98 protein-coding genes, 6 tRNA genes and 1 pseudogene (1 of these 105 running past the window's edge) are annotated in these 114275 nt (G+C 61.0%); 56 read left to right on the top strand and 49 right to left on the bottom strand.

Annotated features, from left to right (window positions below):
- Positions 1 to 455, top strand: partial view of a LysR family transcriptional regulator gene (locus QMY55_RS18225; protein WP_283485563.1) — the 3' portion only. Its footprint begins 463 nt before the window's first position; only the last 455 of its 918 coding nucleotides appear in the window; its start codon lies beyond the left edge, outside the window; its stop codon occupies positions 453 to 455.
- A gap of 248 nt (positions 456 to 703) precedes the next feature.
- On the opposite strand, the gene QMY55_RS18230 is transcribed toward QMY55_RS18225, so the two are convergent.
- Positions 704 to 2056: a glycerate kinase type-2 family protein gene (locus QMY55_RS18230; protein WP_283485564.1), complete on the bottom strand. Its 1353-nt coding sequence runs from the start codon at positions 2054 to 2056 to the stop codon at positions 704 to 706.
- Between the two features lie 212 nt (positions 2057 to 2268).
- Between QMY55_RS18230 and QMY55_RS18235 the strand changes: the two genes are divergently transcribed.
- The 4 genes from QMY55_RS18235 to QMY55_RS18250 are packed head-to-tail and all read left to right on the top strand — an operon-like array spanning position 2269 to position 6956.
- Positions 2269 to 2946, top strand: coding sequence for a GntR family transcriptional regulator (locus tag QMY55_RS18235; protein WP_283485565.1), 678 nt, complete (start codon positions 2269 to 2271; stop codon positions 2944 to 2946).
- Positions 2943 to 3899: an allantoinase PuuE gene (puuE, locus tag QMY55_RS18240; RefSeq protein WP_283485566.1), complete on the top strand. Its 957-nt coding sequence runs from the start codon at positions 2943 to 2945 to the stop codon at positions 3897 to 3899. The genes QMY55_RS18235 and puuE overlap by 4 nt, the downstream gene beginning before the upstream one ends.
- Positions 3900 to 3906: 7 nt before the next feature.
- On the top strand, positions 3907 to 5682 hold the full coding sequence (uraD, locus tag QMY55_RS18245; RefSeq protein WP_283485567.1) for a 2-oxo-4-hydroxy-4-carboxy-5-ureidoimidazoline decarboxylase: 1776 nt from the start codon (positions 3907 to 3909) through the stop codon (positions 5680 to 5682).
- A complete protein-coding gene (locus tag QMY55_RS18250; protein WP_283485568.1) occupies positions 5679 to 6956 on the top strand; it encodes a M20 family metallopeptidase in 1278 nt (425 codons plus the stop codon). Before uraD ends, QMY55_RS18250 begins: the two co-directional genes overlap by 4 nt.
- Positions 6957 to 7057: 101 nt before the next feature.
- On the opposite strand, the gene QMY55_RS18255 is transcribed toward QMY55_RS18250, so the two are convergent.
- Positions 7058 to 8014: a LysR family transcriptional regulator gene (locus QMY55_RS18255; RefSeq protein ID WP_283485569.1), complete on the bottom strand. Its 957-nt coding sequence runs from the start codon at positions 8012 to 8014 to the stop codon at positions 7058 to 7060.
- A gap of 126 nt (positions 8015 to 8140) precedes the next feature.
- Here QMY55_RS18255 and QMY55_RS18260 point away from each other — a divergent pair, with 126 nt between their 5' ends.
- The 4 genes from QMY55_RS18260 to QMY55_RS18275 all read left to right on the top strand — a co-directional run bounded on the left by QMY55_RS18260 (position 8141) and on the right by QMY55_RS18275 (position 14351).
- Complete coding sequence (locus QMY55_RS18260; protein WP_283489008.1) at positions 8141 to 9325, top strand: MFS transporter; 1185 nt, start codon at positions 8141 to 8143, stop codon at positions 9323 to 9325.
- 766 nt (positions 9326 to 10091) lie between these two features.
- The gene (locus tag QMY55_RS18265; protein ID WP_283485570.1) at positions 10092 to 11579 is read left to right on the top strand and encodes a nucleobase:cation symporter-2 family protein; all 1488 of its coding nucleotides are present in this window, start codon (positions 10092 to 10094) and stop codon (positions 11577 to 11579) included.
- A gap of 169 nt (positions 11580 to 11748) precedes the next feature.
- Positions 11749 to 14046, top strand: a complete 2298-nt coding sequence (locus QMY55_RS18270) for an NADP-dependent malic enzyme (RefSeq protein ID WP_283485571.1) — start codon at positions 11749 to 11751, stop codon at positions 14044 to 14046.
- A gap of 215 nt (positions 14047 to 14261) precedes the next feature.
- A tRNA-Ser gene (locus QMY55_RS18275) sits at positions 14262 to 14351 on the top strand.
- On the opposite strand, the gene QMY55_RS18280 is transcribed toward QMY55_RS18275, so the two are convergent.
- The gene (locus QMY55_RS18280) at positions 14337 to 14654 is read right to left on the bottom strand and encodes a hypothetical protein (RefSeq protein WP_283485572.1); all 318 of its coding nucleotides are present in this window, start codon (positions 14652 to 14654) and stop codon (positions 14337 to 14339) included. The genes QMY55_RS18275 and QMY55_RS18280 overlap by 15 nt on opposite strands.
- A 113-nt stretch (positions 14655 to 14767) precedes the next feature.
- On the opposite strand from QMY55_RS18280, the gene QMY55_RS18285 reads away from it, so the two are divergent.
- The 5 genes from QMY55_RS18285 (at position 14768) to QMY55_RS18305 (ending at position 19090) form a co-directional block, all read left to right on the top strand.
- Positions 14768 to 15076, top strand: a complete 309-nt coding sequence (locus QMY55_RS18285; RefSeq protein ID WP_283485573.1) for a hypothetical protein — start codon at positions 14768 to 14770, stop codon at positions 15074 to 15076.
- A 784-nt stretch (positions 15077 to 15860) separates the two neighbouring features.
- On the top strand, positions 15861 to 16064 hold the full coding sequence (locus QMY55_RS18290; RefSeq protein ID WP_283485574.1) for a major capsid protein: 204 nt from the start codon (positions 15861 to 15863) through the stop codon (positions 16062 to 16064).
- Positions 16065 to 16725: 661 nt separating this feature from the next.
- Complete coding sequence (locus QMY55_RS18295) at positions 16726 to 17673, top strand: virulence factor TspB C-terminal domain-related protein (RefSeq protein ID WP_283485575.1); 948 nt, start codon at positions 16726 to 16728, stop codon at positions 17671 to 17673.
- A complete protein-coding gene (locus tag QMY55_RS18300) occupies positions 17673 to 17972 on the top strand; it encodes a DUF2523 domain-containing protein (protein WP_283485576.1) in 300 nt (99 codons plus the stop codon). The genes QMY55_RS18295 and QMY55_RS18300 overlap by 1 nt, the downstream gene beginning before the upstream one ends.
- A complete protein-coding gene (locus QMY55_RS18305; protein WP_283485577.1) occupies positions 17969 to 19090 on the top strand; it encodes a zonular occludens toxin domain-containing protein in 1122 nt (373 codons plus the stop codon). Before QMY55_RS18300 ends, QMY55_RS18305 begins: the two co-directional genes overlap by 4 nt.
- Here the strand turns inward: QMY55_RS18305 and QMY55_RS18310 are convergent.
- Positions 19066 to 19311, bottom strand: a complete 246-nt coding sequence (locus QMY55_RS18310; RefSeq protein WP_283485578.1) for a hypothetical protein — start codon at positions 19309 to 19311, stop codon at positions 19066 to 19068. The two genes, QMY55_RS18305 and QMY55_RS18310, sit on opposite strands and share 25 nt — an antisense overlap.
- 472 nt (positions 19312 to 19783) lie before the next feature.
- On the opposite strand from QMY55_RS18310, the gene QMY55_RS18315 reads away from it, so the two are divergent.
- The 3 genes from QMY55_RS18315 to QMY55_RS18325 all read left to right on the top strand — a co-directional run bounded on the left by QMY55_RS18315 (position 19784) and on the right by QMY55_RS18325 (position 21904).
- A complete protein-coding gene (locus tag QMY55_RS18315) occupies positions 19784 to 19948 on the top strand; it encodes a hypothetical protein (protein WP_283485579.1) in 165 nt (54 codons plus the stop codon).
- Between the two features lie 133 nt (positions 19949 to 20081).
- The gene (locus QMY55_RS18320) at positions 20082 to 21014 is read left to right on the top strand and encodes a rolling circle replication-associated protein (RefSeq protein ID WP_283485580.1); all 933 of its coding nucleotides are present in this window, start codon (positions 20082 to 20084) and stop codon (positions 21012 to 21014) included.
- A gap of 317 nt (positions 21015 to 21331) precedes the next feature.
- Complete coding sequence (locus tag QMY55_RS18325) at positions 21332 to 21904, top strand: recombinase family protein (protein WP_283485581.1); 573 nt, start codon at positions 21332 to 21334, stop codon at positions 21902 to 21904.
- Positions 21905 to 22283: 379 nt separating this feature from the next.
- Here QMY55_RS18325 and QMY55_RS18330 read toward each other — a convergent pair.
- Positions 22284 to 22360: transfer RNA gene (locus QMY55_RS18330), tRNA-Gln, on the bottom strand.
- Between the two features lie 554 nt (positions 22361 to 22914).
- Here QMY55_RS18330 and QMY55_RS18335 point away from each other — a divergent pair.
- From QMY55_RS18335 to QMY55_RS18360, 6 genes are all read left to right on the top strand, one after another.
- Positions 22915 to 23517: a (2Fe-2S)-binding protein gene (locus QMY55_RS18335; RefSeq protein WP_283485582.1), complete on the top strand. Its 603-nt coding sequence runs from the start codon at positions 22915 to 22917 to the stop codon at positions 23515 to 23517.
- A 2-nt stretch (positions 23518 to 23519) separates the two neighbouring features.
- On the top strand, positions 23520 to 25814 hold the full coding sequence (locus QMY55_RS18340; protein ID WP_283485583.1) for a xanthine dehydrogenase family protein molybdopterin-binding subunit: 2295 nt from the start codon (positions 23520 to 23522) through the stop codon (positions 25812 to 25814).
- A gap of 23 nt (positions 25815 to 25837) precedes the next feature.
- Positions 25838 to 27136, top strand: coding sequence for a c-type cytochrome (locus QMY55_RS18345; protein WP_283485584.1), 1299 nt, complete (start codon positions 25838 to 25840; stop codon positions 27134 to 27136).
- Positions 27137 to 27297: 161 nt separating this feature from the next.
- Positions 27298 to 28380, top strand: coding sequence for an XdhC family protein (locus QMY55_RS18350; protein ID WP_283485585.1), 1083 nt, complete (start codon positions 27298 to 27300; stop codon positions 28378 to 28380).
- Between the two features lie 190 nt (positions 28381 to 28570).
- Complete coding sequence (locus QMY55_RS18355) at positions 28571 to 31738, top strand: bifunctional diguanylate cyclase/phosphodiesterase (RefSeq protein WP_283485586.1); 3168 nt, start codon at positions 28571 to 28573, stop codon at positions 31736 to 31738.
- Between the two features lie 142 nt (positions 31739 to 31880).
- Positions 31881 to 32873, top strand: a complete 993-nt coding sequence (locus QMY55_RS18360; RefSeq protein ID WP_283485587.1) for a DNA/RNA non-specific endonuclease — start codon at positions 31881 to 31883, stop codon at positions 32871 to 32873.
- A gap of 177 nt (positions 32874 to 33050) precedes the next feature.
- Here the strand turns inward: QMY55_RS18360 and QMY55_RS18365 are convergent, their stop codons facing one another.
- The 4 genes from QMY55_RS18365 to QMY55_RS18380 all read right to left on the bottom strand — a co-directional run bounded on the left by QMY55_RS18365 (position 33051) and on the right by QMY55_RS18380 (position 37494).
- Positions 33051 to 33407 carry a DsrE/DsrF/TusD sulfur relay family protein gene (locus tag QMY55_RS18365; RefSeq protein WP_283485588.1) on the bottom strand — a complete coding sequence of 119 codons (357 nt, stop codon included), beginning with the start codon at positions 33405 to 33407 and terminating at the stop codon, positions 33051 to 33053.
- A 167-nt stretch (positions 33408 to 33574) separates the two neighbouring features.
- Positions 33575 to 33814 carry a sulfurtransferase-like selenium metabolism protein YedF gene (gene yedF / locus QMY55_RS18370; RefSeq protein ID WP_283485589.1) on the bottom strand — a complete coding sequence of 80 codons (240 nt, stop codon included), beginning with the start codon at positions 33812 to 33814 and terminating at the stop codon, positions 33575 to 33577.
- A 17-nt stretch (positions 33815 to 33831) separates the two neighbouring features.
- Entirely contained in the window at positions 33832 to 35184 is a 1353-nt protein-coding gene (gene yedE / locus QMY55_RS18375) for a selenium metabolism membrane protein YedE/FdhT (protein ID WP_283489009.1), read from the bottom strand.
- A gap of 84 nt (positions 35185 to 35268) precedes the next feature.
- Complete coding sequence (locus tag QMY55_RS18380; protein ID WP_283485590.1) at positions 35269 to 37494, bottom strand: hypothetical protein; 2226 nt, start codon at positions 37492 to 37494, stop codon at positions 35269 to 35271.
- A gap of 355 nt (positions 37495 to 37849) precedes the next feature.
- On the opposite strand from QMY55_RS18380, the gene QMY55_RS18385 reads away from it, so the two are divergent.
- From QMY55_RS18385 to QMY55_RS18400, 4 genes and pseudogenes are all read left to right on the top strand, one after another.
- Positions 37850 to 39688 carry an alpha/beta fold hydrolase gene (locus tag QMY55_RS18385; protein ID WP_283485591.1) on the top strand — a complete coding sequence of 613 codons (1839 nt, stop codon included), beginning with the start codon at positions 37850 to 37852 and terminating at the stop codon, positions 39686 to 39688.
- A gap of 186 nt (positions 39689 to 39874) precedes the next feature.
- Positions 39875 to 40105, top strand: a pseudogene (locus tag QMY55_RS18390) (fumarylacetoacetase); the annotation flags it as partial.
- Positions 40106 to 40214: 109 nt separating this feature from the next.
- Complete coding sequence (locus tag QMY55_RS18395) at positions 40215 to 41396, top strand: SPOR domain-containing protein (protein ID WP_283485592.1); 1182 nt, start codon at positions 40215 to 40217, stop codon at positions 41394 to 41396.
- 167 nt (positions 41397 to 41563) lie between these two features.
- Complete coding sequence (locus QMY55_RS18400) at positions 41564 to 41959, top strand: I78 family peptidase inhibitor (protein WP_283485593.1); 396 nt, start codon at positions 41564 to 41566, stop codon at positions 41957 to 41959.
- Positions 41960 to 42081: 122 nt separating this feature from the next.
- On the opposite strand, the gene hemW is transcribed toward QMY55_RS18400, so the two are convergent.
- The 4 genes from hemW to QMY55_RS18420 form a co-directional block, all read right to left on the bottom strand.
- Entirely contained in the window at positions 42082 to 43320 is a 1239-nt protein-coding gene (gene hemW, locus QMY55_RS18405) for a radical SAM family heme chaperone HemW (RefSeq protein WP_283485594.1), read from the bottom strand.
- A gap of 190 nt (positions 43321 to 43510) precedes the next feature.
- Positions 43511 to 44110, bottom strand: a complete 600-nt coding sequence (locus QMY55_RS18410; RefSeq protein ID WP_283485595.1) for a non-canonical purine NTP pyrophosphatase — start codon at positions 44108 to 44110, stop codon at positions 43511 to 43513.
- 105 nt (positions 44111 to 44215) lie between these two features.
- On the bottom strand, positions 44216 to 45121 hold the full coding sequence (locus tag QMY55_RS18415) for a PP2C family protein-serine/threonine phosphatase (protein ID WP_283485596.1): 906 nt from the start codon (positions 45119 to 45121) through the stop codon (positions 44216 to 44218).
- On the bottom strand, positions 45118 to 46152 hold the full coding sequence (locus tag QMY55_RS18420) for a serine/threonine protein kinase (RefSeq protein ID WP_283485597.1): 1035 nt from the start codon (positions 46150 to 46152) through the stop codon (positions 45118 to 45120). Before QMY55_RS18420 ends, QMY55_RS18415 begins: the two co-directional genes overlap by 4 nt.
- Positions 46153 to 46241: 89 nt before the next feature.
- Between QMY55_RS18420 and QMY55_RS18425 the strand changes: the two genes are divergently transcribed.
- From QMY55_RS18425 to QMY55_RS18445, 5 genes are all read left to right on the top strand, one after another.
- Entirely contained in the window at positions 46242 to 47135 is an 894-nt protein-coding gene (locus tag QMY55_RS18425) for a YicC/YloC family endoribonuclease (protein ID WP_283485598.1), read from the top strand.
- A gap of 62 nt (positions 47136 to 47197) precedes the next feature.
- Entirely contained in the window at positions 47198 to 47827 is a 630-nt protein-coding gene (gene gmk / locus QMY55_RS18430) for a guanylate kinase (RefSeq protein ID WP_283489010.1), read from the top strand.
- Between the two features lie 18 nt (positions 47828 to 47845).
- Entirely contained in the window at positions 47846 to 48049 is a 204-nt protein-coding gene (rpoZ, locus tag QMY55_RS18435) for a DNA-directed RNA polymerase subunit omega (protein ID WP_283485599.1), read from the top strand.
- A 104-nt stretch (positions 48050 to 48153) separates the two neighbouring features.
- Complete coding sequence (locus QMY55_RS18440; RefSeq protein WP_283485600.1) at positions 48154 to 50409, top strand: RelA/SpoT family protein; 2256 nt, start codon at positions 48154 to 48156, stop codon at positions 50407 to 50409.
- A 94-nt stretch (positions 50410 to 50503) separates the two neighbouring features.
- On the top strand, positions 50504 to 51832 hold the full coding sequence (locus QMY55_RS18445) for a lytic murein transglycosylase (RefSeq protein WP_283485601.1): 1329 nt from the start codon (positions 50504 to 50506) through the stop codon (positions 51830 to 51832).
- Positions 51833 to 52006: 174 nt separating this feature from the next.
- Here QMY55_RS18445 and greB read toward each other — a convergent pair whose 3' ends face one another.
- The 4 genes from greB to QMY55_RS18465 form a co-directional block, all read right to left on the bottom strand.
- Positions 52007 to 52573: a transcription elongation factor GreB gene (greB, locus tag QMY55_RS18450; RefSeq protein WP_283485602.1), complete on the bottom strand. Its 567-nt coding sequence runs from the start codon at positions 52571 to 52573 to the stop codon at positions 52007 to 52009.
- Between the two features lie 102 nt (positions 52574 to 52675).
- A tRNA-Arg gene (locus QMY55_RS18455) sits at positions 52676 to 52752 on the bottom strand.
- Positions 52753 to 52827: 75 nt separating this feature from the next.
- Positions 52828 to 54474: an isovaleryl-CoA dehydrogenase gene (locus QMY55_RS18460; protein ID WP_283485603.1), complete on the bottom strand. Its 1647-nt coding sequence runs from the start codon at positions 54472 to 54474 to the stop codon at positions 52828 to 52830.
- A gap of 261 nt (positions 54475 to 54735) precedes the next feature.
- Positions 54736 to 54812: transfer RNA gene (locus QMY55_RS18465), tRNA-Arg, on the bottom strand.
- Between the two features lie 232 nt (positions 54813 to 55044).
- Here QMY55_RS18465 and pdxR point away from each other — a divergent pair.
- Positions 55045 to 56574 (top strand): MocR-like pyridoxine biosynthesis transcription factor PdxR, encoded by a 1530-nt coding sequence (gene pdxR / locus QMY55_RS18470; protein ID WP_407650537.1) that lies wholly within the window; start codon positions 55045 to 55047, stop codon positions 56572 to 56574.
- 46 nt (positions 56575 to 56620) lie between these two features.
- Here the strand turns inward: pdxR and QMY55_RS18475 are convergent, their stop codons facing one another.
- Both QMY55_RS18475 and QMY55_RS18480 read right to left on the bottom strand, forming a co-directional pair.
- Positions 56621 to 58057, bottom strand: a complete 1437-nt coding sequence (locus QMY55_RS18475; RefSeq protein ID WP_283485604.1) for an amino acid permease — start codon at positions 58055 to 58057, stop codon at positions 56621 to 56623.
- Positions 58058 to 58242: 185 nt separating this feature from the next.
- Positions 58243 to 58644, bottom strand: coding sequence for a nuclear transport factor 2 family protein (locus tag QMY55_RS18480; protein ID WP_283485605.1), 402 nt, complete (start codon positions 58642 to 58644; stop codon positions 58243 to 58245).
- Positions 58645 to 59242: 598 nt separating this feature from the next.
- Between QMY55_RS18480 and QMY55_RS18485 the strand changes: the two genes are divergently transcribed.
- From QMY55_RS18485 to QMY55_RS18505, 5 genes are all read left to right on the top strand, one after another.
- The gene (locus QMY55_RS18485) at positions 59243 to 60664 is read left to right on the top strand and encodes an NAD(P)/FAD-dependent oxidoreductase (protein ID WP_283485606.1); all 1422 of its coding nucleotides are present in this window, start codon (positions 59243 to 59245) and stop codon (positions 60662 to 60664) included.
- 174 nt (positions 60665 to 60838) lie between these two features.
- The gene (locus QMY55_RS18490) at positions 60839 to 61147 is read left to right on the top strand and encodes a hypothetical protein (protein ID WP_283485607.1); all 309 of its coding nucleotides are present in this window, start codon (positions 60839 to 60841) and stop codon (positions 61145 to 61147) included.
- Between the two features lie 72 nt (positions 61148 to 61219).
- On the top strand, positions 61220 to 62227 hold the full coding sequence (gene tauA / locus QMY55_RS18495) for a taurine ABC transporter substrate-binding protein (RefSeq protein WP_283485608.1): 1008 nt from the start codon (positions 61220 to 61222) through the stop codon (positions 62225 to 62227).
- Positions 62228 to 62319: 92 nt separating this feature from the next.
- Positions 62320 to 63108 (top strand): taurine ABC transporter ATP-binding protein, encoded by a 789-nt coding sequence (locus QMY55_RS18500; RefSeq protein WP_283485609.1) that lies wholly within the window; start codon positions 62320 to 62322, stop codon positions 63106 to 63108.
- Positions 63101 to 63982 carry an ABC transporter permease subunit gene (locus QMY55_RS18505; protein WP_283485610.1) on the top strand — a complete coding sequence of 294 codons (882 nt, stop codon included), beginning with the start codon at positions 63101 to 63103 and terminating at the stop codon, positions 63980 to 63982. The genes QMY55_RS18500 and QMY55_RS18505 overlap by 8 nt, the downstream gene beginning before the upstream one ends.
- 112 nt (positions 63983 to 64094) lie before the next feature.
- Here QMY55_RS18505 and QMY55_RS18510 read toward each other — a convergent pair whose 3' ends face one another.
- Genes QMY55_RS18510 through QMY55_RS18520 form a run of 3 tightly spaced genes read right to left on the bottom strand, consistent with a single transcriptional unit; the run spans position 64095 to position 67592 of the window.
- A complete protein-coding gene (locus QMY55_RS18510) occupies positions 64095 to 65804 on the bottom strand; it encodes a cobaltochelatase CobT-related protein (RefSeq protein ID WP_283485611.1) in 1710 nt (569 codons plus the stop codon).
- The gene (locus QMY55_RS18515; protein ID WP_283485612.1) at positions 65801 to 66775 is read right to left on the bottom strand and encodes an AAA family ATPase; all 975 of its coding nucleotides are present in this window, start codon (positions 66773 to 66775) and stop codon (positions 65801 to 65803) included. Before QMY55_RS18515 ends, QMY55_RS18510 begins: the two co-directional genes overlap by 4 nt.
- A complete protein-coding gene (locus QMY55_RS18520; RefSeq protein ID WP_283485613.1) occupies positions 66768 to 67592 on the bottom strand; it encodes an IclR family transcriptional regulator in 825 nt (274 codons plus the stop codon). The genes QMY55_RS18515 and QMY55_RS18520 overlap by 8 nt, the downstream gene beginning before the upstream one ends.
- Before the next feature lie 136 nt (positions 67593 to 67728).
- On the opposite strand from QMY55_RS18520, the gene xsc reads away from it, so the two are divergent.
- Positions 67729 to 69540: a sulfoacetaldehyde acetyltransferase gene (xsc, locus tag QMY55_RS18525; protein ID WP_283485614.1), complete on the top strand. Its 1812-nt coding sequence runs from the start codon at positions 67729 to 67731 to the stop codon at positions 69538 to 69540.
- 66 nt (positions 69541 to 69606) lie between these two features.
- The gene (locus tag QMY55_RS18530; RefSeq protein ID WP_283485615.1) at positions 69607 to 70572 is read left to right on the top strand and encodes a bifunctional enoyl-CoA hydratase/phosphate acetyltransferase; all 966 of its coding nucleotides are present in this window, start codon (positions 69607 to 69609) and stop codon (positions 70570 to 70572) included.
- Positions 70573 to 70696: 124 nt separating this feature from the next.
- On the opposite strand, the gene QMY55_RS18535 is transcribed toward QMY55_RS18530, so the two are convergent.
- The 5 genes from QMY55_RS18535 to QMY55_RS18555 form a co-directional block, all read right to left on the bottom strand.
- Positions 70697 to 70773 (bottom strand) — tRNA-Arg (locus QMY55_RS18535).
- Between the two features lie 2 nt (positions 70774 to 70775).
- Positions 70776 to 70865, bottom strand: a tRNA-Ser gene (locus tag QMY55_RS18540).
- Positions 70866 to 70896: 31 nt separating this feature from the next.
- Positions 70897 to 72213: a serine--tRNA ligase gene (gene serS / locus QMY55_RS18545; protein ID WP_283485616.1), complete on the bottom strand. Its 1317-nt coding sequence runs from the start codon at positions 72211 to 72213 to the stop codon at positions 70897 to 70899.
- 182 nt (positions 72214 to 72395) lie between these two features.
- Complete coding sequence (gene ispH, locus QMY55_RS18550; protein ID WP_283485617.1) at positions 72396 to 73385, bottom strand: 4-hydroxy-3-methylbut-2-enyl diphosphate reductase; 990 nt, start codon at positions 73383 to 73385, stop codon at positions 72396 to 72398.
- A gap of 1 nt (position 73386) precedes the next feature.
- Positions 73387 to 73869: an FKBP-type peptidyl-prolyl cis-trans isomerase gene (locus tag QMY55_RS18555; RefSeq protein ID WP_283485618.1), complete on the bottom strand. Its 483-nt coding sequence runs from the start codon at positions 73867 to 73869 to the stop codon at positions 73387 to 73389.
- Between the two features lie 103 nt (positions 73870 to 73972).
- On the opposite strand from QMY55_RS18555, the gene radC reads away from it, so the two are divergent.
- From radC to QMY55_RS18570, 3 genes are all read left to right on the top strand, one after another.
- A complete protein-coding gene (radC, locus tag QMY55_RS18560; protein WP_283485619.1) occupies positions 73973 to 74653 on the top strand; it encodes a RadC family protein in 681 nt (226 codons plus the stop codon).
- A complete protein-coding gene (locus QMY55_RS18565) occupies positions 74650 to 75306 on the top strand; it encodes a Smr/MutS family protein (protein ID WP_283485620.1) in 657 nt (218 codons plus the stop codon). The genes radC and QMY55_RS18565 overlap by 4 nt, the downstream gene beginning before the upstream one ends.
- Positions 75307 to 75442: 136 nt before the next feature.
- Entirely contained in the window at positions 75443 to 76363 is a 921-nt protein-coding gene (locus QMY55_RS18570; RefSeq protein ID WP_283485621.1) for a spherulation-specific family 4 protein, read from the top strand.
- 26 nt (positions 76364 to 76389) lie between these two features.
- On the opposite strand, the gene QMY55_RS18575 is transcribed toward QMY55_RS18570, so the two are convergent.
- The 5 genes from QMY55_RS18575 to QMY55_RS18595 form a co-directional block, all read right to left on the bottom strand.
- Positions 76390 to 77418: a M48 family metalloprotease gene (locus tag QMY55_RS18575; protein ID WP_283485622.1), complete on the bottom strand. Its 1029-nt coding sequence runs from the start codon at positions 77416 to 77418 to the stop codon at positions 76390 to 76392.
- Between the two features lie 4 nt (positions 77419 to 77422).
- A complete protein-coding gene (locus QMY55_RS18580; RefSeq protein ID WP_283485623.1) occupies positions 77423 to 78010 on the bottom strand; it encodes a LemA family protein in 588 nt (195 codons plus the stop codon).
- Between the two features lie 94 nt (positions 78011 to 78104).
- Positions 78105 to 80195 carry a bifunctional 2',3'-cyclic-nucleotide 2'-phosphodiesterase/3'-nucleotidase gene (locus QMY55_RS18585; protein WP_283485624.1) on the bottom strand — a complete coding sequence of 697 codons (2091 nt, stop codon included), beginning with the start codon at positions 80193 to 80195 and terminating at the stop codon, positions 78105 to 78107.
- Positions 80196 to 80289: 94 nt separating this feature from the next.
- Positions 80290 to 80694, bottom strand: a complete 405-nt coding sequence (locus QMY55_RS18590) for a group II truncated hemoglobin (RefSeq protein ID WP_283485625.1) — start codon at positions 80692 to 80694, stop codon at positions 80290 to 80292.
- Entirely contained in the window at positions 80684 to 82168 is a 1485-nt protein-coding gene (locus tag QMY55_RS18595) for an MFS transporter (protein ID WP_407650710.1), read from the bottom strand. The genes QMY55_RS18590 and QMY55_RS18595 overlap by 11 nt, the downstream gene beginning before the upstream one ends.
- Positions 82169 to 82384: 216 nt before the next feature.
- Between QMY55_RS18595 and QMY55_RS18600 the strand changes: the two genes are divergently transcribed.
- Complete coding sequence (locus QMY55_RS18600) at positions 82385 to 83260, top strand: LysR family transcriptional regulator (RefSeq protein ID WP_283485627.1); 876 nt, start codon at positions 82385 to 82387, stop codon at positions 83258 to 83260.
- 271 nt (positions 83261 to 83531) lie between these two features.
- On the opposite strand, the gene QMY55_RS18605 is transcribed toward QMY55_RS18600, so the two are convergent.
- Positions 83532 to 86069 (bottom strand): ABC transporter permease, encoded by a 2538-nt coding sequence (locus QMY55_RS18605; RefSeq protein ID WP_283485628.1) that lies wholly within the window; start codon positions 86067 to 86069, stop codon positions 83532 to 83534.
- Between the two features lie 108 nt (positions 86070 to 86177).
- Here QMY55_RS18605 and QMY55_RS18610 point away from each other — a divergent pair, with 108 nt between their 5' ends.
- Genes QMY55_RS18610 through QMY55_RS18620 form a run of 3 tightly spaced genes read left to right on the top strand, consistent with a single transcriptional unit; the run spans position 86178 to position 88510 of the window.
- Positions 86178 to 86933, top strand: coding sequence for a sulfite exporter TauE/SafE family protein (locus tag QMY55_RS18610; protein WP_283489012.1), 756 nt, complete (start codon positions 86178 to 86180; stop codon positions 86931 to 86933).
- Positions 86934 to 86983: 50 nt separating this feature from the next.
- Positions 86984 to 88054 (top strand): adenosine deaminase, encoded by a 1071-nt coding sequence (add, locus tag QMY55_RS18615; RefSeq protein ID WP_283489013.1) that lies wholly within the window; start codon positions 86984 to 86986, stop codon positions 88052 to 88054.
- A 60-nt stretch (positions 88055 to 88114) separates the two neighbouring features.
- Positions 88115 to 88510: a hypothetical protein gene (locus QMY55_RS18620; RefSeq protein WP_283485629.1), complete on the top strand. Its 396-nt coding sequence runs from the start codon at positions 88115 to 88117 to the stop codon at positions 88508 to 88510.
- A gap of 445 nt (positions 88511 to 88955) precedes the next feature.
- Here QMY55_RS18620 and QMY55_RS18625 read toward each other — a convergent pair whose 3' ends face one another.
- Positions 88956 to 89939 (bottom strand): IS5 family transposase, encoded by a 984-nt coding sequence (locus QMY55_RS18625; protein ID WP_283484992.1) that lies wholly within the window; start codon positions 89937 to 89939, stop codon positions 88956 to 88958.
- A 198-nt stretch (positions 89940 to 90137) separates the two neighbouring features.
- Here QMY55_RS18625 and QMY55_RS18630 point away from each other — a divergent pair, with 198 nt between their 5' ends.
- Entirely contained in the window at positions 90138 to 90302 is a 165-nt protein-coding gene (locus QMY55_RS18630) for a hypothetical protein (RefSeq protein ID WP_283485630.1), read from the top strand.
- A gap of 961 nt (positions 90303 to 91263) precedes the next feature.
- Here the strand turns inward: QMY55_RS18630 and QMY55_RS18635 are convergent.
- Together QMY55_RS18635 and infA are read right to left on the bottom strand one after the other, a co-directional pair.
- The gene (locus QMY55_RS18635; protein WP_283485631.1) at positions 91264 to 91515 is read right to left on the bottom strand and encodes an RNA recognition motif domain-containing protein; all 252 of its coding nucleotides are present in this window, start codon (positions 91513 to 91515) and stop codon (positions 91264 to 91266) included.
- 61 nt (positions 91516 to 91576) lie between these two features.
- Positions 91577 to 91843: a translation initiation factor IF-1 gene (gene infA, locus QMY55_RS18640; protein WP_283485632.1), complete on the bottom strand. Its 267-nt coding sequence runs from the start codon at positions 91841 to 91843 to the stop codon at positions 91577 to 91579.
- Positions 91844 to 92499: 656 nt separating this feature from the next.
- Between infA and QMY55_RS18645 the strand changes: the two genes are divergently transcribed.
- The 5 genes from QMY55_RS18645 to QMY55_RS18665 all read left to right on the top strand — a co-directional run bounded on the left by QMY55_RS18645 (position 92500) and on the right by QMY55_RS18665 (position 94461).
- On the top strand, positions 92500 to 92685 hold the full coding sequence (locus tag QMY55_RS18645) for a hypothetical protein (protein ID WP_283485633.1): 186 nt from the start codon (positions 92500 to 92502) through the stop codon (positions 92683 to 92685).
- A 144-nt stretch (positions 92686 to 92829) separates the two neighbouring features.
- Positions 92830 to 93051: a hypothetical protein gene (locus tag QMY55_RS18650; RefSeq protein ID WP_283485634.1), complete on the top strand. Its 222-nt coding sequence runs from the start codon at positions 92830 to 92832 to the stop codon at positions 93049 to 93051.
- 69 nt (positions 93052 to 93120) lie between these two features.
- On the top strand, positions 93121 to 93582 hold the full coding sequence (locus tag QMY55_RS18655; RefSeq protein ID WP_283489014.1) for a low molecular weight protein-tyrosine-phosphatase: 462 nt from the start codon (positions 93121 to 93123) through the stop codon (positions 93580 to 93582).
- A gap of 12 nt (positions 93583 to 93594) precedes the next feature.
- Positions 93595 to 94134 carry a CbrC family protein gene (locus QMY55_RS18660; protein ID WP_283485635.1) on the top strand — a complete coding sequence of 180 codons (540 nt, stop codon included), beginning with the start codon at positions 93595 to 93597 and terminating at the stop codon, positions 94132 to 94134.
- A gap of 3 nt (positions 94135 to 94137) precedes the next feature.
- A complete protein-coding gene (locus QMY55_RS18665) occupies positions 94138 to 94461 on the top strand; it encodes a hypothetical protein (RefSeq protein ID WP_283485636.1) in 324 nt (107 codons plus the stop codon).
- A 272-nt stretch (positions 94462 to 94733) separates the two neighbouring features.
- Here the strand turns inward: QMY55_RS18665 and fahA are convergent, their stop codons facing one another.
- The 6 genes from fahA to QMY55_RS18695 all read right to left on the bottom strand — a co-directional run bounded on the left by fahA (position 94734) and on the right by QMY55_RS18695 (position 101086).
- Positions 94734 to 96017, bottom strand: coding sequence for a fumarylacetoacetase (gene fahA / locus QMY55_RS18670; protein ID WP_283485637.1), 1284 nt, complete (start codon positions 96015 to 96017; stop codon positions 94734 to 94736).
- Positions 96014 to 96553 (bottom strand): VOC family protein, encoded by a 540-nt coding sequence (locus QMY55_RS18675; RefSeq protein WP_283485638.1) that lies wholly within the window; start codon positions 96551 to 96553, stop codon positions 96014 to 96016. The genes fahA and QMY55_RS18675 overlap by 4 nt, the downstream gene beginning before the upstream one ends.
- A 5-nt stretch (positions 96554 to 96558) precedes the next feature.
- Positions 96559 to 97647, bottom strand: coding sequence for a 4-hydroxyphenylpyruvate dioxygenase (gene hppD / locus QMY55_RS18680; protein WP_283485639.1), 1089 nt, complete (start codon positions 97645 to 97647; stop codon positions 96559 to 96561).
- Positions 97648 to 97776: 129 nt separating this feature from the next.
- Entirely contained in the window at positions 97777 to 98157 is a 381-nt protein-coding gene (locus tag QMY55_RS18685; RefSeq protein ID WP_283485640.1) for a RidA family protein, read from the bottom strand.
- A 154-nt stretch (positions 98158 to 98311) separates the two neighbouring features.
- Positions 98312 to 99712 (bottom strand): amino acid permease, encoded by a 1401-nt coding sequence (locus tag QMY55_RS18690; RefSeq protein WP_283485641.1) that lies wholly within the window; start codon positions 99710 to 99712, stop codon positions 98312 to 98314.
- A 48-nt stretch (positions 99713 to 99760) separates the two neighbouring features.
- The gene (locus QMY55_RS18695) at positions 99761 to 101086 is read right to left on the bottom strand and encodes an NAD(P)/FAD-dependent oxidoreductase (RefSeq protein WP_283485642.1); all 1326 of its coding nucleotides are present in this window, start codon (positions 101084 to 101086) and stop codon (positions 99761 to 99763) included.
- 228 nt (positions 101087 to 101314) lie between these two features.
- On the opposite strand from QMY55_RS18695, the gene QMY55_RS18700 reads away from it, so the two are divergent.
- Complete coding sequence (locus tag QMY55_RS18700; protein ID WP_283485643.1) at positions 101315 to 101950, top strand: TetR/AcrR family transcriptional regulator; 636 nt, start codon at positions 101315 to 101317, stop codon at positions 101948 to 101950.
- Positions 101951 to 102074: 124 nt separating this feature from the next.
- Here QMY55_RS18700 and QMY55_RS18705 read toward each other — a convergent pair whose 3' ends face one another.
- The 6 genes from QMY55_RS18705 to apbC form a co-directional block, all read right to left on the bottom strand.
- A complete protein-coding gene (locus QMY55_RS18705) occupies positions 102075 to 103004 on the bottom strand; it encodes a DMT family transporter (protein ID WP_283485644.1) in 930 nt (309 codons plus the stop codon).
- Positions 103005 to 103120: 116 nt separating this feature from the next.
- Positions 103121 to 103360 carry a formate dehydrogenase subunit delta gene (locus tag QMY55_RS18710; protein WP_283485645.1) on the bottom strand — a complete coding sequence of 80 codons (240 nt, stop codon included), beginning with the start codon at positions 103358 to 103360 and terminating at the stop codon, positions 103121 to 103123.
- Positions 103360 to 106284, bottom strand: a complete 2925-nt coding sequence (gene fdhF / locus QMY55_RS18715) for a formate dehydrogenase subunit alpha (protein WP_283485646.1) — start codon at positions 106282 to 106284, stop codon at positions 103360 to 103362. The genes QMY55_RS18710 and fdhF overlap by 1 nt, the downstream gene beginning before the upstream one ends.
- A 13-nt stretch (positions 106285 to 106297) precedes the next feature.
- Positions 106298 to 108433 (bottom strand): formate dehydrogenase subunit gamma, encoded by a 2136-nt coding sequence (locus QMY55_RS18720; RefSeq protein ID WP_283485647.1) that lies wholly within the window; start codon positions 108431 to 108433, stop codon positions 106298 to 106300.
- 113 nt (positions 108434 to 108546) lie between these two features.
- Positions 108547 to 109488 (bottom strand): LysR substrate-binding domain-containing protein, encoded by a 942-nt coding sequence (locus tag QMY55_RS18725; protein ID WP_283485648.1) that lies wholly within the window; start codon positions 109486 to 109488, stop codon positions 108547 to 108549.
- On the bottom strand, positions 109488 to 110579 hold the full coding sequence (gene apbC, locus QMY55_RS18730) for an iron-sulfur cluster carrier protein ApbC (RefSeq protein ID WP_283485649.1): 1092 nt from the start codon (positions 110577 to 110579) through the stop codon (positions 109488 to 109490). Before apbC ends, QMY55_RS18725 begins: the two co-directional genes overlap by 1 nt.
- 140 nt (positions 110580 to 110719) lie before the next feature.
- On the opposite strand from apbC, the gene QMY55_RS18735 reads away from it, so the two are divergent.
- Together QMY55_RS18735 and QMY55_RS18740 are read left to right on the top strand one after the other, a co-directional pair.
- Entirely contained in the window at positions 110720 to 111289 is a 570-nt protein-coding gene (locus QMY55_RS18735; RefSeq protein WP_283485650.1) for a restriction endonuclease, read from the top strand.
- Between the two features lie 62 nt (positions 111290 to 111351).
- The gene (locus QMY55_RS18740; protein ID WP_283485651.1) at positions 111352 to 112677 is read left to right on the top strand and encodes a patatin-like phospholipase family protein; all 1326 of its coding nucleotides are present in this window, start codon (positions 111352 to 111354) and stop codon (positions 112675 to 112677) included.
- Between the two features lie 415 nt (positions 112678 to 113092).
- Here the strand turns inward: QMY55_RS18740 and QMY55_RS18745 are convergent, their stop codons facing one another.
- Complete coding sequence (locus QMY55_RS18745) at positions 113093 to 113917, bottom strand: hypothetical protein (RefSeq protein ID WP_283485652.1); 825 nt, start codon at positions 113915 to 113917, stop codon at positions 113093 to 113095.
- Between the last annotated feature and the right edge of the window lie 358 nt (positions 113918 to 114275).

Genomic DNA, 114275 nt, shown 5'->3' on the forward strand with positions numbered 1-114275 from the left:
CCCGCATGCTGGGCATCAATCCCTGGGTGCTGGTGGCCTCCAACACCTATCTGCGCAAGCACGGCACACCACGCCGCCCCTCGGACCTCAAGGAGCATTCCACGCTGATCTACAGCAGCGTGCAGGGCAACGACATCTGGCGCTTGCGCAATGCCAGTGGCGAGCCGGTGTCGATTCCCGTCACGGGGCGGCTGCGCTCCAACAATCTCTCGGCCCTGCTGGCCGCCGCCCGCTCGCACATGGGCATTGCCGCCCTGCCCCGCTATGTGGCCCATGACTCGCTCAAGGACGGCCGCGTGGTCGAGGTGCTCAAGACCTGCCGCCTGCATGAGCAGGAAATCCACGCCGTCTACCCTTCGCCACGCCTGGTGCCGCAAAAAGTGCAGTCCTTTATCGCTTTTCTGCAGGGCAAGTTTGACGATGCCTGGTGGGAAGACCTGCCACGTGGGGGATGAAATCTCTCCCCTGAGTCGCTTCGCGCCTAGGCGGCCCCGCCTTCCCCCTCTCTGTACGCGCTAACGGAAGGGGACGACAGCTTCGCTGCGGGGCTGCCCTTGCTCGCTGTCCCTGGGTTGGAGCGCGCCAGTATCACAGGCCGCAGATAAAAAAAGAGCAGCTACCGCTTGATAAGCGGTAGCTGCAGATTGTTTTCACACTGAAATCTTTGGATAGCCTACGCAAGCAGCTATCCAATTTGAAGTTTTCAGAGAATCAGAATCGCGCGAAAGTCGTTCACATTGGTGTGCGTGGGGCCGGTAATCACCAGATCGCCCAATGCCTCGAAATAGCCATAGGCGTCGTTGCGGTCCAGATAGTCGCTGATGCGCATATTCTTTTCCGCCGCACGCTTGAGCGTACAGGGCGAGACGCGTGCCCCGGCGTTGTCCTCCACGCCGTCGATGCCGTCGGTGTCGGCGGCCAGCGCCCAGACCTTTTCCTGGCCTTGCAGAGCCTGGGCCAGCCCCATGCAGAACTCGCCGGCACGACCGCCACGACCCTTGGCCGCGCCCAGTTGGCGAGGACGGATCGTGACCGTGGTTTCACCACCCGAGAGAATCACGCAAGGCTTGGCAAAGGGCTCGCCACGCTTGGCGACGGCGCGGGCCAGAGCCGCATGCACCTTGCCAACTTCGCGCGATTCACCTTCCATCTCGTCGGACAGCACATGCACGGCAATGCCTGCCTCACGCGCCGCTGCCGCAGCCGCTTCCAGCGACTGCTGGGGCGTGGCGATCAGATGCACCTCATGACCGGCAAAGCGCGCATCACCGGGCTTGGGCGTTTCCAGTGTGCCGTCCTGCAGTGCAGCACGCACGGATTCGGGAATGCTGATCTGGTAGCGGTTCAGGATGCTCAGCGCATCGGCACAGGTCGTGGCATCGGGCACCGTAGGGCCGCTGGCGATGACCGAGGGGTCGTCACCGGGTACATCGCTGATGGTCAGCGTCACCACCTTGGCCGGATGGCAGGCTGCCGCCAGACGGCCACCCTTGATACGCGAGAGGTGCTTGCGCACGCAGTTCATTTCACCAATCGCCGCGCCGCTTTCCAGCAAGGCCTTGTTGATGCGCTGCTTTTCCGCCAAATCGATGCCTTCGGCAGGCAGGGTCAGCAAGGACGAGCCACCGCCCGAGATCAGGCAGATCACCAGATCGTCCTCGGTCAGGCCCTGGGTCAGCGCCAGAATGCGCTCGGCAGCGGCCAGACCGGCGGCATCGGGCACGGGGTGGGCAGCCTCCACGACCTCCAGGCGCTGGGCCAGGCCTTCGGGGCGCGGGGGAATATGGTCATAGCGCGTCACCACCAGGCCGGACAGCGGCGCCTCTGCAGGCCACAGCGCTTCCAGTGCCTGCGCCATGGAGCCACCGGCCTTGCCGGCGCCCAGCACCAGCGTACGCCCCTTGGGCGGCTTGGGCAGGCTGCGCGCCAGGCCTTCAATAGGCAAGGCATTGCGCACGGCCACGTCATACAGGTGACGCAAGAAAGCGGCTGGATCTTGCTGTGGCGAAGGCGCAGCAGCGCCCTGCGCGCGCGAGGATGTATTCTGTGCTTGCATAGTTCTTGGATTGTGCATTCCGGCATTTTTGCTTCACAGCGGCAAGCCAGTCACAACACTGCTGACTTTGCCGCAGCAATGACGCAAATCATTGGCCAGCCTTGATTTGCTTGAATTTTCCACCAATATAGACAATTGATACTGGGGCAAACACCATGTTCGGTGGACAGAAACTGTATACAAAACTTGTCTTCAACCGCTATGATCGATTTATGGAAACTTCCACCACCAGCTTCATTGTTGAAAGTCTGACCAAGGCTATCGTCGAGCATCGCCTGATGCCCGGCACCAAGCTGGCCGAGCAGAAGCTGGCTGACCACTTTGGTGTTTCCCGTACCCTGGTTCGCCAGGCCCTGTTTCAGCTCTCGCAGAACAAGCTGATCAGGCTGGAGCCCGCACGCGGCGCCTTTGTGGCCACGCCGTCCGTGGATGAGGCGCGCCAGGTGTTTGCCGTGCGCCGCATGCTGGAAGCCGAGATGGTGCGCAGCTTTGTGCCCCAAAGCACGCCCAACAAGATCCGTGCTCTCAAGGCCCATGTAACGGCCGAGAAAAAAGCCATGGAAGCCAATGACGTGGGCCAGCGCACCGAGCTGCTGGGCGACTTCCACGTGCGCATGGCCGAGCTGATGGGCAACGAGGTGCTGGCGCAATTGCTGGGTGAGCTGATTTCCCGCTGCGCATTGATCACGCTGATGTACCAGTCTGCATCGGCGGCCGAGCATTCGCACGAAGAACATGGAGACATCGTGACTGCCCTGGCGGCAGGCGATGCTGAGCATGCGGTGCAACTGATGCAGCTGCACCTGGACCACGTGGAAGCAGGCCTGACCTTCGACCGCGATCTGCCAACGAACGATTTGTCGATGGCACTTTCATCCGTATCCCTATGATTTACGATTCCACCGCCCCCTACCCACGCGACCTGATTGGTTATGGTCGCAACACGCCCCATCCCCAATGGCCCGGCAAAGCCCGCGTGGCCGTGCAGTTCGTTCTGAACTACGAAGAAGGCGGTGAGAACCACATCCTGCATGGCGACCCCGCCAGCGAGCAGTTCCTGTCCGAAATGTTCAATCCAGCGGCCTACCCAGCCCGCCACATGAGCATGGACGGCATTTATGAATACGGCTCACGCGTGGGCGTGTGGCGCATTCTCAAGGAATTCGAAAAGCGCGGCCTGCCGCTGACCGTGTTCGGCGTGGCCACGGCCCTGCAAAAGCACCGTGAGCTGGCCCAGGCTTTCGACGAGCTGGGTCACGAAGTGGCCTGCCACGGTCTGAAGTGGATTCACTACCAGAACGTGCCCGAAGAAATCGAGCGCGCCCATCTGCAGCAATGCGTGGAGATCTTCGAAGAACTCTATGGCCATGACGGCGACCACGGCCTGGGCTGGTACACGGGCCGCGACAGCCCCAACAGCCACCGCCTGGTGGCCGATACCGGCCGCTTTACCTACGACAGCGACTACTACGGCGAAGACCTGCCCTTCTGGATGAAGGTCGCCAAGACCGATGGCAGCACCCGCAACCAGCTGATCGTTCCCTACACACTGGACTGCAACGATATGCGCTTTGCCCTGCCCCAGGGTTACTCGTATGCCGATCCCTTCTTCCAGTACCTGAAGGACACCTTCGATGTCCTGTATGCCGAAGGCGATGCCAACGGCGACGATGCTCCCAAGATGATGAGCATCGGCATGCACTGCCGCCTGTTGGGCCGCCCCGGCCGTATCACTGCGCTGCAGCGCTTCCTCGACCACATCCAGAAGCACGACAACGTGTGGGTGTGCCGCCGTATTGATTTGGCTCGTCACTGGGCCGAGCGTTTCCCTTGCAAGGATTGATTGCGACATGGCTTTGACCCTGGAACAACTGAATGCCGCCGACGCGGCAACCGCGACAGACCTGCTCGACGGTCTGTATGAGCACTCGCCCTGGATTGCCGCCAAGGCACTGGAGCAGCGCCCCTTCAAGTCCATGGCGCACATCAAGCACGCCATGGCCAAGGTGCTGGCCGAATCCAGCGAGCAGGCCCAGCTCGATCTGATCCGCGCTCACCCGGAGCTGGCCGGCAAGCAGATGGAAACCAACACGCTCACCGCCGAATCGACGAATGAGCAAAAGAAGGCGGGTCTCACAAACTGCACGCCCGAAGAGCTGGAGCACATCCGCAAGCTCAACGCCGAATACGGCAAGCGCTTTGGCTTCCCCTTCATCCTGGCCGTGCGCGGTGCACGCGGTCTGGGTCTGAGCAAGGCGGAAATCATCTCGACTTTCGAGCGCCGCATGTTCAACCACCCGGCCTACGAGCAGGCCGAGGCGCTGCGCAACATCCACCGCATCGCCGAGATCCGCCTGAACGACAAGTTCGGCTACGAGCCCGTCGAAGGCAACGAAGTCTGGGACTGGCAAGAACGCCTGTCCACCAACAGCGACCCCGGCTACGCCGAAAAAGGCCAGCTGACGGTGACCTATCTGACCGATGCCCACCGTGCCTGCGCCCAGCGCATCAGCCACTGGATGCGTGAAATCGGCTTCGACGAAGTCGAGATAGATGCTGTCGGCAACGTGGTGGGCCGCTACAAGGCGGCCACCGAAGGTGCCAAGACTCTGCTGACCGGCAGCCATTACGACACCGTGCGCAACGGCGGCAAGTACGACGGCCGCCTGGGCATCTTCGTGCCCATGGCCTGCGTCAAGCAACTGGCCCAGCAAGGCAAGCGCCTGCCCTTCAACATCGAAGTCGTGGGCTTCTCGGAAGAAGAAGGCCAGCGCTACAAGGCGACCTTCCTGGGTTCCGGCGCTCTGGTCGGCGACTTCAAGAACGAATGGCTGGAACAGAAGGACGCCGACGGCATCACGCTGCGCGAAGCCATGACCCACGCGGGCCTGTGCATCGACGACATCCCCAAGCTCGAGCGCGATCCCGCCAAGTACCTGGGCTTTGTCGAAGTGCACATCGAGCAGGGCCCCGTGCTCAACGAGCTGGACATTCCTCTGGGCATCGTCACCTCGATCAACGGCAGCGCCCGTTATGTCTGCGAATTCATCGGCATGGCCAGCCACGCCGGCACCACACCCATGGACCGCCGCCGTGACGCCGCAGCCGGCGTGGCCGAGCTGTCGCTGTACATCGAAAAGCGTGCCGGCCAGGATGGCGACAGCGTGGCCACCATCGGCCAGCTGAACGTGCCCTCGGGCTCGGTCAACGTGGTGCCCGGCCGCTGCCAGTTCTCGCTGGACCTGCGCGCCCCCACCAACGAGCAGCGCGACGCCATGATCAACGACATCATGGCCGAGATGGCAGCGATCGCCGAGCGGCGCGGCCTGCGCTACACCACCGAGCTGTCGATGAAGGCGGCTGCTGCCCCTAGCGCCCCCGAGTGGCAAAAGCGCTGGGAAAACGCTGTGGACGCACTGGGCGTGCCGCTGTTCCGCATGCCCAGCGGCGCCGGCCACGACGCCATGAAGCTGCACGAAATCATGCCCCAGGCCATGTTGTTCGTGCGCGGCATGAACGCCGGCATCAGCCACAACCCGCTGGAAGCCACCACCTCCGACGACATGCAACTGTCCGTGGATGCCTTCGCTCACCTCCTCCAACAACTGGCTCAAGAACAGAAATGACCAATATGAACCAAGACAAGCAAGCCACCTACGCGGCCATCGACGCATGGATCGACGAGCACTTCGACGAAGAAGTGAAGTTCCTGCAAGCCATGGTGCAAGTGCCCACGGACACACCTCCCGGCAACAATGCCCCCCACGCCGAGCGCACTGCCGACCTGATCAAGGGTTTTGGCTTTGAAGCCGAAAAGCATGTCGTGCCCGAAGCCGACGTGAAGGCCTACGGCATGGAGTCCATCACCAACCTGATCGTGCGTCGCCCCTATGGTGACGGCGGCAAGACCATTGCCCTGAACGCACACGGCGACGTGGTGCCCCCAGGCGAAGGCTGGACCAAGGATCCCTACGGCGCCGAAATCGAAGACGGCAAGCTGTACGGCCGCGCCGCTGCCGTGAGCAAGAGCGACTTCGCCTCGTTCACCTTCGCCGTGCGCGCCCTGGAAGCCGTGGCCAAGCCCAGCAAAGGCGCCGTGGAACTGCACTACACCTACGACGAAGAGTTCGGCGGCATCATGGGCCCCGGCTGGTTGCTGGAAAAGGGTCTGACCAAGCCTGATCTGATGATCGCAGCCGGTTTCAGCTACGAAGTCGTGACCGCTCACAACGGCTGCCTGCAGATGGAAATCACCGTGCAGGGCAAGATGGCTCACGCCGCCGTGCCCCACACCGGCGTGGACGCGCTGCAAGCCACGGCCGTGCTGCTGACCGCTCTGTACGGCGAAAACGTCAAGTACAAGCAAGTCACTTCACAAGTGCCCGGCATCAAGCACCCCTACCTGAACGTCGGCCGCATCGACGGCGGCACCAACACCAATGTGGTGCCCGGCAAGGTGATGCTGAAGATCGACCGCCGCATGATTCCCGAAGAGAATCCCGTGGAAGTCGAAGCCAGCATCCGTGCTGTGATCGCCAAGGCCATCGAAGACTTCAACACGCAAGGCGGCTACACCGGCGAAGACGCTGTGCGCGTGGACATCAAGCGCCTGCTGCTGGCCAACGCCATGACTCCCCTGGACGGCAACAAGCCCCTCGTGGACGCCATCCAGAAGCACGGCGAAGCCATCTTCGGCGAAGTACCTCCAGCCGTGGGCACGCCCCTGTACACCGACGTGCGCCTGTATGTCGAGCGCGGTATCCCCGGCGTGATCTATGGCGCCGGCCCCCGCACCGTGCTGGAATCGCACGCCAAGCGCTCCGACGAGCGCCTGGTGCTGGAAGACCTGCGCCGCGCCACCAAGGTCGTGGCCCGCTCTCTGGTGGACCTGACTGCCTGATTCTTCCTGGGCCCGAGAGAGATCGAGGGCCCTCTGCCTAGCCTTCGCTTGCTCTGGTGAAGGTTTTTACAAGCCCGGTCGTCAAAGACCGGGCTTGTTTTTTATGCGCCGGCAGTCAGCAGATGCACGGGCTTGCGCTCTGCGTGGCTGAGGTCCACATGCTGGGCCAGAAAGTCCAGCACCGCCCGCGTACGCACGGGCAACTGACCAGGTTTGCCCACATACACCGCATGAATGGGCTGCAACTCGCCAGGATTGAAATCCTCCAGCACCGGCTGCAAGCACCCTGCATGCAAATCATCCCAGGCGTGATAGAGCGACAGCCGCGCCAGTCCCGCCCCCGCTTTGGCCAAGTTGGCCATGGCCTCACCATCATTGACGCGCAGCACATCTCCCATACCGATAGCCACTGCCTGCCCAGCCACCACAAACGGCCAGTGCGGTATGGCGCGAGGGTAGTTCCAGCCGATGCGTACATGGTTCGCCAGATCGTCCGGATGTTCAGGCTTGCCAAAACGCTTCAGATACTCCGGCGACGCCACGACCACCTGGCGCGTGCTGCCCAGTTTGCGCGCCACCATGTCCGAAGACCTTAATTCGCCCCAACGCAAGGCTATATCTGCGCGAGCCGCTATCAAATCCACTATGTGATCGGTAAAACTCAGATCCAGTTGCAAGCCCGGCCAAGTCTGCATGATCTGCCCAACCAGAGGCACCAGCAGCCGGTTCCCCGTGGACGAGCTGGCATTGATGCGCACCAGGCCGCTAGGCTGTCCTTGCTGGGTGACGGCAGACTCCAGCGCCATCCAGTCCGCCAGCAACTGCTGGCCCTGCTCCAACAATTGCTCTCCCTCGGCCGTCAACTCCAGGCGTCGGGTGCTGCGCCTCAGCAATTGCACCCCCAGCCGAGACTCCAGCCTGGCCACGACCTTGCTCACGGCCGAAGGCGATACCTCGCGCTGGCGTGCGGCCGCGGAAAAGCTGCCTTGTTGCGCCACCAGCACAAAGGTCTGCAGCTCCACAAAGCGGTCCGGACTCGTCACCGTCGATTGGCTCATGAACCGCATCATAAATAGGCGATTTATTCCCTGCAGGAACAAATGCATGTCCGCGACAAGGGCTACCGTCTGCCCGCCGAGAAGTTCACAGTCGGCTCCCTCACTGGTATTTACAAGGACGCACTCATGCCTGCTGCACTGCTTGCTCTGGCCGCCGGAGCTTTTGGCATCGGCACCACCGAATTCATCATCATGGGCCTGCTGACCCAGGTCAGCCAGGATCTGCAGATCTCCATTCCTACTGCGGGTACGCTGATCTCTGGCTACGCCATCGGCGTGGCCGTGGGCGCACCTGTTCTCACCCTGGCATCGCGCCACTGGCCGCGCAAGTTTCTGCTGCTGAGCCTGATGCTGCTGTTCATTGCGGGCAATGCCGCTGCCGCCCTGGCCCCCAGCTATGGCTGGCTGATGGCGGCACGCATGCTGACCTCGCTGACCCATGGCACTTTCTTCGGTGTCGGTGCGGTGGTCGCTACGCAGCTGGTCGCCCCAGAGAAGAAAGCATCCGCCATTGCACTGATGTTTTCCGGCCTGACGCTGGCCACGTTGCTGGGTGTGCCTTTTGGCACCTGGATCGGCCAGCATTGGGGCTGGCGCATGGCCTTTGCCGCCGTCAGCGGCATCGGCGTGGTGGCCCTGCTGATTCTGGCGCGCTATGTGCCCCGTCACCTGAGCATGCCTGCCGTCCGGCACCTGGGCCATGAACTGGCCGTGCTGCGTAATGCCTCCCTGTGGCGCGGCCTGCTGCTGACGGTGGTGGGCTTTGCCGGGGTCTTCACCCTTTATACCTATATAGAGCCCTTGCTGACCCAGATCACGGGAATGGGCGACCGCATGGTTGCCTTGACCCTGCTGCTGTTCGGAGCGGGACTTGCCATTGGCAACCACGTTGGCGGCAAGTTGGCCGATCGCCTGGGCGCACAGCGGGCGCTATGGATATCACTAGCAGGCCTGTTGCTGGTCTTGATCGCGGGCTACTGGCTGTTTGCGAGCACGGCCTTGACCATCGCCTTTGTGCTGCTGCTGGGTATTGCCGCCTTTGCCACGGTCGCGCCTTTGCAGATGAGCGTGCTGCAGGCGGCTGGCGAAGCGGGAATGAATCTGGCCTCCAGCCTCAATATCGCAGCCTTCAACCTGGGCAATGCCTTGGGCGCGTGGCTGGGCGGTGCCGTCATCGCCCAGGGTCTGGGCCTGACCTCGCTGACCTGGACTGCCGCCCTGCCCACCGCTGCCGCCTTGCTGATGGCAAGCCTGACGCTACGCCATCACGCCTCTCGGCCATCTGCCTCTATGGCGGCGGGCATGCACTGAACCTTCTGGGCTTTTCCTTTCTCTATCTGAGACGATAGAGCGCTTGCAACACTGATCCTGCCTGTCTTGCCCTCAGCCCTGCTGCCGGATCTATCTGACGGGGCAGCTTGCAAGAGGTGGAAAAGGCCGAAAAGGCCACCCCAATGCCCCTGGCAGTGCATCTCCCTACTCCATGAAAAAAGCGGCTCTCAAGAGTCGCTTTTTTCATGGCGCCGCAACCGGCATGGTTCTTGCAGACCTCCAGCACTATCTCAACCGCTGAACGCTTTGTCAGATCCTCATGCACGCTTTTGCACATCAATGCACCAATTTCGGTTTCATTACCGAATTTCAACCCCCCAGACACACTAATAAGCGAAAACGTCACCCAGGTGATTGCATGCTTTCCTTGACAGGATGTCGCAAGACCCCATACCAATACGCACATAACTGGCACAAGTCTGCGTCCTATTGCATATCGCGCAAGATTTGCTACTTAAAAAGTAGCAAACATCGCTTTCCTCTCAACGATTTCATAGCCATAAATTAAAAATATTGGGAGAAATATGCGCCTAGAGCTATACATTTTATAGCAATCAGTATTTGCCTTATGCATCTATGCACAAAGCGCATAGATATTTCCATATCGGCAAGATGAACGACTTTGAGCAGGGTTTACCGCTAGATATCGTTCGTTATAGCCTGTATACACTTTTTGTATGGATTACATGCCGCTTAGCTATGCGTGTGGCCCTGAAGCAAATACAGAGTGAGGAGATATGTTTTTATGACATCCAAAGTGCATCCCGTCGATGAGGTCTTGCCAGCAGGCAAGCTCACCGCCCTAGGCTTGCAGCACGTGCTGGTCATGTATGCAGGTGCCGTGGCCGTTCCACTGATCGTGGGCCGCGCGCTCAACCTACCACCCGAGCAGGTCGCGCACCTGATCTCTGCCGACCTGTTCGTCTGCGGTCTGGTCACCCTGATCCAGGCCCTGGGCGCCACCCAGTGGTTCGGTATCAAGCTGCCCGTGATGATGGGCGTGACCTTTGCCAGCGTGGCCCCCATGGTCGCCATTGCACAGTCCACCGGCGGCAACGCAGGAGCTGGCCTGATTTTTGGCTCCGTGATTGGCGCGGGGGTGGTTTCTATCCTCATCGCGCCCGTCATCAGCCGCATGCTGCGGTTTTTCCCGCCCGTGGTGACCGGCACCATCATTGCCGTCATCGGTATCAGCCTGATGCGCGTGGGCATCAACTGGATCTTCGGCAACCCCGTGGGCCCTACCGCACCTTCCGTGCCCAACCCCGAGCACCTGAAGTGGCTGGCTGAAGCCCAGGCCATGGCCGGCGCCCCCGGCTCCTCGCTGCCCGCCATCCCCAAGGGCTTCTCGGTGCTGCCCACCCTGCCCAACCCCAAGTACGCCGATCTGCAAGGCGCCGCCGTCTCGGGCATCGTGCTGCTGTCCATCCTGCTGATCGCACGCTTTGCCAAGGGCTTCATCGCCAATATCTCGGTGCTGATGGGCATTCTGATCGGCGGCGTGATCTCCGTAGCCATGGGCCTGATGAACTTCGACAAGGTCGCCAAGGCCGAGTGGTTCACCGTGGTGCTGCCCTTCCAGATCGCCATGCCCGTGTTCGACCCCATTCTGATCCTGACCATGAGCCTGGTGATGGTGGTGGTGATGATCGAATCGACCGGCATGTTCCTGGCTCTGGGCGACATGACCAAGCGCGAGATCACTCAGGATGAGCTGACCCGCGGTCTGCGCACCGACGGGCTGGGCACCCTGATCGGCGGTATCTTCAATACCTTCCCCTACACCAGCTTCTCGCAGAACGTGGGTCTGGTCGCCGTGACAGGCGTGATGAGCCGCTGGGTCTGCGTGGCGGGCGGCGCCATCCTGATCATCCTGGGCGTGCTGCCCAAGATGGGGGCGCTGATCGAGTCCCTGCCCACCGTGGTGCTGGGCGGCGCGGGTCTGGTGATGTTCGGCATGGTGGCCTCCACCGGTATCCGCATCCTGTCCAACGTGGATTTCCGCAACAACAAGCACAACGCCATGATCGTGGCCGTGTCCATCGGCGTCGGCATGATTCCTCTGGTTGCACCTAATTTCCGCCAATGGATGCCCCATTCCATCCATCCACTGATTGAATCCGGTATCCTGCTGGCTTCGATTACCGCAGTGGCTCTGAACCTTTTCTTCAACGGGGCTGCCAAAGACAACAGTGCCGCGATCAACGCTGCGCGACAGGCTGACGCCCACTAAGGCCTAGCCTCAATCAATCGCCGGTTTACCAGCCGGCCCTGGGCCCCCTGCCGCACCACAATGCGCCAGGGGGCTTGTTGTCGGTGCAGTTCAGGCAAAACAGACCTAACCCAAAAATCTTCTCGCCATCCGGTAAGCTTCAGAGAAGCAACTTGTTGATAAATTTCGTATGACACAAAACCTGTCCACTGCCGAACAAGCCCTGCGCGACGCGGCCCGCGAATACCACCGCAGCCCCGTCAAGGGCAAGATTTCCGTTACGCCCACCAAGCCCCTGTCCAACCAGCGCGACTTGTCCCTGGCCTACTCGCCAGGCGTGGCCTACCCCTGCCTGGACATCGAGGCAGACCCCTCGACTGCGGCCGAATACACCTCGCGCGGCAACTTGGTCGGCGTGATCACCAACGGCACGGCTGTCCTGGGCCTGGGCGATATCGGACCTCTGGCCTCCAAGCCCGTGATGGAAGGCAAGGGCTGCCTGTTCAAGAAGTTTGCTGGCGTGGACGTGTTCGACATCGAGCTGGCCGAACGCGATCCGGACAAGCTGATCGAGATCATTGCCTCGCTGGAACCCACCCTGGGCGGCATCAACCTTGAAGACATCAAGGCGCCCGAGTGCTTCTACATTGAGCAAGAACTCTCCAAGCGCATGAACATTCCGGTGTTCCACGACGACCAGCACGGCACCGCCATCATCTCCAGCGCCGCCCTGCTCAACGGTCTGGAACTGGTGAACAAGCAGATCGACAAGGTCAAGATCGCCGTCTCCGGCGCCGGTGCTGCCGCCATCGCCTGCGTGAACGTCATGGTAGGCTTGGGCGTGAAGCGCGAAAACGTCTTCATGTGCGACTCCAAGGGCGTGATCTATGAAGGCCGCCCCGGTGGCCTGGATGCCTCCAAGGCCCAGTACGCACAAAAGACCGATGCCCGTACCCTGGCCGATGCCGTCAACGGTGCCGACGTCTTCCTGGGCTGCTCGGCTCCCGGCGTGCTGACTGCCGACATGGTCAAGACCATGGCCGACAAGCCCATCATCCTGGCCCTGGCCAATCCCGAGCCCGAAATCCGCCCCGAGCTGGCCAAGGCCATCCGCCCTGACTGCATCGTGGCCACAGGCCGCTCCGACTATCCCAATCAGGTCAACAACGTCCTGTGCTTCCCCTACATCTTCCGTGGCGCGCTGGACTGCGGCGCCTCCAAGATCACCGAGGAAATGAAGCTGGCCTGCGTGCGTGAAATCGCCGCCCTGGCCAAGCAGGACGTCAGCGACGAAGTCGCCGCCGCCTACCAGGGCAAGGAGCTGACCTTCGGCCCCGACTACCTGATCCCCACGCCTTTCGATACGCGCCTGATCCTGCGCATCGCGCCCGCCGTGGCCCAGGCTGCCGCCGAATCCGGTGTGGCCACCCGTCCCATCGAAGACATCGCGGCCTACCGCGAAAGCCTGACCCGCTTCGTCTACCAGACCAGCATGTTCATGCGCCCCGTGTTTGCAGCCGCCAAGGCCAATCTGCAACGCGTGGCCTATGCCGAAGGTGAAGACGAACGCGTGCTGCGTGCCGTGCAGGTGGCCGTGGACGACGGCCTGGCCAAGCCCATCCTGATCGGTCGCCCCGCCGTGATCGAGGCCCGCATTGCCAAGGCTGGCCTGCGCATCCAGTTGGGCAAGGACGTGGAAATCTGCAACCCCGAAGACGATCCACGCTTCCGCCAGTACTGGGAAACCTATCACCGCCTGATGGGCCGTGACGGTGTGACACCCGAGGCTGCCAAGGCAGCCGTGCGCCGCTCCAACACCCTGATCGCCGCGTTGATGGTGCACCTGGGTGATGCCGATGCCATGCTGTGCGGTCTGGTTGGCAAGTTCGACAGCCACCTGGCCCATGTGCAGGACATCCTGGGCCTGAAGAAGGACGCCAAGGAGTTCGCCACCGTCAACGCCGTCATGCTGGAGTCCGGCACGCTATTCGTCGCTGATACCTATATCAACGAAGACCCCAGCGCCGAAGAACTGGCCGAGATCGCCAAGATGGCTGCCGACGAAGTGGCCCGCTTTGGCCTGCCGCCCAAGGTCGCCTTCCTGTCTCACAGCAACTACGGCTCCTCCACTCGCGGCTCCGCCCGCAAGATGCGTGCCGCCCGTGACCTGTTCGCCGCAGCCAACCCTGGCATCGAATGCGACGGCGAAATGCACGGCGACGCTGCCCTGTCGCAGGACGTGCGCAGCCACGCTCTGCTGGAATCGAGCCTGCACGGCGCCGCCAACGTGCTGATCTGCCCCAACCTGGACGCAGCGAACATTCTGTTCAACGTGCTCAAGACCACGGGCGGCCACGGCACCACCATCGGCCCCATCCTCATGGGTTCCGCCGCTTCAGCCCACGTCCTGACCCCCTCGGCCACGGTGCGCCGTGTGGTCAACATGACAGCCCTGGCCGCGGCCCAGGCCATTGCTCTGCGCGGTTAAACATCTTTTCAGCCCTTGGGCTGTAGAAGTCGCAAGACCCGTTCTGAAAGCCATTCAACAGCCATCTGTTGGATGGCTTTTCTCATGACCTGCCGGCCAATTTTTCTGCCAAGGAGCGCTTCAAGATCATGCGTGCTTCGCCAGTTTTTTGACGAGCGCTCAAAGTCGCCCAATTCAAAATCAAGCGTAATTCCTTGTGTAGAATCCGGGCATCCGGAGGTTTGGGTGAGTGGTTTAAACCAGCAGTCTTGAAAACTGCCGAAGGAGTGATCCTTCCGTGAGTTCGAATCTCACAGCCTCCGCCAGTCATCAGGAAAAGCTGCAAGCATGGCCTTCAAGCCGTCTGCAGCTTTTTTTTCGTCCTCGTTCTCGGAGGCCTCTAGGTCTTCCTTCATAGCCGCGACAAAGGCCCGTGCTGGGTCTTCTCCAAGGATCGCGCGCATCTTTCCCCGTATCCGCCAGTTGCAAGGACGCTTGCCTTGTTTCATCTCGACTAGGTTCGAGGGGTAAATCTCCAGTACTGCCGCCAGTTTTCTTTGGCTTCCGACTACTTCTGCTGCGCGCTCGATGAGCGTTTCTAGGGTAAGACCTGTGACAAGTGGTTCCATTTTTGGCTCCATCGTGATAAATTAGCGTAACCAATTTTGGTATCAGAGCCAATTTTGGTAATTCATTGTACGTCTGCCCCATCTGCAGGGGATATCACGCCATAGGAGGCCGCATGCAGCATTCATCCGTAGTTCAAATTCTCAAGGTCAATGACTCCCGTTCTGGCGTTGGCAAGAACGGCAAAAATTGGACGATGCAAGAGGCTGAATGCATCTTGCTCGACGGTGATGGGCAGGTCTCTCAAGTGGGCGTCCTCGACGTTCCTAAAGACATGATCGGTAACCTCGTCCCCGGGATGTACACCGCCACGTTTACGCTGGCGGCTCACTATCAAACCCGCAAGATTGAATCCCGCCTGACTGGCCTGACTCGCATTCCTAGTAAGTCTGAGCGTCCCGCTCCTTCGGCTGACAAGTCCTGACCATGGAGCTGCTTACTGAACTCCAGTTGGGCAGCCTTGCCCTCGGAATCGCAAAGATCGCATTCGTTGCGGGTCTCGCTGGTGCTCTTGCTGCTCTCAGCATTTTGAAGGGTGTCTATGCGGTTGCGGGGTTCTTCGCTGAGCGAACTGTTAAGGCTGCTCGCATCCGTGCTGCGCGTTCTCGCGCAACTGCTGCGCCTGTGGCGGTAATGCCTGCTCCTGGTGCCCCTGACTCTAGCGACCCTCCGGGTCATTACTGCACTGAGAACTACTCGACTCACGACTGGGTAGGTGACGTCTGCGTCACCTGCGGTGGTCGCACTGATTGGGGGCGTGCTTCATGCTGACTTTGATTTATGCCGCTCCCGGCTCTGGCGGCACGTATGGGCCAGAGGTCTATCGGGCCTACCGGTCTGAACAGGCTCGCTGTCTCGAGAAAACCCGTCGCAATTTTGAAGCCGTTTCCAAGAGGTTTGGCCCTTCTCATTCTTGGACGAAGTTTTGGGTCCAAGAGTGCAAGCGTGAGGCCGGGTACTTGATTTCCGGCGTTTATTGCTCTGGTGTTAGGGGCTGGGGTGTCCCCGGTGGCTGATCAGGTTATCCAATGCTCTCAAGCCTGCACGGTCACTGTGCAGCTTGAGCTAACTCATCCGCTGTTCAACATCGACGCAGCTGGGGGCGCGCAAATCGGTCTAGCGATCGTGTTTGTGTGGGTCGTGGGGTTTGGCGTCCGTCAAGCCATCAAGGCCGTCAAAGTCGGTGATTCCAACTCTGAGGAGTAACTATGTCCAAAAAACTGAAGTCGGCCCTGTTGGCCATTCCCGCTTTCGCTGCTGCCACTGGCGCTCACGCGGCTGCTGTTGACGTCACTGGCGTTGTCAGCGATATCGCTGCGCAAGCTGGCCCCATCGGTTTGATCGGCTCCGCCGTGCTGCTGATCATCGTGGCGGTTGCTGCTTTCAAGTGGGTGCGCGGCGCTCTGCGTTGATCGCCCGGTAGGTGTCCGGGAGACGTCCCGGGCCCTGCTCAATGTCTCCAGTCCGGGGGTATTGAACAGGGGGTGTTATGGGCCTATTCGTCATCATCGCGATTCTGGGGGCGGCATGGCTTATGTTCACCGCTTGATTTTCGCGCTGGCTTTGTGCGTTCTTTGTGCGCCGTCTTGGGCTGCTATTCCAAAGGTTGCGGGTTACCGGATCGAATCTGGCTCTCGCGTCTCTCCTGTTTACTCGTCCTGGGAGGGGGCTTGCGGAGATCCTTTGGCGCAGGTCATTGCCAAGGACTCTATGTACAACCCGTACGGCTTTTACTCGAACGCTAGGGCTCGGTACGTCCCTCCAGCTGGTAGTGGCTCTTGTCATGTTCTTGGTGACAACTCGTCGGGGGCTGAGGTTAAGTTAGGTGCGGTTCCCGTTGCTCAGAGTGGCTCGATCTGTCCCGCAAATTCGACGGTTTCCGGGTCATCGTGCGTTTGTAACTCGGGTTTTGAGGAGTCGGGTTCGCAGTGCATCCCGGAACAGTCTGACGCTTGTAAGCAGGTGACACAGCTGTGTGCTGCGTCTGCAGGTTCTTCTCGCTTTTATGAGGGCTCGGGGTCATTGCCGGATAGTGGCTGTTTTCCGGCTCCTCCGCCGCCTGGCGGTGGGGACATGAGCAAGTGTGTTGGTGGTTGTAGCGGAACTCAAACTGGGGTTGATGTGTCCTGGGGCAGTGGTAGTGGCAGCCGCTGGGGCAGCAGCTTCAAGCACGATGGTTCGTCATGCGCTCTTGGCAGTAATCCAAGCACCGAAAAAGACCCTAAATGCATGGGATCGCCCGGTACCGTGAACGGTGTTCAAGTCTGCATCCCTGCAGATAGTGCCAAGGGTGATAAGCAGTCAGAGAAAACCACAAACAGCGACGGGACCTCTACGGACAAGGTTTCTGAGACGACTTGTACAAACGGTATTTGCACGACGACCACAAAGACCACTAATAAAGATGCGGCGGGTAACGCTACATCTTCAAGCACCAGCTCGAGTTCGCAGTCGCAAGACTCGTACTGCTCTAAGAACCCTACAAGCATGGTTTGTGCTGCGGCTAACGGTGGTAGTAAGCCCGGCTCTGGTAGTGGTTCCGGTAGTGGCTCAGGGTCTGGTAACGGCAACGGTACCGGTGACGGTGACTGCAAAGGCGATGACTGCGGAGACAAACCTAGCAAGTTCGGCGGCTCCTGTGCGGGTGGCTTCACTTGCGAAGGGGATGCGATCACTTGTGCTATTGCTAAAGAGGTTCATCTTCGCAACTGTCAGATTGACGATCTGAGGAATTCAGAGTGGCACAAGCTTTGGGAAAACGATCCCGGTAAGGGCAAAACGGGCTCTGTGTTGGGTGATTTGAAGGGTAACAAGGACGTCAATATTGCCAGCTACCTCCAAGATCGTGACGACTTCATTGGTAGCGGTTCTTGTCCTGCTGATCGTGTGATCTCTGGCCCGAGTTGGGAGGTGTCAATTCCTTATTCAAGCCTCTGCCCGTATCTCTCAATGCTGGGCAATGTCGCTGTCATCTGCGCATCTATTGTTGCTGCGCGCATCATCACCGGGAGGGCTACCTAATGCCTGCATTTTTGGGTTCTTTGGGTGGCCTGCTGTTGTCCCTTGTCGCGGGCTTTGTGGGTCGCACGTTGGCGGCGCTGGGGCTGTCCTTGGTCACTTATTACGGCGTCTCTCAAGCTCTGGATTTCTTGAAGGGGCTCATCATGCAGGCCCTTTCAGGCTTCCCTGTTGAGGTAGTCCAGTTGCTGGGGCTGATGAGGATAGGGACTGCGCTCACGATCATCTTCAGTGCAATGTTTGCAAGCATGCTGCTCAACGGTCTGAATTCGGACAGCTTCAAGAAGCTGATCATTCAATGATCTATCTCACGACTGGTGGAAACGGCGCGGGAAAAACGCTTTTCACACTTCGGGATGTGCGCGATCAGCAGTTGAAGGAAAACCGCCCGGTCTATTACCACGGCTTTGAAATGCATGAGCATGTCGCGGCTGAATTCGGTTGGCAGAAGTTCGATCCGAAGCTGTGGCAAGACCTGCCTGATGGCTCCATCTGCATCATGGATGAATGCCAGAATGAGTTCCCCGTGCGGGGGAGTCGTGATGCGGTTCCGCCCTATATCAACGCTATTGCTCAGTTCCGGCGCAAGCGTGGTTTTGATTTCTGGATGGTGTGTCCGAGTCCCAAAATGCTCGACTCATTTGTCCGGGGCTTGATTGAGTCACCTTCCTGGCATCGTCATATGAAACGGGCTCTTGGTGCCGATATGGTGTCTGAGCTGAAATTTGGTGTGCCCGATCTGCAGTGCGAAAAGCCGAATTCCGGTACCCGCGCTGAAGTCAAGATGCGTGCGTACCCCAAGGAAGTCTATAACTGGTACAAGTCCGCCAGTCTGCATACCGGTAAGCGCCGTATTCCTAAACAGGTGTGGATTCTCGGGTTCGCGGCGATCGCCGTTCCCTGCATGTTTTGGTACGCGTTTCGGCTGCTCAATGCACCAGCGCAAAAAGCCGCAGCTGCTGCAGAAGTGCAGCAGCCTTCAGAGCGGAAATTTGCGCCCCTGACTCCTGCGGAATATGCGGCTTCTTTCAAGGCCCGTGTGGGTGGCTTTCCTCATACCGCGCCCCGATATGACGAAGTGACAAAGCCTGTCACTGCGCCGTATCCGGCTGCATGTGTGGAAATGAAATCTAAGGGCTGTAAGTGCTACACCCAGCAAGGCACAGTCATGCCCATCGCTGTAGATATCTGTACGCAGATTGTCAAAAATGGCTACTTCGTTGACTGGGAAAAACCGCAAGCCAGCACCCCTATGCCGGCTGGGCGACAAGAGCGTCCCGCTCTTGTTGCTCAGTCGGCGCAAGTCCCTCAAACCGTCCCCATGCCTGAGCCAAGAGAGCGGCCTACTCCCCCGGCTGTTGACGGCTACACACAAGGCTTAGCGGCGCGAAATGCTCAAGTCAGGTCGGTATTCCAATGAAGTGCCACCTGACCATTTTTCAGGGCGCTCACGTATTTGCGGGCTGCGCTCTGGGCATCCTTCCACCACTGCGGCACGATCAGTGGCGCGGGGTGCTCAATCAGGCCTCGGGCCTTCATCGCGGCAGTGATGTAGGCCCGAATAGCGCGTCCGAGTACCGTCGTCGGGCGCTTGCCGTTCCACACGGGCTTCCCGAAGGGCAGCACCAGCTGCAAAGCCATTGCCTCTGCATACTTCCTGAAATTTGCTGCTATCGCCATGTGCCGCCCCTGCCTTTCTGGTGTACCGGGCCCCTAGATTCGGAGCCGGGTCGTTATCTGTCTGCTGCCCGTGTAGCTGTCCCTTGCTTGCACCGTTCCCCTGAGTTCCTCGCCGTGCCTTTAGCGTTGCCGGGATTGGTTTTCGGAGTGGGGAAGCTTTGTAAAGCGAAGCTTTATGAATACCCCCGGAGAAAACCAAAGGCCGCAGGCCGCTCCTGGCTTAGCGTAGGCCGTAGAGGCGAGAACTCAGGGGAACGGTGCTGGGCGCGATGCTCGACGGGCAGCGGACGCCGCGCGGCGAGCGCTGCAAGTGCCGCAGGCACTCTGACTATGGATGTCTGGATGTCCGCGATAGGGATTGTTAGTTCGCCTGATGGCGAATTGAGACTTGGGACAAGGCTCAACCCGAAGGGCCAAAGCCCGGTCGCCGCGAATGCGGCGAATCGCCCATGTATCGCTGCTGCTGCAACTGGTGAACTTTGTCCAGCTCGTGCTGCTGGCTACAAAACCGGTACTGAAAAACTTCAGGCTACGGGCTGGCAAGCGTGCCCGCGCGGCCAGCGAAGCGCCAGCGGGCACGCGCGCAGCGCGTGCCTAATTTATTCATACCTCACTTTGGAACAAACCACGTATTTGCCTCTGGGCGCGGATTGAACCTGTAGCAAAAAAAGAGGCCCGCAACGGCTGGAACCGTTCGGACCTCGTGACTGCAACTAATGGAGCTAGCTGCAATGGAAAGAATAATAACCGCCCCCACGGGCGAACGCATAGTTATTCAAGGTGAAGTCCTTGAGGATGCATGGGACGTGTATGTCAAACGCGTCAATGGCCATCGCGAAATCTCGTTTCGCAACGCTGTTATCTGGTCTGAAACCGACAAGCTCGCACCTCCCCCGTTTGACCCCGAAGCCTACCTCTCCCAATTCGATGGTGAAGACCGTGAATGGCGTGAGAGAGAGCTCGAAGAGGAAGCTGAGGCCCGTCGACTCAAGAAGCTTGAACAAAACGCACAGAGGGCTAAATCAGCCTGTCGCTGGTTCATCAAAGCGAACGGTTTGAATGAGCTGCTCACGCTGACTTACCGTGAGAATCAAGAAGACCGTGATCTGTGCAAGAAGCACTTCAAAGAATGGGTTCGCCGCATGAAAAGCGCGCTCGGTGGGCGCTTCGTCTACTGTGCAAGCTTTGAGAGACAAGACCGCGGTGCAATGCATGTCCACATCGCTTGTCACAAGCTGCCCAAGCACGCGACACACAAGGACGTAAAAATCAAAGGCTGGGAACTCGGCACTAAAGTCTGGCGCTCTATCGTTGGCAAGGACAATGGCATGTGCTTCGTTGGCGGTCGCAAGACCCCTCAAGGACGCATCAAACAGCGCTCCATAGCCAAGATTGCCTCCTACGTGTCTAAGTACATCACCAAGGATTACAAGGACGCTCCGGACGAATCTAACCGCTACAGCCGTAGTGACTCCAAGAACGGCATTGCCTCTATGCCCAAAGCGGAAAAAATCCGCATTTGGGGGGCATCCCTGCGAGACATGATTGAGATGACATTTCAGTGTGCTAACGATGAAATCGTTGTGTCTCATCGCATCACCCTAGAGCGCTTCGAGGGTGCTCGTTATTGGCTTGTGACTGAACCAAAGGAACCCTATGCGTAAGCGCTTTACCTATCGACGTTCGGTTGGTCTCACGCCTTCTGTTGCTCAACGTGTTGAGGCTATCTCTGTAGCTGAGGGGCGCTCTTTTGAACATGTATTGAGGCTGTTGATTGTTGAGGCGCTGCGATCGCGTGAATCAAAACCCGCTCTACCTGTGATTCCTCCTGATGGTCTTTCTAGTCATTGACCTGCAAGTGATTTTGGAGAAATTCGCGCCTGGCAGAATCGCTATAAAAGCTATAGCAATCTATCTCATTGCAGCTTGGGAATTTTCGGCATCTTGGAGACTCTGTCTGTCGAAACAAAGAGGGATTTAGATGCTGGTTGGATATGCCCGTGTAAGTACTCAAGAGCAAGATACATCAGTGCAGATTGCGGCAATGCATGCTGCTGGTGTCCGGGTGATTTTTGAAGAGAAAGCTAGCGGTGCGAAGTTTGATCGGCCTGTGCTTCGGCAGTGCCTTGCCTCGCTAAAAACAGGGGATCATTTCGTCTTTTACAAGCTTGATCGCGTTGCACGATCGCTCTCTGACTTACTCAAGATTCTCGACCGTGTAGAGCGTTCGGGTGCTTGTATTCGATCTCTGACAGAGCCTATCGATACCACCACGCCGACTGGGCGTTTGATGCTCCAGATTCTGGGGGCTATGGCTGAGTTCGAACGGTCTTTGATTCGGGAACGCTGCATGGCGGGTCAGAAAGAGGCCATGGCTCGGGGTGTGCACTGTGGTCGTGCTCTATCTGTGGACGATGCAACGGCAGTTGCGATCGTTGAGGCTTACGCTACAGGTCTATACACGCTGAAGGGCGTAGGTCAGCGCTTTGGGGTATCTGACTCCGTTGTAAAACGTCTTGTCTATAAGAAGACAAAACCCAACTATCGCTCTTGAAGCCCATGTGAGGCTGTCCTTTAGGTACAGCCTCCGCCAGGACATCGACGCACACAACGTCAAATCGCTTCAAAACCCGCTTCTCTCATAGGGAAGCGGGTTTTTCTTTGTCGCAGGTATCGCACCACATCCCAAGGCATTCCAGCTTTCTGTTGGTACTTCTATTGGTAGCTCAATCAGATCGCAAATCAGGTGTCAGCAATTGGCATGCAGAAGCGCAGGTGACTGACTGATATGTTCATCAGGAACACTAAGCACAGTGATGACGACGGGCTATGCCTGCGCTGCCCAGCTCGATCATGAGCTATCGCAGCATCGGTCAGTTCCACGCAGGAAAAACAAAAACCCCGATTGCAATGCAATCGGGGTTTTGAATTTTTGGCAGGGGAAGAAGGATTCGAACCTTCGCATGCTGGAATCAAAATCCAGTGCCTTAACCAGCTTGGCGACTCCCCTAGAAGACCGCAATTCTAGCCCAGATTTTTACCGTTTTTGGAAATTTCATCTGCAAACGCACAAATATGCTGAATTCAATGCAAAAGCATTGAGCCCATCGACTGGCAACAACCAAAGCTCCATGTTCTGGGCAAGCTGCTTGCCAAGCCCAACCCTCCCCTTACAGAGCCCTATTAAAAGCTGCTGACACGACCCAGCAAACCCAAAGTTCACATTCGGTACAAAACGCGAGGCCGTAAGTACGACAAGGCTAGGCATCCCCAACGAAGCAACAGACATGTCATGGCTTGTGCGGGCGTTTCCAGCTTCTGGGCTGCCGCTCATCCTCCGACAGGAATACAGGCTCGCAGCCCCTTTTGCTTTGAGCTCCGGCCTGCATCCACAGTGGAGTCAAAAGCTTTCAATGCTCCAAGCGACTTCGAAACTTTCCCTGTCCCGTGCGAACGAGCTGCTCCAGAATACTCCGGTGGTCACATGCGTTAAATTGTATAGTCATATAATTGACTATACATATATAAGACCTAGCTTCTTGAAACCAAGGAACTGCCTACGTTATGAAATTCACTCTGAATGGCCAGGAAGTGGATGCGCAAGACGCCACCTCCGACACTCCTCTTCTTTATGTGCTGCGCAATGACATGCAGCTCAATGGCCCCAAGTTCGGCTGCGGCCTGGGCGAATGCGGCGCTTGTGCAGTGCTGATCGATGGCAAGGTGGCGCGATCCTGCTCCGTGCCATTGAGCGTGGTGGAGGGCAAGAAGGTCACCACACTGGAGGGCTTGTCTCCTGACGCTTCCAAGGCCGCCAGCGCCAAGGCTCTGCAAGATCGCGCCGTTCTGGACGTGAGCGCAGCCAAAAGCGAAGGCAGCACTCCCGCTCGTACTTTCACACTGCATGTGGTGCAGCAGGCTTTCATCGACGCACAAGCCGCGCAGTGCGGCTACTGCACCAACGGCATGATCATGGCGCTGGTGGGACTGTTCAACCAGAAGCCCCAGGCCAGCGACGACGAGATCAAGCAGGCGCTGTCCGGCCATCTGTGCCGCTGCGGCACCCATGTGGAAATCATGCAGGCCGCAGCGCGCGCCCGCGAGCTGATCGCGCAGGGCCGCAGCGCCGCCATTCCCGCTGCATCCACGGAACAGAAGGCTGCCTGATCATGAAATTCTTCACCAAAGACAATCAAGCCCAGCTCACCCGTCGCCAGTTGCTCAAGGCCGGCGGCATGCTGATGGTCGGCTCCGTCGCAGGCGGCCATCTGCTGATGGCCCAGACCGCCCCCGAAGCGGCTGCCAAGGGCGCTTTCCCCATTCCTTCGGCCAAGCTGGTGGAGAGCTTTATCGCCATTGGCGCCGACGGCTCCGTCACCGCCTACAACGGCCACGTGGACCTGGGCACGGGCGTGCGCACGGCTCTGGGCCAGCTGGTGGCCGACGAGCTGTATGTGGACTTTGCCGCCGTGACCATGGTGCTGGGCCACACCGCCCGTACCCCGGATCTGGGCCCCACCATTGCCAGCAACACCATCCAAGTATCGTCCCTGCCCATGCGCCATGCCGCAGCGCAGGTGCGTCAGCTGCTGATCAAGCTGGCCAGCGAAAAGTCCGGTGTTCCCGCTGAACGCATCACCACCCAGAAAGGCTTTGTCATCGCCGGCGGCAAGCGCTACGGCTATGGCGAACTGGTTCAGGGCCAGGATCTGCAGATCGAGGTCGACGACAAGATCGAGCTGCGCAAGTCCGGCTTCGAGTACATCGGCAAGTCGGTGCAGCGCGTGGACATCCCCAACAAGGTGCTGGGCGCGCTGACCTATATCCACGACCTGCGCGTGCCCGGCATGCTGCACGGCCGCGTGATCCGTCCACCCTACACCGGCGCCGATGCCACGGCGCCCCTGGGCTCCAGCCTGGTGTCGGTGGACGAGAAGTCCATCGCCCATCTGCCCGGCATCGTCAAGGTCGTGGTCAAGGGCGACTTCGTGGGCGTGGTGGCCGAGCGTGAAGAGCAGGCCATCGCTGCCATGCGCCAGCTCAAGGTCACCTGGAAGGAATGGAGCGGCCTGCCCGATATGTCGCTGAGCGGCCTGCATCAGACCCTGGTGGACCACGCCAAGACCGACCGCGTGCTGCAGGAAGACGAAGGCGCGCTGCAGGCGATCGAGCAGGTCAAGACTGCGCTGACCCGCGACTATGTCTGGCCTTATCACGCTCATGGCTCCATCGGCCCGTCCTGCGCGATTGCCGAAGTGGGTGATGGCCAGATCCAGGTCTGGACCGGCTCGCAAAACCCTCACGACGTGTGCAAGGACATTGCCAAGCTCATGGACGTGAATGCCGACAACATCAACGTCACCCGCCTCGAAGCCTCTGGCTGCTACGGCCGCAATTGCGCGGACGACGTCTGCTCGGATGCGGTGCTGATGTCTGCCGCCGTGGGCAAGCCCGTGCGCGTGCAGCTGATGCGCGAGCAGGAAGCCGGCTGGGAGCCCAAGGGCACGGGCCAGCTGATTCGCGTGCGCGGCGGCCTGGACGAGCAAAACAATGTGGCCGCCTACGAGCTGCGCACCTGCTACCCATCGAACAACGCCACGGCGCTGGCGCTGATCCTCACGGGCAAGGTCTCCGCCAAGATCGAGGCCCAGCAAATGGGCGACCGTACGGCCATCCCGCAATACGAGTACCCCAAGATGCGCGTGATCTCCCAGGACGCCGTGCCCATCGTGCGCGCCTCGTGGATGCGCGGCGTCTCGGCCTTGCCCAATGTGTTCGCCCATGAGTCCTGGATCGACGAATGCGCCTACCTGGCCAAGGCCGACCCCATCGAATACCGTCTGCGCTACCTCAAGGACCCGCGTGCCGTGGCGCTGATTGCCGAGGCCAAGAAGCAGTGCCACTGGCAGGAAGGCCCGGCCCGCCGCAATGCGGCACCGGACGATCAGCGCCTGGTCAAGGGTCGCGGCTTTGCCTATGCCCGCTACTTCCATAGCAAGTTCCCCGGCTACGGTGCGGCCTGGGCAACCTGGGTGGTCGACGTGACCGTGGACCGCGAAACCGGCGAAGTCAAGGTCGACAAGGTCTTTGTCGCCCAGGACACCGGCGCCATGGTCAACCCCGCTGGCGTGCGCCATCAGGTGCACGGCAACGTGGTGCAGTCCACCAGCCGCGTGCTCAAGGAGTTCGTCACCTTCGACAAGAGCGGCGTCACCTCCGTGGAATGGGGCGGCTACCCCATCCTGCGCTTTGACGAGCTGCCCGAAATCGACTCGCTGCTGGTCGAGCGCCCTAACGAAGCGCCCATGGGCGCCGGTGAATCGGCCTCCGTGCCCAGCGCCGCCGCCGTGGCCAATGCCATCTTTGACGCCACCGGAGTGCGCCTGCTGGAAGTGCCGTTCACGCCCAGCCGCGTGCTGGCCGCGATCAAGGCTGCCAAGTCCGGCCAAGCCGCATCCAAGTGACCCACAGAACAGAGACGATCAAGATGAAAACATTCAAGAAAATCGTGCTGGGTGGTGCCGCACTCGTGGTGGTTTTGGCCGCTGCGGGCCTGGCCCTCACGCATCAAGGTGAAATTGCACCGCAGGCCAGCATTCCCACGGCCGAGTTCTCGCCCCAGCAGATTGCCAAGGGCAAGCTGCTGGCGGCCATGGGCGACTGCGCGGTCTGCCACACGGCTCCCAACGGCAAGACCAACGCGGGCGGTCTGGCCATGCCCAGCCCCTTCGGCACCATCTACACCAGCAACATCACGCCTGACGCCAAGACCGGTATCGGCAGCTGGAGCTTTGAAGCCTTCGAGCGCGCCATGCGCCACGGCGTGGACCGCGAAGGCCAGTACCTCTACCCTGCATTCCCCTACACGGCCTTCAGCCGCGTGACGGATGAGGATATGAAGGCCTTGTACGCCTTTCTGATGAGCGAGCCTGCCGTGGAGAACGAGGCGCCCAAGACAACGCTGAACTTCCCCTACAACGTGCGCCGCGGCATTGCGGCCTGGAACTGGCTCTACCTCAAGCCCGGCGTGGTCAAGGACGATGAAAAGCAGGCACCCGAGTGGAATCGCGGCGCCTATCTCGTCGAAGGTCTGGGTCACTGCAGCGCCTGCCACACACCGCGCAACGGGCTGGCCGCCGAGAAGACCGGCGCCGACCACTTTGCGGGCGGCAGTGCCGAAGGCTGGGATGCACCGGCTCTGACCGCCAAGTCGGCCTCGCCCCTGCCCTGGACCAAGGATGACCTCGTCACCTATATGAAGACCGGCTTCTCGGCACGCCACGGCGTGGCGGCAGGCCCCATGGCACCCGTGGCCCATGGCCTGGGCCAGCAGTCTGACGAAGATCTGAACGCCATCGCCACCTATCTGATGAGCTACCGCGACGCCAGCGCTGCGCCCGGCGATGCAGAAGCCTTGATCAAGGAAAAGACGGCCACGCCCAAATTGGCACTGGACACCGAAGGCTACCGCCTCTATCAGGGCGCTTGCATGGCTTGCCACCGTGCTGACCCATCGGCCAGTACCTTCGGTGTTCGTCCACAGCTGGCACTAAGCACCAGCTTGCACGCCGAGTCGCCTGACAATGCCATCATGGCCGTGCTGGAAGGCGTACAAAAGCCTGCCCATGCGGAACTGGGTACCATGCCTGCCTTCCGCCATGCACTCAGCGATGCCCAGATTGCCACCCTGCTCAACACCATGCGAGCCCAGTACGGCGTGGCCGAGTGGAGCGATCTGCAGAACAAGGTCAGCAAGCTGCGCCAGCAAACCGCTGCCGCTCACTGATCTCGCCTGGCGACCAAAACGGCCTTTCTGCTGCCTTCACGGGCACCGGAAAGGCCTTTTTCATTCATCTATCCGCTAGGTATCTAGGGTTCATACATCTGGCTGCCTGGCCCGCCTGACGCCACACTGCGAACAGGTATGTCAATCTAAGGAAGCGATCAATGGACAACATCGATGTCATGGTGCTCAAGGCCTTGCATGACTGGCGCAGCGCCGGCCAGCGCGCCTTGCTGGCTACCGTGGTACGCACCTGGGGCTCATCCCCTCGTCCAGTCGGTTCGATGATGGCATTGCGCGAGGATGGCAGAGCCATTGGCTCGGTCTCCGGCGGCTGCATCGAAGACGACCTCATTGCACGCCATACCCGCTCACTGAACCAGAACCTGGGCATTCCGGACGGCCCGCCGCAACTGGTGCGCTATGGCGTCAGTGCCGACGAGGCCCACCGCTTCGGCCTGCCCTGCGGCGGCACGCTGGAGCTGCTGCTGGAATTCAACCCCGATGCCGCCAGCCTGCAGGATCTGCTGCAGCGACTGGAGTCTGGCTCGCTGGTCGAGCGCCGTGTGGACTGCACGACGGGCACTGTCACCCTGCAGACTGCCGAGTACCCCGACACGCTGGAATTTGACGGCCACACCCTCACCAACCACCTGGGACCCGGTTACCGCATGCTGCTGATTGGCGCCGGCGCACTGGCCGAATACCTGGCCACCATGGCCTTGTTCAACGGCTTCACCGTCACTATCTGCGACCCACGCGAGGAATACATGGGCAGCTGGTCCGTGGCTCAGGTCAGCAAGGTCACCGATATGCCCGACGATGCCGTCACCGCCTTCAAGCCCGATGCGCGCAGCTGCATCGTCGCACTCACGCACGACCCCAAGCTAGACGACCTGGCCTTGCTCGAAGCCCTGCACAGCCCGGCTTTTTATGTGGGCGCCATCGGCTCGCGCCGCAATAATCACGCGCGCCGCGACCGCATGATCGAGCACTTTGACGAAACCGAGGAATCTCTGGCCAAGCTACGCGGCCCTATCGGTCTGTATATCGGCAGCAAGACCCCGGCCGAAATCGCCGTCAGCGTGATGGCCGAAATCCTGGCCGTCAAGAACGGCGTCGTCCTGCCCCAGGCCATGTCGGTGGAAACGGCCAAGCAGGAACATGACATCACCATGAACGACAGCGATCTGCAATGCGCATTGCCGCAGTTCCTGGACCCCAAGACTGCAGCCAAACAGCAATAAACCATGCAGCGAGCTGTGCACACACGTCAATTTCAAAGCCCCAAAGGTGTAGGTTGTCGCATTTTTGCAAGGCTGTTGCGCCCAATTCAATTGTTTCAATTTGTGTCAGAACAGCGGGTGCATGTCACAATGAAACAAAACTCATAGACATAGGCCTTGCCCACACCCAGCGTGTGCCGGCACCCTGACAATGACAGCCCCTACTTCCCATCGTGCACGAACGCAGTGGCTGCCTGGCATGGCGGTGGCTGCGCTGGGGCTGGCCCTGACCTTCTGGCTTGCACATCTGCAGCAAAAGTCCAGCGCGGCACTGGCGCAGCTTCGCTTTACCGAAGAAGTGCGCTCCTCCGGCAATGCCATCTCGCAGCGCCTCAACGCCTATACGGAAGTCGTCAACGGCCTGCGGGATCTGTTCCTGCTCAAGCCCGATCTGAGCCGGCAGGAATTCGACCGCATCGTGGCCGAGCGCAATCTCCAGCGCCACTATCCCGGGATCAAGAATCTGTCATTCGCACGCTGGGTTCCGCTGGAGCAGCTCAGCGCATTCGAGTCCCAGCGGCGTGCCCAGGCTCCCGAGGGCGAGCCTTTCCAGCCCTTTCACCCCGCCACCTGGCACTCCGGCTACCACATCAACGAATATGTGTGGCCCATGGAGGGCAACAAAGGTGTTCCCGGGCTGGACATCTCCTCGCAGCCAGCCAATATAGAAGCCCAGTTGGTGGCGCGCGGTACCGGCCGCACAGCACTGTCGGCCCCCTTTCCCCTGATCCAGGAAAGCGATGCGCCCATCGGCATTGTTCTCAGAGCGCCCATCTTCAGGAGCGACAGCGGTGCGAATCTGACGGAGGACTTCATCGGAACGGCCGCTGTCAGCATCCGGATTGCCACCATGATTCGCGCCGTGCGTGCCAATGGGTTTCTCAACAATCTCGAGATACGCATAGACGATATGGGCCCCATAGGCCATCCGCTTGCCAAGCCCCAGAAGCTGTTCGCCCCTCCAGACTGGCCCGCAGAAGCCGGACCACAACAGTTGCAGGAAATCCAGACCCATGGCCGGCGCTGGCAGCTGACGTTCAAGCCCGTCGGAATGGCGCTGTCCACGACGGAGAAATTTGCCCCCCACTGGATCATGGGCGTGGGCACAGCGATGTCCCTGCTGCTGGCCGCACTCGTCACGCTGCTGGTGCGCTTGCGCATGCGAGCTCTGCAAGAAGTGGAAATCTCCAACGAAGCCTTGCTGCAAAGCGAACGCAGCCTGCGCACCATCTTCAACCAGGCCGCTGTCGGCGTAGCCCAGATGCAGATGGACACGGGGCGGGTGGTGCGTATGAACCAGCGCTACAGCAGCATTCTCGGCTACACGCTGGAAGAGCTGTACGACATGCGTTTTACGGACCTTGCCCATGTCGATGGCCTGGCCAAGGACCTGGAACAGATGGAAAAGCTCAAGTCCGGGCAGATCCGGGAGTACCAGCTCGAAAAATGCCTGCGGCGCAAGGACGGGCGAGAGATCTGGATCGACCTCAGCGTGTCCTCCATGGGCAGCAAGGACGAAGAGGGCCTGCACTACATTGCCGTGGTGCAGGACATCACGGAACGCCGGCTTCTAGAGAACTCCCTGCGCGACAGCGAGCGCTATCTGCGCAACATCCTGCGCCACCTGCCCGTGGGGATCAGCATCGTGCGCGAAGACGGGCAATTCACCTTCAGCAATGAGCGCAATGTCCAGATCTGCGGCTACAGCATCGAGGAAATGCCCAACATCGAAGCCTGGCTGAGCCAGGTCCATCCCCATCCCCTGATGCGCGAGAACGCGCGCGGAAGCTGGCTGGCAGACTACAGGCGGGCCCGTCAGCACCACAGCCACCTTCCAGCACGTGAATACGAGATCCGCTGCAAAAACGGTCAAATGCGTCCGGTGGAGATTTCCGCCATCGCGCTGGATGAAGACTATCTCTTCACCATGGTGGACCTGAGCCAGCGCAAGGCCGCAGAAGACAAGATCCGGCACCTGGCCTACTACGATTCGCTGACGCAACTGCCCAATCGCCGCATGCTGCGTGACCATCTGCATGAGGTGCTCAAGGTCCACTCGCGCCAGCAGCAATACGGCGCCCTGCTGCTGCTGGACCTCGACAACTTCAAGACGCTCAACGACACGCGGGGCCATGACCAGGGCGATGCGCTGCTGTGCGAAGTGGCCAGCCGGCTGCGTCAGGGCTTTGCTGGCCGCCATATGGTCGCGCGCCTGGGCGGCGACGAATTCGTAGTCGTGCTCGAAAGCCTGGCCGACAACTCCGAGCAGGCGCAGGCGCTGGCCCGCGAAGCCGGCTTGCACATCCTGGCGATGCTGCGAGAACCCTATCTGCTCGAAGGGGAGGCCTTCCATTTCACGGCCAGCATAGGCGTGACGATTTTTGCCAACGCTCACGAGCAGATCTCCGATCTGCTCAAGCGGGCCGACCTGGCCATGTACCAGGCCAAGGCCACGGGCCGCAATGCGCTGGAGCTCTACGACCCTCAACTGCAGGCCGTGGTAAGGGCCAGGGCCAAGCTGGCCTCGGACATCCGTGCCGGTCTTGCCGACGGCCAGTTCGAGCTGTTCTACCAGCCCCAGGTAGAGGAGTGCAGCGTCCGCAGTTGCGAAGCGCTGCTGCGCTGGCGCCACCCTTGCGACGGCTATATCTCCCCCGCGGTCTTCATCCCGCTGGCCGAGGAAACCGGGCTGATTCTCCCGCTGGGAGAATGGGTGCTGCAGGCGGCCTGCAAGCAACTGGCCAGCTGGGCTCGGCAGCCCCGGCTGGCTCATCTCACATTGGCTGTCAATGTCAGTCCGCGCCAGTTCCGCCAGGCAGGCTTTGTCGCCCAGGTGCTTGCCGCGCTGGCAAACGCCGGAGCCCAGCCGCATCGGCTCAAGCTAGAACTCACGGAAGGTCTGCTGCTGGACAACGTCGAGGACACCATCGAAAAGATGGAAGAACTCAAGGCCCATGGTGTCGGCTTTGCACTGGATGATTTCGGCACCGGCTACTCCTCGCTGTCCTATCTCAAGCGCCTGCCGCTGGATCAGCTCAAGATCGACCAGAGCTTTGTGCGCGATGTGCTTACCGATGCCAACGATGCCGCCATTGCCCGCACCATCGTCGCGCTGGGCACCAGCCTGGGCCTGCAGGTGATTGCGGAAGGCGTGGAAACCGAAGAGCAGCGGCAATTCCTGCTCGCCCACAACTGCCATGCCTGGCAAGGTTATCTGCTGAGCCCGCCGGTGTCGGCCGAGCGCTTTGCCACATTACCGCTCACCTATACCGCGCACAATCAAACAGATGCCCAGGCCGATATCCCTGCGGATGCATAGAAACAAAGCCATGGCCGCTGCGGCGCAAGATACCGCTCGCACATCATGAAACACCCGGTTGCATAACCATAGCAACAAACTTGGCCTGGATGGAGCTGTCAGCGATCCGGGGTGAAATTGTCGGCGTACCATCGCCGACTGCATGACGACCGCCAAGAAAAAGAAAACGCCAGCGCGCAAGCGCGGCACCGCCTCCAAAACGGCTGCCTACAGCCTCTCCCGCATCAAGCGCTTCGCCCTGTCCGCGGGCGCTGCGGCGCTGGCCAGCTTTCAGATTGCCAGTTGCAGCTTCAACCCGACCTGGTCTGGCGAAAAGCTGCTCAACCAGGCCATGGCCGCGCTGGACATGCCTGCGCTCGATGCTTTTCGCAAGAGTGGCTGGCCGGGCCTGACGGGCTCCCAGGCGCATTCCAGCCTGGTCGGGGGTACGGTCAGCCGCGCCGATGTCACGGCCTCCAGCCAGCCGCTGCATTTTTCCAACTGCCCGCAGTTCTTCCCGGGCGGCAAGGCGCCTTCGCTGCAGCTGCAGCCCCAGGAGCGGGAGCTGTGCTTCAGCGGCTTTGCCGTACTGCACAACGGCAGCACCAAAACCCCGGTCTTTGTGGCCGAGCGCCTGAACCGCCAGGCGCTGCAACAGGCCCAGGGTCTGCAGCGCACCGACAAGTTCTATGCCGACGCCCGGCTGCCGCGTGCCGAGCGCTCGGAGCTCGATGACTACAAGCGCTCGGGCTTCTCGCGCGGCCACATGGCACCGGCTGCCGATATGAGTACGCCCGAGGCCATGGCCCAGAGCTTCAGCCTCGCCAATATGGTGCCGCAGAACCAGGTGCATAACGCCGGGGCCTGGAGCCAGGTGGAACAGGCCACGCGCAAATACGCGCTGCGCGCCCAGGGCGATGTCTATGTGTTCACCGGCCCGATATTTGCCAAGAATGCATCGACCATCGGTACGGGCAAGGTGGCGGTGCCCGACTACATCTTCAAGCTTGTCTATGACGCCAGCAACGGCAAGAGCTGGGTGTACTGGCAGGCCAATAGCGCCGACACCCGCATGGGCCCGCCCATCAGCTACGAGGAGTTCACGCGCCGTACCGGCATGCCATTGCTGTCGGCCGTGAATCTGCCGCGCGCTTGACCCCACTCGGTGTCCCGCGCCTGGAGAAGCACCAGCTTTATCGCATGCCCTGCACTGCCAACAGCAATGCTCATAAAAAATGAGCTGCTTGCGCAAACCCCAACACAAACTCAATGATCTTTTACTTGAATTTGATACTGGGCTGGCGCCTGCAGCTCCTTGATTGAGAGCATCCGATCAGAAAGTGATGACCTTGTCCGCAGCCAGCGTCCAGTCGGCCAGCTCGGGCAAGGTGCCGATCTCCACGCCTGCGATCAGCGTCAGATCGGCCAGCCCCCGCGCCAGTGCGCAGGTGCGGCACAGCTTCAGCGTCACGCCTTCGGCCACCAGATGTTCGACCATGGCCTGCAGGCCGCTGCCCGCGCCATCGTGCTGATGGGGCAGGCCGACCACGGTGGCATCGGACATCAGAAAGACTTTCACCTCGGGCCTGGCTTCGTGACCGCGCAAGGCCGTGGCCACGCGCAGAGCCGACAGGCAACGCTCGCTGCCATAAGGCGCAGCGTGGACGATCACAACGATTTTTTGGGACATCAAAAATTCCTTAGCAAATAGTGCAACGCCCAAAACTGGCGCAACCCAGCAAGGGGACAGCAAGCACCGCCGCGCAGCGAGGCTGTCGTCCCCCTCCGCGCAGCAGAGAGGGGCGCCCGGCTAGGGGGAAGCGGCGGGGCCGCCTAGGCAAAGCCGCTCAGGGGGTGTTACTTCCTGATCAAGTACCTGATAGTTGGTCCATCCTGCTGAATCTCCAGCACCTCATAGCCATGGTTCCTGGCGTCCAGCGGAATGTTGTTGATGGACTGCGGGCAGTCCGACACCACTTCCAGAATCTGCCCGGACTGCAGGCTGGGCATGGCTTCCAGCGTGGCCACGGCAGGATAGGGGCAAGGCTCGCCCAGCATGTCGAGGCGGAAGTCGGGAATGTATTGGGAGTCACTCATGATGGATTCCTTGAGGTTCAAGCAATGCGCGAGGCAGTGGTGGCTGCTGTGGCAGCGGCTAGGCGGGCTTTTTTGGCAAAGAAATGCTTTTCCCACCACAGCACCAAAGCAAGCGAGATGCCCAGCATCACATAGGTCAGCAGCAGGCCGCCTTGGGGGCCCATTTCCTTGAGCAGATTGACCTTGTCGTAGCTGGTGGCCAGTGCGGGGGCAATATCGTCCCAGACCAGGGCCAGCAGCGTGGAGCCGATCACATTGCCCAGGCCCACCCACCAGTAATGCACCTGGCCTTCGACGGCGCGGTACATCCAGCCGGTTTCGCAACCACCGGCCAGCACGATACCGAAACCGAACAGCAGGCCGCCGATGACGGCATTGGGGCCGGCCCAGAAAATCTTGGGGTCCATGCCCAGCTGCACATAGCTGTAGATGCCAATGGTGCCCACGGCCATGCCGGCAATGATGGCCTTGGCCATCTGCGTGCGCCCCGTGATCCAGAGGTCACGAAAAGCCGAGGTAAAGCAGACCTGGGCCCGCTCGATGATCAGGCCGAAGGCCAGACCGAACAGAATCGCCATGCCCAGCTTGGGCGCTTCGGCAGCCTTGCAGATGCCCCAGGCCACACAGGCCAGAAACAATGCCATGCCGATGCGAAAGCGACGCTTGGCCTGGGCCTCGCGCTGCTCCAGTGGCTTGGGGGCGCTGACTTTCTGCAGCTTCACGGGAATGCGGAAGATGGGCAGCAGGCTGACCTTGGCACCCGCCAGCGAGCCTATGGCCGTGGCAATCGCAAAGAACCAGGCATGCAGCGAGAACTGGGGAATGCCGGTGAAGAAGGCCGCCAGATTGCAGCCCATGGCCAGACGCGCGCCAAAGCCCGCGATGATGCCGCCGACGATGGCCTGGAACACACGAATGCGGTGGTTGGGCATGCGCAGCTTGACGTTGTTGGCCCAGAGCGCGGCAGAGAAGCAGCCCACGAACATGCCGATGATCATCAGCCCGTCCACCCGTGTCAGCGGCGTGCCCTGCAGGCCGATGACCTTGAAGTAGCCCCAGTTGCTGAGGTCCACACCGGCGAACTGCAGCAGATGCCCGCCCCAGCGGGTGAACTCGCCGGTCACGGCCCAGAAGGTGCCGGTGATGCCGAAGTAATACGCAGATAGAACGCCCGCCGCAATGACTGCGGGTACGGGCGACCAGAAGCGCACCAGGTATTGGTGCTTGAAGTCTTGCCAGCTCATGCCTTGCTTTCCTGCCACGTATGCCAACGTGGCGTTTTTCCGATCGACCAGCAAAAAACGCAAAAACCCGGAAGGTTTTTGCGTTCGATGACCGGCAGATACGGCTATAGATAAGTGCCCATCCATGGGCGGCAGGCGGCTTGCGCGCACCTGCACTGGCCTCGGATTATCCGCTTCCGATTTCAGCGGCGGGCGGCTGGCCTGTTTACCTTACTGAGCTGCTGCGCCACCCGCCTCGGGGCTGGCAGGCAAAGCTGGCGCTTGTGGCGCTGTGGCTTCGGCGGCCGTGGCTGCAGGCTTGGGCTGCCACTTTGCGGGCAGCACGGTATCCAGCCAGTGCAAGCGCCAGGCCAGCAGCAGCGCTAGCGCCACGACGGCCAGCAGCCACAGGCTGTTGCGCAGCTTGTGCGAGTCGGCAAACGGGTCGGCCAGGTTGCGCTTGGCATTCAGCGGCACCTTGCCCGTCTGCGACAGACTGCGGCCCAGGCCCAGATTGATGTTCATGCGGCCGTTGATGGCCCAGCCGCTGGCATCCAGAATCGGCCCCAGGCTGCGCTGGCGCAGCTTGAGCCAGGCAATCATCATGCTGGGCCCCGAGATGGCCAGGACGATGCCCAGAATGGCCATGGGAATCCACGGGCCCAGTTCGATGAACTTGCCAAAAATACCCACGATCACCGCACTCAGCGAACCCAGGGCCACGCCTATGGCGGCCACCGTGCCCACATCGGTCTTGCGCGGTGCAGCTGCGGGCGCCAGCTCCTTGGGGGCCGTGGCCAGCTTGGCGGCGCTGTCACCCAGATTGGTGTTGACCAGATCGCTCTTGGCCGCCGCATGCTTGGCCACCTGCTCCTCGATCATGCGCAGGAACTTCTTGTAGGGCGAGAAGAAGGCCTGGCCGATACTGGTGGGGTTGTCTATGAGCTTGACGATGGTGGCATCCCAGTCGTTGCCCTCACGGTCATAGAACACACCGTTGCGGCCCACGAAGAGAAAGTCCACATCGCCGGCCGTGAAGGCCGCCACAATGGTTTTCTTCTCGCCCTCGCGCTTGCATTCGCAATAGGCCAGATAGGTCTTGGCCATGGCTGCCAGCGCCGAATGCGCGGCAGCGTCGGCCACTTCCACGGTCAGATCGCAGCTGCGGCCGTCCAGGAACAGCGTACCGGCCTGGAAAGCCGCCCCTTCACGGCGGTAAAAGCGCGAGAAGGAGACGAAGTTGTTGAGCAGCTCCAGCAGATCGCGCTGCAGGCGAATCAGTTTTTCCAGCGCCATGGCCTGCTCGCTATGCTCTTTCTCGGCCTCATCCTGGTCCAGCAGCGCCAGCAGATCGGCTTCCGCGCCGCTGGCCAACAAGGCCTGCACCTCGGACTCGGGCAGGCTGCCCAGCGGTGTTGCAGGGCAGGCGGCCAGCCATGCCTGGCACTGGCTCAAGGTGCTCTTGAGCTGGTCCCACTGCTCCTGCGTCAGCTCTGTCAGCGCTTCGCCGAACACGGGTTGCACGGCCTGCTCGCGCAGGGTCTGCAAAGCTGCGGCCCAGGCGGGGTTGACGCCCTGCACCAGGGGCAGCACGCGCTCGCCCGTCACCGAGGCCAGAGGCAGGGCGGCAATGCTGTCCGAGCCATTGCTCAGCACCTGTGCCCCCAGCGCGGCATAACCCTCTTCCGTAGGGTTCAGCGGCGCCTGGGCGCGGGGATCGAACTCCACCAGACCCGTGCGGGCAAAGAAGTCATCGACCTTGGCCTGCACGGCATTCACGGCCTCGGCTGCAGCCAGCGCCTGAGCGCGGGGCGTGAGCTGGCAGCCCAGCTCGGCGGCCTGGGCAAACCAGGCCTGCAGCGCACGGGCATCGGCAAAGAATGCCTCGGCACGGGCGCGGTCGATACCGGCCACGCCATCGCAGCCATCCACGCTGCCATAGGCATCCTGAATGCGGGCGATCAGTGCGGCCAACGCTTCGTTGTCCTGCGCCGTGGCGGCGGAAATCACGCCATCGCCGTTAAAACGCAGCGCCTGCAGCGATGCCAGCCGCTCCTGTACCTGGGCCAGCGTGATGGAGCTGGCATCGCTTTGGCCGGCGATGGCCAGCACGCGCCGGGCTTCGCCCAGCAGCATCAAACCCTCTTCACTGGCGTCATTGATGCTGGACAGCTGCAGCACATCGCCACCGTCAGCCAGCACCTGCGGATCCTTCACCCGTGCCACCGCCCATTCGCAGGCGGCCACCAGCTCTGGCGGGCGGATGCGTCCATCCTTGCTGACATCGATCAGATCCAGCGTTGCGCTGTCGAACTCGATTCCTCGGGTCGGGCAGGCCAAGGCCACCCAGAGCTTTTTATCCAACTCGCCGATATGGGCAATGTCCTGGCCGGTACGGATCACCACCTGATCCACATCGCCGGCGCGGAAAAACTGCCACTCGTAACTCTGCTCCATGAAAACTCAAACTCCTAAGGCTGTGCTTGCCCACTACGCTATCAAAACATGAGAGTTTAAAAGTCATTGAGCCAACACTTTCCAAGTCGCGCGAATTTTTGACGGACTTGATTCGCAGGAGCCTTTTCGGGAACATTTTTTACGTTTTCAGCCTCTTCGGCTCAATGCAAGCGATCGCAGCTTCAATTACCTGCGCTGGCCATTTCAGAGGTTTCCCCGTGCCTTTGCAATCACAAATCAGGCCATTCAATATGTCAAAAAAAATACCTGAAACCAGTGATTGAACAGACAGCGCATCGAGTACATGCTTCCATGCCATTCTTCGCCGTAAAACTCAATCATTAGGGAGCCAAAAATGAAATTCAAAAACCATCTTCTTATCTCAACCCTCATGGGTGCTTTCATTTCAGGATGTGGAGGCGGTGGTGGGGGATCTGCAGACAACAGCCCACCGCCCGAGCCCAAAGACCCATTGACCGCCTACAAGAATCAGAAAATCAACTGGGGAAGCTGCGATGCATATTTTTCAAAATATTCAGATTCCGATGGAAAAAAATACATTACCAAACTTGGTGACCGGCTGCAGTGCGCAGATATCGATGCACCATTGAATTACAGCAAGCCTGATGATTTAAGAGTAAAAATTTCAATGATGCAGGTTCGCGCTGCGGAAAGTTCCGACAAAAAACCTCATTTATTTTTCAACCCTGGTGGCCCTGGAGGGGATGGATTTACAGATTCACTAGAATTTTCTTTAGCACTTTCCATTGGGAACCCCCAAAAACCCATTGGTTCAATGTACAGAGAAATCAGTGAAAATTTTAACTTCATCGGATTCTCCCCCAGAGGCGTAGGTGCCAGCACCAATATTTCATGCGCAGGCAATCAGCTTGTTTACCCCACTGACGACACAGCAGCTGGTGGGAATTCTGAAAATATCAAGAGAATTACTGAAATAGCCAAATACACTGCCATCAATTGTCAGAAAAATCCTGTTTCCGACTATATCAACACTGATGCCACTGCCCGAGATATGGATTTGATGCGTCACTTGCTGGGTGACAAAAAAATGCATTATTACGGTACATCTTATGGCACATGGCTTGGTTTCTGGTATGCGGGTATTTTCCCCGATCAAGTTGGCCCCATGGTTCTGGATAGCAATATGAATTTCAGCCAAAGCATTCACCAAGCAGGAATCAGCTACGAGCAGGGAAGAAATCACACCTTTAATAATTTTATTGTGCCTTATGCAGCCAGGCACAATGATGCCTTTGAGCTAGGTAGCAGCAGACAGGAAATCGTTGAAAATCTAGCCAATTTTCACCCAATCACCAAAAAGATATTAGTACAAATTCAATTCAGAGCAGAGCCATACAATATTGCACTAGCACTCGCAACAACAAAGCTGCTAAAAGTAAGTAGTGATGGCTTGAAAAATAATCTAGACCTAGATTCAATATCAAAAAATATGCAAAACATGGTCATAGAAACCGGAGATGAAGAAGTTGATAACCAAAAATCAAGTCTCATAAAAAACATAGTTTCAGAAATAAACAGCCTTCAAAATCCTGATTATTGGTATACACCCAGGCCCTTCCCTGTGAGTGACTACGTATTCGATACAGTCGTATGCAACGATGAAGCCATTTCCAATAAAGACCCCGTATTTTGGATCGACACGGGGTTTGAGCTGGCCCGTGCTTTGCCCATTGGGCGCAACCGTATCGCAGGCCAACCCTGCCTTTACTGGAAGCGCAATGCGGCATTCACCAAGCCCGCCATGAATGACTTAAAAGCAGCCAAGCTAATGATGGTTCAGAGCCAATATGACGTACCCACGCCTTTGAGCGGAGCCATGGAAACCTTCAATCAGTTGCCCGCAACCAGCATGGTGTATGTCAAAAACGAAGGCAGCCACGGCCTGCAATTCTATGGAACCGAGTGTGTGGATCTGACCGTCATGCGCTACCTGCTGGGCCAGGCACCTGTCAATCGCATGACCACCTGCGAAGGCAAGCCGATGACCCTGGACAAGCCGGCAACCGGTGCAGCCAAAACTACCGCAGGCCAGAGCAAAGCCAGCCCTCGGACGGACGACTCAGACGAGGAAGCCTCTAATTTCGAGGACCCCGAACTGGCACGCAGACTGATTGAGCGCCTGCGCGGAGCAAACAGTGCTGCATCTCACTGAGACATAAGCCTCATCCTGGCTCAGGATCACTTCAAAGGCTGCAGACCCAGGTTCGCAGCCTTTTTCATGCCAATCCATCCCACGGGAATCTACATTCAAAAAAGTCACTGCCGGCTGAAGCTTTGCTCGAAACCGCGAAACGCGGCGACGCCCGGGTCATGGGCCAGCCTTGCCGTCCCCCCTTCCGGCGACCTGCTGGGCACGGGCACGCTGTCCGGCCCCACGGAGGCCGAAGCCGGTGCGCTGCTGGAAATCACTGAAGGCGACAAAAAGCCGCTGACCCTGCCCAATGGCGGAAGCAGCACCGTCCTGCTCGACGGCGATGCCGTGGTTTTTACCGGCTGGTGCGAGAAGCCCGGCGCAGCCTGCATAGGCTTTGGCGAATGCCGCGCCACCGTGCTCCCCGCACGCCAGGCCAGATCGGCGCATCGCAACCCGCCTGCCGGCAGCCGGCCGGTTTTTCTATGCCGTATCTGCCGGTTTGATGCGGGCTTGCGGCAAGTAACGTCATGACACAATGGCCGCCATGCCAGTCGCTTCGGACACCTCCACGCCCGCCCCCAAAACCGCTGCTGCTCCACGCCAGGAACCGTCGCTGCACGCGACCGGCCGCAGCCCTCTGCCCGCCTCGATTGCCGGTGCTTTTGCGGCGGCTCAGTACTCGCTGCAGCACAGCCTGGATCAGGCGCCCGAGTCGGAGGACACCGGCCTTCTTCCCCAGCTCTATGCCAGCCGCATAGGCCCGCGTGCCCAAGCCTATTACCTGGCCCAGTTCAAGCGCTTCGATGCACTGGACCGCAGCCTGCCCAGCTGGAATATGGCCGCCGCCTTTTTCACCCTGGCCTGGTGCTGCCTGCGCGGCCTGTGGACAGAAGCGGCCAAATACCTGGCCGCCATTACCGCCGTGGCGCTGCTCTGGTGGTTTGGTCTGCGCCCCGCTTTGCCTGCCGCCATGGCGCTGGGCGCGGGCGTGGCGCTGTGGCTGGCCGCCCTGGCCGTGCCTGGGCTGCTGGGCAATGGCTGGTACTGGCGCAAGGTGCGCCAGCAAACCCTGCAAGCCATCAGCGCTGCGCCCAACATGGCCGAGGTTCACACCCGCTTGCAGGCGCAAGCAGCCCCCACGCAGCAAAAGCTGGCCGCACTGCTGGTGCTGGCCCTGCCGCTGGCTGCTGCGGCTGGCGCAGGTCTGGCTCTGCTGCCCGCAAGGCAGACCGAGCCGGCGATGATTTCCGAGCCAGTCGCCCCCATCGACATGGCAAAAATCCAGTCCACCACACCCGCAGCCAAGCCTGCTGCCGAGCCCGTGCCCCAAGCGGCCGCCGCACAGACAGTGCCTGCCACGCCAGAACCTGCCCCGACAGTCGCTGCACCACCCGCATCCGAACCGGCAGCTCCGACAGCCATGCCTGCCCATGCCGAAACCGCTGCAGCAAGCCAGCCTGCCAGCGATCTGCAGCCCGGCAAGTTCTATCTGAACCTCGGTGCCTTCTCGAATCAGACGGAGGCCAAGCAGGCCCTGTCCCTGCTCGAAAAAGCGCGGCTGCCGGTGCTGAGCCAGACCCTGTCCAGCAACAAAGGCGAAGTCACCCGCCTGCGCAGCGGCCCCTTCGACAGCCGCAAACGCGCGGAAAAAGCCGCGCGCAAGCTCAAGACCGCAGGCCTGGAACCCGGACTGTTTCAAGCCGAGGAGAACAAGAGCGCTCCTTAAACAGAAGCAGCTTGCGCATGCTGCATGGAGATCTCAACAATAAGATGGCTTAAATCACCATAAATACCAGCGCTGTCAGCTACAAATCCCATAGCGCGTTGCAGCTGTTTGCACTTTGCATGCTCACCTTGAAAACAAGCCCCTGGAGACCCGCTATCGTGTGCCACATGACAAGACTCAAAACCCCACGTTTTCAGCTCTGCTGCGGTGCAGCAGCCCTGGTTTTGCTGGCCGCTGGTTGCGCCAGCAATGATGCGGCTGTCCGCCCCGGTACGCCCGCCACGGCCGGTGGCAGCCTGATCACAGGCAGTCCGGCAAGCTCAGTTGCGCCTGCCACTCCTGTGCCGCCGCACCAGTTGCAGGTCTGCAATGCCAAGCCAGTGCAGCTCTACATAGGCCACAACACCATGCCTTCCACGCTGGAGATGATCCGCAAAAAGGCCGGCGCCTACAGCGTGCGCGTGCTGGGCGAGAACCAGCCCACCACCATGGAGTTCGACCAGGAGCGCCTGAACGTCATTGCCAACGAGGCGGGCAAGATTACCGCTCTGCGCTGCGGCTGACATCGGCCATGCACCCAAAACCGGCGCTCTCCGTGCCAGAGAGGCCGAGCAAGGGCCGCCCCGCCGCGAAGGCATTGTCCCCCTTCAAGGGGGAAGCGGTGGGGCCGCCTAGGCAAAGCCGCTCAGGGGGTGCTCAGGAATATCTCCTGCAGATCGCTGAGAAAGTCAAAGCCGCGCTCGGTGGGCACCACGCGGCCCAGGTCGCGGGTGATCAGGCCCTTGCTCTGGGCCTCATCCAGCCCCTTGGCAATCGCCGACATGGGCAAGCCCGTACGCTCTATGAACTCCTGCAGCGCAAAGCCGCCGCGCAGGCGCAGCGCATTGAGCATGTATTCGAAAGGCAGTTCGGCGCGCTTGATTTCGTTGTCCTGGGCCAGCGGCGTGCCAGCCAGCGCCATGTCCATATAGCGGGCCGGATCCCGAAAGCGCACCTGGCGCACGATGCGGTGGGCAAAGCTCAGCTTGCTGTGCGCACCCGCGCCAATGCCCAGGTAGTCGCCAAACTGCCAGTAGTTGCTGTTGTGAAAGCACTGATGGCCTTCCCTGGCATAGGCCGATACCTCATAACGCTGCATGCCCACCTTCTGGGTGCTGGCGGTGATCAGGTCCAGCATCTCGTAAGCCGTATCGTCCTCGGGCACCACGGGTGGATACTTGGCGAAATAGGTGTTGGGCTCGATGGTCAGGTGATAGATCGACAGATGTGGCGGCGCAAATGACAGCGCCGTATCCACGTCGCGCTGCAGGTCCAGCAGAGTCTGACCGGGCAGCGCGTACATCAGGTCGATGTTGAAGGTCTCGAAATTGTCGGCCGCCTCACGGACCGCCGCCTTTGCCTGAGCGGCATCGTGCACGCGGCCCACGGCCTGCAGATAGCGGTCATCAAAGCTCTGCACGCCAATGGACAGGCGATTGACACCGGCCGCACGAAAGGCCTTGAAGCGGTCTTTCTCGAAAGTGCCGGGGTTGGCCTCCATGGTGATTTCGCAGTCCGGCTCCATGCGCAGACGCGCGCGCAGGCCGGCAATCAGCTTGTCTATGGCTTGCGGCGAAAACAGGCTGGGCGTGCCACCACCCATGAATACGCTGTGCACCGTGCGCCCCCAGATCAGCGGCAGCGCGCTTTCCAGATCGGCCATCAGCGCATCGATGTAACGGTCTTCCGGCAAGGCCTCTGCCTTGCTCCAGCCATGCGAATTGAAATCGCAATACGGGCATTTCTTGAGGCACCAGGGCAGGTGAACATACAGGGACAGCGGCGGCAGGCTGCCCAGCTGCAGCGTACCGGGACGCATATAGTGCTGAATATCGCGCTGCACCGCAGCTTCGGCCGTCTCGGATTGAGGCTGAATGGGGATCATGGGAGGATGTACTTTTCTCTAGCTCGGCAAAAACCGATGTTGCCAAAACTAGCACGGCCCCAGGTCGGAGATACCCAAGGGCCGCCCCGCAGCGAGGGCATTGTCCCTTCCATAGCGCGCGGCGCGTAGAGAAAGGGGGCGCCCGGCAAGGGGAAGGCGCGGGGCCGCCTAGGCAAAGCGCCTCAGGGGGCTACAGCCATCGCTCTTTCACCATCTCGATCATGGCGCGCGAAGAACGACCGCGATGGCTGTGCGCATGCTTGAGCTCGGGCGTCATCTCTGCAAAGGTCATGCCCAGTTCAGGAATCAGCAGCACCGGATCAAAGCCGAAGCCATTGCTGCCACGGCGCTCGGTGGTCAGCAAGGCCTGCACACGGCCCACGGCGATCAGCGGCTCGGGGTCCTTGGGCGAGCGCACGCCCACCAGAGTGCTGACCATGGCGGCACGGCGATTCTCCACGCCCTGCATCTGCTCCAGCAAGGCGCGCACATTGTTGTCGTCGCTTTTTTCGTAGCCAAACTGCGTGCAGTAGTAAGCGGTATCCACACCGGGCAGGCCGCCAAAGTGGTCCACGCACATGCCAGCGTCGTCCGCGATGGCGGGCAGTCCCGTCTTCTCTGCCGCAAAGCGCGCCTTGGACAAGGCATTTTCCACAAACGTGCCATAGGGCTCGGGCGCTTCGCCCTCGAACAGATCACCCTGGCGAATCAGCTCCACACCCAGAGGAGCGAACATGGCTTGCAGCTCTAGGAGCTTGCCGCGGTTGTTGGAGGCCAACACAATTTTCATAATAAAACCACGCAAGCGCTTTTGGCACCTGCGTCATACGCTATGGATTCAGTAGTAAACAAACATACAGGCTGCCAAGCAACCTGAGCTGGGCCTGCGAAAGGCTCAGAGGCGTGTCTTTTGCCGCTCTGCAGAGCGGCGTATCGCTTCGTTGATCTCGGCAATCGACCGCTCGATGGCCTCATCATCCAGTTCATCCTCGCATGCTTCGAGCGGCCCCATCTGTATCGTGGATTCAAAACCCTGGTCGGCAATCTCCTGCGTGGAGATGGATGAGGGCTCGAAGACATTGGGCGTCTCCCACTCCAGCGCCAGCACAGTCACGTTGTCGCTGCCGTCGCCCGCGCGGCGCAGCGCCGTATCGACAAGCTGCGGCACCAGTTGCGCAACAGGCTTGCCACGCATGATGTGCAGCAGCTCCGCATTGGGCACACTGCTCCACAGGCCATCCGAGCACAGCAGAATCTGGTCGCCCTGCTCCAGACGCTTGGCTTCGCTCACGTCATAGATGGGCTTGGAGGGTGAGCCCAGGCAGGTAAACAGCACATTGCGATTGGACTGCGTGACCAGACCCGAAACCTTGCGCATTTCGCTGTAGGAATGGTCGCGCGTACGCTCCATCATCTGGCCGTCGCGCACCCAGTACAGGCGGGAATCCCCGCAATGTGCCCAATAGGCATGGCCGTCCTGCACCACGGCTGCCACCAGTGTGGTGCGCGGTGTATCTATCATGCCTTTGATGCTGGCATAGCGCAGGATCTGCCGATGCGCCTGCAGCAAAGCCTCTTCCAGAAAAGCGCGAGGATCCTCCAGCGTGGGCTTGGCCATCTTCTGGAAATGCACGGACACCACCTGCAGCGCGATCTGAGCGGCAATCTCCCCGTCGGGATGCCCGCCCATGCCGTCAGCCAGCACAAACAGCGCGGATTCGCGCGTGTAGCAGTAACCCATGCGATCTTCATTGAGCGCACGCCCCCCGCGACGGCTCAACTGGAATACGGAAAATTTCATAGTTTGCGTTTGCTGCTGTCAGGCACTGCGCCTCTTTCCGAACCACCGAATTTCTGCAGATTCTTCTTGGCGTCATGCACCATGGAGTCAAACTGCATGCGCATGCGCTCCTGCACCTTGAGCTTGGTGTAGCGCCGCTCTCCCTCGCGGCTGAGCTCTTTTTGCAGGGCAAACACAGACTGCGGGCGCGACAGCGGGTCCATGGCCATGCACCACTCGACCACCTCGATCAGATTGTCCGAATACACGCCGCGCAATTTGCCCAGCGCCACCGACAGGCGGTCTTTTTCCTGGCGCTGCGGCGCCTCGTTGGGCGGCACACCCTGCATGCAGGCATAGATACAGGCGCCGATGGCGTAGATATCGGTCCAGGGGCCCAGCTGCGAATCACGCCTGTACATCTCGGGCGCGGCAAAGCCGGGCGTGTACATGGGCCGGATGAAGTTGCCTTCCTTGGACAGCACTTCGCGGGCCGCACCGAAATCGATCAGCACGGCCTTGTCGTCATTGGTGATGAAGATGTTGGCGGGCTTGATATCGAGGTGCAGCATCTTGTGCTGGTGCACGATGCGCAGGCCGCGCAGCACCTCGTCGAACAGCGAGCGAATGGTCGATTCGCGGAACACCTTGTCGGCCTTGAGCTCGCGCGCCGTGACGATGAACTCCTGCAGGGTCGCCCCCTCCAGATAGTTCATGACCATGTAGACGGTCTCGTTTTCGCGGAAGAAATTCAGCACGCTCACCACGGAGGCGTGCGAAATCTGGGCCAGCGAACGGCCTTCCTCGAAAAAGCTCTTGAGCCCCAGGCGATAGAGGGACAGTTTTTCCGGCACAACCGCGGGCTGCAGCTCGTTGGGCGCACGGGTGGCTAGCGAGGCCGGAAGGTATTCCTTGATTGCCACCTGCTTGCCCTCGGAGTCCAAGGCCAAGTAGACAATTCCGAACCCCCCCGAAGAAATCCTGCGAACCACCCGGTATCCGCCTATCGTGCTGCCAGGCGGCAAGGGCGCGGGCTTGATTTTTGTAGACATTTTTTACCGGTAAACCTCAAGGATGATTCGAAACCCGGATAATCGGGAAATTGCAAGCATCCATCAAAAGTCCAATGCCAGTTTACAGCATGACCGGATACGCCAGTGCCCAGCACAGCGCATCCGTTGAGGGTGGTCAAGAGCCTCAATCCAGCAGCCGTCTGGGCCTTGAGATCCGCGCGGTCAACAGCCGCTTTCTGGATCTGTCCTTCCGCCTTCCCGACGAACTGCGTGCCCTTGAACCGGCCCTGCGTACCTTGCTCACCGCGCGCCTCAAGCGCGGCAAGGTGGAAGTGCGTGCCGCCATTGACGTCACCGACAACCAATCCCTGCCCACACCGTCCGCGCCCCAGTTGCAACGGCTGGTGAGCCTGCAGGACTCCATCCAGGCCTGGCTGCCCAAGGCTCGCGAGCTTTCCGTGGCCGATGTGCTGCGCCTGTGCAATGGCACCAGCGCCAGCAGCACGGACTGGAGCGAGATCGTCCCGCCCCTGGCCGAACAGGCCGTCACCGATCTGCTGGCCGCCCGTGCCCGTGAAGGCGAGCGCCTTTCGGCCATGCTGCTGGACCGCATCCAGCAGCTGCGCGAGCTGGCCAAGACTGCCACACCGCTGGTGCCCCAGCTTGTTGAGCAGCAGCGCCTGAAATTCCTGGAGCGCTGGAAGGAAGCCATGGCTCTGGGTGAAGGTTCGGTCGCCCCGGAAGCGGCGCAGGACCGCGCCCTGGCCGAAGCCACGGCTTTCGCCATCCGCATCGACGTCGCAGAAGAAGTGACCCGCCTGGGCTCGCACCTCGACGAGATCGAGCGCCTGCTGAAGAAAGGCGGCGACATCGGCAAGCGCCTGGACTTCCTGATTCAGGAACTGCACCGCGAAGCCAACACGCTGGGCTCCAAATCTGCCACGCTGGAGCTGACCCGCATCAGCGTCGACATGAAGGTACTGATCGAGCAGATGCGCGAACAGGTGCAGAACATCGAGTAAGCCAACCCTGGGCGCAATCCCCTCTTGCGCTCAGATCCATGCCCCAATTCATGCCCCAAGTCATGGACCATCCCGGAAATCTATTTGTCGTGTCGGCGCCCAGTGGCGCTGGCAAATCCTCTCTGGTGCGCGCGCTGCGTGAGTTCGACGCACGCGTCTACCCCTCCGTCTCCCACACCACGCGCGCGCCGCGTGGCCAGGAAAAGCATGGCCGCGAGTACTACTTCGTCTCGGACGCCGAATTCGACGCCATGGTCGCCAACAGCGGCTTTGTCGAATGGGCCAATGTGCACAGCCGCCGCTACGGCACGGCCAAGAAATCCCTGGAAGAGCGCATCAAGAGCGGCACCGATGTGCTGCTCGAAATCGACTACCAGGGCGCTCTGCAGGTCAAGCAGGCCTTTCCCAACGCGGTTCTGATCTTCATCCTGCCCCCCAGCTGGGATGAGCTGCGCGCGCGCCTGGAAAACCGCGGCGAAGATGCACCGGAAGTGATCGAACTGCGTCTGAAAAACGCGGCTGAGGAAATGGCGCAAGTCGCGAAATTCGACTTCGTTATAATCAATGAATTGTTTGAGAGTGCGCTTTTCGATCTGAAAGCGATCATTCATGCGCAACGTCTCAAATATGCGGCCCAGCGGCGCCTTCGCGCCGACACCTTCGAGTCGCTCAACATCCCTGAATCCAACTGACCGTTCCCGGAGTTCCTGATGGCACGCATTACCGTTGAAGATTGCCTGGAGCAAATCCCCAATCGCTTCCAGCTCGTTTTGGCCGCTACTTACCGCGCCCGTATGCTCAACCAGGGTCACACACCCAAGATTGAGACCAAGAACAAGGCCGGCGTCACCGCTTTGCGCGAAATCGCAGATTCCAAGGTGGGCCTGGAAATGCTGAAGAAGGTGCCCGGCTAAGCTGTTGCATCGCAGCACCAAAACGCACAATTAAGCACCGCGAGTCGGTGCTTTTTTGTTGCCATTAACTTGCACTAACGACTTGCAGGCTACATTTAGGGCATATGACAGCGGCCCAGAACTCGACGATTGCTTCCCCAACCCCGGCACCGGCCAAGCCTCAGCGCATGTCTGCTGAGCAGGCAGGCAGCGTGTCTGCGGCTGCATTTGCGGGTTTGATGGAGCATCTCGGCTATCTCGATGCCGACAGCCAGGAACGGGTTCGCCAAGCTTATATCTATGCCGATCATGCCCATTCCGATCAGTGGCGCAGCAGCGGTGACCCTTACATCACCCATCCCATTGCCGTAACCGGCATCTGTGCCAACTGGAAGCTGGATGCGCCAGCCCTGATGGCCGCCCTGCTGCACGACTCCATGGAGGACTGCGGCATCACCAAGGCCGATCTGGAAGAACGCTTTGGTCAGGACGTGGCCGAGCTGGTCGACGGACTGACCAAACTGGACAAGCTGCAGTTCAATACCCGCGAGGAAAGCCAGGCCGAGTCCTTCCGCAAGATGCTGCTGGCCATGGCGCGCGATGTGCGCGTCATTCTCATCAAGCTGGCCGACCGTACCCACAATATGCGCACCATGAGCGACATGCCGCGCAGCAAGTGGGGACGCATCTCGTCCGAGACACTGGAAATCTATGCGCCCATTGCCCACCGCCTGGGTCTGAACCAGACCTATCGCGAGCTGCAGGACCTGTCGTTCAAGCATCTGCACCCCTGGCGCTATGCCACGTTGGAAAAGGCCATCGGCCGCTCGCGCACACGCCGCCGCGATCTGGTGCAGCGCGTGCAGGATGAAGTCAACGCCGAATTCACCAAGCAGGGCCTGCCTGCCCGCCTGCTGGGGCGTGAGAGCACTCTGTATTCGCTGTATCTGCGCATGCAGAAGAACCAGCTGAGCTTTGCCAAGGTCACGGACATTTACGGCTTTCGCATCATGGTTCCCAAGGTGCTGGACTGCTATACGGCCCTGGGTGTGCTGCATCAGAAGTACAAGCCCATGCCGGGCCGCTTCAAGGATTACATCGCCATAGCCAAGAGCAATGGCTACCAGTCGCTGCATACCACGCTGGTCGGTCCGTCCAGCGTCAGCATCGAGTTCCAGATCCGCACGGAAGAGATGAACATCGTGGCCGAGGCAGGCGTGGCAGCCCACTGGCTGTACAAGGCCCAGCAAGGCCATGACTCCGAGCACCTGTCCACCCAGTGGCTGCAATCGCTGCTCGACATCCAGAACGAAACCCGCGATGCCGCCGAGTTCTGGGACCATGTCAAGGTGGATCTCTTCCCCGACGCGGTCTATGTGTTCACACCCAAGAGCGAGATCATGGCCATGCCGCGCGGTGCCACCGTGGTGGACTTTGCCTATGCCATCCACAGCAAGATCGGCAACCGCACCACGGCCGCCAAGATTAACGACGAAGAAGTGCCGCTGCGCACCGAGCTCAAGAGCGGCGATGTGGTGCAGATCATCACCTCCGAGTCTTCCACACCGAACCCCGCCTGGCTGAGCTTTGTCAAGACGGGCCGGGCACGCTCCAAGATTCGCTCCTTCCTCAAGAACGCTGCACAGAGCGAAGCAGGACAGCTGGGCGAAACCCTGCTGGCCCAGGCACTGCGCGCCGAGGGCATCGATGCCATTCCGCCCCAGGACGATGCCAACAAGCCCGTCTGGGAAGAGATTCTGCGCACCACCGGCAACCGTGCGCCGGCCGATCTCATGGTCGATATCGGCATGGGGCGCCGCATTGCATCTCTGGTCGCCGCCCGCATGACCACCTTCATGGCCCGGCAAGGCGTGCGCCCCGATGCACTGCTGATCACGCAGGAGCGCTTCAACACCGACAACCGGCCCTTCCAGGGCGCAGTCACGCTCAATGGCGACGAGAGCAGTTCGGTCCATTACTCGCACTGCTGCCGCCCCGTGCCTGGTGACCCGATTCTGGGCTACCTCGGCGGCCAGGGCCTGGTCGTGCACCATGCCCAATGCCACAACGCCATCAAGCTGCGCGAAAAAGACGCGGACCGCTTCATCACCGTGGACTGGGCCGATGACATTACCCGCGTCTTCGAGGCGGGCATCGTGGTCACCGTGCAGAACAACAAGGGCGTTCTGGCCCGCGTGGCTGCCGAACTGGCCAATGCCGAGGCGGACATCGTGCGCGTCGAGATGACCGACGAGGTTGCCGTGGGAACCACGGACCTGCGCTTTGTGATCTCGGTGCACAACAATGTGCAGCTGGAAAATGCGCTGCGCAATCTGCGACGCCTGCATTCCGTGGTGCGCGCGGGCCGCGTCATCGCCTGAAGCATTGGCACCCGGCTGTAATTTGTTGCAAGCTGCCGGCTTCTTCCCACAGGCTGGCACTCTCTGAGGCCCCGCAGGCAAGCGACAATGTCGCATGCCCTACACCGCCTATTTCCAGCCACGTTCCCTGCTTGCCACAGCCTGCGTGGCTGCGGTAGCTCTGGCCGGCTGCGCAAGCCGCCCCGAAGCGCCAGCCACCCCAGCCGTCACCACAGCGCCTGCACCAGCCGTACCCGCCACTGCCAGCGTCGCCGAGCCGGCCGCTCCGCCAGCAGCCGAGGACAGCCGCTCACGCCTCAATGCCCAGGAGTTCGAGCGCTGGAAGCAGGCCTTCACCGCCAAGGCGGCTGACGCGGGCATCAGTGCTGCCACATTGCGCAATATCGCCAATGCGCGCTTGCGCCCCAATATTGTGAATTTCGACCGGGCCCAGCCCGAGTTCACGCGTACGCCCTGGCAGTATCTGGACAGCGCCGTCTCGCCGCTGCGCATCAAGAACGGCAAGGCCAAGATGCAGGAAGCAGCACCGGCATTGCAACCCGCAGCCAAGCGCTACGGCGTGCCGGCCTCGGTGATCGCCGCCATCTGGGGCATGGAAAGCAATTACGGCAGCAACTTCGGCAATTTCTCGACCATCGACGCCTTTGCCACGCTGGCGTTCGAAGGCCGCCGTGCCGCCTGGGCCGAGAAAGAGCTGATTGCGGCGCTACGCATCATCGACAACGGCGATATCGATGCCGCACATATGGTGGGCTCCTGGGCCGGCGCCATGGGCCACACGCAGTTTCTGCCCTCGGTGTTTCTGCAGTACGCCGTCGATGCCGATGGCGACGGGCGCCGCGACATCTGGGGCTCCATGGCGGATGTGGCAGCCTCCACCGCCAACTATGTCTCAAGCTCGGGCTGGAACAGCAGCGAGCCCTGGGCGGTGGAAGTGCGGCTGCCCGCCGGCTTTGACTATGCGCGTACTGAACTGTCGCAGCGCCAGAACAGCAGCGCCTGGGCCAGCGAAGGCGTGCAGGCCATCAACGGCCAGCCTTTGCCCGCCATGGCCGGCGCCAGCATCATCGCTCCCGCCGGTGCACGCGGCCCGGCCTTCATGGTGGGCAGCAACTTCCGCGCCATCCTGCGCTACAACAACTCCACCAACTACGCCCTGGGTGTGGGCCTGCTGTCGCAGCAACTGGCTGGCGGCAGCGGGGTGATGGCGGACTGGCCGCGCGATCTGGCAGCGCTGTCGCGCGATCAGACCCGTGCCTTGCAGGAAGCGCTGAACCAGCGCGGCTTCTCCGCCGGCACGGCCGATGGAGTCATGGGTCCAGCCACCCGCGCGGGCCTGCGCCAATATCAGCAAAGCCAGGGCCTGGTCGCCGATGGCTACCCCACGGTGGAGTTGTTGCAGCGGTTGCAGGGCGGCGTCTAAGCTATCAATCAGAGAGCAGCTTGCGCTTTACCTGCCTCGGACTCCAGAAAAACAAACCTGGAATTCATGAATAGCAAGCGCAGGCAGCTCTCAAAATAAAAGCGCGACTACCTTGGTGATCGCGCTTTTTTGATGTCTTTGTGCTGCACCCACAGACGAGCTTGCCCTTCGCTCCTAGTCCTTGTCCGCAGGAGCCGGGTAGCTGACCTCCAGAATTTCCAGCATGCGCACACCCGCCGGTGTGGGCAAGGCCACCTCGTCACCCACGCGAGACTTGAGCAGCGCACGCGAGACTGGCGCAATCCAGCTGACCTGGTTCTGCGCACTATCGGCCTCGTCAATGCCCATGATGGTGATGCTGCGCTCCACGCCCTCATCGTCCACATAGCTCACGGTAGCGCCGAAAAACACCTGATCGCTGCCCGCATGCACGGCAGGGTCGACCACCTCGGCAATCTCCAGTCGCTTGGTCAGAAAGCGGATACGACGGTCGATCTCGCGCAGCCGCTTCTTGCCATACAGATAGTCGCCGTTTTCCGAGCGGTCGCCATTGCTGGCCGCCCAATGCACGATCTCCACGATCTTGGGACGCTCGTTGTCGATCAGCTCCAGCAGCTCATCTTTCAGGCGCTGGTAGCCTTGGGGCGTGATGTAGTTCTTGCCGCCGGCTGGCAGCGGCGGCAGAGCGCCGATTTCATCATCGTCGTCGCCATCGGATTCTTTGGTGAAAGCCTTGCTCATAGGCCGCCTATCTTCACACAGATCGCGGCAGCGCAAAGACTGTGCACGCGAAGCCCGGAAACGAAAAAGCCTCAGAACCTTGCGATTCTGAGGCTTGTCGTTTGGTGCGGCTGGCAGGAATCGAACCCACGACCCCTTGGTTCGTAGCCAAGTACTCTATCCAGCTGAGCTACAGCCGCTAAAGCACCGAGTATATCCGAATTTCCAGCAGCGCTCGGGAAAACCCGAGCCATTTTCCGATTTCCGAGCCAATCTCAGAACTGCGGCATGGCGCGCTCTATCAGTTCATCCAATGGAGCAGAGGCATCCAGCGTGCCAAAGGCCATGCCGTGTGCGCCACCCAGGCGCGAATGACAAAACGCAGCGGCCACAAAGTCCGGAGCGCCCTGCAGCAGCAAAGCCGCCTGCAAGGCCAGCGCCATGCGCTCGACAATATACCGGCTGCGCAGCTCCAGCCCTGCGACATCGCCCAGAGCCTGATCCAGCCATTGCGTCTCCCGGTCCAGTGCCGGGCTCTGGCCATGCACGCGATACAGCTCCGCAAACAGCGCATCGCGCACCTCGGGCTCGCGGCGCAGCGCACGCAGCACATCCAGGCATTGCACATTGCCGCTGCCCTCCCAGATCGAGTTCAGCGGCGCCTGCCGGTACAGGCGGGGCAATATATTCTCTTCGACATAACCGATACCGCCCAGGCACTCCTGTGCCTCGTTGACGAACACCGGCGCACGCTTGCAGATCCAGTATTTGCCCACGGCGGTGACCAGACGCGCCAGCGCCGTTTCATGCTCATCGTGGGGCGCGCGATCGACGGCGCGTGCAATGCGCATGGCCAGCGTGGTCGCGGCTTCACTCTCCAGCGCCAGGTCCGCCAGCACATTGCGCATCAGCGGCTGCTCCAGCAGGGGCTTGCCGAACACGCTGCGCTGGCGTGTGTGATGAAGCACCTGTACCAAGGCCTGGCGCATGCCGGCGGCCGAGCCCACCGCGCAATCGAGCCGGGTCAGAGCCACCATCTCCAGAATCGTTGCCACACCGCGGCCTTCATCACCGATCAGCCAGGCACTGGCGCCCTGAAATTCGACTTCGGACGAGGCATTGCTCCAGTCACCGAGCTTGTCCTTGAGCCTCTGGATACGCACGGCATTGAGGCTGCCGTCGGCCAGGATGCGGGGCAGCAAAAAGCAGCTGAGCCCGGTTTCGGTCTGGGCCAGCACCAGATGCGCATCGCACATGGGCGCCGAGAAGAAGAATTTGTGGCCCACGATCTCATAGCTGCCATCGGCCTGGGCAATCGCCCGCGTGGTGTTGGCACGTACATCGGTGCCGCCCTGCTTTTCCGTCATGCCCATGCCAATGGTGCAGGCACTCTTGCTTTGCACCGGCACGCTTCTGGAGTCGTATTCCGTGCCCAGAACCTTGGGCAGCCAGATTTGAGTCAGCACAGGATTGCGCCTAAGCACCGGCACGGCCGCATGGGTCATGGTCAAGGGACAGCCCGTGCCAGCCTCTGCCTGGCCCGACAGATAGGCAAGGGCTGCACGCACCACATGCGCGCCTTCCTTGTCAGCGTGATTCCAGGAAAAGCTCTGCACCTGCGCCGCCATGCTGTGGCGCATCAGCTCGTGATAGGCAGGATGGAACTCCACCGAATCAATGCGTCTGCCGTACCGGTCAAAGCTGTGCAGCACGGGCTTGTGCGCATTGGCCAGTTCGCCCTGCTCCATCAGCGGCCCGCCGCATATATCGCCATGCCAGCTTAAGTGCTCCGCTGCCCAGCTTCCGCCCTCACGCTGCACGCATTCCTGGAACACCTGATCGCTGCTCCATAAATTGCAGGCAGGCACGGGCTGCGGCTGGTTGAGAACTTCATGCGTCAGAAAATCGGCTTTGACAGACATTTCGCAGCTTCCCCATGAAATGAGTGAACAAGAACTCGGCACCTGTGCAGCATGGCATGAATGCAGCCCCAGGTTTGTCACCATCTTGCCATCACCGATTTGGCCATCTGTTTTGATAGCAGCTTGCGCTTTATCCATAAGCGCTGAGCTGAATCTGACTGAAAAATACAAGCCGAGCTTGAGACTGGTGGCAGGCGAGCTTGCGAAACGCACGGACAAACGAAAAAGCCTCAGAACTTTTCAGTTCTGAGGCTTGACGTTTGGTGCGGCTGGCAGGAATCGAACCCACGACCCCTTGGTTCGTAGCCAAGTACTCTATCCAGCTGAGCTACAGCCGCGAAGACTGAAATTATATATCAAATATTCGGTGCTCTGCACAAACCGCAGCACGCAGTATCTCAACGTAAAAGCGGGCCCGTATCAAAGAAAACCACATTGAGCCGATGCCTGCTCTGACCTATATTGGACCTTTGCTGAAGACCCTGGCTCATCCCATGTTCCCGTGCGCAATGTGCCAAAGTCCGGAGCCAGGTGCACTGGCATGCACCAAGAGTGAGTTCACAACAATAAATGACGACCGATTCCCTTGCCACCTCTTCCCGCACACCGCCCTCGGAGGCGATGTGGGAGCAATTGTTTCTCCGCAGTGCGAGGCCCTCCCTCAGTCTGCAAGGCCAGATCCGGGAGATGCTGGTTGACGCCATCCTGAGCGGGGTACTGGCGCCTGGCGATGCCATTCCATCCAGCCGCGAACTGGCGCGCCATCTGCGTGTCGGCCGCATCACCGTGGTCATGGCATACCAGCAGTTGAGCGAAGAGGCTTTTTTGCTGAGCCGGGAACGCAAGGGGCATTTCATCCACCCCGATGTGCTGCAAGGCCGCACGGTGACGGCCTCGCGCTCCTCGGCCAAGGCCGAAGATTCCGCTGATGAGTCTCATACAGACTGGTCCCGACGCCTTTGGCTGCGCCCCAGCCTACAGCGCAGCATCGTCAAGGAAGACGACTGGCAGCGCTTTCCCTTTCCGTTTCTCTACGGTCAGTTCGACAAGGACCTGTTTCCCACAGCCGCGTGGCGCGACTGCTGCCTCAAGGCTCTGGGCGTCGTGGATATCCGCATGTGGGCTCCCGATCACATCAACCGCGATGACGAAAGCCTGGTTCAGCAGGTCCAGACCAAGATCCTGCCGCGGCGCGGAGTCTGGGCATCGCCCGACGAAATCATCATCACGGTCGGCGCCCAGCATGCCCTGTATATGGTGGCCGACCTGCTGATGCGTGAAGGCGTCGCCATAGGCATCGAAGACCCTTGCTACCCCGATGCGCGCAATATCTTCAGCAGCCGGACTTCCCAGGTAATTCCCATCGCTGTCGATGACGAAGGTCTGCCCATCACGCAAAGCATGCAGAGGCTGGAGTATCTGTACGTCACCCCCAGCCACCAATGCCCTACCGGCGTCACCATGCCCCTGGAAAGGCGCGAGGCCCTGCTGGAAACTGCCAAAAAGCATGACCTCATCATCATCGAGGATGACTACGAAAGCGAAAGCAGCTTCGATGAGCAGCCCATCCCTGCACTGAAGAGCCTGGATCGCAGCAACCGCGTCATCTACATCGGCAGCCTCTCCAAAAGCATGGCGCCGGGACTGCGCGTGGGCTATATCGTGGCTCCGCCCGAACTCATTGAAGAGCTGCGGGCGCTGCGCCGCCTGATGATCCGCCACCCTTCGACCTTCATACAGCGAACCTTGGCCATGTTCATCTCTCAGGGCCACTATGAGGCGCAGCTGCGCCGGCTTGGACAGGCGCAGAAAGAGCGGCATGCCGAACTGGCCTCGGCCATGGCGCGATACATGCCCGAATGCCGTATCACGCCAGTACGCGGCGGCGGCTCATGCTGGGTGCAACTGCCTGATCATGTTTCCGCGCAGGCGCTGGCGCGCCAGGCCGCTCAAAACGGTGTACTCATCGAGCCCGGTGACGTTTTTTTCACGGCCCCCGGCAAAGCAGGAAACTACATTCGCCTGGGCTATCAGTCCATTCCAGCCAACCAGATCGGCCAAGGCATCAAGGCCCTCGCAGACGCCATGCACCGCCTGTAGAAACAAAAAAGCTCCGGACTTTCATCCGGAGCTTTTTTTATCTTTCTCAGCTCTTGCTCAGTTTGGGGGGGGAGAACTCCTCCAGCAATCCTTCGGGCATGACCCCGCGTCTCAGAAACTGGCGTATGCGATATGCAATCAGCAGGATGCAGAGGCTGGCCACGCCCAGCGCCAGCGGTGTGCGTTGCTCGGGGATGAACCCCATGGCAATCACGATGGACACCATGCCGACAATGGCAAGCCAGGTCAGGTAAGGGAAGCACCACATGCGTACCTTGAGCATATGGGGCGCCTCACGTTCCATGCGCAAGCGCAGACGCAGCTGGGATATGGCAATCAGGATGTAGACAAAGATGGCAACCGTCCCATAGGAGTTCACCAAAAAGGCGAACACCTTGTCCGGCGACAGATAGGACATGACGATGGCGCCATAGCCAAACAGCGTCGCAAACAAAATGGCATAGACGGGCACACCATTGCGGCTGACACGCGCCAGCACCTTGGGTGCATCGCCTCGGCGAGTCAGTGCAAACAGCATGCGCGACGAGGCATAGAGGCCGGAGTTCAGGGCCGACAACACAGCCGTCAACACCACGGCATTCATGATCTGGGCCGCTGCCGGTACACCCATGGCGTCCAGCGCGCTCACATAAGGTGTGGCCATCGCTGTCGAGTTCCAGGGCACCAGGCAGGCTACCAGCAACACCGACCCGACATAGAACACCAGCACACGCAGGATGACCGAGCTTGTCGCCTTGGCCACGGCCTTTTGCGGCTCTGCCGTCTCTGCTGCAGCAATGGTCACGATCTCGGCACCAAAGTAAAAGCCGGTTGCGGCCACCGCCCCCGTCAGCACCGGAACAATGCCGTTGGGCATGAAGCCGCCATTCTGGGTCAGGTTGGCAATATGCATGCCGCCGCTGGAGGGTGTCAGCCCCAGCACATACACGCCGGCAATGAACAGGAACACCACAATGGCAGCGACCTTGATCGATGCAAGCCAGAACTCGCATTCACCAAATGACTTTACCGAGACGAGGTTGGTCAACGTCATCAGGACCAGCAGTACCAGGCTGATGCTCCATGCCGGCACGTCGGGCAGCCAGTAGCGCACAAGCTCCGCACCGGCCACGGCTTCCAGGGCCACGACAATGACCCAGAAATACCAGTACATCCAGCCTGTCAGAAAGCCCGCAAGCTGCCCCACAGCGGGCTTGTCACGCCAGGCCTCGCGTGCATATTCATAGAACGAGCCTCCGGTGACGGAGCAGGCCATTTCACCGAGCATGCGCATCACCAGCACCACCAGCAAGCCGGTGATCAGAAATGAGATGACAGCGGCGGGGCCTGCAGAATTGATCACCACGCCACTGCCCACAAAAAGCCCTGCCCCGATGACGCCCCCCAGGGCAATCATGGTCATGTGCCGCTGTTTGAGCGTATGCGCAAGCCCTTCCGGCGCGGAATGCGGATTTCCAATCATTTTTGTCTCCTGTTTCACTGGCCTGCGAGGGCCAGCCGTCACGGCTTTATCTGTGTGCTCTTGTCCTGCGGCTCATGCCGGCCGCTGCCGTGATCATTCAGTTGTCTTGCTTGAAAACATCTACCAATTCGGGCACCCACGGCGTTCCGATAGACGAGATGCCGTGGATGAAAAATGCCTGCGTATCAGGCAGCAACAGCCACAGGTGGGCGATCTTTTCTGTATGCGTTCTTGACGGCAATCTTGCCGTCGCGGAACGTGAAGACATCCACCATGCGGGCTTCAACCCGCAGGCCGTCGGCCTTGGTACCTTTGAACGTGCATTCCGAGATGCCGCGCGAGCCCTGCACAAAGTGCTCTCCATCCAGCCAGGCCGCATCGGGAAAAGCTTGCCAGGCCATCTGAAAACCCTCGCGGACGGCTTCGCGACCGATGAAACTGCGCCCCATCAGATCGGGGCCCGCCACGGCATGAAACTCGCACTCATCGGCCATGAAACTCATCAGGGCCTCTATGTCATGCCGGTTCCAGGCTTCGGAAAAGCGGGCCAGAAATTGGGCGTCAGGTTGAATTTGGGTATCACTCATGATGTTTCCAGATAGTGGTGAGGCATTGACCGGCCGCATGCAATGAATGCGACTGCCGTTGATCGAAGTGCTTGCTGATTTCGATGGTTCATCGTAGATAGCCGCGTTCTGGATTCGTAGAACCAGCGGGAGGCTATCGTTAGGTCCAAGGCTGAAAGAAAAAGGCCTCCCAGTCATGACCTGGGAAGCCCTATGCAACGGCACAAGAATCTTTAAAAACCTTTGATAACAAAGGATTTTTTCCTTCTTGACTGCACTCACCCAGAGAGACAAAACAGAAATCATGTCGCCTGGTGGTTTAGGTAAAAACGATAGGTCTCTCAACCCCGGCAGCGACCGCATTCACCCACGAGGAAGGGCCGCGAGCGCCACACCGTTGATCTGGAGCCACCAGGAGCAGGTGCGCTCTCGCTCTCTGGCTCCATCGAAACCTTCAGCGTGGCCCTAACGAGCGTCCTACAGGGCTGGATATGCTGTCCTCCATCACCCGGCAACAAGACTTGGCAGGCATTTGCACTGCATTCAAATCGCCGGCCAGCTTTCTTTTCCATAGCAATAAGGCAAGGCTTCAAGAAAAGCTTGCCAGGAGACAAACGCCATGAAAGCAGAGGACATTCGCCCCAGCCATCTGAGCTCCTACGATCCTCAATACGATCCTCTGGTAGCGCCCAACCCCGGTCATGGCGCGGGCTATGCGCCCACCTACTGGGTTGGCACCGCCGGTCGCCCGCCAGACGATGACGGCCCTGTTTGCGGTGACATGGAAGCCGATGTGGTCATCGTGGGCTCTGGCTTCACAGGCCTTTCCACCGCTCTGTTTCTGGCTCGCGAACACGGCATTCGCGCAGTGGTGCTCGAAGCCAATCAGACCGCCTGGGGCTGCACCAGCCGCAACGGTGGCCAGGGGCAGAATGCCAGCGGCCGTCTCTATCGCTCGCAATGGATAGAGCGCTGGGGCAAGGACGTAGCCCTGAAACTGGATGCAGAAATCCGCGAAGGCTTCGACACCTTCAAGAAGCTGGTGTCCGAGTTTCCCGAATGCGAGCCACAGCCCGGAGGGCATCTTTACATCGCCCACCGCGACCGCAAGATGGAGTTTCTGCGCAATGAGACCCGCGTCATGCGCGATGTTTTCGGCTATGACGCCAGAGTCCTCAGCATCGATGAAGTCAAGCGCAACTATGTCGACGATGCCGACTGCCGCGGCGCCATGCACGAACCCGACGGCATCGGTGTTCACCCACTCAAACTGGCGTTCGGCTACTTGCGCAAGGCCCGGGAACTGGGCGTCAAAGTACATCCCGCCAGCCCCGTCATCGGCATGGAAACGCGCAATGGCATGCACTATCTCAAGACGCCCGGAGGTATCGTCAAGGCACGCGCCGTAGGCTTTGCCACCGGGGGTTACACCAGCAACCAACTGCACCCCCAGTTGCGCTCCAAGATCATGCCGATTCTTTCGAACTCTTTGGTCACCAGACCACTGACCGAGGAAGAGCTGGACGCGACCAACTTCAAGACCACGCAGGTCATCACCGACACCCGTACCCTGCGCTTTTACTACCGCAAGCTTCCCGACAACCGCGTGCAGATCGGCAGTCGCAGCTCCATCACGGGCGCGGATGCGCCCAACCCTGTGCACATGGCCAAGCTGGTGGAAGGTCTGCATCACAAGTTCCCGGCGCTCAAGGGAATTCAGGTCGACTACTCATGGTGGGGCTGGGTCGATGTGAGCCACGACATGATGCCGCGCGTCACGCAACCAGACCCCAAGGAAAGCATCTTCTATGCCGTCGGCTACGGTGGCAACGGCGTGTCTTTCTCCGCCCATGCCGGTCGCCGCATGGCCCAGCGCATTGCAGGCCAGACTCTCAAGGAATTCGAGCTGCCCATCTACAACTCACAGCTTGAATATCCCAATGCGTTCAACATGGTGCGCTCCGAAGCATTTGCACCATTTCGTCGCATGGGTCAGCGCTTTCTCTACCACTGGTACCACTTCAATGACGAGAAGAACTGAGGCCTAGACCAGTCACGCCAGGCACTCGAAGAGCACCTCTCACACGAGGTGCTTTTTTTATGGCTTCACGCGTATCGCCCTCAGTGAATCGACTGTATTCAGGCATGCATTTTGCGGATGCATTCAAGTCGAGCCTCTTTCTCGCAAGCCCGTTTCATCAGGGAATTCAGCCCCATGCATACCGACTCAGTGAATACACCTAACCCACCGAACATCGGGAAAAGAAGAGCCTTACTCACATGCCACATCGACCTCCAAAGCCATGCCCACCAAGGCTTTGCCGTGCATCGCGTCCTGAGCTGGAACACACCGGGTGCACTGAGACAGATGGATTCGAAGGCGCTGGACCTAACGATTGCGCCTGGCTGGACCTACTGGATTGCCAAGGTTGCTCACTACGATCCGCTCAGAAAGCTGGTGCCATTTCCCGGAACAGCTTTCATGCGGATCGAGCCAGAAAAGGCGCTCTCGAACGCCACGTGAAATCGACGGCAATCAAGAAATTTCTGGACCCAATATTCACCCGACATCGTTCTTGAAAATGGAGAGATTGAAATGAGAATACAAAAGCGATCTGTGCTGAAAGCTGGCCTTGCGGCTGCGGCGCTGGCTTTGTCCGCCACCGGATTCGCCCAGCAGAAAACCGTCACCTTTGCCAATCAGGACATGCTGGTGCCCTTGCGCCTGGTCATGGAGTCTGGCGAGATCGAGAAGGAGACCGGCTACAAGATCAACTGGCGCATGTTCTCCGGCGGCGGCGATGTCATACGTGCAATGGCTTCCGGCGATGTGCAAATGGGAGAGGTCGGCTCCAGCCCGCTCACCGCTGCAGCCAGCCAGGGACAAGACCTCAAGCTCTTCTGGATCTCTGCAGATATCGCCAATGCCGAGGCCCTGGTAGCACGCGATGGCGGTGGCATCACCGGTTTCAAAAGTATGGAAGGCAAACGCATCGGTGTGCCTTTCGTCTCCACCGCGCACTACCAGCTGATTGCGGCGCTGGGAAAAGAAGGTGTTGATGCACGCAAGGTCAACGTCATGAATATGCGGCCACCCGAGATCGCCGCAGCCTGGGAACGCGGTGATATCGACGGAACTTTCGTATGGGACCCCGTCCTCGCCAAGGTCAAGCAAAAAGGCAAGGTGATCGCCACCTCGGGCAGCATTGCGCAAATGGGCTACCCCACATTCGAAGGCATTGCGGTCAATGCCAAGTTCGCCCAGGAGAACCCTGCATTCATGACGGCATTCGCCAAGGCCTTGAACCGCGCCAGCGCCCAGGTCCGCGACAACCTGGCCAGCTGGACTCCAGACTCACCCGAGATCAAAGCGATTGCCAAGTGGAGCAAAGCCGATCCCAAGGATGTGCCGGCAGCCATGGCGCTCTATCGCTTCCCCAGTGCTGAAGAGCAGCTCTCGGCACAGTGGCTGGAAGGTGGTGCAGCCAAGGCCATGTCCAACACGGCTGCGTTCCTGAAGTCGCAAGGACGCATCCAGGAAGCCAAGCCGGACTACACCGCGTTCGTGACCGATAGCTATGTGAAAAAAGCCGTGGCTCGCTAAGCACCCGCATCGACAGCGGCTTACCTACCGGTCCAGAAACCTGAACGGCAAACCACTGGACCTCGTCTTCACCTCTCTTGAAAGGCAAGCTCATGCCTACTCTGGATATACGGAATCTGACGGTCAACTACGAAGTCAAGGGCGGGCATCTTCAGGCCCTGGCCCCTGTCAACCTGACCATGAATGATGGCGACTTCGTGGTGGCGCTTGGAGCTTCGGGCTGCGGCAAAACCACTTTACTCAACTGCATGGCCGGCTTTCTTCCTCCGTCCAGTGGAGAGCTGCTGCTGAACGGCAAGCCCATACAAGGACCCGGCGCCCATCAGGGCGTGGTGTTTCAAAAGCATGCCTTGATGCCCTGGCTCAATGTCGTCGACAACGTGGCGCTCGGTCTGCGCATGCGAGGCGTGGACTTCAAAGAGCGCACCCGGATCGCCGAAGAAAAGCTCGGCCTCGTCGGCCTGCAGAACTATGCCAAGCGTGCTGTCTACGAGCTCTCCGGCGGCATGCAACAACGGGTGGGAATCGCCCGTGCCCTGGCCAACGACCCGGCTCTTTTGCTGATGGATGAGCCCATGGGTGCACTCGATGCCTTCACGCGGGAGCAAGTCCAGGAGATTCTCCTGCGCGTCTGGAAGGCCACCAACAAGATGGTGTTCTTCATCACCCACTCCGTCGAGGAAGCCCTGTTCCTCGCAAGTCGCCTCATCGTCATGAGCCCAAGCCCCGGCCGAATTTCCCATGTCTACGACGACATGCCGTTCAGCCACGAGTTCCTGCGTACCGGTGATGCCCGCGCCGTCAAGTCGCGCCCCGACTTCATCAGGATGCGCGAAGAAGTTCTGAGCCTGATCCATCACAGGGAGCCTGCAAATGTCTGAAGCCGTCCAAATGAACCCCTTGTCCGCCGCAACCTCGCACTCTCCGACCAAGACACCGGCAGCACAGCCCTCTGAAGCGGTCAAAACCAGCCGCTTCAAGACACCTGGAGAAGGCTCCAGCGTCGGCATCAGCATCGTCACGGTGATCGTCCTGCTTGCGCTGTGGTTTGCCGCCACCAATCTTGGCTGGGTCAAGCCTTTGTTCCTGCCCAGCCCTCAGGCGGTGTTCCAGCAGTTCTATGAATACCTGACCGGACAGGCCAACGACAAGCCGCTATGGCAGCATTTTTCTGCCAGCCTGTTGCGGGTGACCGTCGCGTTCTGGCTTGCCTTTCTGGTTGCCGTGCCTCTGGGCATCGCGATGGGTATGTCGCGCGTTGCACGTGGCATCTTTGACCCTCCTATCGAGTTCTATCGCCCGCTTCCGCCACTTGCCTATCTGCCGCTGATCATCATCTGGTTCGGCATCGATGAAACGCCGAAGATTCTGCTGATCTTTCTGAGCTGCTTCGCGCCTCTGGCTCTGGCGGCACGCTCTGGCATGCGCAGCGCGGCACAGGAGCAGATCAACGCTGCTTACTCCATGGGTGCCAGTTACTTTCAGGTCATTCGCCATGTCATCTTGCCGGCGGCCCTGCCCGACATTCTGGTGGGCATGCGAATCGCCATCGGCTTTGGCTGGACCACTTTGGTGGCCGCCGAAATGGTGGCTGCGAACGTCGGCCTGGGGCAGATGGTTCTCAACGCATCGAACTTCCTGCGCACCGACATTGTGATCATGGGCATCATCGTGATCGGCGTGATTGCCTACATCTTCGACCTGTTCATGCGCTGGATCGAGAAATGCCTGGTTCCCTGGAAGGGCCGCATGTAACTCTGCAATCCGATGCCCACAAAAAGCCGTTCAAAGATATGAACGGCTTTTTCATGAACGCCAGAGCTTTTGCCCCACCTCACTCGCTGAAAGACATATCAGACCTGCCTCTTTATGGTCTGCACAGCAGCTCGGCCACTGACTGCAGCAAGGCCTCGTCAATCCCCGGCTCCAGCTCGACCGCCAGCTGGCGACGATAGAAAACGCCAAGATCAAGACCCACGCCCAGGGCACAGATCTTGACGTCGCCACTTCGCTCATGCGCCGCAAGGACTTGCCGCAAATGCTGATCGAGATAATGCTCGTCATTGGCTTGATGCGTGGCCGTATCCATGGGGCAGCCATCCGAGATCACCATCAGGATGCGCCGCTTCGCAGGGCGCTCCGAAAGGCGCTGGCAAGCCCATTCCACGGCCTCGCCGTCTATCCCTTCCCGGAAGATATCGGGCTTGCGCAATGCTGCAATGCCATGGCGGGATTGCTGCCAGCGTCTTGCACCATCCTTGAAGACAATGTGCAGGCGTTCGTTCAGGCGTCCGGGCAGATCCGGCTGACCCGCACGCTGCCACTGACGACGCGCCCTCCCGCCATTCCATGACTGCGTGGAGAACCCCAGGATTTCCACCGTCACGCCAGCCATCTCCAGAGAACGGCCCAGCACATCCAGAAGCAAGGACAGCGGCTTGGCATAAGCCTTCATGGAGCCGGAGCAATCGAGCAGCAAGGTCACCGCCGTCTCGGTGACGGGCCGGTGTGCCTCATGCTTGAAGATCGCCGTCTGTTGCGGGTCGCTCACCAGCAGGGACAGGCGACTGGCGTCCAGGTAGCCCTCTTCCTGTGCCCAGTTCCAGCCATCGCGCACCAGGGTTGCCAGCCTGCTCTGCAAATACCGAGCAAGACGTCCCACCTGAAGCAAGCCGGCGCGCGCCAGTTCCTCGTCCATCTCGGCGCGAAACTGCGCGAGCTGAGCTTGCCTTACCAACTCTGCGGCCTTGGCCTCGCGGTCGAACTCGCGCGTAAAGACACGATAACTTTGTGCGCTGCTGGCCCATGCACGGCTGTCGCCGGTCTGGGCCACCGGCATGTCATCCATGCTTTGAGATTCAAAGTGCAGCGGCAGCGCAAAGTTATAGCGCCGCTTGCGAGCAGTCGCGCCGCGCGGCACCTCCTGCTGCGCTGCGCGCACGGCTTGGCCCACCCAGCGGCTTACGGCCAGTGCGCTCTCGCAGAACAATTGCTGCTGCTCGCGGGTGCGACGCAACATCACCCAGTGCGATCCCAGCTCCGAAGCCATGGACAATCGGGTGTGCTCCGCCTGGTCCGCCATATGCCCCGGAATTTCATGCCCGGTCAGCCGACTCCAGGCCGTGATCGCGACGGTGAACAGCAGGACTCCCAGACTGCTCTCCGTCAGTCCCGAATCCATGAAGGCCTGGCTCCAGTGCAGAAAGCGCTGGCGCATATTTTCACGCGCCCCTGGCCACGCCTCGGGCACCAGGCTCTCGGCACGCAGCTGCTCCAGCAGCTCGAACACCATGCGCTCCACCGGATCTGCCGGAAGATGCTTGCGATGCCAGCCCTCATCACTGAGCTGAAGACGCAAGCCCACGCTATCGAGCAGGCCGCGCTGATCGAGCACAGCGACTGGCACCTCAAGGTGATGGGGCGCCGGCAACGCCTGAGGCTGCGTGCCGCAGTAGAGAGTTTGAGAGCTCCACTGCAACGAGGCATCGCCGGTGAAAGCCCTCAGCATCGCACCGCCCCAGAACTCCATCTGGGACAGACTCGGAGTGATGCCTCCCGCGCTCATCTCTGCATTCATGCCAGCGCCAACTCTTGCTCTGCAGCCAGCTCCTGGCCAAAGCAACGCTGGAAATATTCGCTCACGATGACGCGTTCCGCAGGCTCGCATTTATTGAGAAAAGACAGCTCGAAGGCCAGCGCAGGGTCGTTGAAGATTTGCGCGTTCTCTGCCCAGGTGATCACCGTTCTTGGTGACATCAGCAGCGAAAGATCGCCTACCGAAAAGCCTCGGCGCGTCAGACCTGCCAGCGCGACCATGGCTTCGACCTGCTTGCGCCCGGCCGGGGTATCCAGCTCAGGCACACGCGCAATGACGATGGCCACCTCTTCGGCCGGAGCCAGATAACTGAGACTGGTCACCAGATTCCAGCGGTCGAGCTGGGCATGGTTCAGGTGCTGCGTGCCGTGATAGAGGCCGTTGAGGTTGCCCTGGCCCAGCGTATTCATGGTGGCAAACAGCCGAAAGTGCGCATGCGGCTGAATGACTCGCTTCTGGTCAAGCATGGTGAAGCTGCCTTCACGCTCCAGCACGCGCTGGATCACGAACATGACATCGGGTCGGCCCGCATCGTATTCATCAAAAACCAGGGCTACCGGGCGCTGCAATGCCCAGGGAAGAATCCCCTCCTGGAACTGCGTCACCTGCTTGCCGTCCTTGAGCGCGATGGCGTCCTTGCCCACTAGGTCCATCCGGCCGACATGACCGTCAAGATTCACTCGCACACAGGGCCAGTTCAGGCGCGCCGCCACCTGCTCTATATGGGTGGACTTGCCTGTGCCGTGCAGCCCCTGGATGACGACACGCCGGTTATGCGCAAAGCCAGCCAGAACGGCCAGCGTCACCCGCGGGTTCAGGCGATATGCCGTGTCGATAGCCGGGACATGTTCGGTGCGTTCCGCAAAGGCGGGCACGACCATCCCGGAATCAATCCCGAAGACATCACGCACGTTCACAAGTTTGGAGGGCTGCAGCTGGCTCAGGTCAGTCATCGTCGGTTTCCGGTGGAATGTCGTCATTGATACGGGCAATAGCGGCTGCCGCTGCCTGCAGCTTGGGGAGAAAGGACAAAGCCTTTTCTTTGGAAAAACGCATGATGGGCGCCTGCACTGCAAGCCCCATATTGGAGCTGCCACTGGGTGCAGGAACCAGCACACCCAGACACAGCAGCCCGGGCAGGAACTCCTCGTTATCAAAGGCATAGCCCTGCGCCTTGACCTGCTCGAGCTCCTGATCCACGGCCTCAAAGCTCGTCAGCGTGTTGGCCGTGAATGTCTCCAGCGGGACCGAGGACAGCAACCTGCGGCGCTGTGAGGCGGACATCTGGCTCAGGAACAGCTTGCCCGTCGCCGAGCAGTGGGCCGGCACGCGAGAGCCCGGATGCAGATAGAAGCGCAGTGGCGCCGGCGTCTCCACCCGATCCAGGTACAGGACTTCGCTGCCTGAAAACGCCGTGATGTTGCAGCTCTCTCCCAATTCATGGACCAGCTGTGTCAGCACCGCATGACGCGCTCCATGCGTCGTGTTGTTGAGCAACACGTTCTCAGCCAGGCGCATCAGACGCTGGCCTGTGCTGTAGTGCCGCCCATTGCCATCTCTTTGCAGGATTCCAGCGCTTTCCAGCTGCGTAAGCATCCGGTGCATGGTGGGCTTGGGCAGCCCCAACTCATCGACCAGGCTCTGCAGAGTGAACGGCACGCTCTTCTGGGCAACGGTCTCCAGCAACGCAAACAGTCGCAGATTTGGCGTGTCTCCATCCAGGCGGGCAGTGCTTGTGTTTTCGCTGTGTTTCATATCTTGCTCGATCATATTAAGTTCCATTTTTTTAGTCAATTTATTCCAAAAAAAAGAAATTTGTTTGACACAAGGCCACAAAAATGCCTAGACTTGCATCGCAATTTCTTTTTTCGAAACCATAAGTTCCATTTTCAACAAAGGAGACAAAATGGCTGCAACAGATAATCGTAAGGTCGTTGAAGGCATTCAGAAGATGACGCCCTCGGAAGCATTCGTGGAGACCTGCGTTGCCAATGGCGTCAGCGAGATGTTTGGCATCATGGGGTCCGCCTTCATGGATGCGATGGATATCTTTGCCCCGGCAGGCATCCGCCTGATTCCTGTCGTCCACGAACAAGGTGCAGCCCATATGGCCGACGGCTATGCCCGCGTTTCGGGTCGCCACGGTGTGGTGATCGGCCAGAACGGACCCGGCATCAGCAACTGTGTGACCGGCATTGCTGCCGCCTTCTGGGCGCATAGCCCCGTGGTGATCGTCACACCCGAGACCGGCACCATGGGCATGGGCCTGGGTGGCTTCCAGGAAGCCAACCAGCTGCCCATGTTCCAGGAGTTCACCAAGTACCAGGGCCATGTCTGCAACCCCAAGCGCATGGCCGAGTTCACGGGTCGCGTTTTTGACCGCGCCATGTCCGAGATGGGCCCGACCCAGCTCAACATCCCCCGCGATTACTTCTACGGCGAAATCGAGTGCGAAATCCCCAAGCCCATGCGCGTGGACCGCGGCCATGGCGGCGAAGCCAGCCTGCAGGCCGCCGTGGACCTGCTCAAGACCGCCAAGTTCCCGGTCATCCTGGCTGGCGGCGGCGTGGTCATGGGTGATGCCGTGGAGGAAGCCAGGCAACTGGCCGAGCGCCTGGGTGCGCCGGTCGCCACCGGCTATCTGCGCAACGATGCCTTCCCCGCCAAGCACCCGCTGTGGGCCGGCCCTCTGGGCTACCAGGGCTCCAAGGCAGCCATGAAGCTGATTGCCCAGGCCGACGTGGTCATTGCTCTAGGTTCGCGCATGGGCCCCTTCGGCACCCTGCCCCAGCATGGCATGGACTATTGGCCCAAGACTGCCAAGATCATCCAGGTCGAAGCCGATCACACCAACCTGGGCCTGGTCAAGAAGATCTCTGTCGGCATCAACGGCGACGCCAAGGCCGTGGCCGCCGAGCTGGTCAAGCGCCTGGCGGATGTGAAGCTGGACTGCGACGCCACCAAGGCAGCACGCGCCGACACCGTCGCCACCGAAAAAGCAGCCTGGGAAAAGGAGCTGGACGAGTGGACGCATGAACGCGACCCCTACAGCCTGGACATGATCGAAGAGGCCAAAGGCGAACGTACGCCGACCGGAGGCACCTATCTGCACCCCCGCCAGGTGCTGCGCGAGCTGGAAAAAGCCATGCCCCCCCGCGTCATGGTGTCCACCGACATCGGCAATATCAACTCGGTGGCCAACAGCTATCTGCGCTTTGACGAGCCACGCAGCTTCTTCGCTCCCATGAGCTTCGGCAACTGCGGCTACGCCCTGCCCACCATCATCGGCGCCAAGTGCGCAGCACCTGACCGCCCGGCCATTGCCTACGCAGGTGACGGTGCCTGGGGCATGAGCATGATGGAAATCATGACTGCCGTGCGCCACGACATTCCCGTCACCGCCGTGGTGTTCCACAACCGCCAGTGGGGCGCAGAAAAGAAGAACCAGGTGGACTTCTACAACCGCCGCTTTGTCGCCGGCGAGCTGGAGAGCGAAAGCTTCTCCGACATCGCCAAGGCCATGGGCGCCGAGGGCATCGTGGTGGACAACATCGAAGATGTCGGCCCCGCGCTGCAAAAAGCCATAGCCATGCAGATGAATGAGGGCAAGACCTGCGTGATCGAGATCATGTGCACCCGCGAACTCGGCGACCCCTTCCGCCGCGACGCCTTGGCCAAGCCCGTGCGCCTCCTGGAAAAGTACAAAGACTACGTCTGACCCTCCCTATCAACCCCACGGTTTCAAGACCCGTGGGGTTTTTTCGGACCCCCGACAGGAGCAACCATGGCACTCGCCACCCTTCCCGACGTCACCGTCCCCGAAGCCCTCACCCCACATCGACCTCATCTTGAACGCCTGTTGGCGCAAGCCCGCGCCAAAGGCCCCATCGGTGTTGCAGTCGCCTATCCCTGCGATGCCAGCGCCTTGCAGGCTGCGGTACAGGCCGCAGAGGCCGGGTTGATCAAACCTTTGCTGGTCGGGCCGCGTGAACGCATCGAAGCCGCTGCCCAGTCTGCCGGGCTCGACCTCTTGGGCACCCAGATCCACCACACTGCCGACGATGCGCGCCAGGCCGCATCCCAGGCGGCCGCTCTGTGCAGAGACGGCCAGGCCATGGCTTTGATGAAAGGCAGCCTGCACAGCGACGACCTGCTTGCGGCCGCCGTCGCTCGCGAAGCGGGGCTGCGTACCGACCGCCGCGCAAGCCATGTCTTTGTCATGGACGTTCCGGCCTATGACCGTCCCTTGCTGATGACCGATTGCGTCGTCAATATCTTTCCGGCTCTGCTCGACAAACGCGACATCGCCCAGAATGCGATCAATCTCGCCCATTCGATCGGGATTGCCCGGCCTCGCGTCGCGATTCTCTCGGCGGTAGAGACCGTCAACCCCGCCATTCCCGGCACGGTCGATGCAGCAGCCCTGTGCAAGATGGCAGACCGCGGCCAGATCACCGGCGGCATTCTGGATGGCCCGCTTGCTTATGACAACGCCATCTCTCTGTCATCGGCCACCAACAAGGGCATAGTCTCCGATGTCGCGGGCAGTCCCGATGTGCTGCTGGTCCCCAGCCTCGAGGCTGGCAACATGATCTACAAGCAACTGGTCTATATGGCCAACGCCGAATGCGCAGGCCTGGTTCTGGGCATGCGCGTGCCCATCGTGCTGACCAGCCGCTCAGACTCCGTGGCCAGCCGCATCGCTTCCTGCGCCCTGGCCGTGCTGGCCAGTGCAGGGATGCCGGCATAGAGCAAGACCTGGTCAAGGCCCGACCGGACACTGCTGTGTCCGGGCCTTTCTGTCAAACGCCTATCTCGGGCAGACGCCAGAAACGAAAAAGCCTCAGAGTATTTCTACTCTGAGGCTTAACGTTTGGTGCGGCTGGCAGGAATCGAACCCACGACCCCTTGGTTCGTAGCCAAGTACTCTATCCAGCTGAGCTACAGCCGCATTGGCGGAGAGGGTGGGATTCGAACCCACGGTACGTTTGCACGTACGCCTGATTTCGAGTCAGGTACATTCGACCACTCTGCCACCTCTCCTGTGTCGAAGCATCTATTGTAGCCTAAAAAATCAGGCCTTCAGCAAAGTTTTGCCACCCATGTACGAAACCAGCGCTTCGGGCACGGTGATCGAGCCGTCGGCGTTCTGATAGTTCTCCAGCACGGCGACCAGCGTACGACCCACGGCCAGGCCGGAACCGTTGAGCGTGTGCACCAGTTCGTTCTTGCCCTGGGCATTCTTGAAGCGGGCCTGCATGCGACGCGCCTGGAAGGCTTCGCAGTTGGAGACCGAGCTGATTTCGCGGTAGGTGCCCTGTGCCGGCACCCAGACTTCGAGGTCATAGGTCTTGGCGGAGCCAAAGCCCATGTCGCCCGTGCACAGGCTCATCACGCGGTAGGGCAGACCCAGCTTCTGCAGCACGGCTTCGGCGTGACCGGTCATCTCTTCCAGCGCTTCATAGCTCTTTTCGGGATGCACGATCTGCACCATCTCGACCTTGTCGAACTGGTGCTGACGGATCAGACCGCGCGTGTCGCGACCGCCGGAGCCAGCTTCGGAACGGAAGCAGGGGCTGTGTGCGGTCAGCTTGATGGGCAGGCGGTCTTCGGCCAGCACTTCGTCGCGCACCAGATTCGTCAGCGGCACCTCGGCCGTGGGAATCAGGTACAGAGCCGCGGTGTCGGGCAGGGGTTCGGCATCCTGGCCGCCCTTCTGGGCCGCAAACAGATCGCCTTCGAACTTGGGCAGCTGGCCCGTGCCCTTGAGCGAATCGCTGTTGACGATGTAAGGCACATAGCATTCTGTGTAGCCATGCTGCTCGGTCTGCAGGTCCAGCATGAACTGGGCCAGCGCACGGTGCAGGCGCGCGATCTGGCCCTGCATCACGGTGAAGCGTGCACCGGAGAGCTTGACGCCGGCTTCGAAGTCCAGGCCGATGGGCGCGCCCAGATCGACGTGATCCTTGATCTCGAAGTCGAAATTCCTCGGCGTGCCGAAGCGGCGCACTTCCACATTGCCTTCTTCGTCGCCGCCCACGGGCACGGACTCATGAGGCAGATTGGGCACGGCCACCAGCATGGCCTGCAGCTCGGTCTGGATCTGGTCCAGGCGCGTGGCCGATTGTTCCAGCTCGGTCTTCATGGCGGCCACTTCGGCCTTGGCGGCTTCGGCGGCGTCCTTTTCGCCCTTGCCCATCAACATGCCGATCTGCTTGGACAGCTGGTTGCGCTTGGACTGCAGCTCCTCCGTGCGCGTCTGGATGGACTTGCGTTCGGATTCCAGCGCCTTGAAGGCTTCCACGTTCAGGAAGGCTTGGGGGTTCTTGCGGGTTTGCAGTCGGGCGACGACTGAATCCAGGTCTTTGCGGAGAAGTTGAATGTCGAGCATAGAGGGGGATTTTAGAGCGACTGGCCGCACCCGGCCGATACACGGGGGATGGCAGCAGTCAGCTATCAAAAGCAAAGCGCCTTGCGCAGGCTATTCATAGAATTTCAGCATAAAACTATCTGAAATTACCGAATACCATGCGCAAGGCGCTATGAAGTTTCAAGCAATCGGCTTGTCAGAACTCAATGTCCGGTCTCGGGCGCCTTGCGCACTGCGATCTCCAGGCCCGTGGCCGCATCGATCTTCAGACCCTTGGGCAGCGGGAACTTGATGGTTTCCTCGATGCCGTCCATCTTGCGCACGGCGACTGCGCCCAGTTGACGGATGCGTGCGATGACCTCGTCGACCAGCACTTCGGGCGCCGAGGCACCGGCCGTCAGCCCCACGCGGGCCGCATCGGCAAACCACTCCTGCTTGAGCTCGAGCGCGTTGTCCACCATATAGGCAGGCGTGCCCAGGCGATCGGCCAGCTCGCGCAGGCGATTGCTGTTGGAGCTAGTCGGGCTGCCGACGACGATGACCAGATCCACCTGGGGCGCGAGAATCTTCACGGCATCCTGGCGATTCTGCGTGGCATAGCAGATGTCCTGCTGCTTGGGCTCGCGCACCTGCGGAAAGCGGGCCTTGATGGCGGCCTTGATGCCTGCGGCGTCATCGACCGACAGCGTGGTCTGCGTCACCACGGCCAGCTTTTCGGTCTGGCGCGGCGCCACCTTGGCCACATCTCCCTCGTCCTCGACCAGGTGAATCCCTTCGGAGAGCTGACCCATGGTGCCTTCGACCTCGGGATGGCCCTTGTGGCCGATCATGAGGAACTCATAGCCTTCCTTGGCCAACTTGGCGACTTCCACATGCACCTTGGTGACCAGCGGGCAGGTCGCATCGAAGATGGCAAAGCCGCGGCGCTCGGCCTCCTGCTGCACGGCCTTGGAGACGCCATGGGCCGAGAAGATCAGCGTGGCGCCGGGTGGCACCTCGTCGAGCTCCTCGATGAAGATGGCGCCCTTGGCCTTGAGGTCGTTGACCACAAAGGTGTTGTGCACGATCTCGTGGCGCACATAGATGGGCGCGCCGAACTTGGCCAGCGCCCGCTCCACGATCTCGATGGCGCGATCCACCCCGGCGCAAAAGCCGCGCGGCTCGGCCAGCAGAACTTCCTTGGCGCCAACCACCTCAGAGCACTCCGATCAGCTTGACTTCAAACGTCACCGGCTGGCCGGCCAGCGGATGGTTGAAGTCGAACAGCACGGCACCGTCCTCGCGCACCTGCACCACGGCACCGGCATATTGGCCCAGGCCATCGGGCGTGGGGAACTGCACCACGTCGCCAGCGGTGTACTGCTCGTGCGGATCGCCCAGCTCGTTCATGAGCTTGCGCGCCACCCACTGCATCATGTCCGGGTTGCGCTCGCCAAAAGCCTCGCCCGCAGCCAGCTCGAACGTGGTGTGAGTTCCCTCGGCCAGGCCGATCAGCTTGTCTTCCATGGCCGGCGACAGCTCGCCGGCACCCAGCGACAGCGTCGCCGGCTTTTCATTGAAGGTATTGATCACATCGCCCGCAGGCCCCGCCAGGCGGTAATGCAGCGTGAGAAAAGAGCCGGCCTGCACGACGGGCAGGTCCGTGGCGACGGCGGTGGGGGTAGCGCTTGTGGTCATGAAAGTCCCGATAAACTGGCCTGCATTGTAGAAAATCCCCCATGCCCCCGCGCCCTGTGCTGCAGTTTGCAGCTGCAATACAGGGCCACTTGACTCAAACCTGATGCCGATCAAAGACCTGCCACTGGATGCCCAGCCGCGTGAAAAGCTCGCACAGCGGGGTGCGGCCGCGCTCTCGGATGCCGAACTGCTGGCCATCATCCTGCGCACCGGCATGGCCGGAAAAAGCGTTTTGCAGATGGCACAGGAGCTGCTGGAGCTGCCCGGCACCGGCGGCCTTGCAGGCCTGCTGGCGGCCAGCCATCAGGATCTGGCAGCCGTCAAAGGCCTGGGTCCCGCCAAACGTGCCGAGCTGATGGCGGTGCTGGAGCTGGCACGCCGCGCCACGGCCCAGCAGCTGCGTGAGCGGGAAGTCTTTTCCTCCCCCGAGGCCGTCAAACACTATCTGCAGCTGCATCTGGCAGCCAAGAGCCACGAGGTGTTTGCGGTGCTGTTTTTGGATAGCCAGAACCGCCTGCTGGCTCTGGAAGAAATGTTTCGCGGTACCTTGACGCAAACCTCCGTCTACCCCCGGGAAGTGGTGCTGCGCGCCCTTCACCACCATGCTGGTGCCATCATCCTGGCCCACAATCATCCCAGCGGCAGCGTACAGCCCAGCAGCGCCGACCGCTCCCTGACCACGACACTCAAGGCTGCGCTGGCATTGATAGATGTGCGCGTGCTGGACCACATCATCGTGGCCCCTGGCGCCGCCTGCTCGATGGCGGAGGAGGGTCTGCTATGAACCACGCCCACCGCTCACTGCAGGACCTGGCGGGCGTGTCGCGTCAGCTCAAGCTGGCCCGCGAGCAGGCTGAGGCGCTGGCCGCCGCCCAGGCCGAGGCCCGGGCAGCGCGCGAGCGTGAACGCAATCTGTTTGCGCTGAGCATAGGCAAGGTCTCGCCGCTGCGGGCTCGCAACGAGGTCAGTTTTCAGGACCCGCCGCCCTCCCCCCTGCCCTTGCAACTGGTCATGGACGAGCAGAATGTGCTGCGCGAGGCCATGAGCGACGAGTTCGATGTCAGCACCCTGCTGGATGTGGACGACCAGCTGAGCTTTCGCCGCCCCGGCATCGGTCTCGATGTCACGCACAAGCTGCGCGGCGGCCACTGGAGCATTCAGCGCCAGCTCGATCTGCACGGGCTGCGCTCGGACGAAGCCCGCGAGGCGCTGGGTCAGTTCATCCGCCTGTCGCACCGCACCGGTGTGCGCTGTGTGCGCATCGTCCACGGCAAGGGCCTTGGATCGCCGGGCCGCACGCCCGTACTCAAGGGCAAGGTGCAGCGCTGGCTGGTACAGAAAAAGGAAGTCCTGGCCTTTGTCCAGGCGCGCCCCGCAGAAGGCGGTGCCGGTGCGCTCGTGGTGTTGCTGCAGCCGGGCAAGCGCAGGCTGTTCTGAGCATCCTTTCCAGCCTTGCGGCTCGGGCTGCTGGGACATGGCGAAAAAACACTTGCACAAGAGAGTTGCATCCTGCTAACAGCGGTGCCTGCCACAATTACGGGTTTGCCTTTACCCGCCTCCGGAAGAAATCGTCATGCCCATCTTTTCGCCTACCCCATTGCGCCTTGTCGCCAGCCTCCTGACCCTGAGTGCGGCACTGGCAGGCTGCGGCGGCGGTGACGGTGGTAACGGCGGCGGCAGCAATGGCACGGATCCCACCACATCCCCCCCCTCGCAGGATGAAAGCAGCGCCGTCAAACATACGCCTATGCAAGTGCTCGTGCCTGCGTACTTCAATCCCATCCCTGGCTGGGACGACATCACCAAGGGGGCAAAGGCTTATCCGGATGTGAAGATCACGGCCATCCTGAATCCGGAAAACGGCAACTTCACCAAAGAAAACAGCCAGTTCACCGCTGCCATCAATGCCTTCAAGGCGCAAGGCGGCCGCGTGGTGGGCTATGTCATGACCGACTATGGCAACCGTTCAATGAGCGCAGTGAAAGCCAATGTCGACAATTACCTCAGGCTCTACCCTGGCGTCAGCGGCTTCTTCCTCGACGAAATGGCAGCAAAAAGCGGCCAGCTGGCGTTCTACCGCGAGGTCTATCAGTACATCAAAAGCAAGGACTCAGGCCTGCAGGTCATGGGCAACCCTGGGGCCTATCCCGACCCGGCCTATGCGGGTATCACCGACGCCCTGGTCACCTTCGAAGGCCTTGAGACGGATTACCGCCAGATCAATCCCCAGCCCCAGAACACCTGGGTCTATGACAAGCCCACAACCGCACAGGCCATGCTGGTGCATAACGCACCCACCTGCGCCATCATGCAAAGCGCGCTGAAAACTGCCGATCTGCCTCGCACCCACACCGGCCTGGCGTATGTGACATCGCTGGAATATGACCCCCGCTCCGGTGTCGGCAACCCTTGGGCCAGCCTGCCATCCTACTGGACGCAACTGCTGGGCACGGTGGATGCGCTGAACAAAGGTCAGGCCCTTCCCGCGTGCTAGGAATAGCCGGTGATCCAGGCCTGCGGTCACCGCGCCTGGGGCACGGTATTGAATGGCAAGGGTAGCGGCTTCATATCGCGACCGTAAATGCGGCGAATCCTCTCGGGCACCGTGGGATGGGATTCCAGCCAGTCTTCGAGGCGGCTGGCATGGGGAGTTTCGGCCAGCAGCATGTGCTGCACGATGCGCTTGTCCAGCCCCTGGTGGCTGCGCGTGTCCTGCTGCCAGCTGCCGTACTGCTGCTCGGCCAGCTCACGCTGCGTAAGCACCTTGCGCAGCACGCCGCCCAGACCGTCCTTGCTGCGTGTCCACTGCACGGCGCGCGCATCGGCCAGATATTCGCGCTGACGCGATACGGCGGCCTTGAGCAGCTGACCGCCCAGCCAGCCGACAAAGCCTGCGGCCTGGATAAAGAGGCCGAACCATTGCGTAAATAAACTGTCGCGCTCGCGCAGGCTCTGACCGAAGTTGTGGATCAGCTCCAGCCCATAGACCATGCCGGCCAGCTGCATGTTCAGCCGCGTGTCACCCTCGCGCAGATGCGATAGCTCATGCGCGACCAGGCCCTGCATTTCCTCACGGCTGAGCTGCTCCAGTGCGCCCTGGGTCACGGCAATGACAGCATCTTCCGCATCCCAGCCCGCCGCAAAGGCATTGATGGCCTCGGTTCGCGCCAGCACCGCGACCTGGGGCGCAGGCCAGTGCGCCGCAATGCACATTTCATGGACGATATTGCACAGTTGCTGCTCGGCCAGCGAGCTGCCGGGTCTGGCCTCGCGCGCTCCCACGCGCTGTGCCAGTTTGCGCCCGCCGTGGCGCAGCTGGTCCAGCTCTATCCAGCAGCCGCCCAGCACCAGCAGCAAGGTCACGCCGATATTCACCGTCGCAAAGCCCGTGGGATAGTCCCAGCCGCCGAATGCCAGAGTGCCCAGCCACCAGGCCAGCATCAGACCCAGATGCACCGATGCCACCACGGCCAGCACGCACAGGCCGAACACCAGCAGCAACCAACGCGTGCTGCGCCTAGCTTCGCGCTGTCGCTCCCAGAAACGCATGCGCTCAGAACCGGACCTGAGGGACGGCGCGCTCCTGCTCGCTCTGGGTCGAGGCCAGCATGTCCAGATGCACAAAACCCACCAGCCGCGCCACGATCAGATCCGGGAACTGTCCGGCCTGGTTGTTGAATTCCAGCACCTCGTCGTTATAGGACTGACGCGCAAAACCGATGCGGTTCTCGGTGCTGGTGATTTCTTCGCCGAGCTGCTGCATGCGGGCATCGGCCTTGAGCGTGGGATAGGCCTCGGCCAGTGCCATGAGACGGCCCATCTGGCCGCCCAGCACCTGCTCCGCCGCCATGAGAGCTCCCATGGCCTGCGCCTTGCCCGGCGACTGCCGGGCCTTGTCGGCCGCGCTCACGGCCTCGCCGCGTGCGCGAATCACGGCCTCCAGCGTCTGGGCCTCGTGCTGCATATAGCCGCGGGCGACCTCGACCAGATTGGGGATCAGGTCATGACGGCGCTTGAGCTGCACATCGATCTGCGCAAATGCGTTCTCCACCTGGTTCTTGTGCGTGCGCAGGCGGTTGTAGAGGGCAATTGCCCAGATCACGATCACCACCACCACTGCCAGCGCGATATATGCCGTCATACCCTCTCCCTGAAAAATTTCTCGCATCATAGCCAGTCACAAAAAAGCCGCCGCAGCCTTTGCGGCCACGGCGGCGATCATTGAGGTTCTGACCTTATTTGGACAGATCGAGCTGATACTTGCTCATGCCCTTGCCCAAGCCGTCATCGGCCGAAAGCACCGACACGCCCGTCAGGCCTGCCGCCTGGGCCACGCTCAAGGCATTGGTGCCGGAGCTGAACACCACCGGGCCGGCCGTCGTCACCTTGGCAAAACGCCAGCTCTTGGCCGCACCATTGGCTGCACGCGTGATCTGCGGATTCTTGCGTACATACTCGATCACCACATCACGGTTCGCATCGGGGGATGCCCAGATGGTGGACGAACCGTTGAGCTTGGGGATGAAGCTGGCACCGCTGGTGGCACGGTAGTTGTTGGTCGCGATGATGAACTCTTGCGCCGTATCCATGGGCTTGCCCAGATAACTGAGGTTCTTGATGCGGCTGCCCAGCGGCTGGGTCACGTCGATCTCGTACTGCACATCGGCGGTGGTGAACATATCGAAGTTGTAGCCCGGGAAGCTGCTGATCAAGGGCTGCTCGGCCGTCTTGCTCACGTCGATCTGGTTGAAGCGCTTGGCTGCAGCTTCCAGCCAGTCCTTGACATCGGCACCGTTCACCTTCACCGCATACACGGTGTTAGGGTACAGATAAAGGTCGGCCGCGTTGTAGATGGCCAGCGGGCCAGTTGCCACATCGGTGAAGTCATTGCCGCCCTGGAAGCCCGACTTGAACGGCGCACTGACCGATAGCACGGGCAGATTGGCGTACTGGGGCAGACTGGACTTGATGTAGTTGGCCACATAAGCCTGCTGCGCCTGGTTCACGATCTGGATCGCACCGGGATCGCCCACATCGGCAAACAGCGTGCTCATGCGAAAGTCCGTGCTGCCGATCGGCGTCTTCACATACTGGATGGCGGCCTGGTGCTGGCTTTCGATCAACGGTGCCACTGCGGGGTCCGCATCGACGAACACATTGGCCCCTGCGGCATCCTTGTTCTGGATATTGCGCAGCTCACTCTTGCTGCCGGTCTTGGCCACGCTCCACTTCTTGCCGTCCCATTGCAGCGGCAGTTGGATCACGCCCAAGGCCTTGCCCCAGGAGCTGGCCATGACCGCAGGCACGCCGTTGATGGTGCCTGCCTGGTTGTCCACGCCGCTCTGGCTGTAGGCGGGCTTGGCCGACAGATCGGGGAACACGCTGTGCTGGTGACCCATGACCATGGCATCGATACCCGCCACCTTGGACAGATACAGGCCGGGGTTCTCCATGGTGGCCGAATAGGCCGAGCCGTCCAGACCGCCATGCAGCAGCGCCACCACCACATCGGCACCCTTGGCGCGCAACTCTGGCACGTATTTGCCGGCAGCCTCCACCGCGCCCTCGGTATAGACCTTGCCTTCAAGATAGCGCTTGTCCCAGTTCATGATGCCCGGCGTGGTGAAGCCGATCACGCCGATCTTGATGGGCAGCCTGACTTCCTTGCCATCGCTGCCCTTGGCCACCATGGTGCGCTCCAGCACTGCATAGGGCTGAACCAGCGGCTTCTTGGTCTTGCTGCTGTAGACATTGGCCAGTACGGCCGGATAGCCGTTGCCCGCGCATTTCTGGCTGGCATCGACGCCATCCACATCCAGGCCTCCGCCCAGCACCTGGTTGAGAAAGGGCAGGCCGTAGTTGAATTCATGATTGCCCAGCGTGCCCGCGTCGAAGCTCAACGCGCCCATGGCCTTATACATGGACAGCTGCTGTGTGCAGGGTATGGGCTTTACCTCGGCCTCGTAGTCGGCCAGGGCCGTGCCCTGGATGGTGTCGCCGTTGTCCACCAACAGCGTGTTGGCGAATTCCTTGCGGGCCGCACGGATCAGCGTGGCCGTGCGCTCGAAACCATAGGTCTTGTCTTCGGCCAGCTTGAAATAGTCATAGCTGCGCACATTGAAGTGCAGGTCCGTGGTCTCCAGAACGGCCAGCGTGGCCGTGGCGGGCAGGGAAGCGACAGGCGTTGTGCTGCTGTCATCGCTGCCGCCGCAGGCGGCCAGCAATGCTGCACAACCCACGGCCGTCAGCACATGGCGGCGTTGCTGCAATGCCCAAAAGAAACCGCCCAAGCGCAGCTTTGCGCCGGGCAAATCGAAATCCTGCATGGTTGACCCTGCTTGTTGAAAAACAGGCAGTGTCTACAGGGCTTTTTACAGCGTCATGAAGGAAATTTGACGCTTTGAAACTGGGCTCAGGAGCTCAGGCGCCGCGATTGCGCATCCAGTCCGCCGTGTTCATGAAGCTGGCCTTGAGGCGCGTGCGCAAGGCCTCGGGTACTTCGGTCTCGCCCATGGCCTGATCCATGCAAGCCACCCACTGGTCGCGCTCCTGGATTCCGATGGAAAACGGCATATGGCGCATGCGCAGACGCGGATGACCGAAACGATCCTGGTAATAGTCGGGGCCGCCCAGCCAGCCGCAGAGAAACCAGAACAGCTTCTGGCGCGCATCGGCCAGCGTGCTGCCATGGGCGGCACGTAGCTCCTTGTAGCCGGGCTCCAGATCCATGAGGTCATAGAAACGGGCAACCAGTTGCTGGACTTTGTCTTCGCCACCTATCCATTCGTAGGGGGTGTCAAACGGGGGCTTTTCTTCAATCTGCATGTGTAGCGGCTTTGCGAGTCAGTCCCGATTGTCGGACATGCGGCATGTCCGTACCCGAGCGCAGGAATGCGAAAACGCCAACGGCCGTCAGCACCGTCACGCCGGCCAGCACATCGAGCAAGCTGGAAAAGGCCAGGCCGTAGGCCCTGAGCAGCTCTGCGGCTGATGCGCCTTGCATCAGAGCCAATGCGCCCTGCATATTGCCGGTGACCAGCATCTGGGCCACGGCCGAGCCATGCTGCATGGACGGCCAGATGGCCGTCAGCTCCCGCGCCAGCAGCGCTGCCAGCACCGCCCCGACCACGGCCAGGGCAATGCCTTCGCCTGCCACACGTACGGTGCTGAAGATGCCCGTGGCCATGCCGGCACGCTCGCGCGGCACCACTGTCACGGCCAGCCCGTCCATCAGCCCCCAGGGCAGTCCTATGCCCAGACCGATCAGCAGCAGCGGTGCGGACATCTGCGCCAGGTCCGAGCCGGGCGCGCAGCGGCCCAGCCACAGCAAGCCCGTGGCACAGACCAGCAACCCCGCCCCACAGAGCAAGGCAGCCGACAGCCAGCGCGAGAGCCAGCCCGCCAGCAGCGGCACGAACAGCATGGGCAGCGACAGCACGAACATGCGCTGGCCGGCCGCGAGCGGCGCCAGGCCTTCCACGCCGATGAAGCGCAGCGGCAGCAGCACCAGCAGCACCACGAAGGCGTAGGCCGGTGCTGCGGCCAGCAGCTGCACGCCGACAAAGCGCGGATAACGGAACAGCGACAGATCCAGCATGGGATGGGGGCTGCGTCGCTCGATCTGTACAAAGGCCGCCGCCGCCAGCAGGGCTGCCGCCAGGGTCAGCCATGTGCTGCCATGCAACCAGCCCGTTTCCGGGACTTGCAGCATGCCCCAGGTCAACAGAGCCAGCGCCAGCGTGAATGACAGCGCACCCGGCAGGTCCAGCCGCTGCGCCTGCGGATTGCGGGATTCAGGCATATGGCGCAGGCCAAGCAGCAGAGCGACGAATGCCGCGGCGGCTGCGCTGAGCACCACGCTGCGCCAGCCCCAGCTTTGCAGCAACCAGCCCGACAGCAAGGGCCCGAAGGCCAGCCCAACACCAAAGGAGGCACCTACGAAACTGAAGGCCCGGGTACGCCTGGCACCATCGTAGGCCTGGGCCAGGCCTGCTGTGCCTGCCGCCAGTGCAGCAGCCGCGCCCAGCCCCTGCAGTGCCCGCAGCAGATCGAAGCCGATGATGGCCCCTTTGCCCTGCAGGCAGACCTGCAGCAGCACGCTGCCAACCACTACGGCCAGCCCCGCCAGAAATACACGCCGCCGCCCGTAGATGTCGGCCAGTGCTCCTGCCGCCATCAGCGTGGCACCGAAACTCAGCATGAAGGCATTGGTGACCCAATTCAGCGCCAGAGGGCTGCCGCCCAGCGCCTCGCGCAGCGCCGGCAGCGCCACGGCCGGCCCGGTAAAGCTCAGTGGCATGGCCAGCGCGGCCAGGCATACCGACAGCAGCACCCAGGCAGGCGATGCGCGGCTGGCGCAAACAGGAAGATCCGTGTGCGGGCGGGATGGGGAAGTGGAGCAAGACATGGAGGGCTGGTGTCGTGAATCAATCAGACATGAACGATAAAAGCGCTCCAATGAAACGAAAATAGCTGAAGCACTCCCCACAATCCCAACCAAAGGTTGCCAATCACCATGGACAGCTTCAGCGGACTCGAGTCCTTTGTACGTGCCGCCGATCTGCTGAGCTTTGCCGAGGCCGGTCGCGCACTCGGCATCTCGGCCTCGGCTGTTGGCAAGAACGTGGCGCGCCTGGAGCAGCAGCTAGGCCTGCGCCTGTTCCATCGCACCACACGCCAGGTTCGCCTGACGCAGGAAGGCGCGCTGTTCCACGAGCGCTGCCGGCGCATCCTCGACGAACTGCACGATGCACGCGCTGCCATGCAGGCCGCCGCCCAAGCGCCGCGCGGCCGGCTGCGCGTGAGCCTGCCCACCATCGGCTACCGTTTTCTGCTGCCCGTGCTGCCCGAATTCCAGGCTCGCTATCCCGAAGTGGAGCTGGATCTTGACTTCAACGACCATCTGGTCGATGTCGTAGAGGCCGGCCTCGATGTGGTCATCCGCAGCGGCGAGCTGGCCGACTCGCGGCTGGTGGCACGCCGACTAGGGCCGTTTCGCTTCATTCTCGCGGCCTCGCCGGCCTATCTGACCGAGCGCGGCCTGCCGCTCACACCGGCCGACCTTGCCGGACACAGCAGCCTGCGCTATCGCTTTCTGAACAGCGGCAAGCTCGAGGAATGGACGCTGCCCGGGCTGCCGGCCATGCCCATCGCCCTGGTCTGCAACAATATGGAAGCCATGCTGGGCGCGGCCGTCTCAGGCCTGGGCCTGGCCTATATGCCCGACTTCCTGGCCCGCGACGCACTGGCACGTGGCGAGCTCCAGCAGGTCCTGGCTCAGCAGCTCACGCATAGCGGGCAGTTCTCGGCACTCTGGCCTTCCAGCCGCCAGCTCTCGCCCAAGGTCCGGGCTTTTGTGGATTTTGCGAGCGAGCGGCTGTTCAAGGGCTAGCCTTAGAACGTGCTTACGATCTCTACGCAGTCGCGTTGGAGCGCAATCGGGATGAGTTCGAAGCGGTGGCTCGCCGCTTGCACCGGGGTGCAAGCAAGAGACAGCGCACAGAAATCGCCCGATTTCGCTCCAACCCTTCGGGACAGTGTCTTTGCGGGCGATCTGCGGCGTTGCGAATCCTCGCAATAGCACGGCTATTGCTGCGGTATCGCGCCTTGCATCACATCCCGCAAAGCCTCTGTCGCGGCGCGAGGAGATCGTAAGCACGTTCTTATTCCGCCGCCTGGCGCAGCGTGATCATCACCGGGCGGCTGACCACCTCGCGCAAGGCCCACCAGCCGGCCAGCCAAGCCAGCAATGCGCCCGCCAGCGCGCCCACCAGCGGTACCCACCAGAGCACATTCCAATCGAAATCGAACACCCAGCGCGCCAGCGCCCAGCCCACGGCCAGGGCCACGCAGCTGGCCAGAAAGCCGGCCATCAGGCCCACTCCGGCCAGCTCGGCACTCTGCACCTGCTGTAGCAGGCCGGACCTGGCACCCACGGCGCGCATGATGGCGTATTCGCGCGCTCTTTCCTCACGCGTGCCGGTGACGGAAGCAAACAGCACGACCAGACCCGCCACCAGCGTGAAGCCGAACAGGAACTCCACGGCGCGTATGACCTGGTCCATCACCTGCTGCACCTGGGCCAGCGTGCTGCTCAGGTCCACATTGGTGATGTTGGGAAATTCATTGACCAGCGCATTGTCAAAGCCCTTGACGTCGGGCGCGCGATAGGCCGCCAGATAGGTCACGGCCACGTCATCCAGGTGCCGGACCGGGTAGATCACAAAGAAGTTGGCCCGCATGGAACTCCAGTCCACCTTGCGCAGGCTGGTAATGCGGGCCTCGCTTTCCTGCCCACCCACATCGAAGCGCAAGGTATCACCAAGCTTCAAGCCAAGCGTCTTGGCAATGCCTTCCTCCATGCTGATGGCGCCCTGCTCGCCCACCGTCCAGCGGCCGCCCACGATCTGATTGTGATCGGGCATGGCTTCGGCCGTGGAGATATTGAACTCCCTGTCCACCAGACGCTTGGCCCTATCCTCGGCATAGTCGTCGGGACTCACATCCTTGCCGTTGACGGCAATCAGCCGCCCGCGAATCATGGGATACCAGTCATAACTGTGCACGCCCGCTTTCTGCAGCGCCGTCTGAAATTCCTGTGCCTGATCGGGCTGGATATTGATGACAAAGCGATCGGGAGCATCGGCCGGCGTGGCCTTGCGCCAGCTGGCAATCAGATCGGTGCGCAGCAGCACCAGCAACACCAGAGCCAACAAACCTACAGCCAGACTGCTGACCTGCACCACCGCATAGACGGGCTTGGCCGAGACCTGGCGCGTGGCCATGACCAGCCAGCGCGGCGCCGTGGCCTCATTGACCAGGCGGCGCAGCAGCTTCACGGCCAGCCAGGCCAGGCCTGCAAACAGCAGCACGGCAGCTGCGAAACCGCCGACGGCAATCAGGCCCAGCTTGATATCGCGGCTGGCCGCCATCAACAGCGCGGCAAAGCCCGCCACCCCCACGCCCAATACCAGCCAGGATGCGGGTTTGAGCGCCCCCAGATCGCGCCGCATCACACGCAGCGGCGGCACCTGCGCCAGTTGCAGCACCGGCGGCAGACCAAAGGCCAGCAGCAAGGTCATGCCCATGCCTACACCCAGAGCCGCAGGCCATATGCCTGCAGCCGGCAAGGCCGCCTCCAGCAGGCCGGCCAGCAGCCAGACAAACACATGGTGCACGGCCCAGCCCAGCAGCACGCCGGCCAGACTGGAAGCCAGCCCTATGCAGACGAACTCCACCACATAGCTCATGGCGATGCGGCGCTGGCTCTGTCCCAATACACGCAGCATGGCCGAGGCATCGAGATGATTGTTGGCGAAAGATCGCGCAGCCAGTGCCACGGCCACGGCCGAGAGCAGCGCGGACAGCAGCGCCACCAGACTGAGGAATTTCTCGGCCCTGTCCAGGGTCTGGCGCATTTCGGGGCGACCGCTTTCCAGCGACTCTATGTGCACACCATGCAAGCCCTTGGCCTGCTCCTGTGCCCAGTTCAGATAGCGCTGCGCAGCTTGTTCTCCGGCCCGACCGGCCTCGACCGCAGAGGCCACAGCCAGCCGATAGGTGACGCGGCTGGCCGGCTGCACCAGTTTCGTTGCAGCCAAATCTTCGCTGGCGATCATCACGCGCGGCGCAAAGCTCATGAAGCCTGCACCACGATCGGGCTCGATGGCAATGATGTGGGCGATTCTGAAGCTGGCGTCCCCCAGCAGCAACTGGTCGCCAAGCTTCAGGCCCAGAGCCTCCAGCAGCGGCGCATCGACCCAGACATGACCACTTTCCGGGATGGCACGCACCTCCAGATCGGGTTGGCCCGGCCCCTGGTTCAGATGCAGCACGCCACGCAGCGGGTAGCCGGGCTCCACACTCTTGAGCGCCACCAGACGGCTCGCGCCACCTTGCTCCTGGCTGGCCCGAGCCATGGTCGGGAAACTGGCCGACGCCACCGTCTGCAGATGCTGCTCATGGGCATGAGTGGTAAATATGGCCGGCGCAGGATTGTCGCTGACCACCACCACATCGCCGCCCAGCAGCTGTCTCGCATCACGCTGCAGGCCAGCCTGCAGGCGGTCGGCAAAAAAGCCCACCGAGCTCAGTGCCGCCACGGCCAGCAATACGGCCACAATGACCAGGCGCAGCTCTCCCGCGCGCAGGTCGCGCCAGAGATTGCGCAGTCCCAGAATCCAGACAGATGATGCTTGCATGGTCCGCACGATAGCGCAGCCGTCTGATCCGATGCGAAAACTGCACGGCAATTCCCTGCGTCCCCCCCACCCATAATCGGCCCATCAGATGGAGACAAGAACGTGGAAATGATGCTGGTGGTGGCCCTGGGGGCTGCGGTGGCTGGTTTTGTGCAGGGGCTGTCGGGCTTTGCATTTGGCATGGTGGCCATGTCGTTCTGGGCCTGGGTGCTGGAGCCACAGCTGGCCGCCGTACTCTCGGTATTTGGCTCGCTCACGGGGCAGATCATTGCGGCCTTCGCCGTGCGGCGCGAATTTCACTGGAAGCCGCTGCTGCCGTTCATCGCCGGCGGCCTGGTCGGCATTCCCATGGGTGTAGCTGTGATGCCGCATCTGAATATGGACTGGTTCAAATTCGGTCTGGGCCTGCTGCTGGTGCTCTGGTGCCCCACCATGCTGCTCAGCGCCCACCTGCCCCGGTTGACGCTGGACGGCGGCCTGCTGGCTCGCTGCACCGACGCGCTTGCGGGCCTGATTGGTGGCGCCATGGGCGGGCTCGGTGGTTTCAGCGGCACCGTGCCCACGCTCTGGTGCACGCTGCGCGGCCTTGAGCGCCATGTGCAGCGCACGGTGATCCAGAACTTCAACCTATCGGTGCTGACCGTCACCATGGCCAGCTATCTGGCTACCGGCATGATCCAGCCGGCCATGTGGCACTGGTTTGCCGTGGTACTGCCAGCCGTGCTGGTGCCGGTCATCTTCGGTACACGCGTCTACAAGGGCGTGAGCGATGCACGTTTTCGCCAGATTGTGCTGAGCCTGCTGCCCTGCTCGGGCCTTGCCATGCTGGCGGCATCCGTGCCACGGCTTTTCTTTGCGCAATGACGTAAAACTGCCTACGGCAAGGCTGATCGCATGCCACTACCATGGGCGCCATGAATGCCGCTCCGACAGCCCCCACACCTGAACTGACCGCCTTTGCCCATGCCATCCCCAAGATGGAGCTTCACTGCCACCTGCTGGGCACGGTGCGTAAAAATACTTTCATCGAGCTCGCACAACGCGCGAAGGCTCCGCTGACGCTGGAGGAAATCGAAGCCTTCTACACCCGTGGTGAAAAGCCCGTAGGCGTGCTGCGTGTGCTGCGTGCGCTAGACCAGTGGCTGCTGCAGACACCTGCCGACCTGGAGCGCATCACCTACGAGTACCTGCAGGACGCTGCCGCCCACAATGTGCGCTATGCCGAGTTCTTCTGGAACCCCACGGGCACGGTGCAATGCTCTGGCATGAGCTATGCCCAGGCCCAGCAAGGCATTCTGGCCGGCGTGGCGGCCGCGCAGAAAGACTGCGGCATACGTGGTCGCCTGCTGCCATCGATTGACCGCGAAGCCCCGCCCGAAGACGCCGTGCAGATGGTGCAGTGGATGCTGGAAAACCGCCACGACGATGTGCCAGGCATTGGCATCGACTACCGCGAAAACGAGCGCCCGCCCGAGTTGTTCATCGAGGCCTATGCGCTGGCGCGTCGCAACGGCCTCAAGACCACGGCCCATGCCAGCGAATTCGGTCTGCCCTGGAACAATCTGCAAACGGCCATCGAGACTCTCAAGGTCGACCGCGTGGACCATGGCTACACCGTCATCGACAACCCCGAGCTGGCCAAGCGCTGCGCCGATCTGGGCATCGTCTTCACCGTGGTGCCGACCAACTCCTACTATCTGCGCACGCTGGCCCCCGAGCGCTGGGCGCTGGACCACCCGATTCGCCAGATGCCTGCCATGGGCATTCGCGTCCACCCCAATACCGACGACCCCACGCTGCACCATGTGAACCCCACGGGAGCCTGGACCAAGATGGTCAGCGACTTTGGTTTTTCGACGGCCGACCTCAAGGACTTCATGCTCAACGGCATCGATGCGGCCTGGATAGACGAGGGCGAAAAGCGCGCGCTGCGCACGCAATGGAGCCTGGAGTTCGATGCGCTGCGCCATCAGATCAAAAGCTAAAACCGACTCAAACGCTTGATGGACAAGCGCTGACAGCTATCAAATTCAAAACCGACTCTCATGCAGACCCAAGACTCTTCCGCCACCCCCACTCTGCCAGAGTTGCAAGCCTCTCTGGACCAGCTCAAGGCCACCGGCGTGAAACTGGAAGCCACACGCCAGCAATACGAACAGAAGATGCAGCGCTCCAGAAAATGGAATCTGTTTGCCGTGGCCATGGCCGCCGTGGTCTGCATCGTTGCCTGGGTCAATCAGGCATCGCCCTGGCTGCGCTGGGGTGTGCTGCCCGTGGTGCTGTTCCTGGTGCTGTTCTTCGAAGCCATGCGCAGCCTGTTGGGTGTGACCATGCAAAGCAGCCTGCGTCAGCTGCAGCTACAGATCGGTGGACTGGAAACCCAGATGGCCGAAGCGCAGGCCAGACAGGCGCAAATTCAGAATCAGGAGCAGCTGCCATGAGGGGCCATCCGCTCTTTCTCATGCTCATGGTCGGTACTGCTAGCGGAGGTATGAGCATTTAGCCTGCATGCGACCTGCATATGCCTTCCCTCGCAGGACTTTGGCGGGATCAAAAACAAAAGATGAGGGCGCTTTTGTTTTTGATCTGAAAAATCTCAAGAGACCTTCAGTCATTTCACAATTTGAATAAATAAAAATCTCTCACCGTCAACGCGCCTCATCAATTCATATCAGGGTCGACAAACAGGCATTTTTCTTACGATTCACTTACGCAAAAATGCAGCTTAAAGAAATCATTTCAATCAAAAAGCAACTCTAGGGAAGGTCTGCACGAATTACTTGGAAGTGAGCTACGCCCGTCCGTGAGATAAAGCCTGCCTCAGCAAGGCGCCCAAACGTTGTCCAGGCGCCTCCAGGGGGATGCAATTCCCCGATTTCGTGGGCATTACGCCCCTTGCACGCGCACCTGTGCCATGGCTTTCAGCTTGTGCCTGGCCATCCACAGGTTGGACAGGGCAAACAGCGTCACGATCTGCGCCGTGTTTTTCTTCAAACCACGGTAGCGCACCTTCACATATCCAAACTGCTGCTTGAGCACCCTGAAGGGGTGTTCCACCTTGGCCCGGATGCGCGCCTTGGTGCGCTCCAGCTGGTCGATCAGATCATCAAGAGGCTTGTCTTTGTCCAGCGCCCGGCGCAGGCCTGGGCGCATGGCCACGTGCCAGCACACGGCTTGCCTGGCATCGGGGCGCTTGTCCGCCCCTTGGTAGCCCGCATCACCAAAGGCATCTGTCTCCTGCCCGTGCAGCAGGCTGTTGGCTTCGACGATGTCGCTGACGTTGCCAGCCGTGCCCCGCACTGTGTGCACCAGGCCCGAGTCGGCATCCACCCCGATGTGGGCCTTCATGCCAAAGTACCACTGGTTGCCCTTCTTGCTCTGGTGCATCTCGGGGTCACGCTCGCCACTTTGGTTCTTGGTGGAACTGGGGGCCGCAATCAGCGTGGCATCCACCACGGTGCCCGCCTTCAACTGCAAGCCCTTGGCTTGCAGCAGTGCGTTGACCGTGGCCAGGATTTGTTCGGCCAGCTTGTGGCGTTCCAGCAGGTGCCTGAAGCGCAGGATGCTCGACTCGCTGGGGATGTGTTCGTCCCAACGAGACAGACCTGCGAAGTCACGAAACGCAGGCACATCATGCAGCGCTTCTTCCATTGCAGGGTCGCTGAGCTTGAACCACTGCTGCATGAAGTGGATGCGCAGCAGCGTCTGCACCGCAAAGGGCTGCTGACCCCGCCGCCCACTCTCGGGGGCGTAGGGCGCTATCAGCGCTACCAGTTCAGCCCAAGGAACCACCAGCTCCATGGCGTCCAGGAATTCGCGCTTGCGGGTGCGCTTGACGGTGTTGCTCAGGCCCAGGCTGCTTTGCTTCATGTCTGTATTGTCTGGGCTTCAGGCCCTTGCAAGCACATCAGGCGTGGATTCGTGCAGAGGATCCCTAGGGGCTCAAATTTTCTTCAATAAATGACCACTAAGAGTTGCTTACAAACAAGCCTCGTTTAAGGGTATTTAAAAGAGTAGGGTGAATATAGGCAGCCCATCCTGGCTAGCCACCATAGACCGGAGGTCTATATGTCACAAAGTCAAACATCCAACTCCCTTCTGCGCTTCTGGGACACTGTCAAGCAAATGTTTCTGCTCAGTTCCGTAACTCCTGCTATGCCGGACGAGAAAAAACCTCAACCCACCGAAGCGGAAAAGAAAAAACAAGAGCAAAAGCAGGTACATCCTCTGTGATTTCAGCTATCAATTTATAAGCTAAATCAACAATGGGTCGGAGGTTTTCTATGTATTCACTGCTTATTCACCAACGTTATGTCGAGTTCTGGCGTGATATGTGGTTCATCCTGCTACAGCCCATTTCCGAGCTGCCGCCTGGCCCCTCAAGCTTCGAACAAGACACATCGCAAAAACCACCCGTCGCACAGCCAATAGACGATAGGACTGATTTAACCAAGCCATAAATCCAGATAGCGTGATCGCTGGCGAGCCCACATTTGTGCAATCTTTGGTCGCCAATTTCGGCGGCCTCTCTTTGAAGCGGCTCTTGCCCTGGGCCTGCATTCCCGATGCCTTTTTAGCTTGCTGCTGAAAGCCATTTAACGGCGTAGCCTGAGATCAGGCGATACACCCTAACCCGTCACCATAGGCAGGAGATCTATATGCAAGTACCTCACATTTCATTGCGGTTCTTGAAATTTTGGGAAGCTGTCAAGCAGGTGTTCTCCATGCAATCAGATTTCCCTAGCCCGCCGAATTTGGAGCAATACGAATCAAGCGAGGAGGACAGAGATCGGGAGGAAGCCAGGCATATCAGAATGCGCCATAGCTATCGCTATTGGTAGCGCCAGTATGTTCATTTTGGGCCCCGCCAGAGGTGGCTTTTGGCGTGCCACGATTTGGAGATGCGAGTGCGCGGCAAGCATGCCGCCACAGTCATCTGGCTGACATCAGCCCCGGAGCGTTTGGGCAGGCCCTGGCTTGAGGCTGAATTGTCTGCTGGAGTGGGATAAATAGTCCACATGGCACTTGCACTTTGATCACGACATGCGATGCCGCGGCCTCTCCCCTGCAATCAAGGGCAGCGAGGGCTCCACTCCAGGAAATCAAGAAGCGTGTCTCTTGGGCCCGACGACAGCAACTACAAAGAAAAAAGCCCACGCTTTTGGCGTGAGCCCTTCTTACAAATCGAAAAAGCTTATTTGCGTGGACGGGCCAAGGCCACTCCCAGAGCGCGGCCGCCAAGCGGTTGATCGTTCAGCATCTCGATGGCTTTTTGTGCCTGCTCCTGAGTGCTCATCTCAACGAAGCCGAAGCCACGCGAGCGACCAGTTTCACGATCCGAGATAACGTCTGCAGAGATCACATCACCGCAGCTGCTGAAATGTGCGCGCAAGGCCTCACCGTCAATGGAATAGCCGAGATTGGTAACGTAGAGATTGGATTGCATTGTGTTCTTTCAAAGATTGCTCAGGCATTTCAGCGATGAGCGGATAAGAGGCTGAGGAGGCTTAACGACGGCGCTTGAACTGAGTCGCCGGAGCCCCTCCTGCGCGAGGAGGCAAATGGCGGAAGGTCACTCGCCCTTTGTTCAGGTCGTAGGGCGACATTTCAACGGTCACTTTGTCGCCAGCAAGCACACGGATACGGTGCTTGCGCATCTTTCCGCCGCTGTAGGCAATGAGCTGATGGCCGTTCTCCAGAGTCACGCGAAATCGCGAATCTGGCAGCACTTCATCGACTCGGCCCGACATCTCGATTAGTTCTTCTTTGGACAAAGTGTCTCCTGTGAGTGAAGGATTCAGCCGCTCAGTTCAGCCTTTGATTCAGCACCATGTTCCGACCTTCGGTAAGGGCATAGCTGGAGGCGAGTGACTCGTTAGAAAACTGAGGGATAAATCGGATGACGCGGTCATAAGCACCGCGGCGAATGGAAACGGCAGCCAGGTATTGGCCACTGGAGCTCGGCTGAGTCAGAGGTGTGACCACATAACGGCCAATCTGCTCTGTAATTTTTTTGTGCAGCATGAAAACGGACGACCGCACGCACGATTGTGCGGACCATCAAATGAGACAGGGAATGCCCATGCCGGATGCAGAGGGCAACGCAGATCCATAAGGATGTTCAGGATCTGGTGGGGTTCGCCTAGGAGGGAGTGACGACCGCGTGCTTTGCGTGAAAGAGCGGTTACCGGCGGCCAAGGGGCGGCATAGGTGTCAGACAGGCGCTGCCGGGGCGAACGGCCTGAGCAGCGAGTGAATCCAGTATAGGTGAATTGAAAGACCTTTGGTTTTCAACCTTCAGCCATCTGCGAAAGAGTGCAGTTGCAGGGCAAGCCAACCCCGCAGGACACAAGCATGAAATCGCTAGACCCGCCCGCTTTATCCATGTACCGTAGAACGATCGTTCGGAAACCTACTGAAAGCCGTGCCCATGAAAAAAGCCAAAGAATCGACCGTTCACCATGTTGTCGAAGCCAAGAAATGGGAGCTCAGCCGGGAAAAGGAACGCATCAGCTATCCACCTGAACATGCAGGCCCCATCCAGATGGACTGGCGTACACGCGACAACTACTCCGCCACCGACTTGAACTATCGCGGTCGAAACAAGACCTCATAACACCGCGATTCAACCTCCCAGCCCGCCACTGAGCGGGCTTTTTGCTTTCTGGAGCCCTATCAACAAGGCATCGAATCCGGGCAGCCTGTTCTTCACAATCGCCGCACTTATCGAGCAGAGGTGAAGGCAGGAAGTGCTGTGCATATGAATCCCATCACGAAGACTTCCAAGGAGGCGCGTGAGCTCTTGGGAATCGCGGGCGATGATGCGCTGGCGTTTCATGAAGTCCGGTCGCTATCAAAGCGTACATGCCTGGAGCAAGGCAACGTGGATACCAAGGGGCTTTGCCGAAGCAAACCTCGGAGAAAACGGCGGCGATTTATGCTGATCATCGCCAAGGTTCATGATTGCAGCTACACGCATTAGGGAAAAAATTCGGTGACAAACAAGGATCCACATTCCGCAACCCGCGAAAGCACTGCATTTCGTGTGCTCATGGTCTGCACCGGCAATATCTGCCGCAGCCCCACGGCCCATGGTGTATTCGAAAAAATGGTGGCCGATGCCGGCTTGCAGCAGCACATCACCGTCGACTCCGCAGGCACACATGGCTACCACGTGGGCGAAGCACCAGACCATCGCAGCCAGCAGCATGCGCGCCGTCGCGGCTATGCCCTGAGTCGGCAGCGCGCACGCCAGCTCATGGCTCAGGATTTCGAAGATTTCGATCTGGTGCTGGTTATGGACAGCGCCAACGAAGTCGCTGCGCGTCGCATCGCCACACCCTCCCAGCAGCAGCGTATGAAGCGGCTGACCGACTACTGCCAGCGCTTTGACGAGCATGAAGTGCCCGATCCCTACTATGGCGGCGACAGCGGCTTCGAGCATGTGCTCGATCTGGTGGAGGACGCCTGCCGGAATTTGCTGCAGACCATCGCCCAGAATCGCCAGACCTGAATGGAGCATTCCATGGATTTGCCGAAATTTCGACTCAGCCCCAATGCCTATGCACTGAATCTGTTTGTGGCTGAACGCGGTATCTGCTCTTGTTGTGGTCAGGCGCGCGAGCTCAAGTACAACAGCTCTTTCTACAGCCGCGAAACGCCCGACTATCTGTGTCCCTGGTGCATTGCCGACGGCAGCGCAGCCCAGCGCTACAAGGGCGAATTCAACGACTATCTGGGCATTGAAGGCGTGAGCGCCGATCCCGACGAACCTGACAGCATCGTCATGGAGCGCGAGCTGCTGCTGGAAGTCTGCGAACGCACGCCCAGCTATCACAGCTGGCAGCAAGAGCAATGGCTGGTACATTGCAACCAGCCCTGTGCCTTTGTCGGCTATACCGATTACGCCGAAATCCAGACCCTGCAGGCCGAGCTGCAAGGCGATATTGCCGGCATGCCCGAGCCTTATCTTCAGGCCATCAGCAAGACCGGCGATCCCGTGGGTGGCTATCTGTTTCGCTGTGTGAAGTGCGGCAGGCACCGGCTCCACACCGATTGCACCTGAATCATGGGCGCAGATGTCATGCAGGTGGAATGCAGCCACCATATCGACGCCAGCGAAGCTGATGCCGAAGGCTTCTACGAGTACTACTACGAGTACGACATCTACCGCTTTACGCTGGGCAGCCTGAGCCTTGTGGTGCGCAGCTATAGCGATACCTGCGAGCACGCCAGCGTGCTGCGACTGGAAGAAGCCGGCAAGTCACGCCCGCTGCAGCCCAAGGATCTGAAGAGGCCTCTTGTCCAACAGGCCCGGGAGCATCTGCAAAGCCTGGGCAAGCAGGAACTGCGCTGGTTCAACCCCAGGCATGCGCGTTACGACCCGCTTTGAGCAGGTCGCAGAAGCACGCAAGCTACAGATACCGCCAGTTCATGACGGCCGTGACTAATGCCTCACAAACAGCAAGGCCGGGAGCATCACGCAAATCACCAGCACCCTGCGCCTCGACGCCCGGGAAATACCGGGGCCATCAAGGCGCAGCTTCACCATTTGATGTGCTTACGGCCTGTGCGAGAAAGATGCTCCATAAAGGCCTGCAGCTGCACATTGAAGCAAATTCTGCTTCTACATGAGCAAGTCATCAGGCCCAGGTATTCAATCCCTCAACCTTCCGTTCGGGCCGGCAGCACCGTGCCCCGGCATTCACCAAAGCCGATGCGGCGCGCGCCCGCACCCTCGCAATAGGCACGCAGCACGACGGTGTCGCCGTCCTCCAGAAAGCCCCGCGTTTCGCCGTTCGACAGCGTGATGCGGTTCTTGCCGCCCGTGGTCAACTCCAGCAGCGAACCACTCTGCGCCAGGGTCGGCCCAGACAGCGTACCCGAGCCCAGCAGGTCGCCCGCGCGCAACGCGCAGCCGTTGACGGTGTGGTGGGTCACGAGCTGCGCCACGGTCCAATAGGCGGCCTCGGCGAAGCTGGAGCGGCTGATCACATCACCCGCATGCCCTTCCCTAGCCATGCGCGCCGTCTGTAGTACCACTTCCATCTGGACAGCGATGGCACCGCGCGTGCGGTTGCTGACAGAGTCCAGGTACGGCAGCGGATCGGGGTCGCCTTCGGGGCGGCTGAACGGCTGGCGAAACGGCTCCAGTGCCTCCATCGTCACCATCCAAGGCGAGACGGTGCTGGCGAAGTTCTTGGACAGGAAAGGCCCCAACGGCTGGTATTCCCAGGCCTGGATGTCGCGCGCGCTCCAGTCATTGAACAGCGTGATGCCGAAGACATGCTGCTCTGCATCCTGTATGGACACGGGCACGCCCTGTGCATTGGGCTGGCCGATGAAGATGCCCAGCTCCAGCTCGATGTCCAGCCGCGCGCAAGGGGCCAGCACGGGCTGTGCTGCATCTGGCGCCTTGACCTGACCCATGGGGCGGTGGAAGGACGAGCCACTGGCCTGCAAGGTGGAGGCACGGCCGTGGTAGCCGATGGGCACCCATTTGTAGTTGGGCAGTAGCGGGTTGTCGGGACGGAACTGCCGGCCCACTTCGCTGGCGTGATGAATGCCGACATAGAAGTCGGTGTAGTCACCGACCTCGCAGGGCAGGCCCAGTTCCACAGCCGATTGGGCCAGCAGCGCTGGCTCCCAAGCCGATTGCCGGGTACTGCCCATGCGCAGGCCTTCGGAGAGCGCCTGACGCAGGGCCTGGCGCTCCTGCAGCGTGGCCTGCATCAGCCTGTGCATGTCAGCATGGTCGGTCAGGCCGGCTTTGCGCAGGTCCAGCACCTGATCGCCGATGGCAACGCCGATGCGCCAGCCGCTATCGCCCTGCGTGCGAAAGCGCCCGAAAGGCAGGTTCTGGATGGGGAAGTCGCAGCCTGCGGCGTTGGCCGAAACTACCCAGCTCTGGAGCTGGGGGTTCAGGGTTTCATTCAGGGTCTGGTTCATTGCTGGAACTCCCTCTCGTGCAGAAAGGCTGCATGCTTGGGCGCGCGCTTCGTTCTCGACCAGTCTTCAAGCATGTCCCATTTCACGGCATCAAGCCTCTTGATCATGGCTTCCTCATCAGGGTCCGGGCAGGCCAGCTCCACACGGTGGCCGTTGGGGTCGAAGAAGTAGATGGAGTGGAACGCGCCGTGGTCGGTCACACCCAGCACGTCGACACCATTGGCTTCCAGGTGGGCCTTGAATTCGAGCAGCTCGGCCCGGTCCTTGACGCGGAAGGCGATGTGTTGCACCCAGGCAGGCGTATTCGGGTCGCGGCCCATGGGCGGCTGCGTGGGCAGCTCGAAGAAGGCCAGCACATTGCCGTTGCCGGCGTCCATGAAGACATGCATGTATGGATCGGGCGCCTTGGTCGAGGGCACCTGGTCCTCGGCAATGGCCAGCACGAAGTCCATCTTCAGCATCTGGTTGTACCAGAGCACGGTTTCCTTGGCGTCCTTGCAGCGGTAGGCCACGTGATGGATGCGGTCGACCTTCATCGCAATCACTCCTTGGCGGTGTCGAGCACGCCGCGGTTGATCTGGTCGCGCTCCATGGACTCGAACAAGGCCTTGAAGTTGCCCTCGCCGAAACCTTCGCGGTAGTTGCCCTTGCGCTCGATGAACTCGAAGAACACAGGGCCCAGCAGCGGCTCGGAGAAAATCTGCAGCAGCAGGCGGGGCTGGCCGCCTTCGGTCGTGCCGTCCAGCAAGATGCCGCGCGACTGCAGCTCGCCCACGGGCTGGCCGTGGCCGGGCAGGCGCTTGGCGAGGTTTTCGTAATAGATGTCGTTGGGCGCAGTCAGCAGCGGAATGCCTGCCATCTGCAGGCTGTCGATGGCCGTGGGCAGGTCTTCACACAGCAGCGCGATGTGCTGGATACCCTCGCCGTTGAACTTCATCAGGAATTCCTCGATCTGGCCGCCGCCCTGCTTGGCTTCCTCGTTCAGGGGAATGCGGATCAGGCCGTCAGGGGCGGTCATGGCCTTGGAGGTCAGGCCCGTGTACTCGCCCTGGATGTCGAAATAGCGGATTTCCTGGAAGTTGAACAGCTTGTTGTAGAAGTCAGCCCAGTAGGCCATGCGGCCGCGGTAGACGTTGTGCGTGAGGTGGTCGACGACCTGGAAACCGTGGCCCTTGGGATTGCGGTCCACGCCGGGCAGGAACTCGAAGTCGATGTCATAGATGGACTTGCCGTCCTCGTAGCGGTCGATCAGGTACAGCGGGGCACCACCAATGCCCTTGATGGCGGGCAGGCGCAGCTCCATGGGGCCGGTGGGAATGTCCACGGGCTGGGCGCCCAGCTCCAGCGCACGCTTGTAGGCCTTGTGCGCATCCTTGACACGGAAGGCCAGGCCGCAGGCGCTGGGGCCGTGCTCGGCCGTGAAATAGGCGGCCTGACTCTTGGGCTCGCGGTTGATGATGAAGTTGATGCCGCCCTGGCGGTACAGCACCACATCCTTGGAGCGATGCTTGGCCACCAGCGTAAAGCCCAGCTTCTCGAACAGCGGCTCCAGCACGCCATCTGCGGGCGAAGCGAACTCGACGAATTCAAAGCCGCACAGGCCCATGGGGTTTTCAAACAAATCGGTCATGACGAGGCTCCCTGCAAAAAATGGAATGGATCACGACTTACGCAAATCAGACTCAGGCAAGAGCTTCGCCCTAAGGCCGCAATCCTTGGCACATCCTGGTTTGCGTAAGTCCGGTGGATGATTGCGCGATCAGGCAGTTTTATCCAGCGCCTGGACTTCGATCTCGACGCCAACGCCAAAAACCAGCTGGGCCTGCACCAGGCTGCGCACCGGGTAACGGCCTTCCTTGAAATAGCTTGCATAGACCTTGTTGAAGGCATCGAAGTGCGCCAGGTCGCTGAGCCAGATATTGGCCTTCACCACATCGTCCAGCGAGCTGCCCACCGCCTCCAGCCGCGCCGCGATGGCCTTGAGCACGGCATGTGTCTGCTCTTCGATGGGGCCGGTGAGCGGGCGCTTGTCTTCGCCGAAGGGGATCTGCCCCGACAGCATCAGAAAGCCGCCGGCGCGGACCGCGGAAGAGAAAGGCATGTCGCCAGGTGCGGGGTAGAAAGTTGCGGTGGAGTTCATCGAAGTGCTCTCAAGGTTCAGGGTTACAACATGGCTGGCGCAAAAGTCTGCGCATGCCCTCATTCACACGACTTACGCAAATCAGGTTCAGGCCAGCGCTTTTCCTCAAAAAAACAGTCCTGGCACATCCTTGTTTGAGTAAGTCCTCATTCAATCAAACCGCAGTCTGCACCAGCCGCACAGGCTGGCGAAAGACCATACGGTACATGGCATAGACCGCCAGCACCCATACCGGAATGGCATAGGCCGAGGCACGCACGCCGGGCGTGAGCAGCATCACGACCACCACCAGCACCATGGCCGCCAGGCAGATGTAGTTGGTCAACGGAAACAGCGGTGCCTTGAAGCTGCGCTGCGTGCCCTTGGCATCATGCAGTTTGCGGTAGTTCAGGTGCGAGATGATGATGATGGTCCAGATGATCACCAGCGCCGCCGTGATCAGCGAGATCAGCAGCTCGATCACACCTGCCGGCGCCACATAGTTCAGCACCACGCAGAAGGCCGTGACGATGCCGGGGTAGACGATGGCCTTCACGGGCACGCCGCGCTTGTTGACTTCGGCCAGCGACTTGGGCGCATTGCCTTCCTGGGCCATGCCATACAGCAGGCGGCTGGAGCTGTAGACCATGCTGTTGTAGACCGACAGCGTGGCCGTGAGGATCACGAAGTTCAGCATATGCGCGGCCAGATGCTCGCCCATGCCCGAGAACACCAGCACAAAGGGACTGCTGCTGTAGGTGCCACCGCCAGCCTTGAGCTGGGCCACCAGATCGGTCCAGGGCGTCAGCGACAGCAGCACGGCCATCGAGCCCACATAGAACAGCAGCACGCGCACCATGAGCTGGTTGATCGCCTTGGGGATGACCTTGCGCGGCTCTTCGGTTTCTGCAGCGGCAAAGCCCAGCATTTCCACGCCGCCGAAGGCAAACATGATGAAGGCAAAGGCCATGAACAAGCCCTTGAAGCCGTTCGGCAGGAAACCGCCCTGCGTCCACAGATTGCTGATCGTCTGCGTGGGGTTGTGCGTGGTGGACAGCAGGTAAATGCCGGTGGCGATCATCGCCACCACAGCCACGATCTTGATCAGCGCGAACCAGAACTCAAACTCGCCATAGGCCTTGACGTTGATGAAGTTCACACCGTTGATGAGCACAAAGCACACGGCGGCCGTTACCCAGACCGGAATCTCGGGCCACCAGAACTGGATGAACTTGCCCACGGCCGTCAGCTCCAGCATGCCCACCAGCACATAAAGGGCCACGCAGTTCCAGCCCGACAAAAAACCGGCAAAACGCCCCACATAACGGTTGGCGAAATAGCTGAACGAGCCGGCCGATGGCTCCTCGACCAGCATCTCGCCCAGAAAACGCATGATGAAGAAGATCAGCAGGCCGCCGATGGCGTAGCCCAGCAACACGCCAGGGCCGGCCAGCTCGATGATGCCAGCCGAGCCCAGAAACAGCCCGGTACCTATGGTGCCGCCCAGGGCGATCAGCTGGATATGGCGATTCTTGAGCTTGCGCTCCAGATGCCCGTTGGAGGAAGGGGTATGCATGGTTTGTCTCCTGTTATCTGTATCTACCTATGCGAATCCGAAAGGCGCTTACTGCTCGGCCCTGCCGCGCCACATATCCCATGCCAGCGTGAGTCCCACGCCGACGTCGCGCAGCGGGCGCGGCGGGATGTAGTTGGCGGTGCCCTCAACGAGGAAGTCGTCGATCAGCGGGTTCTTGCGGCCCAGCGCCAGATCGGCGATCAGCATGCCGGCAGCGGTGTGACGCACGATGCCTGATCCGTTGCAGCACGAAGCGGCCCAGGCGTTGTCGCCGATCTGGCCGAAGGCCGGTGCGTGGTTGTGCGAGACCGCCAGCCAGCCCATCCAGAAATGCTCGAGTTCGATGGCACCCAGCTGAGGAAAGCGGCGGCGCAGCAGCGCCTGGTTCATGGCCCTGGCCTTGGCGCGGCGCCCGTCGGTGGTGCGCAGGCTCGGCGAATACTCGAACCCCTGGCGGATCATCAGCCGTCGGTCATGCGTCAGGCGCACCGTGGAACCCGCCACGCCATGCGCGGGCGTCACGCCCCAGGCGGCATCCGTGCCCAATTGGGCAATCTGTGCATCGCTGAGCGGATGGGTGAGGCTGGCAAACAGCAGAATCGGCACCTGGCGCTCCTGGTAGACGCCGAATGACTGAGAGAACGCATTGACGGCCAGAATGGCCTTGCGCGCGCGGACACTGCCATGAGCCGTGCGGACAAAGGGAGCAGCGCCATCGAGCTTCGCTTCTATGACCGGCGAGTTCTCGAACAGCTGCACCTGAGGCGGCAGGCTGTCGGCCAGGCCACGCACCAGTGCCGCGGGGTTCATAAGGCGCGTGCCTGGCGTGTAGACAGCCGCCGCGTAGTAGTCGGTGCCTATGCGCTGACGCAGCGCATCGCGGTCCAGGTATTCATGGGACTCCTGCCAGGCTTGCAGATTGCGCGCATAGGGCTTGAGGGACTTCTGCGCCACCTCTTCCGTCACCGCCACGTGGTAGCGACCGCGCTTTTGCCAACCGCAGGAGATGCTGTGCTCGGCCACCGCACGCTCCAGCGCATCCACGGCAAAGCGGTTGACGCGGATCACGCGGCGGCCTGCCTCCACGGCGGCGTCCGATGGCGCCGAGCTGTGCGGCAAATCGATCGCAAAGCCCGAGTTACGGCCCGAGGCGTTCTCGCCGACCACGCCCGCATCCACCACGGCGATGGAAGCATCAGGCTGCTGCTGCGCCAGCTGGCGTGCTGCCGCCAGCCCCGCATAGCCTGCGCCCACGATCACCCAGTCCACCGCCACATCGCCCTGCAGCGGTGCCCGCGGCTGGCGCGCGGCCAGCAGCGCGCTCCATCCATTGGTGCGGTCGTCGGCGGGGAGGCGGTGAACAGAGCGTGACATGGCGGTTTCCGATAAGAGACCTCGGAAGCTGACTCGCTCTCCAAGGTCGCTGATGAACAACAATGGAGGCGGAGTCTAAAACATAAAACATTAAACGTTTAATCTTTATTCATCATGGATTACCCGAAGGTGAAATTACCCAGACAGCCCCGTCCAGCCATCAGGGCCGGAGCGTGTAGCATCTGGTGTAGTGCGTCATCGACGCCTTATGAATCACACACGCAGCCCATGAATCAAACAGGAAGCAAAACCGCCCCCCGCCGTACCCAGGCAGAACGCAGTCAGACCACCCAGCGCAAGATCATCAAATCCGCCATACGGCTGCTACAGAAGGTGGGATTCCAGCAAACCAATCTGCAGGAAATTGCGCGTGGCGCCAAAGTCACGCTGGGGGCCGTGCAGCACCAGTTCGGCAGCCGCCAGGCACTGATGGAGCAGGTGGTCGATGAAATCATGGCGCCGCTGGCGGCTGCGGGAGCCGGCTGGCCCGAAGACGCCGCACAACTGCCGCTGGAGCCGCGCGCCCGCGAATTCGTGCGCCGGGCCTGGCAAAGCGTCTATGCCCAGCCCAGCTATGTGGCGACCTGGAGCATGTTTTTCGGCTGCAAGAGCACACCGCTATTCGAGCGCATCAACGCGCACCGCTCCCAGCATGACCCCGCCTCCTTCGAACACTTCGTGGAAGTTTTCCCGGAAATCGCCGAGCGCCATCCTCAGCCCAGCCACTTTGCAGCCGTGGTGTTTGCTGCGCTGCGAGGCCTGGCCGTCATGCGCCTGTTCGAGATCGACGATGCAGCAGCCGAGCATCAGTTGGAAGTGATCTCCCAGATGATCGTGAACGCAGGCACTGTCAACCAGGCTTGAGTCCGGCAGGCGAGCCGCAGCGGCTTTTCTCGCACCTTGAACAAGCCGCGCCAATCCATAGCCAAAACAGCCTCAAAGGCTTTCTGCAAAAGCGCTTCCAGCTATCAAATCAAAGAATCCTGCATCAGGCAGCTGCCCTACGTCCCCAGTTCATGACGGCGGTCCCCAGCACCGCCATGGCGCCACCCAGCACCATGGAGCCCTCAATGCTCTCGCCCAGCAGCAGGGCCGAGAGAATCACGCCAATCACCGGTACCAGGGTGATATAGCCGGAGGCTGCGCCAGCCCCCAAGGTCTTGACGCCCGAGAAATACCAGGCATAGGCCACGGCGGTGGAGCCATAGGCCATGAAGACCATGGCCGCCCAGGCCTTGGGGCTGGCATGGAAAGCCGAAACCAGTCCCTGAGGCCCTTCCACCGCCAGGCTGGCCGCCAGCAGCATCAAGGCGCCGAAGACGGACGTGACCGCCGTTGCGGCCAGCGCATCCACACCGGCCAGCATGGCGCGGCCAATCAGCGTGTAACAGACCCAGCAAGCCACGCAGCCCAGAATCAAAAGCTCGCCCAGACCCACAGCGCCATTGAGCACTTCCAGCGGTTTGCCATGCGAGATCACCACCACGGCCCCGCAGGCCGCCAGCAACATGCCCAGCGCGATCAGGCGATTGATGCGCTCCTTGAACAGCCACACGGCCAGCGCCAGCGTGACCACGGGGTTGAGCGTGATGACCAGCGCCGCCTTGCCCGCAGGCAGATGCTGGAGCCCTGTCAGAAAGAACGAGGCATAGCCGAACACACCCGCAGCACCGGCCGCCAGCATGCCCAGCCAGATCCTGGCTGGCCACTTCTTGAGAGCTGACATGCCGCCCGAGAAATACAGCCAGGGCAGCAGCATGGTGGCCGCCAGCAGAAACCGCAGGCTGGATGCGGCCAGCGGCGGCATATTGAGAGCAAGAATGCGGCCCGCTGGCCAGGAGGCGCCCCAGAGCAGGGCCATGCCCAGCAGGCGCAAATGAGCACCCATCGCAGCGCTTTTGACGGAATCGGAAGTCATGGGAAGACGGCAGACACAAAAAACCGCCGCCTTGGCCGGCAGCGGTTAAGACCAGAGATTTGGACTTCAATATACCTGTAACGTATGTCCGGTGGGCATGGACGGCTCTTGTTTTGCTAGACCTGCACCTTGCCCAGTTTCGCGGCATGGCGCTGCAGCGCATCGCGCACCAGCGGACGCAGCTGCGCGGCTTCGTCGGGCTGTGCCAACACCGTCAGAATGCGTCCACGCATGCGCGGCTCCCAGAACTTCTGGATATGCTCGGCAATGCCGTTCAGGGCCTCGTCACGGTCGGGCATGGCCTCAAAGAATTCGCCAATGCGATTGGCCATGCGGATCAGGTTGTCGGCATCCATCATTGGCCTCCGGCAAGCATGGGAGCTTCCTGCGCAGCGGCCAAATGACCCAGTTGCTCATCATTAAAGCGCGCGTAATCCGTCTGCCAGCTCGAAGGCTGGGCCACCGGTGTAACCTGCACCGCCGTCACCTTGTACTCGGGGCAATTCGTCGCCCAGTCCGAGCTGTCGGTGGTGATGACGTTGGCTCCCGATTCCGGGAAGTGGAAGGTGGTGTAGACCACCCCCGGCTGTATGCGCTCGGTCACCGTGGCACGCAACACCGTCTGGCCGGAGCGGCTTTCAATGCCCACCCAGTCTCCCTCGCGGATGCCTCTATCCTGTGCGTCATGCGGATGAATCTCGAGCCTGTCCTCGCCATGCCACTGGTTGTTGGCCGTGCGCCGCGTCTGCGCGCCCACGTTGTACTGCGAGAGAATGCGCCCCGTGGTCAGCAGCAGCGGAAAGCGCTGCGTGACCTTTTCATCGGTGGCCACGTACTGGGTGATGATGAAGCGGCCCTTGCCACGCACGAATTTCTCCTTGTGCATGATGGCCGTTCCCGCCTCTTCGGTGCCTTCATTGCAAGGCCACTGCACGCTGCCCAGGCGCTCGATCTTCTCGTAGCTCACGCCCGCGAAAGTCGGGGTCAGTGCCGCAATCTCGGCCATGATCTCGCGCGGATGACCGTAGTTCATGGGATAGCCCAGCGCGTTGGACAAGAGCTGCGTCACCTCCCAGTCGGCATAGCCGGCCAGCGGCTGCATGAGCTGGGTCACGCGCGAGATGCGACGCTCGGCATTAGTAAAGGTGCCGTCCTTTTCCATGAAGGACGATCCGGGCAGGAACACATGGGCGTACTTGGCGGTCTCGTTGAGGAAGATGTCCTGCACCACCACGCATTCCATGGCCGACAGCGCTGCCGTCACATGCTGGGTGTTGGGGTCGGACTGCACGATGTCCTCGCCCTCGCAGTACAGGCCCATGAAGCTGCCTTCCAGCGCGGCTTCGAACATATTGGGAATGCGCAAGCCCGGCTCGGGACTGAGCTTCACGCCCCAGGCGCCCTCAAACTCGGCTCTGGTGATGCTGTCCGAGATATGGCGATAACCGGGCAGCTCATGCGGAAAGCTGCCCATGTCGCAGGAGCCCTGGACATTGTTCTGCCCGCGCAAGGGATTCACGCCCACGCCTTCGCGCCCCACATTGCCTGTGGCCATGGCCAGATTGGCAATGCCCATGACCATGGTCGAGCCCTGCGCATGTTCGGTCACGCCCAGGCCGTAGTAGATGGCGGAGTTGACCTGCCTTCCCTGCGGATGGTCCGCACTGCCCAATGCATACAGCCGCGCCGCGCCGCGTACCAGTTCGGGAGCCACGCCGGTGATGTCGGCCGTGGCCTCGGGCGAGTTCTCCGGCCTGGCGACGAACTCCTTCCATTGCGCAAAGGACTTGGCATCGCAGCGCTCGTCGATATAGGCATCGGCCAGCCAGCCCTCGGTGACGATCACATGGGCCAGCGCCGTGATCATGGCCACATTGGTGCCGGGCCTCAGCTGCAGGTGGTAGTCGGCCTTGACATGGGGCGAGCTGACGAGCTCGATCTCGCGCGGGTCGATCACGATCAGGCCGGCGCCGGCACGCCGGGCGTCGCCACGCAGGCGCTTTTTCATGCGCGAGCCGAACACCGGATGCGCCGCCGTGGGATTGGCTCCTATCACCATGATCACATCGGAGTGCTCGACCGACTTGAAGGTCTGCGTGCCTGCCGACGTGCCATAGGTCTGACCCAGACCATAGCCCGTGGGCGAGTGACAGACGCGCGCGCAGGTATCGACATTGTTGTTGCCGAAGGCGGCGCGGATCAGCTTCTGCACCAGATAGGTTTCCTCGTTGGTGCAGCGCGACGAGGTGATACCGCCAATCGAGTCCCTGCCGTGCTTGGCCTGGATGCGGCGGAATTCGCTGGCCGCATGGGCTATCGCCTCCTCCCAGCTCACTTCGCGCCAGGGGTCGGTGATCTTCGCGCGGATCATGGGTTGGGTGATGCGGTCCTTGTGCGTGGCATAGCCCCAGGCAAAACGCCCCTTGACGCAGGCATGACCTTCGTTGGCCTTGCCGTCCTTCCAGGGCACCATGCGCACCACCTGCTCGCCCTTCATCTCGGCCTTGAAGCCGCAGCCCACGCCACAGTAGGCGCAGGTGGTGATCTCGCTATGCTCGCTCTGGCCCAGCTCGACCACGGTCTTTTCCTGCAGCGTGGCCGTAGGACAGGCCTGCACGCAGGCGCCGCAGCTCACGCAGTCGCTGGCCATAAAGCCGTCGCCCTGGCCTGCTGTGATGCGAGACTCGAAACCACGTCCACTGATCGTCAGCGCAAACGTGCCCTGCGTTTCCTCGCAAGCGCGCACGCAGCGATTGCAGACAATGCACTTGCTGGGGTCATAGTTGAAATAGGGATTGGAGGTATCGACCTCGGCCCTGTCTTCGCCCTTGAAGTGGTTGGCGCCATCCATGCCATAGCGCACCTCGCGCAGGCCAACCACTCCTGCCATGTCCTGCAACTCGCAGTCGCCGTTGGACGAACAGGTCAGGCAATCGAGCGGGTGGTCGGAGATATAGAGCTCCATCACGCCCTTGCGCAGCTCCTGCAGCTGCGGGCTCTGGGTGCGCACCTTCATGCCCGCTTCGGCGGGTGTGGTGCAGGACGCAGGAAAGCCCTTGCGCCCCTCGATCTGCACCAGACACAGCCGGCAGGAACCAAAGGGCTCCAGCGAATCCGTGGCACAGAGCTTGGGCACCTTGATGCCGCCATCGACGGCGGCGCGCATCAGCGATGTACCCTTGGGCACGGTGACCTCGCGGCCGTCGATATGCAGCGTGACAAGCTCTTCGGACAGGCTGACAGGTGTTCCGAAATCGGTGTTCTTCAAATGTTCGAGCATGGTCTGGGCCTCCTCAGACAGGGGTCACGGTCTGTGCGGAATCGATACCGAAGTCCTGCGGATAGTGGCGCAATGCCGAGCGCACGGGGTATGGCGTCATGCCGCCCATGGCGCAGAGGCTGCCGCCTTCCATGGTGTCGCACAGGCTCTCCAGCAGCGCCACATTGGCGGCATGGGCCGCGCCGGTGTTGGTGGTGATGCGGTCAATGACTTCCACGCCGCGCGTGGAGCCTATGCGGCAAGGCGTGCATTTGCCGCAGGATTCGATGGCGCAGAACTCCATGGCATAGCGTGCCAGCTGTGCCATGTCGGCGCTGTCGTCATGCACGACCAGCCCGCCATGGCCCACCACATTGCCCTTGGCTGCATAGGCTTCATAGTCCAGCGGATCATCCCAGTCACCGGGCGCCACATAGCTGCCCAGCGGGCCGCCCACCTGAATGGCCTTGACGGGTCGCCCCGTGGCCGTGCCGCCGCCAAAGTCCTCGACCAGCTCGCGCAGCGAAAGACCGAAGGCTTTTTCCACCAGCCCGCCGCGCGCGATATTGCCGGCCAGCTGGAACGGCAGCGTGCCGCGCGAGCGACCCATGCCATAGCCCTGATAGAAGGCTGCTCCCCTTGCCATGATGATGGGCACAGTCGCCAGCGTGATCACATTGTTGATGACCGTGGGCTTGCCGAACAGACCTTCGATCGCGGGCAACGGCGGCTTGGCACGCACAATGCCGCGCTTGCCTTCGATGCTCTCCAGCATCGCGGTTTCCTCGCCGCAGACATAGCTGCCTGCGCCCACGCGTACCTGCAGCGCAAACGCCTTGCCGCTGCCCGCCACATTGCGGCCCAGCCAGCCGGCAGCCGTGGCACGGGCAATGGCCTCGTTCAGCGTGGCGATGGCATGCGGATACTCGCTGCGCACATAGATATAGCCCTGAGTCGCACCCACGGCCAGACCAGCGATCGTCATGCCCTCGATCAGGCAGAACGGATCACCCTCCATGAGCAGACGGTCGGCAAACGTGCCCGAATCGCCTTCGTCGGCATTGCAGGCAATGTACTTCTGCGTCCCTTTGGCGGCAGCCACAGTCTTCCATTTGATGCCCGCAGGAAACGCGGCGCCGCCACGCCCGCGCAGACCCGAGTCCAGCACCTGCTGCACCACGGCCTCGGGAGCCATCGCAGCAGCAGCTTTCAGACCTTGCCAGCCGCCATGCGCCTCATAGTCCCGCAGGCTCAGCGGAGCGATGAGGCCCACGCGCGCAAACGTCAGGCGCTCCTGACGGGCCAGATAAGGGATTTGTTCGGTCAACCCATGGCATAGCGCATGGGGCCGGCCCTGCAGCATGCCGGCGTCCAGCAGACCAGCAACGTCGGCCGCCTGAACCGGGCCGTAGGCCACACGGCCCTGTGCAGTCTCGACTTCGACCAGGGTCTCCAGCCACAGCAAGCCGCGCGAGCCATTGCGCACCAGCTCCACGGCCAGGCCTCGCGCCTCGCATTCGCGCTGCAGCGCCTCGGCCACCGCATCCGCGCCCACGGCCAGGGCTGCGGCATCGCGCGGCACATAGATGCGCGTGGCAGCCACTGCTTCATTTTTGATAGCTTCTTGCGCTTTATCTTCCTTGGTTTCGGGCTGTTTTTGCTGAATTTCCTCCAGCAGGGTATCGAGCCGGTCCGCAGTCATCTGCGCATGGACTTCGCTCTCGTCGACCATCACGGCCGGCGACTGGGCGCACAGCCCCAGGCAGTAGACAGGCTCCAGCGTCACGCTGCCATCGGCGCTCGTGCCATGGGCCTGGCAGCCCAGCGCCGCCTGTGCATGGGCGAACAGTGCATCGCCGCCACGCGATTGGCAGGCTTCGGCCCGGCAGATCTGGATCAGCGTCCTGCCGTGCGGCTGCTCGCGCAGATGCGGGTAATAGCTGACAACACCATGGACCTCGGCACGCGAAAGATTCAGGGCCTCGGCAATGGCGGGCACGGCAGCACGCGGGATAAAGCCCAGTGCATTCTGCAGAGAGTGAAGCAGCGGCAGCAGGCCGCCGGGCTCCTGGCCAAAGCGGGCCAGACAGTGCGTCAGAGCGTCCTGCTGTTCGGGGCTAAGCAGCAGCGGCGCAGGCTCCTGCGGCTGGGCAATAGGGTGATGGGGCATGGAGCGACCTTGTTATGAGGGCACACCAGCGCCCTTTGTCTCATGCCGTATTTCAGCCCCGGCCGTATCTCAGGTCAAATTCTTTGAATTGATGACGCGATTCAAATTGCAAATCAGCGCACGGCCCCGGCAAAGCTCGCACATTGCTGGCGCCAGGCCTGGGACTGCATGAGCACCTGCGCGGCCTGCTGCGCGCGGGTCGCCTGCTCCTGCGAAGGGGTCAGGAAAGCGATGGCCGTCTGCACCTTGGGCGCAATCAGAGGACGCACCGATATCCGGGCCGACTCGGGTAGCGTCGCCACCAGCGCACCGGGCAGCACGCTGTGCAGACCGCCTTCGGTCACGGCCAGCATCAGGCTCAGCACGGAATTGGTCTCCATGGCCGCACTGACTTCGCAGCCTGCTGCCATGAAGCTCTGGTCCACAATCAGCCGGTTATGCATGTCCGGCGTCAAAAGGCATAGCGGCAGCCTGGCTGCCTGAGCCCATTTCACAGGCTTCTGGCTCTGCTCCTCAGCCGCAGGACTAAGCAGAAAATAATGCTCCTGATACTGCGGCCAGACAGTGATGCGGGCGCTGCGCGCCGTGCGGCTGCCCGACTCCAGCCTTTCGCTGTAGCCCAGGGCCAGATCCAGCGTGAGGTCTTCGAGTCCGGTCTCGATCTCCAGCGAACTCATGGAAAGCACCATGGGCGTGATACCCGGGTGCTGAACACGCAGCAGCGCGGCAAAGCGCGTCAGCATGGGAATCGCAGTAGGCACGGCAGCCATGCGCAACTGCCCTTTGAGTTGGCCCGCAGCGGCGCTCAGATCCTGTCTCAGCGCCTCCTCGGCCCTGAGCATGGACAGCGCCGTGGCCAGCACCTGCTCGCCCTCGGGAGTCAGCCCGCCAAACACGCGGCCGCGCCTGACGATGACGGCACCGAACTCGTCCTCCAGCGCCTTGAGCGCATTGGACAGTGCAGGCTGCGTGATATGGCAGGCCTGCGCTGCCCTCGCGAAATGGCGGTGCTCGTTGAGCGCCACCAGATAACGCATGGAGGTCAGAAGGTTCATCAGGTATTGCTGCTGACCGTGATCGTGGGGAACTTGCTGGAGAAGTCCTTGGCCTTGAGGGCCACCTTCACCGCCAGATCGCGGGCGACCTTTTTGTAGACCTGGGCGGCTTCGCTCTCGGGCTCGGCCACCACCGTGGGCTTGCCGCTGTCGGCCTGTAGACGGATCTGCAGCGACAGGGGCAAAGCGCCCAGATAGTCGATGTTCTGCTCGCCTGCCATCTTCTTGCCGCCGTCGGCGCCAAAGATATGCTCGACATGGCCACAGTTGGTGCAGACATGAGCGGCCATGTTCTCGACCAGGCCAAGGATGGGCACGCCCACCTTCTCGAACATCTGAATGCCCTTCTTGGCATCGATCAGTGCGATGTCCTGGGGTGTGGTCACCACAACGGCACCCGTCATGGGCACGCGCTGGGACAGCGTCAGCTGGATGTCGCCGGTTCCGGGAGGCATGTCGACCAGCAGATAGTCCAGATCCTTCCAGTTGGTCTGGCGCAGCATCTGCTCCAGCGCCTGGGTGGCCATGGGGCCGCGCCAGATCATGGCCTGATCATTGTTGACCAGCAGGCCGATGGACATGACCTGCACGCCGTAGTTCTCCAGCGGCTCCATGGTCTTGCCATCATGGCTTTCGGGCTTGCCCGAAACGCCCATCATCATGGGCTGGCTGGGACCGTAGATGTCTGCGTCCAGAATGCCCACGCGCGCGCCCTCGGCAGCCAGCGCCAGCGCCAGGTTGGCCGTGGTCGTGCTCTTGCCCACGCCGCCCTTGCCCGACGAGATGGCGATGATATTCTTCACCCCGGGCAGCAGTTGCACGCCGCGCTGCACCGCATGCGAGGCCACCTTGGTGCTCACATTGACCGAGACATTGCCCACGCCAGCCACGCTTTTGGCAGCAGCGATGAACTGGCTGCGCAGCGCGGGGATCAGGCTCTGGGCCGGATAGCCCATTTCCACGTCAAACGAGACGTCATCGCCCGTGATCTGCAGATTGCGCAGGGCGCGAGTGCTCACAAAGTCCTTGCCCGTGTGCGGGTCGAGCACGCTAGCTAGCGCTGTCGATAGCGCTTGTTCTGTAACAGCCATTGAATCCAGTTTCCAGAGGGTTCTTAGATGCCGGATAGTCTATCGAAGCCGTCCAACCCCTGTGCACAGGTGACAATGCGGCCCACTTTCCCTAGAACCGCTTCCCTAGATTTTTGAGAGACAGCCCCGTGAAACTGAAGATGGCAGAAAACTCCCTGTTCGCAATCCTGATGCGCTCGCGCTGGTGGATCAGCTTTGCGATCTGCGCCGCCGTGGTGCTGGTCTCCCTGGCCGTATTCCCCAAGGACATCTCGCCTTTTGCAGCCCTCGGTGCTTTTCCTTTCTTCATCGTGGGCTGCATGGCGCTCTACAAACAGATGCGCGCGCCCAGCCCTGCCAGGCTGCAGGCACTGCAGGAGCAGGCCAGCCAGCAAAGCTGGGCCGACTTCAGCGCGCAGCTGCAAGCCGCCTGGCAGGCCGAAGGCTATGAGGTGCAACGCCTGAACCAGCCCGGTGCCGATCTGAAGCTGGCGCGCAACGGCCAGAGCTGCGTGGTCAGCGCCCGCCGCTGGAAAGCCGCCGCCCATGGCCAGGAGCCCCTGCGCGAGCTGCTGGCCGCCCGCGCCCAGCAACAGGCAGACCAGGCCATTTATGTCGCCATGCAAGCCCTGGGTGAAAACACCGCCGCCTGGGCCACCAAAAATGAAATCATCGTGCTGGACGCCAAGGGCGTAGCCCTGCTGCTGAGCAAGGCAGCCAAACAGGCCTGACCTCCGTTCCACTGCCGACGCCCCGATGCCGCAATGCGGCACCGATGGGGCACACTGGGGCCATGGCGGCAGAGCAGTTTTCCCCCACCCTTCCCCCCAGGTTCACGGATATTGCGCAAAGCAATACGGTCGGCCCTGCGTCCAATATTGCCCAGACCGGGTTGCTGCTCAGCGGCGGCGGTGCCCGGGCCGCCTACCAGGTCGGCGTGCTCGAAGCGATTGCCGAGATACGCCGCCACTGCGGCCTCAAACACGGCCCCAATCCCTTCCCCATCCTCGCCGGTACATCGGCAGGCGCCATCAATGTCGCAGCCCTTGCCTGCCGTTGCGACCAGTTCGACCAGGCCGTGCACCTGATGGCGCGCATCTGGCGCAATATGCATACCGAGCAGATCTACCGGGCCGACTCGCTGAGCATGCTGCGCAGCGGCACGCGCTGGCTGACCCTGCTCTCGCTGGGCTGGGCCATGGCTCGCTGGCGCCGGCTGCACCCCCGCTCGCTGCTGGACAACCGCCCGCTGGCAGAGCTTTTGCGCAGCGAGCTGATGCCGTTCGAGCGTCTGCCGGATCTCATCGCCAGCGGCCATCTGCAGGCACTGGCCATCACGGCATCGAGCTACAGCAGCGGCCAGCACATCACTTTTTTCCAGAACCACCAGATTCTCAGCCCCTGGGTGCGCGACCAGCGACGAGCCATACAGACCCCGCTGACGCATGAGCACCTGCTGGCCTCGGCAGCCCTGCCGTTCATCTTTCCCGCCATTCCGCTGCCCCTGGAAGGGCATATCGAATACTTCGGCGATGGCTCCATGCGCCAGACCGCACCTCTGGCACCGCCCATCCACATGGGTGCCACCAAGCTGCTGGTCGTGGGAGCCGGCCGGCGCCATGAGCCCCCTGCCGCACGGCCGCTGCCCGATGCGCGCTACCCCTCGCTGGCCCAGGTCGCAGGCCATGCGCTATCGAGCATTTTTCTGGACACCTTGGCCGTGGACATCGAACGCGCCGAGCGTATCAACCACACGCTGTCGCTGATCTCCCCTGCCGAGCGGATTCGCAGCCATCTGCGCCCGCTGGAGCTTTTGACCATCACGCCATCCGAGCGCATCGACGATATCGCCACCCGCCATATCGACCGCCTGCCTCGCTCGGTACGTGTGCTGCTGGGCACGCTGGGCGTGCGCGTGGACGATGGCGAGGCCCTGCGCGATGGCGCACTGGCCAGCTATCTGCTGTTCGAGCAGAGCTATTCCCGCGAGCTGATGGCCCTGGGCCGCAAGGACACCTTGGCGCGGCAGGAAGAAATCCGCCGCTTCATGGGCTGGCCCGATCCTGTCTCGCACGCGCACAGCGAATCCCAAGGGCTGGAGCAGATGGCCGGGCCGTAAGCACTTTGTTTCAATTCCACCCTCTGGTGCTCCCTCACTGTAATTCCTGCGCCCGCCCAAACCCGCGGCTCTCGATCGCTCAAGCTCTCTCTCATTCTTCCTTTTGTCGCGCTGATCGCCCTGCTGACCTCGGCACTGGGCATGCTTTGATACTGGACCGGCAGCAGGACCGTGGAGTCGCTGTCCGAGTAGGTCATGGAAGAAAAAGCCGAGCGCATCGCCCAATCACGCCCGGCAGCAACCTCTGAGCTCGCTGCAAGGCGTGCCTGCGGGCGAACAGGTGAGCGTCAGCGCCCCAGTCAGCCAAGCACTGTTCCCGCGCGATGCACAGGATGCGCAAACACTGCTCAAGATGGCCGACCAGGACATGTACCGCAACAAAGGGCCTTCCGCGCGCTGACAGCGATGCCGGCAATCAACGGTCGGCAATCTGGAGCCGGGCCAGGCTGGCAGCCTGCTCGGCATACCATCGGTCGGCACCCGCCCGGCCTTCGGCCTGTGCGCGCTGCAGGTATTCGGGCGCCAGATTCCGCACCCCGGCGCCTACAGCCGCCCCCATCTCGCGCGCCCAGGCCGTTGCACGGGCCTGCCCCTGGGTCCGCTCGATACGCTGGATCTCAGGCTCCAGTACTGCAAAGCTTGCATCTTCAGCGCGCTGACGCGCTGCAGCGGGCACCTTGCCGATCTGCGCCTCGCCCATGCCCGGTCCCTGGTGCCCGCTGGCATGGCGCTCGGCAATCTGGCGCACCTGGCCCAGGTACCACTGGTCGGCGCTATTGCGGTCACCCGCATCCCAGCGGCGGAAGAACTCGGGCGTCAGCGCCGCCATCTGCCTGGCAATGTCGCCTGCCGCCGTATTCAGCCACTGCGCGGCCGGCCCCCTTCCCTGGCTGCGCTGGCGCTGGGCGTATTCGGTCTTGAGCGTGTTCATGACCACCTTCTTGGCTTCTCCCGCCGTCCAGTCCGGAAGTTTGCCGTCAAAGCGCTCGCTCTCGCTCGCCGTGATCCGACCGCCGCATCCCTGGAGGTCTCGGTTGGCCTGGTAGCAGATGCCGTTGCGCGCATCCCGGCTACGGGTGTTGTCGATCTGCGACTGGTTGATGTTGTACCAGGCGTTGGAAGTCAGCGTGGCCTGCATCATCTGCTGCGCACATTCAAGGCATTGGGCCTGGGCCAGGATGGGCACGACCGCGCCGGATGCAAGCAGCAGGGTCGCGGTGCGCTGGAGGAATTTCATCATGGTGCGTCTCCCTGGCTCCGGCTTGTTCAGCGATGCCGGCCATTGTCCAAGCCCGGCCCCGCCGGCAGCAAGCAGACCCAGGTGTCCGGACGTAACAGCCACAAAGTGTTGAGCGAAGCAGTTTCGGCCAACTCCAAACGCACAGTCTTCCATCTATTTTTAATAGCTGCTTGCGCTCGTCCAGCCCGGACTTTCAATGTAAAACCATCTGAAATTCAGAGCTGCCAAGCGCAGACAGCTCACTTTTTCAGAAAACACTGACGCCCTGCTTTATGGCCCCTGCCACAACCCTGCTTCCAGCGCGGCCCGAGCATGGCGCCAATCCCCCGTCCGGCTCCGCCTCTGCCGTAAACGCCTA

This window comes from Comamonas resistens (assembly GCF_030064165.1).
In the GTDB taxonomy this organism is placed as follows: domain Bacteria; phylum Pseudomonadota; class Gammaproteobacteria; order Burkholderiales; family Burkholderiaceae_C; genus Comamonas; species Comamonas resistens.

Bases quoted from the DNA above. Each gene is read 5' to 3' on its own strand.
- QMY55_RS18230 (WP_283485564.1), bottom strand. From the start codon at position 2,056: ATGCAAGCACAGAATACATCCTCGCGCGCGCAGGGCGCTGCTGCGCCT.
- QMY55_RS18235 (WP_283485565.1), top strand. From the start codon at position 2,269: ATGGAAACTTCCACCACCAGCTTCATTGTTGAAAGTCTGACCAAGGCT.
- puuE (WP_283485566.1), top strand. From the start codon at position 2,943: ATGATTTACGATTCCACCGCCCCCTACCCACGCGACCTGATTGGTTAT.
- uraD (WP_283485567.1), top strand. From the start codon at position 3,907: ATGGCTTTGACCCTGGAACAACTGAATGCCGCCGACGCGGCAACCGCG.
- QMY55_RS18250 (WP_283485568.1), top strand. From the start codon at position 5,679: ATGACCAATATGAACCAAGACAAGCAAGCCACCTACGCGGCCATCGAC.
- QMY55_RS18255 (WP_283485569.1), bottom strand. From the start codon at position 8,014: ATGAGCCAATCGACGGTGACGAGTCCGGACCGCTTTGTGGAGCTGCAG.
- QMY55_RS18260 (WP_283489008.1), top strand. From the start codon at position 8,141: ATGCCTGCTGCACTGCTTGCTCTGGCCGCCGGAGCTTTTGGCATCGGC.
- QMY55_RS18265 (WP_283485570.1), top strand. From the start codon at position 10,092: ATGACATCCAAAGTGCATCCCGTCGATGAGGTCTTGCCAGCAGGCAAG.
- QMY55_RS18270 (WP_283485571.1), top strand. From the start codon at position 11,749: ATGACACAAAACCTGTCCACTGCCGAACAAGCCCTGCGCGACGCGGCC.
- QMY55_RS18280 (WP_283485572.1), bottom strand. From the start codon at position 14,654: ATGGAACCACTTGTCACAGGTCTTACCCTAGAAACGCTCATCGAGCGC.
- QMY55_RS18285 (WP_283485573.1), top strand. From the start codon at position 14,768: ATGCAGCATTCATCCGTAGTTCAAATTCTCAAGGTCAATGACTCCCGT.
- QMY55_RS18290 (WP_283485574.1), top strand. From the start codon at position 15,861: ATGTCCAAAAAACTGAAGTCGGCCCTGTTGGCCATTCCCGCTTTCGCT.
- QMY55_RS18295 (WP_283485575.1), top strand. From the start codon at position 16,726: ATGAGCAAGTGTGTTGGTGGTTGTAGCGGAACTCAAACTGGGGTTGAT.
- QMY55_RS18300 (WP_283485576.1), top strand. From the start codon at position 17,673: ATGCCTGCATTTTTGGGTTCTTTGGGTGGCCTGCTGTTGTCCCTTGTC.
- QMY55_RS18305 (WP_283485577.1), top strand. From the start codon at position 17,969: ATGATCTATCTCACGACTGGTGGAAACGGCGCGGGAAAAACGCTTTTC.
- QMY55_RS18310 (WP_283485578.1), bottom strand. From the start codon at position 19,311: ATGGCTTTGCAGCTGGTGCTGCCCTTCGGGAAGCCCGTGTGGAACGGC.
- QMY55_RS18315 (WP_283485579.1), top strand. From the start codon at position 19,784: ATGCGGCGAATCGCCCATGTATCGCTGCTGCTGCAACTGGTGAACTTT.
- QMY55_RS18320 (WP_283485580.1), top strand. From the start codon at position 20,082: ATGGAAAGAATAATAACCGCCCCCACGGGCGAACGCATAGTTATTCAA.
- QMY55_RS18325 (WP_283485581.1), top strand. From the start codon at position 21,332: ATGCTGGTTGGATATGCCCGTGTAAGTACTCAAGAGCAAGATACATCA.
- QMY55_RS18335 (WP_283485582.1), top strand. From the start codon at position 22,915: ATGAAATTCACTCTGAATGGCCAGGAAGTGGATGCGCAAGACGCCACC.
- QMY55_RS18340 (WP_283485583.1), top strand. From the start codon at position 23,520: ATGAAATTCTTCACCAAAGACAATCAAGCCCAGCTCACCCGTCGCCAG.
- QMY55_RS18345 (WP_283485584.1), top strand. From the start codon at position 25,838: ATGAAAACATTCAAGAAAATCGTGCTGGGTGGTGCCGCACTCGTGGTG.
- QMY55_RS18350 (WP_283485585.1), top strand. From the start codon at position 27,298: ATGGACAACATCGATGTCATGGTGCTCAAGGCCTTGCATGACTGGCGC.
- QMY55_RS18355 (WP_283485586.1), top strand. From the start codon at position 28,571: ATGACAGCCCCTACTTCCCATCGTGCACGAACGCAGTGGCTGCCTGGC.
- QMY55_RS18360 (WP_283485587.1), top strand. From the start codon at position 31,881: ATGACGACCGCCAAGAAAAAGAAAACGCCAGCGCGCAAGCGCGGCACC.
- QMY55_RS18365 (WP_283485588.1), bottom strand. From the start codon at position 33,407: ATGTCCCAAAAAATCGTTGTGATCGTCCACGCTGCGCCTTATGGCAGC.
- yedF (WP_283485589.1), bottom strand. From the start codon at position 33,814: ATGAGTGACTCCCAATACATTCCCGACTTCCGCCTCGACATGCTGGGC.
- yedE (WP_283489009.1), bottom strand. From the start codon at position 35,184: ATGGATGGGCACTTATCTATAGCCGTATCTGCCGGTCATCGAACGCAA.
- QMY55_RS18380 (WP_283485590.1), bottom strand. From the start codon at position 37,494: ATGGAGCAGAGTTACGAGTGGCAGTTTTTCCGCGCCGGCGATGTGGAT.
- QMY55_RS18385 (WP_283485591.1), top strand. From the start codon at position 37,850: ATGAAATTCAAAAACCATCTTCTTATCTCAACCCTCATGGGTGCTTTC.
- QMY55_RS18395 (WP_283485592.1), top strand. From the start codon at position 40,215: ATGCCAGTCGCTTCGGACACCTCCACGCCCGCCCCCAAAACCGCTGCT.
- QMY55_RS18400 (WP_283485593.1), top strand. From the start codon at position 41,564: ATGACAAGACTCAAAACCCCACGTTTTCAGCTCTGCTGCGGTGCAGCA.
- hemW (WP_283485594.1), bottom strand. From the start codon at position 43,320: ATGATCCCCATTCAGCCTCAATCCGAGACGGCCGAAGCTGCGGTGCAG.
- QMY55_RS18410 (WP_283485595.1), bottom strand. From the start codon at position 44,110: ATGAAAATTGTGTTGGCCTCCAACAACCGCGGCAAGCTCCTAGAGCTG.
- QMY55_RS18415 (WP_283485596.1), bottom strand. From the start codon at position 45,121: ATGAAATTTTCCGTATTCCAGTTGAGCCGTCGCGGGGGGCGTGCGCTC.
- QMY55_RS18420 (WP_283485597.1), bottom strand. From the start codon at position 46,152: ATGTCTACAAAAATCAAGCCCGCGCCCTTGCCGCCTGGCAGCACGATA.
- QMY55_RS18425 (WP_283485598.1), top strand. From the start codon at position 46,242: ATGACCGGATACGCCAGTGCCCAGCACAGCGCATCCGTTGAGGGTGGT.
- gmk (WP_283489010.1), top strand. From the start codon at position 47,198: ATGGACCATCCCGGAAATCTATTTGTCGTGTCGGCGCCCAGTGGCGCT.
- rpoZ (WP_283485599.1), top strand. From the start codon at position 47,846: ATGGCACGCATTACCGTTGAAGATTGCCTGGAGCAAATCCCCAATCGC.
- QMY55_RS18440 (WP_283485600.1), top strand. From the start codon at position 48,154: ATGACAGCGGCCCAGAACTCGACGATTGCTTCCCCAACCCCGGCACCG.
- QMY55_RS18445 (WP_283485601.1), top strand. From the start codon at position 50,504: ATGCCCTACACCGCCTATTTCCAGCCACGTTCCCTGCTTGCCACAGCC.
- greB (WP_283485602.1), bottom strand. From the start codon at position 52,573: ATGAGCAAGGCTTTCACCAAAGAATCCGATGGCGACGACGATGATGAA.
- QMY55_RS18460 (WP_283485603.1), bottom strand. From the start codon at position 54,474: ATGTCTGTCAAAGCCGATTTTCTGACGCATGAAGTTCTCAACCAGCCG.
- pdxR (WP_407650537.1), top strand. From the start codon at position 55,045: ATGACGACCGATTCCCTTGCCACCTCTTCCCGCACACCGCCCTCGGAG.
- QMY55_RS18475 (WP_283485604.1), bottom strand. From the start codon at position 58,057: ATGATTGGAAATCCGCATTCCGCGCCGGAAGGGCTTGCGCATACGCTC.
- QMY55_RS18480 (WP_283485605.1), bottom strand. From the start codon at position 58,644: ATGAGTGATACCCAAATTCAACCTGACGCCCAATTTCTGGCCCGCTTT.
- QMY55_RS18485 (WP_283485606.1), top strand. From the start codon at position 59,243: ATGAAAGCAGAGGACATTCGCCCCAGCCATCTGAGCTCCTACGATCCT.
- QMY55_RS18490 (WP_283485607.1), top strand. From the start codon at position 60,839: ATGCATACCGACTCAGTGAATACACCTAACCCACCGAACATCGGGAAA.
- tauA (WP_283485608.1), top strand. From the start codon at position 61,220: ATGAGAATACAAAAGCGATCTGTGCTGAAAGCTGGCCTTGCGGCTGCG.
- QMY55_RS18500 (WP_283485609.1), top strand. From the start codon at position 62,320: ATGCCTACTCTGGATATACGGAATCTGACGGTCAACTACGAAGTCAAG.
- QMY55_RS18505 (WP_283485610.1), top strand. From the start codon at position 63,101: ATGTCTGAAGCCGTCCAAATGAACCCCTTGTCCGCCGCAACCTCGCAC.
- QMY55_RS18510 (WP_283485611.1), bottom strand. From the start codon at position 65,804: ATGAATGCAGAGATGAGCGCGGGAGGCATCACTCCGAGTCTGTCCCAG.
- QMY55_RS18515 (WP_283485612.1), bottom strand. From the start codon at position 66,775: ATGACTGACCTGAGCCAGCTGCAGCCCTCCAAACTTGTGAACGTGCGT.
- QMY55_RS18520 (WP_283485613.1), bottom strand. From the start codon at position 67,592: ATGATCGAGCAAGATATGAAACACAGCGAAAACACAAGCACTGCCCGC.
- xsc (WP_283485614.1), top strand. From the start codon at position 67,729: ATGGCTGCAACAGATAATCGTAAGGTCGTTGAAGGCATTCAGAAGATG.
- QMY55_RS18530 (WP_283485615.1), top strand. From the start codon at position 69,607: ATGGCACTCGCCACCCTTCCCGACGTCACCGTCCCCGAAGCCCTCACC.
- serS (WP_283485616.1), bottom strand. From the start codon at position 72,213: ATGCTCGACATTCAACTTCTCCGCAAAGACCTGGATTCAGTCGTCGCC.
- QMY55_RS18555 (WP_283485618.1), bottom strand. From the start codon at position 73,869: ATGACCACAAGCGCTACCCCCACCGCCGTCGCCACGGACCTGCCCGTC.
- radC (WP_283485619.1), top strand. From the start codon at position 73,973: ATGCCGATCAAAGACCTGCCACTGGATGCCCAGCCGCGTGAAAAGCTC.
- QMY55_RS18565 (WP_283485620.1), top strand. From the start codon at position 74,650: ATGAACCACGCCCACCGCTCACTGCAGGACCTGGCGGGCGTGTCGCGT.
- QMY55_RS18570 (WP_283485621.1), top strand. From the start codon at position 75,443: ATGCCCATCTTTTCGCCTACCCCATTGCGCCTTGTCGCCAGCCTCCTG.
- QMY55_RS18575 (WP_283485622.1), bottom strand. From the start codon at position 77,418: ATGCGTTTCTGGGAGCGACAGCGCGAAGCTAGGCGCAGCACGCGTTGG.
- QMY55_RS18580 (WP_283485623.1), bottom strand. From the start codon at position 78,010: ATGACGGCATATATCGCGCTGGCAGTGGTGGTGGTGATCGTGATCTGG.
- QMY55_RS18585 (WP_283485624.1), bottom strand. From the start codon at position 80,195: ATGCAGGATTTCGATTTGCCCGGCGCAAAGCTGCGCTTGGGCGGTTTC.
- QMY55_RS18590 (WP_283485625.1), bottom strand. From the start codon at position 80,694: ATGCAGATTGAAGAAAAGCCCCCGTTTGACACCCCCTACGAATGGATA.
- QMY55_RS18595 (WP_407650710.1), bottom strand. From the start codon at position 82,168: ATGCCACTGAGCTTTACCGGGCCGGCCGTGGCGCTGCCGGCGCTGCGC.
- QMY55_RS18600 (WP_283485627.1), top strand. From the start codon at position 82,385: ATGGACAGCTTCAGCGGACTCGAGTCCTTTGTACGTGCCGCCGATCTG.
- QMY55_RS18605 (WP_283485628.1), bottom strand. From the start codon at position 86,069: ATGCAAGCATCATCTGTCTGGATTCTGGGACTGCGCAATCTCTGGCGC.
- QMY55_RS18610 (WP_283489012.1), top strand. From the start codon at position 86,178: ATGATGCTGGTGGTGGCCCTGGGGGCTGCGGTGGCTGGTTTTGTGCAG.
- add (WP_283489013.1), top strand. From the start codon at position 86,984: ATGAATGCCGCTCCGACAGCCCCCACACCTGAACTGACCGCCTTTGCC.
- QMY55_RS18620 (WP_283485629.1), top strand. From the start codon at position 88,115: ATGCAGACCCAAGACTCTTCCGCCACCCCCACTCTGCCAGAGTTGCAA.
- QMY55_RS18625 (WP_283484992.1), bottom strand. From the start codon at position 89,939: ATGAAGCAAAGCAGCCTGGGCCTGAGCAACACCGTCAAGCGCACCCGC.
- QMY55_RS18630 (WP_283485630.1), top strand. From the start codon at position 90,138: ATGTCACAAAGTCAAACATCCAACTCCCTTCTGCGCTTCTGGGACACT.
- QMY55_RS18635 (WP_283485631.1), bottom strand. From the start codon at position 91,515: ATGCAATCCAATCTCTACGTTACCAATCTCGGCTATTCCATTGACGGT.
- QMY55_RS18645 (WP_283485633.1), top strand. From the start codon at position 92,500: ATGAAAAAAGCCAAAGAATCGACCGTTCACCATGTTGTCGAAGCCAAG.
- QMY55_RS18650 (WP_283485634.1), top strand. From the start codon at position 92,830: ATGAATCCCATCACGAAGACTTCCAAGGAGGCGCGTGAGCTCTTGGGA.
- QMY55_RS18655 (WP_283489014.1), top strand. From the start codon at position 93,121: ATGGTCTGCACCGGCAATATCTGCCGCAGCCCCACGGCCCATGGTGTA.
- QMY55_RS18660 (WP_283485635.1), top strand. From the start codon at position 93,595: ATGGATTTGCCGAAATTTCGACTCAGCCCCAATGCCTATGCACTGAAT.
- QMY55_RS18665 (WP_283485636.1), top strand. From the start codon at position 94,138: ATGGGCGCAGATGTCATGCAGGTGGAATGCAGCCACCATATCGACGCC.
- fahA (WP_283485637.1), bottom strand. From the start codon at position 96,017: ATGAACCAGACCCTGAATGAAACCCTGAACCCCCAGCTCCAGAGCTGG.
- QMY55_RS18675 (WP_283485638.1), bottom strand. From the start codon at position 96,553: ATGAAGGTCGACCGCATCCATCACGTGGCCTACCGCTGCAAGGACGCC.
- hppD (WP_283485639.1), bottom strand. From the start codon at position 97,647: ATGACCGATTTGTTTGAAAACCCCATGGGCCTGTGCGGCTTTGAATTC.
- QMY55_RS18685 (WP_283485640.1), bottom strand. From the start codon at position 98,157: ATGAACTCCACCGCAACTTTCTACCCCGCACCTGGCGACATGCCTTTC.
- QMY55_RS18690 (WP_283485641.1), bottom strand. From the start codon at position 99,712: ATGCATACCCCTTCCTCCAACGGGCATCTGGAGCGCAAGCTCAAGAAT.
- QMY55_RS18695 (WP_283485642.1), bottom strand. From the start codon at position 101,086: ATGTCACGCTCTGTTCACCGCCTCCCCGCCGACGACCGCACCAATGGA.
- QMY55_RS18700 (WP_283485643.1), top strand. From the start codon at position 101,315: ATGAATCAAACAGGAAGCAAAACCGCCCCCCGCCGTACCCAGGCAGAA.
- QMY55_RS18705 (WP_283485644.1), bottom strand. From the start codon at position 103,004: ATGACTTCCGATTCCGTCAAAAGCGCTGCGATGGGTGCTCATTTGCGC.
- QMY55_RS18710 (WP_283485645.1), bottom strand. From the start codon at position 103,360: ATGGATGCCGACAACCTGATCCGCATGGCCAATCGCATTGGCGAATTC.
- fdhF (WP_283485646.1), bottom strand. From the start codon at position 106,284: ATGCTCGAACATTTGAAGAACACCGATTTCGGAACACCTGTCAGCCTG.
- QMY55_RS18720 (WP_283485647.1), bottom strand. From the start codon at position 108,433: ATGCCCCATCACCCTATTGCCCAGCCGCAGGAGCCTGCGCCGCTGCTG.
- QMY55_RS18725 (WP_283485648.1), bottom strand. From the start codon at position 109,488: ATGAACCTTCTGACCTCCATGCGTTATCTGGTGGCGCTCAACGAGCAC.
- apbC (WP_283485649.1), bottom strand. From the start codon at position 110,579: ATGGCTGTTACAGAACAAGCGCTATCGACAGCGCTAGCTAGCGTGCTC.
- QMY55_RS18735 (WP_283485650.1), top strand. From the start codon at position 110,720: ATGGCAGAAAACTCCCTGTTCGCAATCCTGATGCGCTCGCGCTGGTGG.
- QMY55_RS18740 (WP_283485651.1), top strand. From the start codon at position 111,352: ATGGCGGCAGAGCAGTTTTCCCCCACCCTTCCCCCCAGGTTCACGGAT.
- QMY55_RS18745 (WP_283485652.1), bottom strand. From the start codon at position 113,917: ATGATGAAATTCCTCCAGCGCACCGCGACCCTGCTGCTTGCATCCGGC.